Source organism: Saccharopolyspora aridisoli, from assembly GCF_004348445.1.
Taxonomy (GTDB): Bacteria; Actinomycetota; Actinomycetes; order Mycobacteriales; family Pseudonocardiaceae; genus Saccharopolyspora; species Saccharopolyspora aridisoli.
Map to the genome: position 1 here is coordinate 1 of NZ_SMKV01000018.1, position 114,393 is coordinate 114,393.

95 protein-coding genes, 1 tRNA gene and 7 pseudogenes (1 of these 103 only partly in view) are annotated in these 114,393 nt (G+C 68.9%); 64 read left to right on the plus strand and 39 right to left on the minus strand.

Annotation, left to right across the window (positions count from 1 at the left end):
- Positions 1 to 153, plus strand: a pseudogene (locus tag E1161_RS15985) (transposase); the annotation flags it as partial.
- A gap of 171 nt (positions 154 to 324) precedes the next feature.
- Positions 325 to 1,554, plus strand: coding sequence for a PucR family transcriptional regulator (locus E1161_RS15990; protein ID WP_132624097.1), 1,230 nt, complete (start codon positions 325 to 327; stop codon positions 1,552 to 1,554).
- Between the two features lie 2 nt (positions 1,555 to 1,556).
- Here E1161_RS15990 and E1161_RS15995 read toward each other — a convergent pair whose 3' ends face one another.
- Entirely contained in the window at positions 1,557 to 3,785 is a 2,229-nt protein-coding gene (locus tag E1161_RS15995) for a GH92 family glycosyl hydrolase (protein ID WP_235875065.1), read from the minus strand.
- 438 nt (positions 3,786 to 4,223) lie between these two features.
- Here E1161_RS15995 and E1161_RS16000 point away from each other — a divergent pair, with 438 nt between their 5' ends.
- From E1161_RS16000 to E1161_RS16015, 4 genes are read left to right on the plus strand one after another with little or no spacing between them, the layout of a single operon-like run.
- A complete protein-coding gene (locus tag E1161_RS16000) occupies positions 4,224 to 6,494 on the plus strand; it encodes a sensor histidine kinase (protein ID WP_165939818.1) in 2,271 nt (756 codons plus the stop codon).
- A 5-nt stretch (positions 6,495 to 6,499) separates the two neighbouring features.
- Positions 6,500 to 6,922 carry a roadblock/LC7 domain-containing protein gene (locus E1161_RS16005; protein WP_132624099.1) on the plus strand — a complete coding sequence of 141 codons (423 nt, stop codon included), beginning with the start codon at positions 6,500 to 6,502 and terminating at the stop codon, positions 6,920 to 6,922.
- Between the two features lie 3 nt (positions 6,923 to 6,925).
- Entirely contained in the window at positions 6,926 to 7,297 is a 372-nt protein-coding gene (locus tag E1161_RS16010) for a DUF742 domain-containing protein (protein WP_132624100.1), read from the plus strand.
- Positions 7,281 to 7,889: a GTP-binding protein gene (locus E1161_RS16015; RefSeq protein ID WP_235875066.1), complete on the plus strand. Its 609-nt coding sequence runs from the start codon at positions 7,281 to 7,283 to the stop codon at positions 7,887 to 7,889. Before E1161_RS16010 ends, E1161_RS16015 begins: the two co-directional genes overlap by 17 nt.
- Before the next feature lie 278 nt (positions 7,890 to 8,167).
- Here E1161_RS16015 and E1161_RS16020 read toward each other — a convergent pair whose 3' ends face one another.
- Positions 8,168 to 9,607, minus strand: a complete 1,440-nt coding sequence (locus E1161_RS16020; protein WP_328591267.1) for a flavin-containing monooxygenase — start codon at positions 9,605 to 9,607, stop codon at positions 8,168 to 8,170.
- Between the two features lie 57 nt (positions 9,608 to 9,664).
- Between E1161_RS16020 and E1161_RS16025 the strand changes: the two genes are divergently transcribed.
- Both E1161_RS16025 and E1161_RS16030 read left to right on the plus strand, forming a co-directional pair.
- A complete protein-coding gene (locus tag E1161_RS16025; protein ID WP_235875079.1) occupies positions 9,665 to 10,864 on the plus strand; it encodes a tryptophan dimethylallyltransferase family protein in 1,200 nt (399 codons plus the stop codon).
- 377 nt (positions 10,865 to 11,241) lie between these two features.
- Positions 11,242 to 12,534 carry an aspartate aminotransferase family protein gene (locus tag E1161_RS16030; protein ID WP_132624102.1) on the plus strand — a complete coding sequence of 431 codons (1,293 nt, stop codon included), beginning with the start codon at positions 11,242 to 11,244 and terminating at the stop codon, positions 12,532 to 12,534.
- Between the two features lie 101 nt (positions 12,535 to 12,635).
- Here E1161_RS16030 and arfA read toward each other — a convergent pair whose 3' ends face one another.
- The 6 genes from arfA to E1161_RS16060 all read right to left on the minus strand — a co-directional run bounded on the left by arfA (position 12,636) and on the right by E1161_RS16060 (position 20,336).
- Complete coding sequence (gene arfA / locus E1161_RS16035; RefSeq protein ID WP_132624103.1) at positions 12,636 to 14,150, minus strand: arabinosylfuranosidase ArfA; 1,515 nt, start codon at positions 14,148 to 14,150, stop codon at positions 12,636 to 12,638.
- A 15-nt stretch (positions 14,151 to 14,165) separates the two neighbouring features.
- Complete coding sequence (locus E1161_RS16040) at positions 14,166 to 14,996, minus strand: carbohydrate ABC transporter permease (RefSeq protein ID WP_132624104.1); 831 nt, start codon at positions 14,994 to 14,996, stop codon at positions 14,166 to 14,168.
- Positions 14,993 to 15,871 (minus strand): carbohydrate ABC transporter permease, encoded by an 879-nt coding sequence (locus E1161_RS16045; RefSeq protein ID WP_235875068.1) that lies wholly within the window; start codon positions 15,869 to 15,871, stop codon positions 14,993 to 14,995. The genes E1161_RS16040 and E1161_RS16045 overlap by 4 nt, the downstream gene beginning before the upstream one ends.
- Positions 15,872 to 15,882: 11 nt before the next feature.
- On the minus strand, positions 15,883 to 17,178 hold the full coding sequence (locus E1161_RS16050; RefSeq protein ID WP_132624106.1) for an extracellular solute-binding protein: 1,296 nt from the start codon (positions 17,176 to 17,178) through the stop codon (positions 15,883 to 15,885).
- Positions 17,179 to 17,257: 79 nt separating this feature from the next.
- The gene (locus tag E1161_RS16055) at positions 17,258 to 18,289 is read right to left on the minus strand and encodes a glycoside hydrolase family 43 protein (RefSeq protein WP_132624107.1); all 1,032 of its coding nucleotides are present in this window, start codon (positions 18,287 to 18,289) and stop codon (positions 17,258 to 17,260) included.
- Positions 18,290 to 18,350: 61 nt separating this feature from the next.
- The gene (locus tag E1161_RS16060; protein ID WP_132624108.1) at positions 18,351 to 20,336 is read right to left on the minus strand and encodes an alpha-L-arabinofuranosidase C-terminal domain-containing protein; all 1,986 of its coding nucleotides are present in this window, start codon (positions 20,334 to 20,336) and stop codon (positions 18,351 to 18,353) included.
- 525 nt (positions 20,337 to 20,861) lie between these two features.
- Here E1161_RS16060 and E1161_RS16065 point away from each other — a divergent pair.
- The 5 genes from E1161_RS16065 (at position 20,862) to E1161_RS16085 (ending at position 26,660) form a co-directional block, all read left to right on the plus strand.
- On the plus strand, positions 20,862 to 22,796 hold the full coding sequence (locus E1161_RS16065) for a linalool dehydratase/isomerase domain-containing protein (RefSeq protein ID WP_132624109.1): 1,935 nt from the start codon (positions 20,862 to 20,864) through the stop codon (positions 22,794 to 22,796).
- Between the two features lie 9 nt (positions 22,797 to 22,805).
- Entirely contained in the window at positions 22,806 to 23,330 is a 525-nt protein-coding gene (locus E1161_RS16070) for a nuclear transport factor 2 family protein (RefSeq protein ID WP_235875069.1), read from the plus strand.
- 50 nt (positions 23,331 to 23,380) lie between these two features.
- Positions 23,381 to 24,430 (plus strand): CobW family GTP-binding protein, encoded by a 1,050-nt coding sequence (locus E1161_RS16075; protein ID WP_132624110.1) that lies wholly within the window; start codon positions 23,381 to 23,383, stop codon positions 24,428 to 24,430.
- Positions 24,431 to 24,615: 185 nt separating this feature from the next.
- On the plus strand, positions 24,616 to 24,969 hold the full coding sequence (locus tag E1161_RS16080; RefSeq protein WP_132624111.1) for an alpha/beta hydrolase family protein: 354 nt from the start codon (positions 24,616 to 24,618) through the stop codon (positions 24,967 to 24,969).
- Positions 24,970 to 25,445: 476 nt separating this feature from the next.
- Positions 25,446 to 26,660 (plus strand): hypothetical protein, encoded by a 1,215-nt coding sequence (locus tag E1161_RS16085; protein WP_235875071.1) that lies wholly within the window; start codon positions 25,446 to 25,448, stop codon positions 26,658 to 26,660.
- On the opposite strand, the gene E1161_RS16090 is transcribed toward E1161_RS16085, so the two are convergent.
- From E1161_RS16090 to E1161_RS16120, 7 genes are all read right to left on the minus strand, one after another.
- Positions 26,657 to 27,487, minus strand: a complete 831-nt coding sequence (locus tag E1161_RS16090; RefSeq protein WP_235875072.1) for a methylenetetrahydrofolate reductase — start codon at positions 27,485 to 27,487, stop codon at positions 26,657 to 26,659. The two genes, E1161_RS16085 and E1161_RS16090, sit on opposite strands and share 4 nt — an antisense overlap.
- Positions 27,484 to 28,107: an MBL fold metallo-hydrolase gene (locus tag E1161_RS16095; protein WP_132624112.1), complete on the minus strand. Its 624-nt coding sequence runs from the start codon at positions 28,105 to 28,107 to the stop codon at positions 27,484 to 27,486. The genes E1161_RS16090 and E1161_RS16095 overlap by 4 nt, the downstream gene beginning before the upstream one ends.
- The gene (locus E1161_RS16100) at positions 28,104 to 29,189 is read right to left on the minus strand and encodes an S-(hydroxymethyl)mycothiol dehydrogenase (RefSeq protein WP_132624113.1); all 1,086 of its coding nucleotides are present in this window, start codon (positions 29,187 to 29,189) and stop codon (positions 28,104 to 28,106) included. Before E1161_RS16100 ends, E1161_RS16095 begins: the two co-directional genes overlap by 4 nt.
- 15 nt (positions 29,190 to 29,204) lie before the next feature.
- The gene (locus E1161_RS16105; RefSeq protein WP_132624114.1) at positions 29,205 to 29,798 is read right to left on the minus strand and encodes a sarcosine oxidase subunit gamma; all 594 of its coding nucleotides are present in this window, start codon (positions 29,796 to 29,798) and stop codon (positions 29,205 to 29,207) included.
- Positions 29,791 to 32,607 (minus strand): 2Fe-2S iron-sulfur cluster-binding protein, encoded by a 2,817-nt coding sequence (locus tag E1161_RS16110; protein ID WP_132624115.1) that lies wholly within the window; start codon positions 32,605 to 32,607, stop codon positions 29,791 to 29,793. Before E1161_RS16110 ends, E1161_RS16105 begins: the two co-directional genes overlap by 8 nt.
- Positions 32,604 to 32,867, minus strand: coding sequence for a sarcosine oxidase subunit delta (locus tag E1161_RS16115; protein ID WP_132624116.1), 264 nt, complete (start codon positions 32,865 to 32,867; stop codon positions 32,604 to 32,606). The genes E1161_RS16110 and E1161_RS16115 overlap by 4 nt, the downstream gene beginning before the upstream one ends.
- A 169-nt stretch (positions 32,868 to 33,036) precedes the next feature.
- Positions 33,037 to 34,266, minus strand: coding sequence for a sarcosine oxidase subunit beta family protein (locus E1161_RS16120; protein ID WP_132624117.1), 1,230 nt, complete (start codon positions 34,264 to 34,266; stop codon positions 33,037 to 33,039).
- 419 nt (positions 34,267 to 34,685) lie between these two features.
- On the opposite strand from E1161_RS16120, the gene E1161_RS16125 reads away from it, so the two are divergent.
- From E1161_RS16125 to E1161_RS16140, 4 genes are read left to right on the plus strand one after another with little or no spacing between them, the layout of a single operon-like run.
- A complete protein-coding gene (locus tag E1161_RS16125; RefSeq protein ID WP_132624118.1) occupies positions 34,686 to 37,151 on the plus strand; it encodes a GcvT family protein in 2,466 nt (821 codons plus the stop codon).
- Positions 37,152 to 37,197: 46 nt separating this feature from the next.
- A complete protein-coding gene (locus tag E1161_RS16130) occupies positions 37,198 to 38,553 on the plus strand; it encodes an L-serine ammonia-lyase (protein ID WP_132624119.1) in 1,356 nt (451 codons plus the stop codon).
- A 10-nt stretch (positions 38,554 to 38,563) separates the two neighbouring features.
- On the plus strand, positions 38,564 to 39,400 hold the full coding sequence (gene purU / locus E1161_RS16135) for a formyltetrahydrofolate deformylase (protein ID WP_132624120.1): 837 nt from the start codon (positions 38,564 to 38,566) through the stop codon (positions 39,398 to 39,400).
- 30 nt (positions 39,401 to 39,430) lie between these two features.
- The gene (locus tag E1161_RS16140) at positions 39,431 to 40,585 is read left to right on the plus strand and encodes an aromatic ring-hydroxylating oxygenase subunit alpha (protein WP_132624121.1); all 1,155 of its coding nucleotides are present in this window, start codon (positions 39,431 to 39,433) and stop codon (positions 40,583 to 40,585) included.
- A 105-nt stretch (positions 40,586 to 40,690) separates the two neighbouring features.
- Here E1161_RS16140 and E1161_RS16145 read toward each other — a convergent pair whose 3' ends face one another.
- Positions 40,691 to 42,073, minus strand: coding sequence for an MFS transporter (locus tag E1161_RS16145; protein WP_328591268.1), 1,383 nt, complete (start codon positions 42,071 to 42,073; stop codon positions 40,691 to 40,693).
- 372 nt (positions 42,074 to 42,445) lie between these two features.
- Here E1161_RS16145 and E1161_RS16150 point away from each other — a divergent pair, with 372 nt between their 5' ends.
- A complete protein-coding gene (locus E1161_RS16150; protein WP_132624123.1) occupies positions 42,446 to 42,781 on the plus strand; it encodes a bifunctional 3-phenylpropionate/cinnamic acid dioxygenase ferredoxin subunit in 336 nt (111 codons plus the stop codon).
- Positions 42,781 to 43,944 carry an NAD(P)/FAD-dependent oxidoreductase gene (locus E1161_RS16155; protein WP_132624124.1) on the plus strand — a complete coding sequence of 388 codons (1,164 nt, stop codon included), beginning with the start codon at positions 42,781 to 42,783 and terminating at the stop codon, positions 43,942 to 43,944. Before E1161_RS16150 ends, E1161_RS16155 begins: the two co-directional genes overlap by 1 nt.
- A gap of 196 nt (positions 43,945 to 44,140) precedes the next feature.
- Here the strand turns inward: E1161_RS16155 and E1161_RS16160 are convergent, their stop codons facing one another.
- Together E1161_RS16160 and E1161_RS16165 are read right to left on the minus strand one after the other, a co-directional pair.
- Entirely contained in the window at positions 44,141 to 44,803 is a 663-nt protein-coding gene (locus tag E1161_RS16160) for a GntR family transcriptional regulator (RefSeq protein ID WP_132624224.1), read from the minus strand.
- A gap of 195 nt (positions 44,804 to 44,998) precedes the next feature.
- Positions 44,999 to 45,592 (minus strand): TetR/AcrR family transcriptional regulator, encoded by a 594-nt coding sequence (locus tag E1161_RS16165; RefSeq protein WP_132624125.1) that lies wholly within the window; start codon positions 45,590 to 45,592, stop codon positions 44,999 to 45,001.
- Positions 45,593 to 45,722: 130 nt separating this feature from the next.
- Between E1161_RS16165 and E1161_RS16170 the strand changes: the two genes are divergently transcribed.
- Entirely contained in the window at positions 45,723 to 46,916 is a 1,194-nt protein-coding gene (locus E1161_RS16170) for an NADH:flavin oxidoreductase (RefSeq protein ID WP_132624126.1), read from the plus strand.
- Between the two features lie 84 nt (positions 46,917 to 47,000).
- Here the strand turns inward: E1161_RS16170 and E1161_RS16175 are convergent, their stop codons facing one another.
- Positions 47,001 to 47,801 (minus strand): crotonase/enoyl-CoA hydratase family protein, encoded by an 801-nt coding sequence (locus E1161_RS16175; RefSeq protein ID WP_132624127.1) that lies wholly within the window; start codon positions 47,799 to 47,801, stop codon positions 47,001 to 47,003.
- Between the two features lie 151 nt (positions 47,802 to 47,952).
- Here E1161_RS16175 and E1161_RS16180 point away from each other — a divergent pair, with 151 nt between their 5' ends.
- From E1161_RS16180 to E1161_RS16190, 3 genes are read left to right on the plus strand one after another with little or no spacing between them, the layout of a single operon-like run.
- The gene (locus tag E1161_RS16180; RefSeq protein WP_132624128.1) at positions 47,953 to 49,071 is read left to right on the plus strand and encodes an acyl-CoA dehydrogenase family protein; all 1,119 of its coding nucleotides are present in this window, start codon (positions 47,953 to 47,955) and stop codon (positions 49,069 to 49,071) included.
- Positions 49,071 to 50,150: an acyl-CoA dehydrogenase family protein gene (locus tag E1161_RS16185; RefSeq protein ID WP_132624129.1), complete on the plus strand. Its 1,080-nt coding sequence runs from the start codon at positions 49,071 to 49,073 to the stop codon at positions 50,148 to 50,150. The genes E1161_RS16180 and E1161_RS16185 overlap by 1 nt, the downstream gene beginning before the upstream one ends.
- Positions 50,147 to 51,361, plus strand: coding sequence for a CaiB/BaiF CoA transferase family protein (locus tag E1161_RS16190; protein WP_132624130.1), 1,215 nt, complete (start codon positions 50,147 to 50,149; stop codon positions 51,359 to 51,361). Before E1161_RS16185 ends, E1161_RS16190 begins: the two co-directional genes overlap by 4 nt.
- On the opposite strand, the gene E1161_RS16195 is transcribed toward E1161_RS16190, so the two are convergent.
- Positions 51,345 to 51,953, minus strand: a complete 609-nt coding sequence (locus E1161_RS16195) for a class I SAM-dependent methyltransferase (RefSeq protein ID WP_132624131.1) — start codon at positions 51,951 to 51,953, stop codon at positions 51,345 to 51,347. The genes E1161_RS16190 and E1161_RS16195 overlap by 17 nt on opposite strands.
- Before the next feature lie 56 nt (positions 51,954 to 52,009).
- Positions 52,010 to 52,849, minus strand: a complete 840-nt coding sequence (locus E1161_RS16200; protein ID WP_235875073.1) for a PaaX family transcriptional regulator — start codon at positions 52,847 to 52,849, stop codon at positions 52,010 to 52,012.
- 123 nt (positions 52,850 to 52,972) lie between these two features.
- Between E1161_RS16200 and E1161_RS16205 the strand changes: the two genes are divergently transcribed.
- The 3 genes from E1161_RS16205 (at position 52,973) to E1161_RS16215 (ending at position 56,867) form a co-directional block, all read left to right on the plus strand.
- Positions 52,973 to 53,839 (plus strand): amidohydrolase family protein, encoded by an 867-nt coding sequence (locus tag E1161_RS16205; RefSeq protein ID WP_132624228.1) that lies wholly within the window; start codon positions 52,973 to 52,975, stop codon positions 53,837 to 53,839.
- 113 nt (positions 53,840 to 53,952) lie between these two features.
- On the plus strand, positions 53,953 to 55,269 hold the full coding sequence (locus E1161_RS16210; protein ID WP_132624132.1) for an MFS transporter: 1,317 nt from the start codon (positions 53,953 to 53,955) through the stop codon (positions 55,267 to 55,269).
- A gap of 143 nt (positions 55,270 to 55,412) precedes the next feature.
- The gene (locus E1161_RS16215; protein ID WP_132624133.1) at positions 55,413 to 56,867 is read left to right on the plus strand and encodes an APC family permease; all 1,455 of its coding nucleotides are present in this window, start codon (positions 55,413 to 55,415) and stop codon (positions 56,865 to 56,867) included.
- Here E1161_RS16215 and E1161_RS28530 read toward each other — a convergent pair.
- Entirely contained in the window at positions 56,864 to 57,229 is a 366-nt protein-coding gene (locus E1161_RS28530) for a response regulator transcription factor (protein WP_132624134.1), read from the minus strand. The genes E1161_RS16215 and E1161_RS28530 overlap by 4 nt on opposite strands.
- 307 nt (positions 57,230 to 57,536) lie before the next feature.
- Here E1161_RS28530 and E1161_RS16225 point away from each other — a divergent pair, with 307 nt between their 5' ends.
- Complete coding sequence (locus tag E1161_RS16225) at positions 57,537 to 58,775, plus strand: glutamate decarboxylase (protein WP_268951401.1); 1,239 nt, start codon at positions 57,537 to 57,539, stop codon at positions 58,773 to 58,775.
- Between the two features lie 19 nt (positions 58,776 to 58,794).
- A complete protein-coding gene (locus E1161_RS16230; protein ID WP_132624136.1) occupies positions 58,795 to 59,727 on the plus strand; it encodes a nitrilase-related carbon-nitrogen hydrolase in 933 nt (310 codons plus the stop codon).
- 1 nt (position 59,728) lies between these two features.
- Here E1161_RS16230 and E1161_RS16235 read toward each other — a convergent pair whose 3' ends face one another.
- A complete protein-coding gene (locus E1161_RS16235; protein WP_132624137.1) occupies positions 59,729 to 60,499 on the minus strand; it encodes a LamB/YcsF family protein in 771 nt (256 codons plus the stop codon).
- Positions 60,500 to 60,678: 179 nt separating this feature from the next.
- On the opposite strand from E1161_RS16235, the gene E1161_RS16240 reads away from it, so the two are divergent.
- The 4 genes from E1161_RS16240 to E1161_RS16255 are packed head-to-tail and all read left to right on the plus strand — an operon-like array spanning position 60,679 to position 64,158.
- Positions 60,679 to 61,572: a 5-oxoprolinase subunit B family protein gene (locus E1161_RS16240; RefSeq protein ID WP_207920271.1), complete on the plus strand. Its 894-nt coding sequence runs from the start codon at positions 60,679 to 60,681 to the stop codon at positions 61,570 to 61,572.
- A complete protein-coding gene (locus tag E1161_RS16245) occupies positions 61,569 to 62,549 on the plus strand; it encodes a 5-oxoprolinase subunit C family protein (protein ID WP_132624139.1) in 981 nt (326 codons plus the stop codon). Before E1161_RS16240 ends, E1161_RS16245 begins: the two co-directional genes overlap by 4 nt.
- 20 nt (positions 62,550 to 62,569) lie before the next feature.
- Positions 62,570 to 62,809: an acetyl-CoA carboxylase gene (locus tag E1161_RS16250; protein ID WP_165939819.1), complete on the plus strand. Its 240-nt coding sequence runs from the start codon at positions 62,570 to 62,572 to the stop codon at positions 62,807 to 62,809.
- Positions 62,806 to 64,158 (plus strand): acetyl-CoA carboxylase biotin carboxylase subunit, encoded by a 1,353-nt coding sequence (locus tag E1161_RS16255; protein ID WP_132624140.1) that lies wholly within the window; start codon positions 62,806 to 62,808, stop codon positions 64,156 to 64,158. The genes E1161_RS16250 and E1161_RS16255 overlap by 4 nt, the downstream gene beginning before the upstream one ends.
- A 494-nt stretch (positions 64,159 to 64,652) precedes the next feature.
- Here E1161_RS16255 and E1161_RS16265 read toward each other — a convergent pair whose 3' ends face one another.
- The 5 genes from E1161_RS16265 to E1161_RS16285 form a co-directional block, all read right to left on the minus strand.
- The gene (locus E1161_RS16265) at positions 64,653 to 66,131 is read right to left on the minus strand and encodes an amidase (protein ID WP_132624141.1); all 1,479 of its coding nucleotides are present in this window, start codon (positions 66,129 to 66,131) and stop codon (positions 64,653 to 64,655) included.
- Positions 66,132 to 66,226: 95 nt separating this feature from the next.
- A complete protein-coding gene (locus E1161_RS16270) occupies positions 66,227 to 66,874 on the minus strand; it encodes an alpha/beta fold hydrolase (protein WP_132624142.1) in 648 nt (215 codons plus the stop codon).
- Positions 66,875 to 66,877: 3 nt separating this feature from the next.
- Positions 66,878 to 67,198 (minus strand): biotin/lipoyl-containing protein, encoded by a 321-nt coding sequence (locus tag E1161_RS16275; protein WP_132624143.1) that lies wholly within the window; start codon positions 67,196 to 67,198, stop codon positions 66,878 to 66,880.
- Positions 67,191 to 68,180, minus strand: coding sequence for an alpha-ketoacid dehydrogenase subunit beta (locus E1161_RS16280; protein WP_132624144.1), 990 nt, complete (start codon positions 68,178 to 68,180; stop codon positions 67,191 to 67,193). Before E1161_RS16280 ends, E1161_RS16275 begins: the two co-directional genes overlap by 8 nt.
- Positions 68,173 to 69,144, minus strand: coding sequence for a thiamine pyrophosphate-dependent enzyme (locus E1161_RS16285; RefSeq protein WP_235875074.1), 972 nt, complete (start codon positions 69,142 to 69,144; stop codon positions 68,173 to 68,175). Before E1161_RS16285 ends, E1161_RS16280 begins: the two co-directional genes overlap by 8 nt.
- A 475-nt stretch (positions 69,145 to 69,619) precedes the next feature.
- On the opposite strand from E1161_RS16285, the gene E1161_RS16290 reads away from it, so the two are divergent.
- The 13 genes from E1161_RS16290 to E1161_RS28390 all read left to right on the plus strand — a co-directional run bounded on the left by E1161_RS16290 (position 69,620) and on the right by E1161_RS28390 (position 82,654).
- Positions 69,620 to 71,137, plus strand: a complete 1,518-nt coding sequence (locus tag E1161_RS16290) for a PucR family transcriptional regulator (RefSeq protein ID WP_132624145.1) — start codon at positions 69,620 to 69,622, stop codon at positions 71,135 to 71,137.
- A 100-nt stretch (positions 71,138 to 71,237) separates the two neighbouring features.
- Positions 71,238 to 72,482 carry an NAD(P)/FAD-dependent oxidoreductase gene (locus tag E1161_RS16295; RefSeq protein ID WP_132624146.1) on the plus strand — a complete coding sequence of 415 codons (1,245 nt, stop codon included), beginning with the start codon at positions 71,238 to 71,240 and terminating at the stop codon, positions 72,480 to 72,482.
- Positions 72,479 to 72,640 carry a hypothetical protein gene (locus tag E1161_RS27215; RefSeq protein WP_165939820.1) on the plus strand — a complete coding sequence of 54 codons (162 nt, stop codon included), beginning with the start codon at positions 72,479 to 72,481 and terminating at the stop codon, positions 72,638 to 72,640. Before E1161_RS16295 ends, E1161_RS27215 begins: the two co-directional genes overlap by 4 nt.
- Positions 72,641 to 72,662: 22 nt before the next feature.
- Positions 72,663 to 72,797, plus strand: coding sequence for a hypothetical protein (locus E1161_RS28385; RefSeq protein ID WP_268951397.1), 135 nt, complete (start codon positions 72,663 to 72,665; stop codon positions 72,795 to 72,797).
- Positions 72,798 to 73,016: 219 nt separating this feature from the next.
- Positions 73,017 to 74,819, plus strand: a complete 1,803-nt coding sequence (locus E1161_RS16300) for a flavin-containing monooxygenase (RefSeq protein WP_132624147.1) — start codon at positions 73,017 to 73,019, stop codon at positions 74,817 to 74,819.
- Between the two features lie 325 nt (positions 74,820 to 75,144).
- Positions 75,145 to 75,801 carry an SDR family NAD(P)-dependent oxidoreductase gene (locus E1161_RS16305; RefSeq protein WP_132624148.1) on the plus strand — a complete coding sequence of 219 codons (657 nt, stop codon included), beginning with the start codon at positions 75,145 to 75,147 and terminating at the stop codon, positions 75,799 to 75,801.
- Between the two features lie 78 nt (positions 75,802 to 75,879).
- Positions 75,880 to 76,254 (plus strand): cupin domain-containing protein, encoded by a 375-nt coding sequence (locus tag E1161_RS16310; protein ID WP_235875075.1) that lies wholly within the window; start codon positions 75,880 to 75,882, stop codon positions 76,252 to 76,254.
- Positions 76,255 to 76,427: 173 nt separating this feature from the next.
- Positions 76,428 to 77,459: an aldo/keto reductase gene (locus E1161_RS16315; protein ID WP_132624149.1), complete on the plus strand. Its 1,032-nt coding sequence runs from the start codon at positions 76,428 to 76,430 to the stop codon at positions 77,457 to 77,459.
- A gap of 432 nt (positions 77,460 to 77,891) precedes the next feature.
- Positions 77,892 to 78,890: a zinc-dependent alcohol dehydrogenase family protein gene (locus tag E1161_RS16320; RefSeq protein ID WP_132624150.1), complete on the plus strand. Its 999-nt coding sequence runs from the start codon at positions 77,892 to 77,894 to the stop codon at positions 78,888 to 78,890.
- A gap of 68 nt (positions 78,891 to 78,958) precedes the next feature.
- Positions 78,959 to 80,368: a sugar porter family MFS transporter gene (locus tag E1161_RS16325; protein WP_132624152.1), complete on the plus strand. Its 1,410-nt coding sequence runs from the start codon at positions 78,959 to 78,961 to the stop codon at positions 80,366 to 80,368.
- A 1,031-nt stretch (positions 80,369 to 81,399) separates the two neighbouring features.
- Positions 81,400 to 81,473: transfer RNA gene (locus E1161_RS16330), tRNA-Pro, on the plus strand.
- A 115-nt stretch (positions 81,474 to 81,588) separates the two neighbouring features.
- Positions 81,589 to 82,398 (plus strand): tyrosine-type recombinase/integrase, encoded by an 810-nt coding sequence (locus tag E1161_RS16335; RefSeq protein WP_268951398.1) that lies wholly within the window; start codon positions 81,589 to 81,591, stop codon positions 82,396 to 82,398.
- Positions 82,334 to 82,654, plus strand: coding sequence for a tyrosine-type recombinase/integrase (locus tag E1161_RS28390; protein ID WP_268951402.1), 321 nt, complete (start codon positions 82,334 to 82,336; stop codon positions 82,652 to 82,654). Before E1161_RS16335 ends, E1161_RS28390 begins: the two co-directional genes overlap by 65 nt.
- Here E1161_RS28390 and E1161_RS16340 read toward each other — a convergent pair.
- A complete protein-coding gene (locus tag E1161_RS16340) occupies positions 82,634 to 82,909 on the minus strand; it encodes a phage integrase N-terminal SAM-like domain-containing protein (RefSeq protein WP_165939821.1) in 276 nt (91 codons plus the stop codon). The genes E1161_RS28390 and E1161_RS16340 overlap by 21 nt on opposite strands.
- Before the next feature lie 260 nt (positions 82,910 to 83,169).
- Complete coding sequence (locus tag E1161_RS16345) at positions 83,170 to 84,063, minus strand: NADP-dependent oxidoreductase (RefSeq protein WP_132624156.1); 894 nt, start codon at positions 84,061 to 84,063, stop codon at positions 83,170 to 83,172.
- 400 nt (positions 84,064 to 84,463) lie between these two features.
- On the opposite strand from E1161_RS16345, the gene E1161_RS16355 reads away from it, so the two are divergent.
- From E1161_RS16355 to E1161_RS16375, 5 genes are all read left to right on the plus strand, one after another.
- Entirely contained in the window at positions 84,464 to 85,096 is a 633-nt protein-coding gene (locus E1161_RS16355) for a TetR/AcrR family transcriptional regulator (protein WP_132624158.1), read from the plus strand.
- A gap of 646 nt (positions 85,097 to 85,742) precedes the next feature.
- A complete protein-coding gene (locus E1161_RS16360) occupies positions 85,743 to 86,822 on the plus strand; it encodes an AraC family transcriptional regulator (RefSeq protein ID WP_132624160.1) in 1,080 nt (359 codons plus the stop codon).
- Between the two features lie 93 nt (positions 86,823 to 86,915).
- The gene (locus E1161_RS16365) at positions 86,916 to 88,625 is read left to right on the plus strand and encodes a flavin-containing monooxygenase (RefSeq protein ID WP_132624162.1); all 1,710 of its coding nucleotides are present in this window, start codon (positions 86,916 to 86,918) and stop codon (positions 88,623 to 88,625) included.
- A gap of 37 nt (positions 88,626 to 88,662) precedes the next feature.
- Entirely contained in the window at positions 88,663 to 89,598 is a 936-nt protein-coding gene (locus E1161_RS16370; RefSeq protein ID WP_132624164.1) for an alpha/beta hydrolase, read from the plus strand.
- A 39-nt stretch (positions 89,599 to 89,637) separates the two neighbouring features.
- Positions 89,638 to 89,949, plus strand: a complete 312-nt coding sequence (locus E1161_RS16375; RefSeq protein ID WP_132624166.1) for an EthD family reductase — start codon at positions 89,638 to 89,640, stop codon at positions 89,947 to 89,949.
- Between the two features lie 133 nt (positions 89,950 to 90,082).
- Here E1161_RS16375 and E1161_RS16380 read toward each other — a convergent pair.
- Positions 90,083 to 90,292: pseudogene (locus E1161_RS16380) on the minus strand (transposase); the annotation flags it as partial.
- A gap of 258 nt (positions 90,293 to 90,550) precedes the next feature.
- On the minus strand, positions 90,551 to 91,480 hold the full coding sequence (locus E1161_RS16385) for a pectate lyase family protein (protein WP_132624168.1): 930 nt from the start codon (positions 91,478 to 91,480) through the stop codon (positions 90,551 to 90,553).
- A 542-nt stretch (positions 91,481 to 92,022) separates the two neighbouring features.
- Between E1161_RS16385 and E1161_RS16390 the strand changes: the two are divergent.
- A pseudogene (locus E1161_RS16390) lies at positions 92,023 to 92,832 on the plus strand (IS5 family transposase).
- A 180-nt stretch (positions 92,833 to 93,012) separates the two neighbouring features.
- Here E1161_RS16390 and E1161_RS16395 read toward each other — a convergent pair.
- Positions 93,013 to 93,210 (minus strand): annotated as a pseudogene (locus E1161_RS16395) (alpha/beta hydrolase fold domain-containing protein); the annotation flags it as partial.
- A gap of 170 nt (positions 93,211 to 93,380) precedes the next feature.
- On the opposite strand from E1161_RS16395, the gene E1161_RS16400 reads away from it, so the two are divergent.
- Entirely contained in the window at positions 93,381 to 95,249 is a 1,869-nt protein-coding gene (locus E1161_RS16400) for an eCIS core domain-containing protein (RefSeq protein ID WP_235875076.1), read from the plus strand.
- A 44-nt stretch (positions 95,250 to 95,293) separates the two neighbouring features.
- Here E1161_RS16400 and E1161_RS16405 read toward each other — a convergent pair.
- From E1161_RS16405 to E1161_RS16415, 5 genes and pseudogenes are all read right to left on the minus strand, one after another.
- A pseudogene (locus tag E1161_RS16405) lies at positions 95,294 to 96,106 on the minus strand (IS5 family transposase); the annotation flags it as partial.
- Positions 96,099 to 96,227: a hypothetical protein gene (locus E1161_RS28395; protein WP_268951399.1), complete on the minus strand. Its 129-nt coding sequence runs from the start codon at positions 96,225 to 96,227 to the stop codon at positions 96,099 to 96,101. The gene E1161_RS28395 and the pseudogene E1161_RS16405, both read right to left, overlap by 8 nt.
- A gap of 296 nt (positions 96,228 to 96,523) precedes the next feature.
- Positions 96,524 to 97,144 (minus strand): Ldh family oxidoreductase, encoded by a 621-nt coding sequence (locus tag E1161_RS27610; RefSeq protein WP_207920267.1) that lies wholly within the window; start codon positions 97,142 to 97,144, stop codon positions 96,524 to 96,526.
- 19 nt (positions 97,145 to 97,163) lie between these two features.
- Positions 97,164 to 97,287, minus strand: a pseudogene (locus E1161_RS28780) (transposase); the annotation flags it as partial.
- Positions 97,288 to 97,392: 105 nt separating this feature from the next.
- Positions 97,393 to 98,418: a LacI family DNA-binding transcriptional regulator gene (locus E1161_RS16415; RefSeq protein WP_132624172.1), complete on the minus strand. Its 1,026-nt coding sequence runs from the start codon at positions 98,416 to 98,418 to the stop codon at positions 97,393 to 97,395.
- 135 nt (positions 98,419 to 98,553) lie between these two features.
- On the opposite strand from E1161_RS16415, the gene E1161_RS16420 reads away from it, so the two are divergent.
- From E1161_RS16420 to E1161_RS16460, 9 genes and pseudogenes are all read left to right on the plus strand, one after another.
- Positions 98,554 to 99,591, plus strand: coding sequence for a Gfo/Idh/MocA family oxidoreductase (locus E1161_RS16420; protein ID WP_132624174.1), 1,038 nt, complete (start codon positions 98,554 to 98,556; stop codon positions 99,589 to 99,591).
- Positions 99,588 to 100,373, plus strand: coding sequence for a TIM barrel protein (locus E1161_RS16425; RefSeq protein WP_235875077.1), 786 nt, complete (start codon positions 99,588 to 99,590; stop codon positions 100,371 to 100,373). Before E1161_RS16420 ends, E1161_RS16425 begins: the two co-directional genes overlap by 4 nt.
- Positions 100,374 to 100,477: 104 nt before the next feature.
- Positions 100,478 to 101,911, plus strand: a complete 1,434-nt coding sequence (locus E1161_RS16430; protein ID WP_132624176.1) for a sugar porter family MFS transporter — start codon at positions 100,478 to 100,480, stop codon at positions 101,909 to 101,911.
- Positions 101,912 to 101,967: 56 nt separating this feature from the next.
- Positions 101,968 to 102,348, plus strand: a complete 381-nt coding sequence (locus tag E1161_RS16435; protein ID WP_132624178.1) for a universal stress protein — start codon at positions 101,968 to 101,970, stop codon at positions 102,346 to 102,348.
- A gap of 409 nt (positions 102,349 to 102,757) precedes the next feature.
- Positions 102,758 to 103,726, plus strand: a complete 969-nt coding sequence (gene iolC / locus E1161_RS16440) for a 5-dehydro-2-deoxygluconokinase (RefSeq protein WP_132624180.1) — start codon at positions 102,758 to 102,760, stop codon at positions 103,724 to 103,726.
- 19 nt (positions 103,727 to 103,745) lie between these two features.
- Positions 103,746 to 104,627 carry a Cgl0159 family (beta/alpha)8-fold protein gene (locus tag E1161_RS16445; RefSeq protein ID WP_132624182.1) on the plus strand — a complete coding sequence of 294 codons (882 nt, stop codon included), beginning with the start codon at positions 103,746 to 103,748 and terminating at the stop codon, positions 104,625 to 104,627.
- A gap of 17 nt (positions 104,628 to 104,644) precedes the next feature.
- Positions 104,645 to 105,544, plus strand: a complete 900-nt coding sequence (iolB, locus tag E1161_RS16450; protein WP_132624184.1) for a 5-deoxy-glucuronate isomerase — start codon at positions 104,645 to 104,647, stop codon at positions 105,542 to 105,544.
- Complete coding sequence (gene iolD, locus E1161_RS16455) at positions 105,541 to 107,406, plus strand: 3D-(3,5/4)-trihydroxycyclohexane-1,2-dione acylhydrolase (decyclizing) (RefSeq protein WP_132624186.1); 1,866 nt, start codon at positions 105,541 to 105,543, stop codon at positions 107,404 to 107,406. The genes iolB and iolD overlap by 4 nt, the downstream gene beginning before the upstream one ends.
- 25 nt (positions 107,407 to 107,431) lie before the next feature.
- Positions 107,432 to 108,925: pseudogene (locus tag E1161_RS16460) on the plus strand (CoA-acylating methylmalonate-semialdehyde dehydrogenase).
- 725 nt (positions 108,926 to 109,650) lie between these two features.
- Here the strand turns inward: E1161_RS16460 and E1161_RS16465 are convergent.
- Complete coding sequence (locus E1161_RS16465; RefSeq protein WP_132624188.1) at positions 109,651 to 110,892, minus strand: ROK family transcriptional regulator; 1,242 nt, start codon at positions 110,890 to 110,892, stop codon at positions 109,651 to 109,653.
- A gap of 452 nt (positions 110,893 to 111,344) precedes the next feature.
- Here E1161_RS16465 and E1161_RS16470 point away from each other — a divergent pair, with 452 nt between their 5' ends.
- The 3 genes in view from E1161_RS16470 to E1161_RS16480 are tightly spaced (at most 35 nt apart) and all read left to right on the plus strand, a layout consistent with a single transcriptional unit that may run on beyond the window.
- Positions 111,345 to 112,601 carry an ABC transporter substrate-binding protein gene (locus tag E1161_RS16470; protein ID WP_132624237.1) on the plus strand — a complete coding sequence of 419 codons (1,257 nt, stop codon included), beginning with the start codon at positions 111,345 to 111,347 and terminating at the stop codon, positions 112,599 to 112,601.
- Between the two features lie 35 nt (positions 112,602 to 112,636).
- Positions 112,637 to 113,665 carry a carbohydrate ABC transporter permease gene (locus tag E1161_RS16475; protein WP_132624190.1) on the plus strand — a complete coding sequence of 343 codons (1,029 nt, stop codon included), beginning with the start codon at positions 112,637 to 112,639 and terminating at the stop codon, positions 113,663 to 113,665.
- Positions 113,662 to 114,393, plus strand: the 5' portion of a protein-coding gene (locus tag E1161_RS16480; protein ID WP_132624192.1) for a carbohydrate ABC transporter permease. The gene runs 129 nt beyond the window's last position; only the first 732 of its 861 coding nucleotides appear in the window; the start codon lies at positions 113,662 to 113,664; the stop codon falls past the right edge of the window. Before E1161_RS16475 ends, E1161_RS16480 begins: the two co-directional genes overlap by 4 nt.

The window sequence follows — 114,393 nt, forward strand, 5'->3', positions numbered from 1 at the left end:
CGCCTTCGAGGCCAGCATCTACAAGCGCCGCAACATTGTCGAACGCTGCTTCAACCAGCTCAAACAACACCGAGCTATCGCCACCCGCTACGACAAAACCGCCCAGTCCTACCAAGCCATGATCGACTAGCCACACTCCTCATCTGGCTTTGAGGACACCCCCTAGGAGCATGTGCGCAAGAGGCGGAGCCCAGTTCCAGGTGTGGGACTCAGCTGGCACCGCCGCAGGTCCTGCAACCCGCACCGCCAAGCGAAGCAACCCCCGGAGAGAGCTCTCCTCGCCGGCACTCCACAAGAGAGACCATCTGGGGCATAGTGCCTGCCGTGACTCGATCGTGGCCCTGTCCGTCCGCTCGGGTTCGGGAACTGATCCGGCTCGGCGCGGAAACGGCGCTCAAACCGTCCGAGCGCTGGGCGGAGGAGCTGCACGCCGCAGTGCTCGACGCCGACCGAACGCAGGCCATCGCGGCCGATCCCGTGCTGGCCGACGGGCTGCGGCAGACCAACGTCGACAACGTCGTGCACTGGGCCGCGGCCAACGTGCAGGACCCCGGCTGCCGCGTCCCACCGCACCTCGGCAGGCAGGCGCTCGACACCGCGCGGGACCTGGTCCGCCGCGGACTCGACGCCCACGCGCTCGACACCTACCGGGCAGGGCAGAACGTCGCTTGGCAGTACTGGATGGAGATCTGCTTCTCGCTGACCTCCGACCCCGACGAGCTGCGGGAACTGCTCGACGTCACGGCGCTGTCGATCTCGACCTACGTCAACGACACCATCGCCTGCATCAGCGAGCGGATGCAGGCGGAACTCGACACACTCATCCGCGGCACCAACGCCGATCGACGCGCCGCGGTCGCGCTCATCCTCGAAGGTTCCCCGATCAGCGCGCGCAGGGCCGAGCTCAAGCTCGGGTACGGCCTGACCGGGCCGCACACGGCCGCCGTGGTGTGGAGCACCGCCCACGTCGGGCTGGAGGAACTGGAGAGCGCGGCCGAGGAGCTGGTGGGCCTCACCGGTGCTCGCCGTCGGCTGACCGTGGTGGCCACCGCAGGAACGCTGTGGGTCTGGTTGCCGGTGGCGACCACCGTGGGCACCGATGAGCTGACCGAGCACCTCAGCTCGCGCCCGCACGTGCGCGTGTCGATCGGCAGGCCGGGGCGGGAGGTGGACGGCTTCCGCCGCAGCCACCTCGACGCGCTGACCGCGCAGCGGATGCTCGCCCGGCTCAGCTCCCGTCGTCAGGTGGCCCGCTACGAGGACGTCCAGCTGGTGGCCCTGATGACGGCCGACCCCGCCCACGCCGACGAGTTCGTCGCCGAAGCGCTCGGTGCGCTGCGCGACGCCGACCCCGAGGTGCGCCAGGTGGTGCGCACCTACATCCGCGAGCAGTGCAACGCCTCCCGCACCGCCGAACGCCTCTACACCCACCGCAACACCGTGCTGCGGCGGCTGGCGCGCGCCGACGAGCTGCTGCCTCGCCCGCTGGCCGAAGACGTGGTGGGAGTCGGCGCCGCGTTGGAAGTGCTGCGCTGGCGCGGCGCCGACGCATGACCTCAGCTTCCGACGTCGTAGGACGGGGGCGCGTCCTGCGGGGCGCTGCCCCAGGCGGGGTCGGGCCGGTCGCTGAGGGTGAAGTCGAGCGTGCCGCCCGCCGCGACGAAGTCCTCGCCCACCCACGGCTTGGTGCTGCCGGTGCCGTTGACCTCGAGGTTCCGGACGTACTTGGTGTTCTCGGAGGCCCCCGGCGCGTTGATGGTGATGCTCGTGCCGTTGCCGCGGTCGATGGTCACCGAGGAGAAGATCGGGCTGGCCAGCACCAGTTCCGACCTGCCCGGAACCTGCGGGTACATGCCGATCGAGGCCCACACCGACCACGACGACATCTGCCCGAGGTCGTCGTTGCCGACCTCACCGTCCGGTGTGGACTTGAACAGCGAGGTCAGCGCCCGCCGCACGACGTCCTGGGTCTTGTCCGGCCGACCCGCGTAGGCGTAGGCCCACGGGGTGTTCAGCGACGGCTCGTTGCCCAGGTAGGCGTAGGGCTTGTCGGGGCCGCCGTTGAGCTCGGTGAAGAACTCGTCCAACCGCGGCACCACCTGGTCGTCGCCACCCATCAGGTCGAACAGCGCCCGGTGGTTGAACGGCACCATCCAGGTGTACTGGGCGCCGTTGCCCTCGGTGTACTCCTCGGTCTGCACCGGGTCGAACGGCGGCCACGAACCGTCGGCGTTGCGCGGCTGGAGGTAGGAGTTGGCGGGGTTGAACAGGTTCTTGAACTTCTGCGCCTGGGCCAGGAAGTGGTCGTGCACGCCGGTCTCACCGAGTCGTGCGGCGAACTGCGACACGGCGAAGTCAGCGCTGTTGTACTCCAGCGTCGTGGCCGCCGATCCCCACACGCCCTGCACACCCGGCGGGATGTGGCCGAGCGAGTCGTACTCCTCGTGGCCGGGCCGCTCGGCGGTGTTGGTGGCGCCAGCTCGCATCTCCCGCAGCGCCGCCGCGGTGTCGAAGTCCGTTGCGCCGAAGGCATGGGCGCTCGCCACCATGATGGGCAGCGGGTCGCCGACCATCACCCCGGTGCCGCCGTTGGCAACCGTCCAGCGGTCGAAGTAGCCGCCCTGCGCGGACTGGTTCACCGCCGACTGCGCGATGTCGGAGGCGATGTCCGGTGCGATCAGCGCCACCAGCGGCAACTGCGAGCGGTAGACGTCCCACCCGGAGTAGTTGGCGTACTGGGCGTGCCCCTCGGCGGTGGCGTGCACCTGGCCGTCGAAACCCGCGTACTCGCCGTTGACGTCGCTGAAGACGTTCGGGTGCAGCAGGGAGTGGTAGAGCCCCGTGTAGAGCCGCCGCCGATCTTCGTCGCTGCCGCCACCGACGTCGATGCGCCTGAGCATGCCGTTCCAGGCCGCGCGCGAGCCGTCGCGGACCTCGTCGAAACCGCGGCCGCCCTGCTCGGATTCGGCGTTGGCCCTGGCGTTGTCCGCGCTGACGAACGAAATCCCGATCCGCGCGACGACGTGCGGGGACTGGGCGGTGTCGAACTTGACGAACGCCTGCCCGCCGTTGACCTCGCGGGAGGTGAAGTCGCGGTCGAACGTCGCGTGGAAGTGCACGCGGTAGGTGTTGTCGGCACCGCAGAACCCGCCACTGTCGCTGTAGCCGCTGATGCTGTTCGGCCCGATCCGCAGCGCTCCGCTCGCGTCGTTGAACGCCTTGGCCGCGTCCACCGACAACGCCGCCTGCTGCCCCTGCGGGTAGGTGAACCGGGCGATGCCGGAGCGCGGGGTGGCCGAGAGCTCGGTCCGCAGCCCGTTGTCGAAGGTGACGTCGTAGGAGCCGGGGGAGGCCGCCTCGTTGTCGTGCGAGAAGGAGTAGTCGGCCACCGGGGAGTCGCCGAGGACCGGCATGAACGGGACGTTGCCGAAGTCCCCGCACCCCGCCCCGGAGAGGTGGGTGAGGCTGAACCCGCGGATCCGGTTGTCGTCGTAGGCGTAGCCGCCGTGCTGGTAGGTCGCGGTGTCCGGGCTGAACTGCATCATCCCGAACGGCGCCACCGCGCCCGGGAAGGTGTTGCCCGCTCCGCCGCCGTGGCCGAAGTCAGGCCCGCCGGGCTTGGTCCCGACGAACGGGTTGACGTACTGGGCCGGATCGTCGATCCGGTCTCGAGCCTCGGCGGCGGGGGTGATGGCGAGCGCGGTCGCGGCGGCGACCGCGAGGGCCGCGAGCCGGCCGGGAACGTGGGAGCGTCGAACAATCTTGACGTCGTGCTGGCGTCGCAAGGAAGACCTCCCGATTGACAACGTTGTCTAGACCAGGATCTTCCCAACGTAGCGATCAGTCCGACGCCGTGCAACGTCGGGCGAAGATGACAACCGGACAAGCGAGGGTGAATGCGGGGGCGCGCGAATGACCGCCGCACTCCCGCCTTCTCCGTGCGGTGGTCGACAGGAGAACGTGACCGAGATCAAGCGCTGCTGCGCATTTCGGTTGGAGCGAAGACCTCTTCGGATCACTCATCAACCGCGGAAACCGTGCTGGTACTGTCCCGGCCGAGCGCGGATGATCACGGGATCGGGATTGCGGCGCGCCCGCTCGCATCGGTGACATCGCCCAATGCCGGGGGGCCCAGCGGAGCTCGTGCTCCGCGCGAATCCGCGCCGAGGCTGCCGGGGGCGGGCCTGTCTCGTGGAGAGCACAACCGAAGGAGCGCGGTCGACGTGAAGCCAACCAGGGACAGAACGCGCGAGCCGGACAGGACGAGTCTCCGGCGGCGGATCAGGAACATCCTGATCGCGATCGTCGCGCTGTTCTTCGTGGTGGTGTCCGCCGGTTTCGCGCCAGCGTTCGTCGACGCACTCATCGTCCGCGCGGTCGCCGTCACCGTGCAGGACACCTCGATCCCGGCGGTGCGGACCTTCGCCGCCGTGCAGTCCGAACGCCAGCTGGTCGCCCGCACCTTCGACGGGGAATCCGCCCCCGACGCCCTCGGTCGGCGATACGCCGCCACCGACCAGGCCATCGCCGAACTCTCCGGCAAGCTCACCGAGCTGTCCGAGAGCTCCGCGACGCCACCGGACCTCAAGGCCAAGGTCGACGATGTCAACACGTTGATCGGGCGGCTGCCGGAATCCCGTCCCGGCTTCCCGCTGGACCCGGCCCGCAAGCGCGAAACCCTCGAGCACTACAACGAGGTCCTCGACGCCGGTGCCGACCTGTTCGACGGACAGGCCCGCGCCGTCGAGGACGCCAAGGCCGGGCAGGCCGGGATCACCGCCACCGAGTTCTTCCGCGCCGGTGACCAGATGGCGCAGACCGCGCTGCTGGCGTCCCGGGGCGTGGTCACCCGGCTGCAGCCCGACGAGCAGGTCAACGTCGCGGTCTTGGTCGGTTCCTACCACGACCAGCTCGAGGAGCAGATCGCCAACGCATCGCCGCTGGTCAAGCAGCGCTACGAGGAGCTCACCCGCTCCCAGAGCTGGAAGCAGCTGCAGGCCGTCGAGCAGCAGCTGATCGCGCACGGCCAGGTGCACGGTGTGACGACCCAGCAGTGGCACCAGATCAGCGACCAGGTCGGCGGGCAGCTCACCGAGATCGCCGTCGAGCAGGCCCGCTACGGCGCGGAACTCGGCCTGAACAACGGCAGCGCCGCGCTGCTGCGCACCGCCCTGTTCGCCGGCCTCGCGCTCATCGCCACCGCCGGTGCCGCCCTGCTGATGTGGTGGTTCGCCGGACGTCACCTGGTCGCTCTGGTGCCGCAGCGACTGGTCGAACTGCGCGACACCGTGCGCAAGATCGCCGACGAGGACGTCCCGGAGCTGTTCCGCAGGGTGGAGCGCGGCGAGGACGTCGACGCCTCCGCGTCGCTGCGCTCGCTGGACTTCGGCAAGGACGAGATCGGCGAGGTGGCGGACGCCTTCGCCGGTGCCTACCAGGTCGCCGTGCAGGAGCGCATCAAGCAGAAGCAGACGAGCGACGCGTTCACCCGCGTCGTGGTCGGCATGGCCGCGCGAGTCCAGCAGATCGTGCAGAGCGCCATGCAGATCGTCGACACCGAAGAGCGCGAAGCGGGCGAGGCCGCCCCCCGGTACCGCGCGCTGCTGGTCCTCGACAGCCTCCTGCTGCGGGCCCGCCGGCTGGCGGAGAACCTGCGGCTGCTGTCGGGCAACCGGCTCGCCCGCTACCACCGCGGTCCGACGCCCATGGAGGTCATCCTCGAATCCGCGCGAGCCGAGATCGAGCACTACGGCCGCATCCACACCCGCAAGCCGGGAGCGGTGGCCGTCGACGGTCAGGCCGCGCCGTACCTGATCCGCGCGCTCGCCGAGCTGATGGACAACGCCGCCAACTACAGCTCCCCGCAGAGCAAGGCCCGGGTCTGGACCGAGGAGCGCAGCGGATCGCTGGTGGTCATCGTCGAGGACCGCGGTCTGGGCATGCCGGCCGAGAAGCTCGGCGAGGCCAACACGATCCTGGGCACCGAGGCCGACTTCGCGCTCGGCAGCGTGCAGCGGCACATGCAGCTCGGCCTGCCGGTGGTCTCCCGGATCACCCAGCAGTGGAACATCGAGGTCACCTTGGCCGCGGGAGAATCCGGCGGGATCAGGGCCGAGGTGTCCATCCCGTCCGAGCTGCTGCGCGAAGCCGAAATCGAAAGGGCCGCTCCGGTGGGCGTTTCCGGCGCGCGCGGTAGGCTCAGCGGCGCGACCGCGCTGCTGGCCGACCCCGTCGAGACCCGCGCCCAGTCGCGACCGGAACCGCCGAGGCCGCGTGCCGAGCCGGTCGAGCAGGAGCCGCTGGAGACCTCTTCGGTGGGCCTCCCGGTGCGGCGCAGGGGAGCCTCAGCGGTCGGCCGGGCCCTCGACGAGGAGAAGAAGGCCCAGGCCGGTGCCGCCGACGAGAGCACCGGAACCCGCCGCAGCGCGGGCGGTGGGGCCATGGGCTTCGTGTCCGGACGCCAGAACCACAGCAGCGACACAGGTGAGGGGTGAACACAATGAGCGATGGCCGGGATGACTTGAGCTGGGTGCTGACCGACTTCGCACAGCGCGTCGCGGACGTGGACTGCGTCGTGCTGTGGTCGTCGGACGGATTCCCACGCCTGGCCTCCGAAGGTGTGTCCAAGGAGCAGGCTGAAGACCTCGCCGCGATGTCGGCGTCGGCGTTCAGCTCGTCGAAGCGGGTCAGCGTGATCGGTGGGGGCGGTGATCCGAGCAAGACGGTCATCGAGGGCGCGAACCGGTTCGTGATCTTGGCCTTGGCCGCGGAGCGCACCGGGATCACCGTGGTCGTCGACACCCCCGCCGACCCGCTGATCGTCAACGTCGAGCTGGACCGGTTGCTCGCTCAGGTCGGCGAGCACCTGGTGACCGAGGGTCGCGGTGGCTCCGCGGGCCCGCTGACCGGGATGAGGCCGTAACCCATGCCCGATCAGCACGTCCACGCGGAGGACCCCGTCGCGGGTGTCCGGCCCTTCATCGTGGCCGGCGCCCCGGAGAAGTCCGACCTGGACCTGGACCTGGCGACCCAGGTGGTCGCCAAGCCCGGTGGTGAGGGGCACCTAGACCTGTCGATGAGCGACAGCGCCGCGTTGGAGCTGGCGAGGAACCCCGTCGCGATAGCGGAGGTGGCGGGGAGCCTGGGCACCCCCGTCCTGACCGCCCGCGCCCTCGTGGGTGCGCTGCTCCGCCGCGGAGTCCTCGTCCTCGACGGTGAGAGCACCCCGGAAGAAACCGTTTCCGATGCAACACTGGAATACCTACAGGGGGTTCTGGACAGTGTTAAACAGCTTTGAGCGGCCGCCGGTCAAGCTCGTCATCGCCGGTGGATACGGTTGCGGGAAGACGACCCTGATCAAGAGCGTGGCGGACCCGGACCGGTACGTCCGGCTCACCGACGAGCCGATCACCGACGCGAGCGCCTCGGTGGACGCGCTCACCGGTGTTCCGGAGAAGACGACCACGACGGTCAGCATCGACTTCGGCCGGATCAACCTCAGCAACGGCACGCCGCTGTTCCTGTTCGGAATGCCCGGCCAGTCCCGGTTCTGGTCGGTGTGGGATGACCACACCCACGGCGCGTTCGGCGCTGTGGTCGTGGCCGACACCCGCCGGCTGGACGACTGCTTCTCCAGCTTGGACTTCTACGAGGACCGCAACATCCCGTACCTGGTCGCGGTCAACGAGTTCGACGGCACGAAGCGCTACCAGCCCGAGGACGTCGCCAACGCGCTGCAGATCGACACCGCCAAGGTCCCGGTGATCAACTTCGACGCGCGCCAGCGCACCGACGTCAAGGACGTCCTGGCCCGGCTGCTGGAGCACGTCATCGAAACTGCCGCTGGAGCGGCAACTTCGGCGCGTGCGAGGAGCAGATCCGGCGTGTGAGTGCCTGGCGCCTTCAGATCGGGGAGCTGTCCTTGGAGGTGTGGCGAGGACCAGGTAGGGCGGGCCGACGAGTTTCGCTCTCACCTGACTGTGGTGCAGCGGCGGCAGGAGCTGCTGCGAACCTTCGGTGCGTCCGGGAAGCGGTGTCACATCCCTCCTCACGTTGTCGACCGGGGAGAAGGCCACCAGCCCGCACCTCCTCGCGTGGTGCGACCTGCGGAGGAGCAGGAAAATCCATCGAGCGTCGGCGGAGTGCTCGCGACCGGGGTGGATACCAGTCAAGAGGCTGATGACCACTCAGCAGACCGTCGGCGCAGGTCAGTGAGTCCGTTGTGCGGATGAGCGTCAGCCGCCGGGCGGTGAGCGCCCCGGCGGCGCTCCCGCTTGAGCCCCCGGACGTAGCTGCCGACGTCGACGTTGAGGGCGTCCTCGGGGCGCTGCGCGCCGTAGCGCCTGGCGATCCGGTCGAGGTGGCCGTGCACTTCCGCGGCCATCTCGTCGCGGCCGGGGAGCCTGGCCTGGCCGGTGATGAGGTCGCTGATCCACTCCGCCTGCAGCTCGGCGAGCCGGGTCAGCGCCCCCACCGGGCGCAGGAATCCCGCGAAGTAGAGCCCGTCGTGGCCCAGCGGCACGATCCGCTGGAACAGCGAGAGCCGGCCGTCGCCGTCGAAGGCGACGTCGTCGGGGAGCGGCAGTGACATGTCGTAGCCGGTGCAGAGGATGACCGCGTCGGCGTCTTCGGCGCTGCCGTCGTTGAAGACGACCTGGTCGGAGGTGAACTCCCGGATGCCGGGCTTGATGGCGATCTCGCCGTGCGAGAGCCGGCTGAGGAGTTCGTCGGAAATGGTGATCGGCGCGTCCATCACCCGGTGATCCGGCTCCGGCAGGCCGTAGTCGGCGATGCGCCCGCGCGAGAGGTGCAGCAGCACCTCGATGAGCTTGCGCTGCACCCGGAACGGCAGGAACGACCACCAGCGGCTCGCGGCGATCTCGTCGATCGGCAGCCCCATCAGGGTTTTCGGCACCACGTGCGCGCCCCGGCGGATCGACAGGACCGTGCGGGCCGCGACGCGGGAGAGCTCGACGGCGATGTCGCAGGCCGAGTTCCCGAAGCCCACGACCGTGACCTCCTTGCCGCGGAACGGTTCGGGGTCGGTGTAGTCGGCGGAATGCAGTCGCCTGCCCCGGAACACCTCCGAACCGGTGATCGCCGGGTCGGGAAGTCGTGGCGCGGAGTGATGACCCGAGGCCATCACGACCTCGCGGAAGTGCCGCGTCCGCGTGTTCCCCCCGCTGCGGCTGGTGACCATCCACCCGCCGCCGGGTGACGGTTCCACCTGGTGGACCTGGGTGCCGAACTCGATGCGGCCGGTCAGGTCGTGCGCATCGGCGAAGCGCTCCAGGTAGGAGGCGACCTGGTCGTGGCGCGGGTAGCGCGGGAAGTCATCGGGCACGGGGAACCCGGTGAACCCGGTAACCTTGCTGGAGGTGTTGAGGTGCAGGGAGCCGTAGGCCGGGTGTGAGCTCTGCGAACTGGCAGGGCCGAAGTTCCACACCCCGCCCACGGCGTCATCGCGTTCCAGGCCGACGAAGTCGATCCCGCGGCGACGGAGCGAACTCATCATCGCCAATCCGGATATGCCGGCTCCGATCACGCACACATCACGGGTTCCAACCTGGGGAGATGTCATGTTCTCGCGACCGTCCACAATGCTCATCGAACCCTCTCCGCGTGGAGACCATTCCCATTTCGTCGTCTGGATGAGATCGTGTTGATGTTGCTGACAGGCGCCGTGCCGCGATCAAGAGTAACCGCGATGCGGAAGGTCGGGGTAGTGCCTAGTTCACGAGCGGGATCGTCGTCCGTTCGCCGGTGGGGAGTCTTCCCCACGCACGGCGTGTCATTCACACAGTTCCTGACCAGCCAGTACCGAACCGTTGCCGAACACCTCGGGTTCTCGCAATCCGAAGTGGAGACCCTCGTCACAGAACTCAGCGTTGCCCTGAACCCCTGGGGTGATCACCCGATCAGCTCTTGTCCGGAGGTTCCCTCTTTTGTTTCGGCGGACGGTTTTCCGGCCGAGATGTCCATCAGCTGGCGAGCCCGGCGACCCGAACTCCGGATCCTCTTCGAATCCCTCGGAGAAGAGCCGACACCTGCGGGTTGCCAGCGCGCCGGACGCGCGCTCACCGAGCGGTTGGCCGATCTGCCGGGCGTGGACCTCAGGCGCTACCACCGTGTGGAAGACCTCTTCGTCAGCGATGATCCGCGGGTGAACCGTCCCACCATCTGGCATTCGCTGGCATGGCGCCCGGGTGAATCCACGCGGTACAAGGCGTACTTCAACCCGCAGTCGGAGAGCACGGATCCGGTCGACGTCCTGAACACGATGACCGAGGCGATGGGACGACTTGAATTGGAGCGCCCGTGGAGTTCGGTCCGAATGTGGATGCCGGAGATGATGGACCGGGGAAATGAGGTTGAATTCGCGGCTCTCGATTTGACCGATTCGGATGATGCGCGGGTGAAGGTCTATTTCCGGATCACCAGTCGCGCGTGGGAAGACCTGAATTCGGTGGCCGCTCTCGCAGCCGGACACGATTCCGGGCGAGCGTCCCGGGTGTGGCGTTCGCTGTATCACGGTCAGGACAAGGCCGAGGGTGAGGAACCGATGGTCTGCCTCGCTCTTCGCCGCGGTTCGGCGCAGCCGGAGGAAGCCAACCTGTACCTCCGGTTGCCGGAGAACGCGGTGTCCGATGAGGACGCGGCTGAACGCACTGCCGTCCTCATGAGACAGGAAGGCCTCGACCCGCGGCCCTACCTGTCGATGATCAACGCTCTCGCGCCCCAGCACCCGTCGACCATGACCGGCCTCCAGGACCTCCTGGCGTTCCGCACGACGTCCCCGGACGAGGCCGCCGACATCGGCATGTACTTGCGCTTCTCCGTCTACGACCGACCCGTCGATTCCTGATCCCGACGAGGAGGTGGTGGCGCTCCCACCGGGAACCGCCACCACCCTCCGCGGGGGCTCCCGTTCACGGGTGTGGAAATCTCGACTTCCTCACTGGCCGGAGACCGCTGATCCTAAAGCGACCGACCCACGGGTGTCCGTGCTCGTCGGGTCGTTCGGTGGTTCCTGCTCCACCGCGCTGTGCTCGAACGGGTGGGTCGAAGCTGGTCGGCGGTCCCAGAGGTGTCTTCCCCAGCCGGATCATGCGCGACGATCGCCCCGAGCTGGAACGGCACCACTGGCAGGAGAACCGCTCAACCGCGGCGAGTTCCGCCGTGCGGGCTTCACCGCACCCTGGAGGACGGAGCATGGCACAGCATCGTTGGTAGCTTCGGGGCATGGACGACCTCGCCACACGTGATCTGATCCGCTACGCCGGGCACGGTGCTTTCAGCCCCGGGATCATCGAGCGCGCCGAGGGCGCCTCGGTCTTCACCGAGGACGGGCGCGAGGTGCTCGACTTCACCTCCGGGCAGATGAGCGCGATCCTCGGCCACTCCCACCCGGAGATCGTCAGCACCGTCCGGGAGCAGGCCGCCAAGCTCGACCACCTCTACAGCGGGATGCTCAGCCGCCCGGTCATCGACCTGGCCCGGCGCCTCGCCGAGACCCTGCCGGAACCGCTGGAGAAGGCCATGTTCCTGAGCACCGGCGCGGAGTCCAACGAGGCCGCGCTGCGGATGGCCAAGCTGGTCACCGGCAAGCACGAGATCGTCTCCTTCGCCCGCTCCTGGCACGGCATGACCCTTGCCGCTGCCAACGCCACCTACAGCGCCGGCCGCGTCGGCTACGGTCCGGCGGCTCCGGGCAACTTCGCGCTGCCCGTTCCCGACTCCTCCCACCCCGACATCGTCGACGCGGACGGCGACCTCGACTGGCGGCGTCAGCTGGACCTCGGTTTCGACCTGATCGACGCGCAGTCGGTCGGCAGCCTCGCGGCCTGCATCGTCGAGCCCATCCTGAGCTCCGGCGGCGTCATCGACCTGCCGCTCGGCTACCTGGCCGCGCTGCGGGACAAGTGCCGCGAACGCGGGATGCTGCTGATCCTCGACGAGGCGCAGACCGGCCTGTGCCGCACCGGCTCCTGGTACGCCTTCGAGCGCGATGGTGTCGTCCCGGACATCCTGACCCTGTCCAAGACCCTCGGGGCGGGATTGCCGCTGGCTGCGGTGCTCACCAGCGCTGAGATCGAACAGCAGGCCCACGACCGCGGCTTCCTGTTCTTCACCACCCACGTCAACGACCCGCTCCCGGCCGCCGTCGGCAACACCGTCCTGGACGTGCTCACCCGCGACCGCCTCGACCTGCGTGCCCGCGAGCTGGGGGAGCGGCTGGCCGGTGGTCTGCACGAGCTTGCAGGGAAGCACCCGGTGATCGGCGACGTCCGGGGCCGGGGGCTGCTCGTCGGCCTGGAGCTGAGCGCCGGGCCGACCGGGGGAGACGTCGACGAGTTCGGCGCCGCCGTCACCCGTCGCTGCACCGAACTCGGGCTGCACATGAACATCGTCCAGCTGCCCGGCATGGGCGGCACGTTCCGCATCGCACCACCGCTCACCGCGACCGAAGCCGAGATCGACCGCGGCCTGTCGATCCTCGACGACGCCATCACCGACGTGATCAGGCAGCACTAGCGGCGGATCTTCCCGCGAACGCGAAGGGCGGCGGCCGTCGCCCTTCGCGCCGGTCGATGCGCAAGGCCTGCTCGTCCCGGTCGAAGCGGGAAAGGCCCGTCTCAGCGCCGCAGCCGGAGGACGTTCCAGGACAGCGGTGGCAGGGTCGCGGTGAGCGCGCCGCCCTCCACCACGGCACCGTCGAGCGTCCGGGGCCGCACCCGATCGGGCTCGGCGGCGGTGTTGCGGGCGTGGCGGTCGGGATCGGCGAGGACCCGGTGCTCCAGGACCCGCGTGCTGCCCGCCCCGCGGACGTCGGCGACCAGCTCCAGCGGCAGGTCGGTAGAGCGGTTGACCGCGAACACCACGACGGTGTCCTCGTCCTCCTGCACCGCCGTGGCGTGCAGCAGGTCGACCTCGCCGTACTGGGCGGTGTCGTGCCTGGTCGAGCGCGGCTCGACGCGCAGCACGCGGCCACGTCCGTGCCGGGCTGCGTCGGCGAACGGGAAGAACGTCGTCTGCCGCCACGCCGACCCACCAGGCTCGGTCATGATCGGCGCGATCACGTTGACCAGTTGGGCCAGGCACGCCGCCGTGACCCGGTCGCAGTGCCGCAGCAAGGTCACCAGCAGGCTGCCCACCACGACCGCGTCGGTGAGCGTGTAGTTGTCCTCCAGCAGCCGCGGCGCCACCTCCCACTCCGGCTCGGTGGCGGGATCGCGCAGGCCCCGGTACCAGACGTTCCACTCGTCGAAGGAGAGCTCCAGCCGCTTGGTGCTGCGCACCTTCGCGCGCACGTGGTCGCAGGTGGCCACCACCGAGTCGATGAAGTGCTCCATGTCCTGCGCTGAGGCGAGGAAGCTGTCGACGTCACCGCCGGACTCCTCGTAGTAGGCGTGGCAGGAGATGTGGTCGACGTGCTCGTAGGTGTGCTCCAGCACGGTGCTCTCCCACGCGGCGAACGTCGGCATGGCCGAGTTCGAGCTGCCGCAGGCCACGAGCTCCACCCCGGGGTCGACCATGCGCATCACCCGTGCCGTCTCGGCGGCGATCCGGCCGTACTCCTCGGCGGACTTGTGCCCCATCTGCCACGGGCCGTCGAGCTCGTTGCCCAGGCACCAGAAGCCGATCCGGTGCGGCTCGTCGTGACCGTGCGAGCGCCGCAGGTCCGACCACGCGGTGCCGCCAGGGTGGTTGCAGTACTCCAACAACTCGCGGGCCTCCTGCGGCCCGCGCGTGCCCAGGTTCAGCGCCATCATCGGTTCCACCCCGGCGACCTCGACGAAGCGCATGAACTCGTTGAGCCCGAACTCGTTGGTCTCCACCGAACACCACGCCGGATCCAGCCTCCTCGGCCGCTCGGCCAGCGGACCGACGCCGTCCTCCCACCGGTAGCCGGACACGAAGTTGCCGCCCGGGTAGCGGACCAGCGTCACACCGAGCTCGCGCACGAGGTCCAGCACGTCCTGCCGCAACCCGTCCTCTCGCGCCGCCGGATGCCCCGGTTCGTGGATACCGGTGTGGACGCACCGGCCCAAGTGCTCGACGAACGAGCCGAACAAGCGCGGGTTCACCTCGCCGACCGCGAAGGCCGGGTCGATCGTCAGGCTCGCACGCGCGCTCTCGCCGTGGGTCATGTTCAGGTCCCCTCCTTATCGTCCCGCCAAACCGGTGTGCGCGACGCCGCGCACGATGTGGCGCTGGAACAGCACGAAGAGCAGCAACAACGGCAACCCGGCGATGACCACGGTCGCCATCACCTCGGCGTAGCGGACGCCGTAGCTGCCCTGGACCGTCGCCAACCCGACCGGCAGGGTCATCGAACCCGGGTCGGCGGTGACGATGAACGGCCACAGGAAGTTGTTCCACGTCGTGATGAACGTGAAGATCGCGACGGCCGCCAACACCGGGCGGGACAGCGGCATGACGATGCGCCAGTAGATCCGCCAGCGGCTCGCGCCGTCGACGATCGCCGCCTCTTCCAGCTCGCGCGGAACGCCGTCGAAGAACACCTTGAGGATGTAGACCATCGCGGGAAGCGCCACTTGGGGGAGGATGACACCCCACGGCGTGTCCACCATGCCGAGGAACACCATCTCGTGGAACAGCGGGACGATCAGCACCTCGGTGGGCACCAGCACTCCCGCGACGACGAACCCGAAGAGCGCCTTGCGACCGCGGAAATCCGTTCGGGAGAACCCGTAGGCGGCCATGCTGGAGAGCAGCACGACCAGCACCGTCACCATGCCGGCGGTGAGGACGCTGTTGAACAACCAGATCCAGATGTCGTCCGTCGCCAGCACGCTGCGGTAGGCCTCGAGCGTGAACTCGCTGGGCAGCCAGCGCAGCGGTACCTCGGTCGTCTCGGACTCCGGCTTCAGCGACGTCAGCAGCGTCCACGCGAACGGCAGCGACCACAGCGCCGCCAGCGCCACAGTCACGACGCCCAGAACAGCCGTGCCCCAGCGGAATCGCGCGGTCATGGTCGGTCTCCTCCCGCCCGGCGGCGTTGGATGCTGAAGTGCGCGAGCGTGAACAGCAGGATCGCCGCGAAGAACACGTAGGACACCGCCGAGGCGTATCCCGTGCGGTAGTTGGTGAACCCGGACTCGTAGACGTATTGCAGGACCGGTCTCGTGCTGTGCTGCGGACCGCCGTTGGTGATCAGGTAGAACTGGTCGAAGACCTTCAGCGAGGCCAAGACCTGCAACACGGCGATCAGTCCGGTGGTCGGCCGCAGCAGCGGCAGCGTGATGTGCCAGAGCTGGCGCCACCCGCCCGCGCCGTCCAGCGACGACGCCTCGTAGAGGTCGTGCGGGATCGCTTGCAGCGCGGCCAGGTACAGCAGGAAGTTGAAGCCGACGGTCCACCACACCGTCGCCACGACCACGCCGAGCATCGCCGCGACCGGGTGCGAGAGCCACCCCACCGGCCCGATCCCGAGCCAGGACAGCAGTGAGTCGGCCAGCCCGAACTCGGGCTGGTACATCCACACGAAGATGAGCGCGATCGCCGAGGACGGCAGCACGTAGGGCGCGAAGAACGCCAGCCGCCACAACCAGCGCGCCGGGGCGAGGTGGTGGGTGAGCAGCGCCATCACCAGCCCGACCAGGATCAGCGGGGGAGTGCTGGCGGCGGTGAAACCGACGGTGACGCCGAAGGACCGCCACATCGCCGGATCGGTGAGCGCCTCGGCGTAGTTCGCCAGCCCCACGAATTCGGTGCTCGCACCGGTCAACCCGGCGTCGGTGAGGCTCGCGACCAGCCCCATTCCCAGTGGAAGCACCAAGAACAGCAGATAAGCGGCCAGGAACGGCGTCACGAACGCGAAACCCGAGCCGGCTCTGCGCGTGGACATGCTGCCTCCGATCATGCCGTGGGATTGGGCGTGGCGAGCAGGTCCTCGATGACGTACCGGATCTGGGCCACCGCCCGGTCGATCCGCAGCCGGCCGTCCATCGCCGGTCCCAGCACGGCGTTGAGCTCCGTCCACAGCCGCGAGCCCGAACCGGCGAACCACACGTCGGGGTCGAGCTGGACGTCGTCGATCACCGAGCGGTACTCGGACTGCGGCTGCATCCGCGCGTAGGCCTCGCCGTTGGTCACCGGCAGGTACGCCGGGATGTGCCCGCCCTCCGCCCACCTCGTGCTGTCGCGCAGCAGGGTGGTGATGAAGTCGTAGACGAGCAGGTGGTCGCGGTCGGTCCGGTCCCGGTGCGGCAGCACGAAGGCGTGCGAATCGGCCTCGGCGAGCGGTGGGCCGAAGATGCCGGGGAAGCGGGTCATGCCGAAGTTCATCTCCGCTGTGAGGAAGGTCTGCACCTCCCACTCGCCGAACCAGAAGAAGCCCGCCCGGTCGCTGCTGAACAGCGCGATCGCCCCATCGGCGTCCATCTCACCTGCGGCCAGGCCCTCCTCGTGCAGACCCTGGACGAACCCGAGCACGTCTGCGACCTTGCGCTCGTCCAGCGCCGAGCGGGTGCCGTCCGGGGTGAACAGCTCACCGCCTGCCTGCCGGTACAGGCTCCAGAACAGCCGCCACGGGCCCACGCCGTCCCCGGTGGTCTCCAGCAGCAGCCCGGTGGAGCCGGTCACGCCCTTGACCGCGCGCAGCGCTTCCCGGACCTCGTCGCGGCCGGTGAGGGTCGGCAAGCGGCCGTGCTCGTCGAGCAGCCCGGCCGCTCCGCAGACGTCGGTGTTGTAGTACTGGACGAACGGGTGGGTGTCCAGCGGGATCGCGAAGAGCCTGCCGTTGTGCATCGACCGCCTCCACAGGCCCGGCGGGAAGTGCTCGGGCCCGATCCCGGACTGCCGCAGCAGGTCCGGGCGCATCTCGTCGATGAGCCCGCCCGGTGCGAACGCGGGTAGCCGCCCGAGGTGCAGGATGGCGATGTCGGGTGCGCGTTCGGCGGCGCCGGCCATCGCGAGCTTGGTGTAGTAGCGGTCTCCCCACTCCAGCGTCACGTCCTCCAGCACGACACCTGGATGCGTGGCGCGGTAGCCGTCGAGCATCGTCTTCATCGTCTCGCCGTCACCGCCGCTGAAGAGGTTCCAGTACCGCAGCGAGTCACCGCCCCGCGCGAAACCGCACCCGCCCGCCAACCCCGCGCAGCCCAGAGCAGTTGCGCTGAGCAGGGTTCTGCGGCTCACACCACGTCCGCTCACCAATCCCACCTCCGTGACACCGTTGTCCGGACCTCCGACGTGCGGTTCCCACCTCGTTCGAGGGAGCTCGACGACGAGATCACGGCGAATCCGCGACGGGGAAGCCGAGTTCCGGCGTCCCCTCCGGTGTCCACCCGAAGGCCTGGACCCGGGTGTGCCGGTTCGGGTCGAACAGCGGGTCGCCCTCGATCTCCTCGTACTGACGCGCGTGGTAGACCAGCACGTCGGTGCGGCCGTCCTCGGCCACCGTGAAGCTGTTGTGCCCGGGCCCGTACTGGCTGGTGGCATCGTTGCTGGTGAACACCGGTTCCGGGGACTTCGTCCAGGACGCCGGGTCGAGCAGGTCGCCGTCGGTGCGGGCGGTTAGCAGTCCCAGGCAGTAGTTGCTGTCGGTGGCGCTGGCGGAGTAGGTCATGAACACCCGGCCGTTGCGCTGGATGACCGCGGGAGCCTCGTTGACCGCGTAACCCCGGGTCTCCCACTCGAGGGTCGGCGATGACAACCGCGCCGGTGAGCCCTCGATGCTCCAGGGACTGCTCATCCTGGCGATGTAGAGGTTGCTGTTGTTGTCGATCCCGGGCTCCTGCTGCGCCCACACCAGGTAGCGGTCTCCGCCGAGGGTGAACGTCGAGGCGTCCAGCGAGAAGGTGTCCCAGGCCGTGACGATCCGCCCCTTCTCGCTCCAGGTCCCGGCGAACGGATCGGGATCGTCGTTCTCCAGCACGTACATCCGGATGTCGAAGAAGTCCTCCGCCCGCCCGGCCGCGAAGTAGACGTACCACCGGCCGTCGATGTGGTGGATCTCCGGCGCCCAGATGTGCCCGCCCATCTCGCCGGTTCCGTGCCTGCGCCACAGCACGGCCTCCGGGGCGGTGGCCAGGCCGCGCAGCGTCCGGGACCGGCGCAGGACGATCCGGTCGTACTCCGGGACCGTGGCCGTGAAGTAGTAGAAGCCGTCGGAGTGCCGCGTGATGTGCGGATCGGCGCGTTGCCGGGCCAGCGGGTTCGAGTAGTTCGGCGCCGCCGACGCCGAACCTGGCAGCGCCACCGCCGCACCGGCGGCCAGCGCACCGGCGAGCGCGCTGCGGCGGGAGAACAGAGGACTGCTCATCGTTGTGCTCCTGGTGGGAGGTGGGGCGTCGCGCGAGACCTCCCGCGCGACGCCGGGGCTATCAGGGCTGGGTGGGACGAATCCGCAGGAACGTGACGGAGTTCGGCGGGAACGTGTAGGTGAAGGTGTCGGCGGCGCCGTCGAAGGTCGCCTCGACCGGCCGGATCGGTTGCGAGTCGGGCGTGTTCACCGCCGCCGGATCGCCCTGCAACGTGGTCACCCGCGCGACCGGGGCCACCTCACGTCCCAGCTCGACGGTGGTCGGGGCGGGTGCGGACTGGGCGTTGACCACCTTGACGATGAGTTCGCCCGTGGCGTCGTCGAGGGTCACGACCTGGCGGAACGTCGGCGACTCGGTTGCCGTGCTCGGCAGCACGCGGTCACCGACGTTGTTCATGAACAGCTTCTGGGTTTCGTAGCTGGTCGACCCCCACGACCGGTGGTTGTCGAACCAGATCATGTCCGGACGCCACTGCACGTAGTCCTCGTTCGCCAGCAGGGGTGCGTAGGAGGCCATCTCGACCACATCGGCGTTGCGCTCCAGCCCGGTCATGTAGGCGGCCTCGGCGAGCGAGTTGCCCCAGCGATCGTCCTTGGAGGCGTACTCACCGAGGAAGACCTTCGGGCCGTTGCGGTCGTATGTGTCGTAGCGGTGGTTGTTGTCCAGGAACCACTGCGGGTCGTTGTAGTAGTGCTCGTCGACCATGTCGACGGCGTGCTGCCGGTTGAGTTCCCACGCCCGCTCGAACGTCGGTCCGCTGTCGTCCGGCCCGGAGTTGCTGATCACGGTCATCTCGGGGTGGTGGGCCTTGATCGCATCGCGGAAAGCGGTGAAGCGCGCCATGAACTCGTCCGGCAAGTTCTCCTCGTTGCCCACCCCGATGTGGGTGAGCCCGAACGGCTCCGGGTGTCCCATTTCCGCGCGTTTCGCGCCCCAAGGCGACGTGACCGGGCCGTTGGCGAACTCGATGAGGTGGAGCGCGTCCTGGACGTGGCGTCGCAGCAGCTCGGGGTCATCGGTGGCCTGGTTCTCCCCGCACCCGGTGACCAGCGCAGGCACCACCGGGAGCGGCATCGCCCCGATGTCCTCGGCGAACTGGAAGTACTCGAAGTAGCCGAGCCCGTAGGACTGGTTGTAGCCCCAGAAGTTGGCGTTGGTGGCGCGTTGCTCGACCGGGCCGACGGTGTCCTTCCACTGGTAGGACCTGCGGCGCGGCCAGTCCGGCGCCGCGTACGCCTCGTGACTGCCGGTGTTGACCAGGCAGCCCCCCGGGAAGCGCAGGAAACCGGGCTCCAGCGCGGCGACCTTCTCGGCCAGGTCCCGGCGCATCCCGTTCGGGCGGCCCTTGAACGTGTCCTCGGGGAACAGCGACACGACGTCCAGTCCGAGGGTTCCGGTACCACCTGCGGCCACCTCCAAGCGCGCGGTCGTGCTCGTGGCGGTCGCGGTCAGCACTCCTGAGTACTTCGCCCAGCCGTCGCCCCGGACGGTGAGCTCCAGCGGCTTGGCGAGCGCTTTCCCGGACGGGTCGCGAAGAGTCGCGGTCAGCGGCGTGCCGGCCTCCTGGTCGGTGCGCGCCCAGGCGGAGAAGTCGTAGCGACCGCCCTCCTCAACGGCGATTCCGGTGTTGTAGCCGGTGTTGGTGACGCCGAACCGCGCCTGCGGATCGCCGTGGACGTCCGCCTGGAGCCTCAGGTAGCGGCGGTTGCGCTCGTTGAGCCGACCGTCGTCGTCGACCACTTCCGCAGTTCCCGTCGCCCCGCCCGACGCGGCGGGTTCCCACGAGGTCAGCGGGACGTAGTCGGCGTTGTCGGCAGGGTCGTACTCGAACGACCGGTTCTGCACCAGTTCGGCGTAGAGCCCGCCGTCGGCGGCGCGGTTGATGTCCTCGTAGAAGACCCCGTACATCGTGTCGTCGACGATCGGTCCGGTGGCGTTGGGGTCAACGGTCAGCGTGTAGGCGGAGTCCTGCGCGCTCGCCGCGTGCGGGGCGATCAGCGCGGTCGCGAGCAGGACGCCCACGGCGGGAACGGCTCTCGGTCGCATCCTCGACCTGCGCGACGGAAGGGGGACGTCTCTCGCCATCTTCGCTCCTCGGTTCAGCGTTCGGTTCGCGACACGCACGTCTCCGGGTTTGAATGTTCGGTATACCGGACAATGTCCGGGCGGAGCCGCAGAACAAGTTAGAGGCTGGACCGTGATCCGGTCAACATGCGGGTCAGAGAGCTCCGCCGGACGCGGGTGGCTGCGCGCGACGTCCTCACCGACGTGGCCCGCACCTGCTCCGCCGGGAGCGGGCCCGCCGACGTCCGATCGGCGGGCCTCCTGCGTTCCACATCAGGATCTGTGCTCGCCGAGCCTGGCCGGGCGCGAGAGGGCGACCGGCGGAACGTCGTCATCGCTTTCACGCGCACGGCGGTGCCGCTTCCAGCGCCACCACACCACCGTGAGTGAGGGGACCGCGATCGCCGCGCACACGGGGCACATGGAACCGAGTGGGGCGCACGCGGGGCGTCACGTCAACGCGGCTTCGAACGAGTCGCCGGACAACTCCTGGGGGAGGGCAACGCGATGGCGCGCGTTTCCACGGGGACCACTCTGCCTCGGCCACCGGGCTTGCGCGGCCCGCTCACGCAGCGCCGCCTGGTGCGGGCTGGCGCCCTCGGCGGCTCGCTCGTGCTCCTGGGGCTGCTGCCCACCCTGCTCGGCGGCCCGGTGTGGTTGCGAGCCGCGGGGCTCGTCCCGGGCTTCGGGATCGTCTACGCGACGCCCACGCCTACCTGGTCGGTCGAGCTCGTGGCGTGGGTGCTGCTGAACCTCATCGTCCTGCTGGCGGTCGGAGCGGGCCTGCTGACGGGCCTTCAGCGCATCATGACGAAGGGCGATCACCTCACCCTCCCAGCCGTCGTCATCGCCTCGATGCTGCTGGCCGCGATCCTCGCGGCCGTGCACGACGGGCACGGGCACGCGCAGCAGGAGTGGGTGCCGGTCGCGGAGGTGCTCGCGGTCATCGGCACCCCGGCGGCGCTGCTGATCCGGGAGCGGCGCCGGGGGCGGTCCGCGCGCCGAGTCGGTGACGCCCGCCAGGGCCGCCTGGACGCGGCTGCGCGCGAGGAATGGCGGCCAGGCCGGGACGAGCGCGCTGACGAGGACGATCGGGCGCGGCTGGCGCGGTGGGCGGAAACCCTCGCGCTGCAACCCGCGCACGAGTGGAACAACTTCGGCGCGTTCGGCGACGAGTACCTCCTCCCGGCCATGCGCTACCGCGTCTGGGCGGTGTTCCTGATGCTCGCGAGCCTGCGGCACACCCATACGCCGGCGTACTGCGGATATCGCGACGACGCGCTGCGCGCGCTCGTGCTGCGGATGACCGACAAGCCGGTCTGGCGCTACTGGCTGCGGGAGAACCGCTGGGGCATGCTGCGCGACAGCGCCGATCCGATCGGTGGTCCGGCGAACGTCATGTACTCCGGGTACCTGCTGCTGATGCTCTCGGCGTACCGCCAGGCGACCGGGGACGACAGCTTCGACCGGCCCGGCGCGCTCCGGTTCCGCTGGGACGACCGGACCGAATTCGCCTACAGCCACACCGATGTCGCCGAGCGGGTCACCGCGAACTTCCGCCGCTCGCCGCTGGTGCTGTGGCCGTGCGAGCCGGGACTGGTGTTCCCGTTCTGCAACTCCGTGGCCCTGGCGGGCCTGCGGATGTACGTCACCTGCGCCGGGACCCGCCACGCTGAGCTGATCGCACCGAAGTTCCTGCACCGGTTGCGCACCGAGTTCACCGCGCCGGACGGCGACATCTGCGCGTTGCAGGCCAGCAGGTTCGGGATCACGGCCCGCTCCGCCCGTGGCATCACCAACACCGCGGCCATCGCCGCGCTGCTGTCGCCGCTCGACCCGGACTTCGCCTGGCGCACCTGGCAGCTGCTCGTCGCCGAAGAGCTCGACTCCGGCCGCTACGCGCGAACCGACCGAGCGGGAAGTCCCGCCCCGACCGACGCGGACTGGGGCGGGGGCGCGAACCGCGCGAACGCCTTGGGCTGGACCATGTTCCTCGCCCGCGCTCGCAGCGCGCCCTGGTACCGCCGGCTCCGCGAAGCCGCGCGGAACCTGGAGAACCCGCCCGCGGAATTCCGGATGTTCGACGCGTCGGTGCACGCCAACGGGATCCTCGGCCTGGGCGCGGTCACCGACGAAAGCGCCTGGCGGAACATGTTGCTCACCCCGTCGCGCCACACCGGCCCGCGCCTCACCGAAGTGCCCTGGCCGGACATCACGGTCGTCACCGCGACCACCGACGGCAGATCCCACTACGCGATCCTCCGCTGCGGCACCGGCGGCGCCCTGCGCCGCCACCGGCTCGGTTTCGACCACCTGGTTCCGCACGGCACTTACACCATGGACGGCGCCACAGCGCGGGAAGTCACCGCGGACGCGACCGGGAGAGCGGTGGTGGAGGTCGACCTGCGGCCCCGCCACCACCTCCGCCTCACGCGGGGCTGATCTGCGGGCGTGTTCGCCCCACTTCCTCCGGCGCTGGGGCGAGAATGGGGACTCCCCGTCTTCAGGAGGTCGCCGTGCCGGAGGATCGCCCGCTCTACCCGCCGTTCACCCGCGAGACCGCGCTGCAGAAGGTCCAGGCGGCCGAGGACGCCTGGAACACGCGCGATCCGCAGCGCGTCGCTGGCCTACACGCCCGATTCGCAGTGGCGGAACCGGGACGTGTTCGTCAGCGGCAGGGAGGAGATCGTCGCCTTCCTGACCCGCAAGTGGGAGCGCGAGCTCGACTACGCGCTGCGCAAGAGCCTCTGGAGCTTCGAGGAGAACCGCATCGCGGTCCGCTTCCAGTACGAGTGCCACGACGCCGCCGGCCAGTGGTGGCGCAGCTACGGCAACGAGCTCTGGGAGTTCGACGAGCACGGCCTGATGCGGCGCCGCGAAGCCAGCATCAACGACGTCGCCATCGACGAGGCCGACCGCCGCGTCCAGGGTCCCCGCCCGGAGGCGGAACGCGGCCTCGACATCCCGCTCCGCTAGCGGGGAGTCCTGCCAGGGCCTTCGCGACCTGCGGGCGGTGGCGTGCGAGGATGACCGCTGGTGAGCGAGATGATGAACGTGGGGGAGCCGTGACGGCGCGGATTCCGGTGGTCGTGCTGGCGGGCTACTTGGGCTCGGGCAAGACCACCCTGCTGAACCACCTGCTGCGCAACGACGACGGACGCCGGATCGGTGTGCTGGTCAACGACTTCGGCAGCATCAACATCGACGCCATGAACGTCGCCGGGCAGGTCGACATCGCGATGTCGATGGAGAACGGCTGCCTGTGCTGCGCGGTCGACGCCGACGGCGTGGACCGGATGCTGGAGCGGCTGGCCTACCCGGGCGCCCCGCTGGACGTCATCGTGATCGAGGCCAGCGGCATCGCCGAACCTCGCCAGCTGGTTCGGATGGTGCTGTCCTCGCAGAACCCGCACATCGAGTTCGGCGGGCTAGTGGAGGTCGTCGACGCCGCCGAGTTCGACGACACCCGGGCCCGGCACCCGGAGCTCGACGATCACGTTCGGCTCGCCGACCTGGTGGTCGTCAACAAGGTCGACCGCGTCGGTGAGGCCGACCGGGACCGGGTGATCGGTGCGGTCCGCGAGATCGCCGACGGTGCCGTGCTGCCCGCTGAGCGGGGCAGGATCTCCCCGGGCATCCTCTTCGACGACGTCGAGGCGCGTGACTTCGGGACGAGGCAGCTGTCCTTCGCCGACCTGGAGGAGCACGATCACGACCACGACCGGCACATGCACGCCGCCTACGAGTCGATGGAGTTCATCGCCGACCGGCCGCTGAACCCCTCGGCGTTCCTGCGCTTCCTCAACGAGCGCAGCCGGGGCGTCTACCGCATCAAGGGCCCCATCGACTTCGGCCCGTCCGGCGACGACCGGCGCTTCGTGCTCCACACCGTCGGCGTCTACGCCGCGTTCGAGAAGACCAGGTGGAAGGGTCCGCGGGCCACCAGCCTCGTCCTCATCGGCACCGACCTCGACACCGAGGACCTCACCCGCCGACTCCAGTCCTGCGTCGACCCGGACCCCGACACCATCGACGAGCTCGGAATCCTCAACCTGGCCCGCCACCTGGACGACTGAGTCCACCACGGCCAGCACTGGTCCGAACCGATCGGCCGAGGCGGACATCGATCACGGACCTGTTCGGGCCAGATCGCCCGTTGCGGACCACCGGCCCCGGCCGTCGCGGCTCCCGTCGCGGGGTCAGGGCGGCCACCGCGTCGGTGGTGTCGACTCCTGCGGCGATCTAGGTGTGCGGGAACCCGGTGGGCAAACCGGCGCTGGTGCTGCACGGCGGTCCCGGCTCGGGCTGCCCCAGCGCAGGTCGGGTCGCAGGACACCGCACGCCGTCGGGTTGCGTGCTGGCGCTGGCCTACGCCCAGCGACATCCGGGCCGGGTGCCGGAGATGGTGCTCTGCGCCCTGGCCACCGGACGGCGCGCCGAAACCGACCTGCTCACAAGCGGACTCGGCGCGATCTTCCCGCAGGCGTGGGAACGCTCCCGCGGCGGCGTGCCCGAATCCGGCTGCGATGGCGATCTCGCCGACGCCTACCACGTTGCTCATGGACCCGACCCCGCCGTGCACCGCAGAGCGCGCGGGACTGGTGCGCTTGAATGAGGCGCTGGGCCCGGGCTCGGCGCCTGACACGAGGTTCGACGACCCGGAATTCGCCCTCTGGTTCGCGCGCGTCGTCACCCACTTCTGGCGTCACGGCTCCTGGTTGCGAGGAGCAGCTCCTGAGCGGAACCGGCGCTCTGGCGGGCATTCCCGCGAAGTTCCTCCAAGGCGTGCTGGACCTGGGCAACCTGCTGGCACCCCGCGGCAGCTCGAGGCCGCCTGGCAGGGAGCCGAACTGGAGCTCGTGGACGCCGGTCACCGCGCCGCAGGTGGTGTGGCCGAGGCCGTCGTGCGGGCCACCGACCCTTCCGCCCCCCGGCGGTGCATCCCTGCGAGCGGTGAGGACGATCTGTAACGTCGCGACTGCCGTCGTTCAAACGACCTGCGCCGACGTGTGTACCGGAGCGATCCTCCGGGTAGTCCGCGAGGTCGAGCACGACGTTCCAGACGCGACGAGCACCGAGAGGGGACCGAGCATGGCCGAGCGGGACCGGGGTGAGGCCTCCGGTGAAGCCGGCGACCCGGGCGGGGAAGAGCACGACGAGAGCTCCGAGGACCAGCAGGAAGCCGAACAGCTCGCGGAACGCGGTGAGCCGGAGTCGGAGTCGGAGTCGGAGACTCCCGATCGACGCCTCGGGCTGGTGGCCGACCCGGACATGCCCGAGCGCGTTACCCGGCGGCTCGCCCGCGACCTGCCCGAACTGCTCAGCGACGAGGAGCTGTCGTGGGCCGTCGAGGTCGACGTCGACCCGGTGACCGCGGGACGGCACAACACCCGCGACATCCTGGCCTCCACCCGTGAGCGGATGGACCACCACCACTGGGACCTCGCGATCTGCCTGACCGACCTCCCGGTGCGCGCCAACGGTCGCCCGGTGGTGGCCGAGGCCGACCTCGACCGCGACGTGGCCGTGGTGTCGCTGCCCGCGCTGGGCGGTACCCAGGTGTACCGGCGGTCCAAGCAGGTCATGCTGCTGATGGTCGACGAGCTGATCGGCCGCGAGGACGGTGGCGAGAACCGCTACGGCCTGGACAGCAAGCTCTCCAGGCTCCTGGCGCCGGTGCAGCGCCAGGAGCACAACGGCGAGCACGAGGCGGACGTCCGCTACACCACCACTCGCAGGCGCGGCCGGTTGAGGCTGCTCAGCGGGATGGTGCGCTCCAACGAGCCCACGCAGCTGATCTTCGGGTTGCGCAGCGCGCTGGCCGCGGCGTTGGCCACCAGCGCCTTCGGTCTGTCGTCCAGCACGATCTGGCAGATCGGCGATCAGCTCGGAGCGTTCCGGCAGGTCACCGCCGCGGTGCTGTCGGTGGCACTCCTGGTCGGCTGGATGATCCTCGCGCACGGGTTGTGGGAGAAGCGGCGCAACAGCAGCGAGAACGATCGCGACCAGGTGCTGCTCTACAACACCTCCACGGTGGCGACGCTGACCATCGGGATCGGTGTCATGTACTTCGGGCTGTTCGCGGTCAACCTGGTGGTGGCGCTGTTCCTCGTGCCGCCTCACCTGCTCGCCAGCACCCTCGGCCACCCCGCCGACTTCACCCGCTACCTGGCGTTGGCCTGGGGATTCACCACCATGGGGGTGGTCGCCGGAGCGCTGGGGTCGAGCCTCGAATCCGATCAGGCGGTGCGCCAGGCCGCCTACGGCTACCGCGAGGATCAGCGCCGCGGCGAGCAGGAGCGCTAGGACAGCGCGGCGAGCCGGTCCTGCCGCCAGCGCTCGGTCCTGGCCAGGTCGTTGAAGGTGAACAGGTGGAATCCGCTGATGGCGTTGCCCGGTGAGGTGATCTGGTCGGTCAGGCCGGCGACCAGCTTGTCCGGCCGGTAGCCGCTGGGCAGGAAGAAGCGCCAGAACATCGCCGACTGCTTGGCGAGGAACCGCGCGGACTGACCGAGGCCGAGACCCGCCGAGACCCGGATCAGCTTCTGCCGGTTGACGCTGCCCGGGACCCCCACCCGGACCGGCGTGGTGATCCCGGAATCGTGCAGCCGCCCGGCCCAACCGGTGGTCGTGGCGGGGTTGAAGCACAACTGGGTGACGATCTCGTGCGCGTGAACGGCCTTGCGCCGCAACGCTTCGGATATCACCGAATCCGGGATCGTGCCGTGCCCCTCCGGGTATCCGGCGATGCCGATGTGGGAGAAGTCGCGCCCGCCCTCGGCGAGGGCGAGCAGCAGGCCCTCCGCGTCGGAGAACTCGCCGGCGGGCTCGGCGGCGTCACCGCCGACGACGAACACGCGGTCCACGCCCGACTCCAGCAGCCGCGCGGCGATCTCGTCCAGCTCGGCGCGGTCGCGAACCAGCCGTGCGGCCAGGTGCGGGGCGGTGGCGTAGCCGTTCTTGCTGAGCCGGACGGCCAGGTCGACCGTCGGTTCCAGCCCCCTGGCCTCGGTGGTGGTGACGGTCAGCACCACGTCCCGGGGGACGTGGGCGAGGACCTCCTCCTCGGTGCTGCCGAAGGGCAGGACCTCGTAGGAGGCGTTGCGCAGCGCAGCGGCCAGCACCGCGCTCACCGGGACACCCACTCGTCGAACTGCTCCACGACCTCGGCGATCGTGGTGCTCGGTCCGTGCCCCGGATGGACCTTGGTCCGCGCGGGGAGGGGCAGCAACCGGTCCCGGATCGAGTCGATGATCGCGTCGCGGTCGGAGAACGAGCGCCCGGTCGCACCCGGCCCACCGGCGAACAGGGTGTCGCCGGTGAACGCGGTCGCCAGGTCCGGGCAGTAGAAGCACACCGACCCGGGGGTGTGGCCGGGGGTGTGGACCACCTGCAGGCTCAACCGCCCGATGTGGAAGGTCTGTCGGTCGACCAGGCGCCCGTCCGGTTGCCGGTCCGGGTGGGTCAGCTCCCACAACGGCCGGTCCATCGGGTGCAGGTACAGCGGTGCTCCGACGGCGTCGGCCAGCTGCGGAGCCATCCGCACGTGGTCGTCGTGGGCGTGGGTGGCCAGCACCGCGACCACCTCGCGGCCCGCGACGAGTTCGAGGACCGCGTCGATGTCGTGCGGCGCGTCGATGACGAGGCACTGGTGGTCGTCACCGACCACCCACAGGTTGTTCTCGACCTCGTGGACCTCGCCGTCGAGGGAGAACTTGCCCTCGACGGTGGCGTGGTCGACCCGGATGCTCATGGGAACGTCACCACCGAACGCAGCACTTCGCCGCGGCCCATCTTCGCGAAGGCCGCTTCGACGTCATCAAGGGAGATCTCCTCGCTGACGAACTTCTCGAGCGGCAGTCGGCCCTGCAGGTGGAGCTCGGTGAGCATCGGGAAGTCCCGTTCGGGGAGGCAGTCACCGTACCAGCTGGACTTCAGCGCGCCGCCGCGGGCGAAGACGTCCAGCAGCGGCAGTTCCAGCCGCATCGACGGGTCCGGTACGCCGACCAGCACGGCCGTGCCCGCCAGGTCGCGGGCGTAGAACGCCTGCTCGTAGGTCGCGGGCACCCCCACGGCGTCCACGACCACATCCGCTCCGTGACCACCGGTGAGCTCGCGGATCGCCTCCACGGTGTCGGACTCGGAGGCGTTGACGGTGTGGGTGGCGCCGAACTCCCGCGCCCACGCCAGCTTCTCGGGGTCCCTGTCCACGGCGATGATCCGCCGCGCACCCGCCATGGCCGCCCCGGCGATGGCCCCGTCGCCAACGCCGCCGCAGCCGATGACGGCCACCGAATCGCCCGGACCGACCTGCCCGGTGTTGACCGCGGCGCCGATCCCGGCCATCACACCGCAGCCCAGCAACCCGGCCACGGCCGGCCGCGCCGCCGGGTCCACCTTCGTGCACTGCCCTGAGTGGACGAGCGTGCGCTCGGCGAACCCGCCGATGCCCAACGCCGGCGAGAGCGGGGTGCCGTCGGCCAGCGTCATCGGCTGGGAGGCGTTGTGGGTGGCGAAGCAGTACTGCGGACGACCGCGCTTGCAGGCGCGGCAGCTCCCGCACACGGCCCGCCAGTTCAGCACGACGAAGTCGCCCGGCTCGAGGTCGTGCACCCCGTCTCCGACGGAGTCGACGACCCCGGCCACCTCGTGGCCGAGCAGGAACGGGTAGTCGTCGCTGATGCCGCCCTCGCGGTAGTGCAGGTCGGTGTGGCAGACACCGCACGCCTGCACCCGGATGACGGCCTCACCCGGGCCCGGGTCGGGCACGTGGATGGTGGTCACCTCGACCGGTTTGCCCTTGCCGGTGGACACGACTGCACGCGCTTCGGTCACGTCAACGCTCCCTGTTCATCGCTTCTGGTGGTATTCGGCGGCCGCGTCGCGGAGCCAGTCGGCGAGGTAACGCGCGAACGAGGCGCGGACGAAGACCCAGTAGTTCGGTGGTGCGGCGTCGCGGCACAGCAGCACGACGCCGGTGCGGGCCAGCAGGGTCTGCGCGCAGCGGTCCGGGCCGAAGCTGCGCCGGTGCAGGTCCAGCGCGCAGCCCTTCGCCAGCAGCTCAGGCGCTTTCGGCCCGGCGACCTCGATGATGGTGCGGTGCGCCGAGACGTCCACGACGGAGCCGTGCTCGTCGCCGAGTGCCTCGCCCACCGCCGTCTGGATCCGGTCGGCCTCGCCTTCCGGGCCGACCAGCAGCCATTCGTCCGGTCCGAGCCAGGCGACGAGCAGTCGTTCGGTGCGCGACACCTGCCCGGCCTGGTTGGGCAGCATCGTGCCGAGCGCGGTGCCGATGCGTTCCGCCGCAGGGCTCTTCGGGTCGACGCGCAGCGCGACCTGGGCGGTGAAGGACACCTCGGACAGGTGCAGCGCTCCGGGGACCGAGGCGTCGGTCAGCACGTCGGCGTGCGCGGCCAGCGGGGATTCGCCGTAGGGCTCAGCCATCGCGGCGGGCTCCTTCCTTGTCGTAGAAGATCGGTTCGGTGATCTCCACGGGCACCAGCTGGTCGCCCACGTGGCTGTAGATCGTCTGCCCGATGCGGTCGCGACCGCCGGCGACCAGCGCGAGCGCGAACGGGCGGCCCAGAGCCGCGCTGCGGTAGCTGGAGGTGACGTGACCCAGCATCGGCACCGGCGGCTCCGGCAGCTCATCGGTGGCCACCAGCTGCGATCCCTCCGGCACGACGGGGGAGTCGGCGGGCGGGAGCAGGCCGACGAGGTGCTTGCGGTCGGAGCGGGTCGTGTCGGCGCGGGTGAACGAGCGCATGCCGAGGAAGTCGTGCTTCTTCTTCGACACCGCCCAGCTCATCCCGAGGTCGTGCGGGGTCACCGTGCCGTCGGTGTCCTGGCCGACGATGGGGAAGCCCTTCTCCGCGCGCAGCACGTGCATCGTCTCGGTGCCGTACGGGGTGATGCCGAACGGCACGCCCGCGTCGTGCAGGACCTCCCACACCTCGCGGCCGTACCAGCGCGGCACGTTGATCTCGAAGGCCAGCTCGCCCGAGAAGCTGATCCGGCACACCCGCGCCTGGCGGCCCGCGACGAGGCCGTCCTGCCAAGCCATGAACGGGAACGATTCGTTGTCCAGCTCGAAGCCGGAGGACACCGCGGCCAGCACGTCGCGGGAGCGGGGACCGGCCAGCGCGATGGTGGCCCACTGCTCGGTCACCGAGGTCAGGTGCACGCGCAGGTGCGGCCACTCGGTCTGCAGCCAGTCCTCCAGCCACTCCAGCACTCCGGCGGCACCACCGGAGGTGGTGGAGATCAGGTAGCGGTGCTCGCCGGTGCGCATCACCGTGCCGTCGTCGAAGACCATCCCGTCGGCGGTGCACATCAACCCGTACCGGATGCGGCCGATCTTGAGGGTGCTCATCTTGTTGGTGTAGACGAGGTCGAGGAACTCGGCGGCGTCCGGGCCCTGCACGTCGATCTTGCCGAGCGTCGAGACGTCCTGCATGCCCACGCCGGTGCGCACCGCGTCGCACTCGCGCAGCACCGCCGCCTGCATGTCCTCACCAGGCAACGGGTAGTACCAGGGTCGCTTCCACTGGCCGACGTCCTCGAACGGCGCGCCCTGCTCGACGTGCCAGTCGTGCATGGCGGTGACCCTGACCGGGTCGTAGAGATCGCCCCGGTCCCGGCCGGCCAGCGCGGCGAAGGCCACCGGCGTGTAGGGCGGGCGGAACGTGGTTGCGCCGACCTCGGAGAGCTCGACGCCCAGCAGCTGGGAGATCACCCCGGAGGACAGGATGCCGGAGGTCTTGCCCTGGTCATGGGCAGTGCCGATGGTCGTGAACCGCTTGATGTGCTCCACCGAGTCCATGCCGGCGCCGACGGCCTTGCGGACGTCGGACACGGTCGCATCGCGCGCGAGGTCCACGTACTGCTCGTCCTCGCACGCGCAGGTGAGCAGCCACGTCGGCTGCGGCGCGACGACCGGGGGAGACGCCACCGCGGGCACCTCGGCGAAGTCGGCGTCGAACCCGGTTTCGCGCGCCGCGTCGCTGCCCGCCTCGGAACCGGTGCGCAGGCAGTCGAAGGTGCCGAAAACCCCTGCCGCGGCGCCGATCGAGCGCACGCCGCGCGAACTGCGGTTCGGCACGAACGCGCCGATCTCGTCCGAGTAGCGCAGGCTTCCGCGCGACTGGCTGTGCAGGTGCACCGCCGGGTTCCAGCCACCGGAGACCAGCAGCAGATCGCAGTCCAGCTCGACGGTTGCTTCCTCGCCCCGCCGCTGCACCGTCGCACCGCTCACGCGGCTGGTGCCCGAGGTGCCGATCAGGGAAGAGCCGTTGCGGATGGGGATGCCGCGCTCCACGCAGCGCGAGGCCCACACCGTCGACACGACCGGCCGGACGTCCACCACCGCGGCGATGGTGACCCCGGCGTCGTGCAGGTCGATCGCGGCGGCGTAGGCGCTGTCGTTGGTGGTGAACACGACCGCGCGCTCGCCCGGCAGCACCCCGTAGCGGTGCAGGTAGGTGCGGGCGGCTCCGGCCAGCATCGTGCCGGGACGGTCGTTGCCGGGGAACACCAGCGGACGCTCGTGCGAACCGGTCGCCAGCACGACCTCGCCAGCCCGGATGTGCCAGGTCCGCTGACGGACGAAGAAGTCATCGCCGTGGTGCTCGACGGCGACGAGGTAGTTGTGGTCGTGGTGGCCGAACACGGTCGTGCGAGGCAGCCGGGTCACCTCGGGGGTGGCGTCGAGCTCGGCCACGACCCGCTGGACCCATCTGTCGGCCGGCCTGCCCGACAGCTGTTCACCGCTTCCCAGCAGCTGGCCGCCGAACTCGGTGCCCGCATCGGCGATGATCACCCGGGCTCCGCTGCGCGCGGCGCTCAGCGCCGCCGCGAGACCGGCGGGTCCGGCACCCACCACGAGGACGTCGCAGTGCGCGTGCGTCGTCTCGTAGCGGGCCGGGTCGGCTTCGGTCGCCAGCCGGCCCTGGCCGGGCAGTCCGGTGGCGGCCAGGCCGTCGCGCAGCTCGACGGTGGTCGCGGTGAGCATCGGCTCCGGGAACGGCTCGTCGATCTGCACCAGCGCGTTCGGTTCCTCGGGGCCCGCGGCCATGATCCCGCGCGGACGCCCGTGCTTGATGCTGGTGGTGACCTGGTGGACGCCGTTGGCCAGCAACGCTGAGGCGAGGGTGTCGCCTTCGAAGCCCTCGTACTCCCGTCCGTCGAACCTGAAGCGGAGGACGCGGTCCCGGTCGATCCGGCCGCCTTCGGCCAGCCTGAACTCGTTGCTCACCTCGTCACCGCCCGGTCATCGTGGAGGATCTCGTTGGTCCTGGTGTCGCGGCGGAGGGTGAACCAGCGCCGGCAACCCGCCTGGTGGTTCCACCGCTCGGCGAAGGCGCCCTTCGGATTGGCGCGGTAGAAGAGGAAACGAGCCCAGTCCACATCGGACGTCGCCTGCGGATCGGCGGGGTAGGCGACGTCGGCTTGGCCGCCGTAGTGGAACTCGGTCTCGTTGCGCGGCCCGCACCACGGGCAGGGGATCAGCATCATGGGAGCCTCCTTCTCGGAGCTGTGAGCGGTGCGGCGGTAGCCGCTGTTTCAGGTGTGGGACTCAACTCGCACCCCCGCGGGTTCTCAGCGGAGTGGCGCCCGGCCCCAGAGGACCGCTGAGGTTCCGCCACCCGCACCGCCAAGCAGGATGAGCCTGGAAACGGTGTTCTCAGTGCGCCACGCCGGCGGCGCCGTGCTCGTCGACCAGGGCACCGGTGGTGAACCGGTCCAGGCTGAACGGCGCGTTGAGCTCGTGCGGCTCGTCGTGGGCGATGGTGTGGGCGTAGCACCAGCCGACCCCAGGGGTCGCCTTGAAACCACCTGTGCCCCAACCGCAGTTGATGTACAGGCCCTCGAACGGGGTCAGTCCCATGATCGCCGAGGCGTCCGGGGTCACGTCCACCACGCCCGCCCAGGTGCGCAGCACGTGCGCCCGGGCGAACATCGGGAACAGCTCGACCGCGGCGGTCAGCTCGCGCTCGATGGTGTGGAACGACCCGCGCTGCCCGTAGGAGTTGTAGGCGTCGATGCCGGCGCCGAGGACCAGTTCTCCCTTGTGCGCCTGGCTGACGTAGACGTGCACCGCGTTGGACATGACCACCGTCGGGTGCACGGGCTCCAGCAGCTCGGAGACCAGAGCTTGCAGCGGGTGGCTCTGCAGCGGTAGCGGCAACCCGAGCTCGTCGGCGAGCACCGAGGTGTGCCCGGCGGCGGCCAGCGCGACCTTGCCGGTGGCGATGTCACCGCGCGTGGTGCGCACGCCCACGATCTTGTCGCCCACCCGGTCGAAGCCGGTGACCTGGCAGTTCTGCACCAGGTCCACGCCCATCCGGTCCAGCGCGCGGGCGAATCCCCACGCGACGTGGTCGTGCTTGGCGATGCCCGCCCGGGGCTGCCAGGTCGCACCCATGACCGGGTAGCGCAGGTCCGGCGAGGTGTTGAGGATCGGGCAGATCTCGGCCACCTGCTGCGGATCGAGCCATTCGGCGTCGATGCCGTTGAGCCGGTTCGCCCCCACCCGGCGTACGCCGTCGCGGACCTCCTGCAGGGAGTGGGCGAGGTTGAGCACGCCGCGCTGGGAGAACAGCAGCGGGTAGTCCAGCTCCTCCTCCAGTCCCTCCCAGAGCTTGAGCGCGTGCTCGTAGAGCCCTGCGCTGGCGTCCCAGAGGTAGTTGGAGCGGATGATCGTGGTGTTGCGGGCCATGTTCCCGCCTGCGAGCCAACCGCTCTCGAGCACGGCCATGTTGGTGATGCCGTGGTTGACCGCGAGGTAGTAGGCGGTGGCCAGACCGTGGCCGCCGCCGCCCACGATCACCACGTCGTAGGACGGCCTCGGGTCGGCGGGGCCCCAGAGCCAGTCCGGGTGCTCAGGCAATTCGGCGCCGGGAGTGCGCGGCATGAGAGCCCTCCGTTCGATGTGCGGTGAGCGAGTGCTCGACAGGGGAGAGGCGCTTGGTGGACAACTGACATATCAGATGGATACCAAAGGTAGCAGCGCCTGCCGCGTGGTCAAGGGCTGAAGTTCGGCCGGGTGGGGATCGTAGCGTCCGTGTGGGCGTTGGGGCTGGTGAGAGCACTCGGACGGGTTGGCGCGCGTGGAGCGGATCGTGTCCGTTGGTGAAAAAACGGCGGCGCGTGTTGACCGCGGAACCGGCGGCGCTTATTTTGATGTGCAGTTGATATATCAGTCCTCAGCCAGAGGGCGCCGATCACCTCCGCGCGGCTCCGCTCGGTGCCGGAACTGCTCCCTCGCAACGCATCCCGCCTCATCGCAGGCGGAGTCTCCCCAGCTTCACACCCGCTCGTTAGGAGACCACCATGAGCACGACCCCTCGCGTCGTCATCATCGGAGCCGGGATCGTCGGCGCGAACCTCGCCGACGAGCTCACGAGCCGCGGGTGGAACCAGGTCACCGTCGTCGACCAGGGGCCGTTGCCGCTCACCGGCGGTTCGACCTCCCACGCGCCAGGCCTCGTCTACCAGACCGGCCCGTCGAAGACGATGACCGAGTTCGCCACCTACACCGTCGAGAAGCTGCAGGGCCTCGACGACGACGGCGACCGGTGCTTCAACCAGGTCGGCGGCCTGGAGGTCGCCACCACCCCCGAGCGGCTCGCCGACCTGCACCGCAGGCAGGGATGGGCCACCTCCTGGGGCGTTCCCGGCGAGGTCATCGGACCAGAGGAGTGCGCGAAGCTGCACCCGCTGCTCGACGCCGAGAAGGTCCTCGGCGGGTTCCACACGCCCACCGACGGGCTCGCCAAGGCCGCCCGCGCGGTCGTCGCGCTCGCCCGGCGCTCGGTGGCGCGGGGAGCCCGCTTCCGGGGTGCGGTGACGGTCACCGGGATCAACCACAGCCACGGCCGGGTCACCGGCGTCGAGACCGACCACGGCGAGATCCCTGCCGACATCGTGGTGTCCTGCGCCGGGTTCTGGGGTCAGGCCATCGGCGAGATGGTCGGCATGACCGTGCCGCTGCTGCCCATGGCGCACCAGTACGCCAAGACCAACCCGCTGCCCGAACTGGCCGGGCGCAACGACGAGCGCACCGAGGCCAACCTGCCGATCCTGCGCCACCAGGACCGCGACCTCTACTACCGCGAGCACGTCGACCGCCTCGGCATCGGGACCTACGCCCACCGCCCGATGCCGGTGCGGCTGAGCGACCTCCCGCAGGACGAGGAGACCTCGGAGCGGGCGATGCCATCGATGCTGCCGTTCACCGAGGAGGACTTCGCCGCCTCCTGGGAGCACAGCAAGCGGCTGCTGCCCGCGCTGGAGACCGCGAAGGTCGACACCGGCTTCAACGGCGTCTTCTCCTTCACGCCCGACGGCGGACCGCTCGTCGGTGAATCCCCGGACGTGCAGGGGTTCTGGATCGCGGAGGCCGTGTGGGTCACGCACTCCGCCGGTGTCGCGCGGTCGGTGGCGCAGCTGCTGGTCGACGGCCGCAGCGAGGTCGAGCTGCACGGTTGCGACGTGCACCGCTTCGACGAGCTGGAGACAGCGCCCGATTACGTCGAGGAGACCTCGTCGCGCAACTTCGTCGAGATCTACGACGTCAAGCACCCGTTGCAGCCGAAGTTCTCGCCGCGCGAGCTGCGGGTCAGCCCGTTCCACGCGCGTCAGAAGGAGCTCGGCGCGGTGTTCCTCGAAGCCCACGGCTGGGAGCGCCCGCACTGGTTCGAGGCGAACGCTCCGCTGGTCAAGGAACTGCCGATGGAGTGGCAGCCGCCCTCGCGCGACGCCTGGTCGGCGATGTTCCACAGTCCCGTCGCCGCGGTGGAGGCGTGGAAGACCCGCACCGCCGTCGCGCTCTACGACATGACTTCGCTCAAACGGCTGGAGGTCAGCGGGCCCGGTGCGCTGGCCTTCCTGGACCGACTCACCACCAACAAGGTGGACAAGTCGGTCGGTTCGGTGACCTACACGCTGATGCTCGACGAGGCCGGTGGGGTCCGCAGCGATCTCACCGTCGCGCGGTTGGGGGAGCAGCTGTTCCAGGTCGGTGCCAACGGCAACCTCGACCACGAGCACCTGCGGCGCAACCTGCCCGACGACGGCGGTGTCGTGCTGCGCGACATCACCGGCGGCACCTGCTGCATCGGCGTGTGGGGCCCGCTGGCGCGCGACCTGGTGCAGCCGCTGAGCCGCGACGACCTGTCGCACGAGGGGCTGAAGTTCTTCCGCTGCAAGCAGATCCACATCGCCGGCATCCCGGTGACCGCGATGCGGGTGTCCTACGTCGGGGAGCTGGGCTGGGAGCTCTACACCAGCGCCGAGTACGGCCAGCGGCTGTGGGACGTGCTCTTCGAGGCCGGCCGGGAGCTGGGCGTGGTGGCCGCCGGGCGGGCCGCGTTCAACAGCCTCCGGCTCGAGAAGGGCTACCGCGCCTGGGGATCGGACATGACCACCGAGCACAACCCCTACGAGGCCGGCGTCGGGTTCGCCGTCCGGCCGCAGAAGGGCGAGTTCGTGGGCCGCGATGCCCTCGCGCGCATCGAACCCGATGCGGTGGCGCGGCGCCTCTCGTGCCTGACGATCGACGACGGCCGCAGCGTGGTCCTCGGTTCCGAGCCGGTGTTCCTCGACGGCGAGCCCGCCGGCTACGTCACCTCGGCGGCCTTCGCCCACACCCTCGGCACGCCGATCGCCTACGCCTGGCTCCCGGCCGCAGCCGAGGTCGGAACGCAGGTGCAGATCAAGTACTTCGACCGCCTGGTCTCGGCCACGGTCGCGGCAGAACCGCTGGTCGACCCCGAGATGCACCGCATCCGCCGATGACCGCCAGCACCGAGCCGAACGCCGTCCACGACCAGATGGAGCACACATGAGCCTGTCCGTCTTCGACTTGTTCAAGGTCGGCATCGGGCCGTCGAGTTCGCACACCGTCGGGCCGATGCGGGCGGCGAGCCTGTTCGTCGACCACCTGCGCGAGTCCGGGGCGATGCCCCGGGTCGCGCGGGTGCGGTGCGAGCTGTTCGGCTCGCTGGGCGCCACCGGGCACGGGCACGGCAGCGTCAAGGCCGTCGTGCTCGGGCTGACCGGGGAGCAGCCGCACCTGGTCGACCCGGTGGCCGTGGAACCGCAGGTGCGCGCGGTGCGGGAGGAGCACCGGATCAGCCTCGGCGGCGAGCACAAGATCGCCTTCGACGTGGATACCGACGTCGTGCTGCACCGCAGGAAGCGGCTGGAGTTCCACAGCAACGGCATGACCTTCGAGGCCGTCGACGAGGACGGTGCGCGGCTCGTGCACCGCGAGTACTACTCGGTCGGCGGCGGTTTCGTCCTCGACGAGGACGAAACGGGCAACCCGGTGCTGGTCGAGGACGCCACCCCGGTGGCCCACCCGTTTAGCACCGCCGCCGAACTGCTCGCCCACACCACCCGCACCGGGCTGCGCATCAGCGACGTCGTGCTGGCCAACGAAGCCGCCTGGCGCACCGAGGCCGAGACCCGCGCGCACCTGCTGCACATCTGGCAGGTGATGCGCGAGTGCGTCGAGCAGGGCGTGCGCACCGGCGGGGTGCTGCCCGGTGGGCTCAAGGTCCGCCGAAGGGCCCGGGAACTGCGGGCGAGCCTGGACGACACCGCCGATGCGATGGAGTGGGTGACCCTCTACGCCCTGGCGGTCAACGAGGAGAACGCCGCGGGCGGGCGGGTGGTGACCGCCCCGACCAACGGTGCCGCCGGGATCGTGCCGGCGGTGCTGCACTACGCCCACCGCTTCCTGCCGGGTTTCGACGACGACGCCGCGGTCCGGTTCCTGCTGACCGCGGGTGCGGTCGGCGCGCTGTTCAAGGAGAACGCCTCGATCTCCGGCGCGGAGGTGGGCTGCCAGGGCGAGGTCGGCTCGGCCTGCTCGATGGCCGCGGCCGGGCTCGCCGAACTGCTGGGCGGCACGCCCGAGCAGGTGGAGAACGCCGCCGAGATCGGCATCGAGCACAACCTCGGGCTCACCTGCGATCCGGTCGGCGGGCTGGTGCAGATCCCGTGCATCGAGCGCAACGCGGTCGCGGCGATCAAGGCCATCACCGCAGCCCGGATGGCGCTGCGCGGTGACGGGGAGCACCACGTCTCGCTGGACAAGGCCATCAAGACGATGCGCGAGACCGGCGCCGACATGAAGGACAAGTACAAGGAGACCGCGCGCGGCGGCCTCGCGCTCAACATCGTGGAATGCTGAGGAGAATCCCGTGACGTTCACCCTCACCCTGAGCTGCCCGAACCGGACCGGCATCGTGCAGGCCGTCAGCTCCTTCCTGTTCGAGCACGGTTGCGACATCGGCGAGTACCGCCAGTTCGACGACGCCGTGCGCGGTCGGCTGTTCCTGCGCGTGCAGGCCACCGGCGAGGTCGACCCGGACGACCTGGCTCGTGCATTCGAGCCGGTGGCAACGGAGTTCGGCATGGACTACGCCTTCCACTCGGACCAGCCGGCCCGCGTGCTGGTGATGGTCTCCAAGCAGGGCCACTGCCTCAACGACCTGATCTACCGCTGGCGTGCGGGCGCGCTGGGCGCCGAGATCGTCGCCGTGGTGTCAAACCACGAGGACCTGCGCCCGATGGCCGAGGCCGCCGGCCTGCCGTTCCACCACGTCCCGGTCACCGCTGACACCAAGCCGGAGGCCGAGGCGCGGCTGCTGCGGATGGTGGACGACTACGACGCCGACCTGGTCGTGCTGGCCCGCTACATGCAGGTGCTCTCCGACCAGACGTGCAAGGCGCTGCACGGCCGAGCGATCAACATCCACCACTCGTTCCTGCCCGGTTTCAAGGGCGCCAAGCCCTACCACCAGGCCTACGACCGCGGCGTGAAGCTCGTCGGCGCCACCGCCCACTACGTCACCCCCGACCTCGACGAGGGGCCGATCATCGAGCAAGAGGTCATCCGCATCGATCACACCTACGACCCGAAAGCCCTGCAGACCGTCGGCCGGGACGCCGAAGCGCTCGCGCTGTCCCGGGCGGTGCGCTGGTACTGCGAGCACCGCGTCCTGCTCAACGGCAACAGCACCGTCGTGTTTCCCTGACCCCACTTCTGCGTTGAGGAGTTCTTGCCCATGACCACCGGTGAGCTTCCCACCACCGATTCCCAGCTGTCCGAGTCCCCACTGCCCGAGAGCCTGCGCGAGACGCTGGCGGGGCACTACTACACCGACCCGGGGATCTTCCGCCTGGAGCAGGCGACGATCTTCGAGGCCGGCTGGTTCTGCGCCGTGCTCAGCGCGGACCTGACCGGCCCGGGCAAGTTCGAAACCGTCCAGATCGGACGGGAGAGCGTGCTGGTCACCCGCAACCGCAAGGGTGCGATCAAGGCCTACCTGAACGTGTGCCGGCACCGCGGGGCGCGGTTGTGCACCGAGGAGAAGGGAGAGGTGCGGCGGTCCTTCCAGTGTCCGTACCACGCCTGGACCTACTCCTTCGACGGCGAGCTGATCGCCGCGCCGAACCTCAACGCGATGGACGACGTGGACCGCTCCCAGTACGGGTTGAACGAGGTCCACGTGCGCGAGTGGCTGGGCTACGTGTGGTTGTGCCTGGCCGACGAGCCGCCGTCGTTCGAGGACACCGTCATCGGTGATGTCACCGAGCGGCTGGGCACGCCGGACGCGATCGTGGGCTACCAGGTCGCCGATCTGAAGCTGGGCAGGCGCATCGAGTACGACGTGAAGGCGAACTGGAAGCAGATCGTCGAGAACTTCATGGAGTGCTACCACTGCGCCACGATCCACCCGGAGCTCACCGAGGTGCTGCCGGAGTTCGCCGACGGCCTGGCCGCGCAGTACTTCGTGGGCCACGGCGCCGAGTTCGGCGAGGACGTCGAGGGCTTCACCGTGGACGGTTCGGCCGGGCTCACCAAGCTGCCGGGGGTCAACGAGGAGCAGGACCGCCGCTACTACGCCATCACCGTCCGGCCGCAGGTGTTCATCAACCTGGTGCCCGATCACGTCGTCTTCCACCGGATGTTCCCGCTCGCACCTGACCGCACGCTGGTGCGCTGCGACTGGCTGTACCTGCCCGAGGTCGTCGACTCGGGTGCCGACATCGACCGCTCGGTGGAGCTGTTCCACCGGGTCAACCAGCAGGACTTCGACGCCTGCGAGCGCTGCCAGCTGGCCATGGACTCCCGCTCCTACGCTTCGGGCGGCGTGCTGGTGCCCAGCGAGCACCACATCGCCGAGTTCCACGACTGGGTCCGCGAACGCACCGGCTGACCGCGGATGAGGAGGTGGCCTCGCACCGGACGGGTGCGGGGCCACCTTCGCGCGTTGCAGGGTCTTCGTCGGCGTGGCGGAGCCACGACGACACGGACCCGCGCTCTAGCGCGGGAGCTCCAGCGGCACGCCGTCTTCCGACAGCGGCGGCGGTGGCAGCTCGGCGCTGGAGGTCAGCGGTGCGGCACCGTCCAGCGGTTTGCCCGCGTGCTCGCGCAGGAAGTGCGTGGCGACGATCCCGATGATGCCCGCGCCGATCAGGTAGTAGCCCGGCCAGTCCAGGTTGCCGGTCGCGGTGACCGCGGCCTCGATGATCGTCGGTGCGGTGCCGGCGAACAACGACACCGACAGGTTGAAGATGACCGCGAGGCTGCTGTAGCGGATCATCGTGGGGAACAGCGCGGGCAGCGTCGAGGGCGAGACCGCCGCGAAGCACATCAGGCACAGCCCGATGATGAGCAGTCCGAGGGCTTGACCGCCCGTTTCGGCGCGCAGCAGCCACACGGCGGGCAGCCCGAGCAGCACCAGGGCGACGCTGCCGGTCATCAGCACCGGTTTGCGGCCGATGCGATCGCTGAGCCTGCCCACGGCCACGATGGCGCACAGCATCACCACCATGACCGCGACCTGCAAGGCCGTCGCGACCGCGTTGCTGGTGCCGCCCTCGCCGTGGCGGGGGAGCGTGCTGGTCAGGTAGGTCGGGACGTAGTTGGTGAGCACGTAGTTCGTGACGTTCCACGCCACGACGATTCCGGCGGCCACCATCGCGGGAGTTCGGTAGTGGCGCAGCACGATCTGCCCCGCGCGCCGCGTCGTCATCGTGGCCAGCACCGGAGAGCGCTCCATGAGCTGCCGGAACGCCGGGGTGTCCTCCAAGCGGACGCGCAGGTAGAGCCCGATGAGCCCGAGCGGCAGCGCGAGCATGAACGGCACCCGCCAGCCCCACGCGAGCAGCGCGTCCGGCGGCAGCAGGGCGGTCACCGCTCCGCAGGTGCCCGCGCCGAGCGTGTAGCCGGTCAGCGTGCTGAACTCCAGCCAGCTGCCGAAGAAGCCGCGGCGCCTGTCCGGCGCGTACTCGGCGATCAGCGTCAGCGCCCCGGTGTACTCCCCTCCTGCGGAGAAGCCCTGCAGCATCCGAACGAGCAGCACGAGGACGGGGGCCAGCAGCCCGGCGGCGCCGTAGTCGGGGAGGAGTCCGAGCAGCACCGTGGCCGCGGCCATCATCAGCACCGTGGCGGACAGGACCTTGGTGCGCCCGATGCGGTCGCCGAGGCGCCCGAAGACGAATCCGCCCAGCGGGCGCATCACGAACGCGGCGGCGAACGCACCGAGCGTGTACACCGCCGCCCACGGGCCGAAGTCGGCGAAGAAGACCTGGTCGAGCACCCCGGCGGCCAGGTAGGAGTAGATCCCGAAGTCGTACCACTCGGCGACGTTGCCGACCGAGGCCGCCGCGACCGCGCGGTGGACCGTGCGTTCCTCCTGCACGACAGGCGGTCTCAGACCTCGCCGAGGCCGTCTGGGGCGGTCGGTCATGGGTCCCCCGGGTGCGACGGTGCGCTGGGTGCCACCATCCTCGTGGCGGCGTCGCGGTTGTGACCACGACCTGCTACTGATATATCTGTTGGCGAGAAGGTATCCCCTCGGCATCGCCGAAGCAACACCTCAACCCCCTCATCACCCGTCCACGGGGTCGTGGCGCCGCAGGCCCGGCCTCGCGATCGCGCGCGCCCAGGGGGTGGAAACCCTTGATAACTCCCTGTTTCGGGCGGAAATATCCCATTGACGAGCGGGCTGCGGACCCCCATCCTGTTGTTGCGCATAGCACGCGGTGTTCCGCTATCTGCAACAGGAGGCGTAATGATCTTGGTTGGTGAGCTGCTCGACCTGCCGCCGGGGGAGTCGGTCCGCGTGCACGGCGAGGTGGCGATCGCGGTGTTCAACGTGGACGGAGAGCTCTACGCGATCGATGACACCTGCTCGCATCAGGACGCTTCACTGTCCGATGGGTGGTTGGAGGGCTGCGCGGTCGAATGCCCGCTGCACGCGGCCTGCTTCGACCTCCGCACCGGGATGCCCAGCGGCCCGCCCGCCAAGAAGCCGGTCCGCACGCACGCCGTCACGGTCGAGGACGGGCTGGTCTACGTGCACGAGTCGACTCGCGTCGGCAGCACCGTCGCGGAGGAGGTCGGTTGATGCGCCACATCACGGTCGTCGGTGCGTCCCTGGCCGGGCTCTCAGCGGTCCGCGCGCTGCGCGAGCAGGGTTTCGATGGTGAGATCGCGGTGATCGGCGACGAGCCGCACCGCCCCTACGATCGGCCGCCGCTGTCCAAGGAGTTCCTGGCGGGGAAGATCGACGAGGACGACATCCGGCTCACGGACTCCGACGACGACGCGCTCGACGTGGACTGGCGCTTCGGACAGCCCGCCAGCGCGCTCGACACCGCCGGCCGCGCGGTCGTGCTCGCCGACGGAACCCGCCTCGGCACCGACGGCGTCGTGCTGGCCACCGGTGCGCGAGCGCGGCAACTGCCCAGCGGGCCGCTCCAGGGCGTGCACACCTTGCGGACCCTTGACGACGCGCGTGCGCTGCGCGCGGAGCTGGTCGCAGGAGCGCGGCTGGTGGTCGTCGGCGCCGGGTTCATCGGTGCGGAGGTCGCCTCAACGGCGGTCGCGCTCGGGTGCGAGGTCGACGTCGTCGACAACGGCCCGGTTCCGCTGCGACGGGTGCTCGGGGCCGACATGGGCGAGGTGTGCGCCCGGATGCACGCCCGCAACGGCGTGCGGGTGCACCCGCAGTCCGGCGTCGCCGAGCTGTTGGGGGAATCCCGCGTGACCGGGGTGCGGTTGTCCGACGGGCGGGAGCTCCGCGCGGACGTCGTCGTGGTCGGCATCGGGGCCGAGCCGAACACCGAATGGCTCGTCGGGTCCGGGCTCGACGTCGACAACGGGGTCAGCACCGACGCTCGCGGCCGGACCGGGGTTCCGGAGGTCGTGGCGGCGGGAGACTGCGCGCATTCCTACCGCGACTACACCGCGCGTCCGATGCGGCTGGAGCACTGGACCAACGCGCTGCAACAACCGGCCGCTGCTGTGGCGGCGCTGCTCGGCCGGGAGCACTCGGCTCCCGCGCACCACGCGGTTCCCTACTTCTGGTCCGACCAGTACGGGCACAAGATCCAGTTCGCCGGCCACCGCACCGAGGACTGCACCGTTCAGATCGAGGAGGGCGACCCGGAATCCGGCGACTTCCTCGCCCTCTACCTCGACGCGGCGGAAGAACCCGTCGGAGTCCTCGCCGTCGATCGCGCTCGGCCTTTCGGCCAATGGCGCCGCAAGCTCGCGCAGCGCCTCTAGGGTCGAGGAGTGCGCGGCGGAGCCGCTGTGCCAGGTGTGGGGCTCAACTGCAACCGCCGCAAGTCCTGAGCGGTTCCGTGGCGAGTGCGCCGCGACGCCGTGCATCGGCATGCATCAGGAGTGGCTCTACGGAGTCCACGGAACCGCTCAGGACCTGCTACCCGAACCGCCAAGCAGAGCAATCGCCCCACAGCTCTCACACCAGGGAGCGCATTGCCTTGTCGAAGTTGAGGACGTGCTCCCTGGCCAGCTGCTCCGCCTTGTCGGGCTTGCGCGAACCGATGGCTCGCAGCAGTGCCGAGTGCTCCATGACGTGGCTGTCGAAGTCCTGCATGCGGTCCAGGAAGACGCAGAAGATCCGCGTCGCGAGGTTGTCGTAGCGGATCAAGGTGTCCTCGAGGTGCGGGTTGCCCGCCGCGTGGTAGATCGTGCGGTGCACGTGCAGGTCCCAGCGCATGACCTCGTCGCGCGCCATCGAGTGGAAATCCATGCTGTCGAGCTGGTCGACGAGTTCGCCGACCAGCTCCAGGTCCGCCTCCCCGGCGGTCTCCGCGGCCCGCCGGGCGGCCAGTGGTTCGAGGTGCACGCGCAGGTCGGAGATGTAGGCCAGATCGGTGATGTCCACGGCCGTGGCGAAGGTCCCCCGGCGCGGGTAGGACACGACCAGCCGATCGATCTCCAGCCGCTTGAGCGCCTCCCGCACTGGAGTGCGGCCGATCTCCAGCGAGCGCGCCAGCGCCGCGTCGTCGATGGCCGTCATCGGTGGGATGTCCAGCATGATCAGCTGGTCTCTGATCGCCAGGTAAGCCTTCTCGGCCATGGACAGGTTGCCCGGTTGCTCCTCGCTCGCAGCAGTCATCATCGCCCCGACTTCATCAGAAACAGAGTTCTGACACATCGAATTCTGGTACATCAGTAGTATAGCAGAAAGCGTTCCGGCATCATTCGAGGTTTTTGGAGTGCGGGGTGAAACCATTCTGAATTGTGATATCCGCGGCGCCGAACTTGCGACCCGCGAAAAACGTCACGGATTCGACGAGATGCCGATGTCGGTTCACGGCGCGGGGATCGACAGCCAGGCGAGGGCTTCGTCCGCCGCCGCGGCGGCGTGCTCGTGGGAGCCGCTCTCGCTCCAGACGACCAGGGCGGCGAAGGTGGCCGCCTGGTACCCGCTGGCCAGAGCGGTGGCGGCGGCGGGGGTGATGCTCGGGACGCGGTGGTCGATGAAGCGGGCGAGTTCGGCGATCCAGGGCCGGTAGGCGGTGGGGGCGGTGCTCGCGATCTCGGGTTCGGTGCACACGACTCGGATCCAATCGGGACCGGCGGGTGTCATCGGATCGTCCGAAATGGACGCGACGATCGCGCGGCGGACCGCGTCGCCGACGGGGGCGTCCTCGGGTGTGTTGTGGAGCGCATCGCGCAGTCGGCGGGTGGCGACGGGCACACCGATCCAGGCGATGTCGGATTTGCGCGCGAAATGCCGGACGAGGGTGCGGACGCTGACGCCGGTGGCTTCGGCGATGTCCTTCCAGCCCACGTCGTCGTAGCCGCGCTCGGTCCAGAGCCGGAAGGTCTCGGTGGCGATGGCGGCGCGGTCGAGCACGGTCGGGCGGCCGCGCTGCGGTGCGGACACGTCGCTGTTGCTCACCTCGCCGACGATAGTCGACCGAGCTCCACGCGTTGGTCAACGCGGGTCAGGCATTTTTGTCTTAATGAGCCAAAAGCCTGGTAGGGTCCCGATCACAACCCGGGACTTCCGACCAGGTGAGGACGAAGCGATGCGCGAGAAGGTCATGCCCGACGTGCTCGCCCCGGCGATCCTGGGGCCGTTGCGGCTGCGCAACCGGGTGCTCAAAGCCGCGACCTACGAGAGGCGGGCCCGTCGCGGACTGGTCACCGACGAGCTGATCGACTTCCACGTCCGGCACGCGGCCGGTGGTGCCGGGATGACCACGCTCGCCTACTGCGCCGTCGCGCCCGAGGGTCGCACCGACGGGCACCAGATCGTCTGGCGCGACGAGGCCGTCCCGGGCCTGCGGCGGTTGACCGAAGCCGTGCACGCCGAGGGTGCTGCGATCTCCGCGCAGGTCGGCCACTCCGGGCCGGTCGCCGACTCCACCAGGACGAAGCTGCCCGCGCTCGGTCCGAGCAGGTCGCTGAGCCTGCAATCGCTGCGCCTGGTCAAGGCCGCGACCCCCGGTGACATCGACCGGGTCGTCCGGGCGCACGGCGAAGCCGCGAAGATGGCCGTGGCGACCGGGTTCGACGCCGTCGAGATCCACTTAGGACACAACTACCTGGCGAGCTCGTTTCTCAGCCCCAAGCTCAACAGGCGCACCGACTCCTACGGCGGGAGCCTCGCGAACCGGGCCAGGCTCGCGTTGCGGATCATGCGCGCGGTCCGCGAAGCGGTCGGCGACCGGATCGCGATCCTGGCCAAGCTGAACATGGACGACGGAGTGCCCGGCGGGTTCTGGCTGGACGAGGCGATCACGGTGGCGCAGTGGCTGGAGGCCGAGGGCACCGTCGACGCGTTGGAGATGACCGCGGGCAGTTCGCTGCTCAACCCGATGTACCTGTTCAAGGGCGACGCCCCGGTGCGCGAGTTCGCCTCGGTGATGCGCGAACCCATCCGCACCGGCGTGAAGCTGCTTGGGAGCAGGTTCCTCCGCGAATACCCCTACCAGGACGGCTACCTGCTGGACGACGCCCGCCAGGTCCGCGCGGCGGTGGACCTGCCGATGGTGCTGCTCGGAGGCGTCACCAACCGGCAGATCATGGACACCGCCATGCGGGAGGGCTTCCAGTTCGTGGCGATGGGCCGGGCCCTCCTCCGCGAACCCGACCTGATCAACCGCATCGCCGCGGACTCCAGCACCCGGTCGCTGTGCAACCACAACAACCGCTGCATGGTCACCACCTTCACCGGCTCCCGCTGCGTCTTGGCTCCGGAGAGCCCGTCCCAACCGTGACCGCGGCGAAAAGCGGGAACCGGATTCCAGTGGAAATCGGGAACCCGAGTTCCACTGAGATCCCGGACGCCACCGGCGTGGCGGTCAGCGGCCTTCGAAGTGGCCGGCGCGCTTGTCGAGCACGGCGTTCATGGCTTCGGCGTGGTCGGCGGTGTGGTGGGAGAGGGCCTGCATGGTGGCCGAGAGCTCCAGGACGTGGCGCAGGTCGTTGGACCGGGACTCCTTGAGCAGCCGCTTGGCCATCCGGGTGGCGTGCGGCGGGTTCTTGGCGATCCGGGATGCCAGTGCGCGGGCTTCGTCGAGCAGCTGCTCCGGGTCGACGACGTGCGCGACCATGCCCCATTCGAGGGCCTTCGCGGCCGTGACGCGGTCGCCGGTGAGCGCCATCTCCGCCGCGCGCTGCGGGCCGATGGCCTGGGTGAGGAACCAGGCTCCGCCGTCGCCTGGGATGATGCCCAGCTGCACGAAGGACTCGGCGAACCAAGCGTTCGTGGAGGCCACCCGCAGATCGCACATCATCGCCAGGTCGCAACCGGCCCCGACGGCGGGCCCGTTGACGGCGGCCACCATGGGGACCTCGCACTCGGACAAGGCCAGCGGGATCCGCTGGATGCCGTCGCGGTAGCCGTTGCGCATCTCCCACGGACTGCCGCTGAACATGCCGGCCTTCTCCCGCATGTCGTTGACGTTGCCGCCCGCGGAGAACGCCTTGCCCGCTCCGGTGAGCACCACGCACCGCACGTCGAAGTCCTGCTGCACCCGCCGCGCGTTGTCCTCGAACGCCCCGATCAGGTCCGCACCGGAGATCGGGTTGCGCTGATCGGGCAAGTTGATCGTCCAGGTCTCCACGTGATCGGCGCGCTCGACCAGCAGCACATCGGACATGAGAAGCGTTCCTCCAAAGCAGCCGGGCCTGACTCGGCGACACCCTACGTGCACGTGCGGCACCAGGTCATCGGGAAGGCCCGTTGACCTGGGACGTGCGTACCGGTTACGTGGTGAGCGCAACCGTCCCGGAACAGTGCTGGAGTGGTCGATGCCGTCGTTGATGCCGCCGCCCGTTCGCGAGGACGAGGAGCTGGACGAGGTGCGCCAGGAGGTGCGGGGTTTCCTCGCCGAGCAGGTCGCCGCGGGCGGTTTCGAGCCGACCGTGGACAGCTGGTTGAGCGGGTGGGACGTGGGTTTCACGCGCGCGCTCGCCGAGCGGGGATGGCTGGGCATGACCGTGCCCGTCGAGTACGGCGGACACGGGAGGACGTTCCTGGAGCGGTTCGTGGTCACCGAGGAAGTGCTGGCTGCCGGGGCGCCGGTCGCCGCGCACTGGATCGCCGATCGGCAGGTCGCCCCGAACCTGCTGCGCTTCGGCAGCGAGCGGCTCAAGCGGGAGTACCTGCCGCGCATCGCTTCCGGCGAGGTGTTCTTCGCGATCGGCATGAGCGAACCGGATTCGGGCTCCGACCTGGCCAGCGTGCGGACGCGGGCGGAACGGGTCGACGGCGGTTGGCGGGTGCGCGGCACCAAGCTGTGGACCTCCGGGGCGCACGTGGCGGACGCCTTCATCGCGCTCGTCCGCACTTCGCCGCAGGCGGAAGGTCGCCACGGCGGGCTGAGCCAGTTGCTGGTGCGCCTGGAATCCCCGGGCGTGGAGATCCGGCCGATCATGTCGGCCAACGGGTCGCACCACTTCAACGAGGTCCACCTCGACGGGGTGGTGGTGCCCGACGATCACGTCGTGGGGGAGATCGGGGCGGGCTGGCACCAGGTCACCTCGGAGCTGGCGTTCGAGCGCTCGGGGCCGGAGCGGTTCCTGTCCACCTACCAGCTGGCGAAGTCGCTGGTCGCGAGCCTGGAGCCAGCCGAAGCGGGGAGGATCACCGGCAGGCTGGCCGGACTGCACCAGATGTCGCTGTCCATCGCCGCAGCGCTCCAGCGCGGAGACCGGGCGGACGTTCCGGCAGCGCTGGTGAAGGTGCTCGGAACCGTCCTCGAGGGCGACATCGCCGAACTGGCCGACCTCGCCACTCCCTCTGCCGAGACCGGCGGCATCGCCGCGCTCACCCGGCGGGCCGTGCAGCAGCGACCCGGGTTCACGCTGCGCGGCGGGACGAACGAGATCTTGCGAGGCGTCATCGCACGCGGATTGGGAATGCGCTGATGACCACCGTCGACCCCGAGCTGCGCGACGTGCTGCGCGAGGTCCTGAACACCGATCTCAGCGACCGGCTCGCCCAGACCACCAGTGGCGTCGCTTTCGACGCGGAGCTGTGGCAACGTCTGAGCCGCCTCGGTTTCACCGCCCTGACCGCTCCCGAGCAGCAGGGCGGCTCAGGCGCGGGCTGGCCCGAAGCAGCAGCCCTCCTGAGCGAAAGCGCAGCAGCAGCAAGACATCTGCCGTTCGCCGAAAGCGACCTACTCGCCCACTGGCTGCTCCGATCCGCCGGAATACCCGCCGACGACCCGACGAGTCCACTCACCCTCGCGATCGTCGAACCCGACGGAACAGCCCGCGCGGTGCCCTGGCTGGGCCAAGTCCCCGCAGTCCTCCTCTTCCGCCGCGCCGACGGCACCTGCGCCGTAGCCGAGTCCCTCCACCACCAGCACCCGGATCACTCCCGCAACCAGGTCCCTGATCACGGGAGTGATCCGGTCACCCGATCTGGGCAGGTGCGGGGGAACCTGCTGGGGGTCGAGGAACCTCGTGGGGCTGTGGAGGTTGATGCTGGGTCGCTGGACGAGTTGGTCTTGCGGGGGGCTTTGGCCCGGGCGGTGCAGATCGTGGGGGCGTTGGATGCGGTCGTTCGGTTGTGCGTCGAGCACAGTCGGACTCGGGTGCAGTTCGGGCGTCCGATCGCGAAGTTCCAGGCCGTGCAGCACCTCGTGGCCGATGCCGCCGCCGAAGCCGCTCTGGCGCGCGCGGCGGTGGACGCTGCCGCGCTGGACGCGGCCGAAACCGGCTCGCCCTCGGCGGTCAAGGTCGCGGCGGCCCGCTCCTGCGCCGGTCATGCCGTGTCGGTCGTGGTGCGCAACGCCCACCAGGTCCACGGCGCGATCGGGACGACCCAGGAGCACCCGTTGCAGCTGTTCACGCTGCCCGCGCTCGACTGGCGCGGCGAGTTCGGCACCACCCGCGACTGGGACCGCTTCCTCGGTGAGACCACGAGGACCGCCTCGCTGTGGGACGTGGTCCTCGGCGGTCCGGCCGACACGCCCACCCTGCCGGGAGGCCACCGATGAGCGGCGAACTGCTGGCCGGAGTGCGGGTCCTCGACCTGTCCACGGTGTTCATGGGGCCCTACGCGGCGCAGGTGCTCGCTGAGTGGGGCGCCGACGTCGTCAAGGTCGAATCGCTGCGCGGCGACCAGGTGCGCGGCGTCGGGGACACCTCGGGAGCCGGGGCCGGACCGATCTTCGTCAACGCCAACCGGGGCAAGCGCTCCATCGCCGTCGACCTCAAGAGCGACGACGCCCCCGACGTGCTGCACGCACTGGTGCGCGACGCCGACGTGCTGCTGCACAACATCCGCCCTCCGGCGGCGGCCCGGCTCGGAATCACCTGGGACGACCTGCGCGAGGTCAACCCGGCGCTGGTGCTGTGCGCGTTCCGCGGCTACGGCAGGCACGGCCCGCACGCCGACCGCCCCGCCTACGACGACGTGATCCAGGCGGCCTCCGGCATCGCCGACGCCCAGGCCGCCGCGGGCGGTGAGCCGGAGTACTGGCGCTCGGCAGCCTCCGACAAGGTGATGGGTCTCTACGGGGCCGCGGCCACCTGCGCCGCCCTTCGGGCTCGGGAGATCAACGGTGCCGGCCGCTCGGTGGAGATCCCGATGTTCGAGGGGATGGCGTCGTTCATGCTGCTCGACCGGCAGGGCGGCTGGCTCACCGATCCACCGTCAGGACCCACCGGCTATCCGAGGACCGACTCCGCGCACCGGCGCCCGTACGCCACCGAGGACGGGCACCTGGCCGTCATGATGTACGCCGACAAGCACTGGATCGCGTTCTTCGAGCTGATCGGCCGCCCCGAGCTCGCCGAGGACCCGCGCTTCCGGGACATCAGGGCCCGCACGACCCACGTCGACGAGCTCTACGCATTGCTGGCCGAGGAGATGGTCCACCGCACCTCGGCGGAGTGGAGCGCGTCGTTCGAACACGCCGACATCCCGCACGGGCCGGTCAACTCGATCGAAGACCTCTTCGCGGACCCGCAGCTGGTGGCGACCGACTTCTTCCACACCGTCGATCAGCCGGGGGTGGGTCCGGTCCGGCTGGCTCGGCGACCGGTCGACTTCGGAACGCCCCCGCCACCGCCGCGACCGGCCCCGCTGCTGGGCCAACACTCCCGGGAGGTACTGGCGGAAGCTGGTATCGCCGACGACGACGTGCAACGCCTCATCGACGCGGGAGTGCTCGGCACCACCGACGAGGTCACGCGGCCGGGCTGAGGACCGCGACGAGGAAGTCCGAGTCCTCGCGGCGCGGGCGCAGGTCCCAGGTGGCCAGCACGAGGTCCTGTTCGAGCCCGGCGGCCTCCACGTCGGCGAAGAACTCGTCGGGCTCGTACCCGCGCCCGGTCCCGAACCCCACGGCCACCCGGCCCTGCGGTGCCAGGTGCTCGCGGAACCGCTGCAGCACGGTGCGGCGCGTGCTCGGGGCGAGGAAGGTCATCACGTTCCCGGCGCACACGATCACGTCGAACGGTTCGCTGATGCCGTGCGCGGTGAGGTCGAGTTCTGCGAGGTCGTCGACGATCCAGCGCGGCCCCGGGTGGTCCTCCTCGGCGGCCTCGATCAGCGCCGGGTCGACGTCCACACCGACCACGTCGTGACCGGCCGCCGCGAGTGCGCCGGCGACCCGCCCCGGACCGCACCCGGCGTCGAGGATGCGCGATCCGCGTGCGGCCATCGCGTCGACCAGCCGAGCCTCACCCGCGAGGTCCTCACCGGCCTCGGCCAGTCCGCGCATCCGGCCGATGTACCAGGCGGAATGTCCTGGGTCAGCCGCCACCTTCTGCATCCACACGCTCTGCTCGACCATGCCTCCATTGTGCGCGTCGAGCTGGCCCGTCGGGCAGCGCCCCAGCGGCGCGAGGCTCACGGCCTGGCGGGCCGGATCTGCTCGATCGCCTTCTCGGCCAGGGGAGAGGCGGTGGTCTCGTAGTGGTGGGCGAGGTCGCGGAAGAGCCTCTCCGCGCGGATGGCGGGCCAGTCGGCGTCGAGGTGTTCGGCCGGCAGGTGCGGGTCCTGGCGGACCAGTTGCAGCCAGTCGGTGTGCAGCACGAGCTGTCGAGCCAGGTCGTCCGGGGCGGAGGGCAGCGGGGACGGGCTGTCCCAGCGCGCGAGGAAGGCGCGGTAGCGCTCGGCGATGGCGTCGAGGTCGAAGGCCTTGCGGACCAGATCCGCGGCCTCGGTCGGCTTCGCCCGCTGCGCGGTGAACACCGTGACGTTGTCGTTGAGCCCCAGTTCATCGACGATCCGGACGACGTCGGTCTCGCCCGGTGCGATCCAGAGGCCGTTCTGCAGCGGGCCGAAACCGGCCCAGATCAGCTTGGATCGGAGGTCGTGGCGGTCGCTGCGCCGGGTGTCGGGCAGCGAGAAGGCAACGAGCGTCCAGTTCCCGTCCCAGTCGCGGTTGACCGCGCCGGTGTGCCAGATCCGCCGCTCGCCGTCCTCGAGGACCTGGCTGGCGTGCTCGGTGAGCCCGAAGTAGACGCGACGCCCCTTGCGGTGCCTGGTCAGCAGCCCGCGCTTGGCCATGCGGGTCAGCGTCGAGCGGACCGCCTCCTCCGAGACGTCGATCCGGTCGAAGACGTCGATGATGCTGCCCGAGTAGACCGCCGAGCCGCGGCCGAGCACGTGCAGGCCCAGGAAGCTGAGCATGAGCGACTGCGGTCGGGCGGAGTAGGTCAGCGCGTCATCGGCGGAGGTGGTCACGCGACCAGCGTAGTCGCGCTCAATGTTGGGCACAAAGTTGACGACCGTCATCACATCGCCGTACTTTCAGTCCGGTCTGCACGCTCGCGGAAGGGGCCTCCGACTGACATGACCGGACACGCCATGAACGTCGACGAGCTGGTCGCCATCGACGTGCACACCCACGCCGAGGTGTCCAAGGACGGGCGCGGATCGCTGAGCCCCGAGCTGTTCGGAGCGTCGGGGGAGTACTTCAAGGCCCAGGGCCACCGGCAGCCGAGCATCGCTGAGATGGCCGATCACTACCGGCAGCGGCGAATGGCGGCGGTGGTGTTCACGGTGGACGCCGAACACGCCACCGGGCACCCGCGCATCGCCAACGAGGAGGTCGCCGAGAGCTGCGCCGAGCACTCCGACGTGCTGATCCCGTTCGCGAGCGTGGACCCGTGGAAGGGCAAGGCAGGTGTGCGGGAGGCGCGTCGCCTGGTCACCGAGCACGGTGTCCGCGGGTTCAAGTTCCACCCGAGCATCCAGGGGTTCTCGCCCAACGACCCGATGGCGTACCCGCTGTACGAGGCGATCGAGGAGCTCGGCGTCCCGGCGCTGTTCCACACCGGGCAGACCGGCATCGGCGCGGGAGTGCCGGGCGGTGGCGGTATCCGGATGAAGTACGCGAACCCGATGCTCGTCGACGACGTGGCCGTCGACTTCCCCGAGCTGCGGATCATCCTGGCGCACCCGTCGTTCCCGTGGCAGGACGAGGCGCTGGCGGTGGCCACGCACAAGCCCTTCGTCTACATCGACCTGTCGGGATGGTCGCCGAAGTACTTCCCACCGCAGCTCGTGCACTACGCGAACTCGCTGCTGCAGGACAAGGTGCTGTTCGGCTCGGACTACCCGGTGATCACGCCCGACCGCTGGCTGTCGGACTTCGAGGAGCTCGACATGAAACCGCACGTCCGGCCGAAGATCCTCAAGGAGAACGCGGTCACCCTGCTCGGCCTGGGGTGAACCGTGAACGACCAGCGGCGCCAGACCGTCTGGACGTCGCCTAGTTGAACAGTCCGCTGTGGACAGAATTCCGCGCTGGTGCCGGTGGCACCTCCGACGACGAGGGTCTCAGCATGACAGGTCCGGCCACACCTCCACCAGCGCAGCTCCGACGCGCCGTCGCGTCCAGCTTCCTGGGCAGCGTGATCGAGTACTACGACTTCCTGCTCTACGCGACGGCATCGGCGGTCGTGTTCAGCCGGGTGTTCTTCACCAACCTCGACCCCCTGGTGGCGACGGTGGCCAGCTTCGGCACGTTCGCCACCGGGTACCTGGCGCGCCCGGTCGGCGGGCTGGTCTTCGGCCACTTCGGCGACCGGCTCGGCCGCAAGCGGATGCTGGTGCTCACGATGCTGCTGATGGGCGTCACCAGCTCGCTGATCGGGCTGCTGCCCACCTACGAGCAGATCGGCTCGTGGGCGCCGCTGGGCCTGGTGCTGCTGCGGGTCCTGCAAGGCGTCGCCGTCGGCGGCGAGTGGGGCGGTGCGGTGCTGATGTCGGCCGAGCACGCCACCTCGCGGCGCGGGCTGTGGGCCAGCTTCACCAACGCCGGTGCGCCTTGCGGAATGGTGCTGTCCACCGCGGTGCTGACCGGCACGGCCGCGATCCTCGGTGAAGACGCGTTCTTGGCCTGGGGCTGGCGCATACCATTCCTGCTCAGCATCGCGCTGCTGGTGCTGGGACTGTTCGTGCGGTTGAAGGTCGCCGAACCCCGGTTGTTCCAGCAGTCCGAGCCCGCCAAGGCGGCACCGCTGGTCGAGGTGCTGCGCACCAGGCCGAAGCAGCTCGCGCTCGGCGTCGGCGTGGGGCTCTCGGCGTTCGTGGCGCAGTCCACCCTGACCACCTTCGTGCTCGCCTACGGCGTGCAGGCCGGGTTCAGCAGGCAGGCGGTGCTCAACGCGATCACGATCTCCTCCGCGTGCGCGGTCGTGGGCATCATCGCGTGGTCGGCCGCGTCGGACCGCTTCGGCAGGCGCCCGGTCGTCCTGGTGGGTGCCATCGCCATGGCCGCCTACAGCTTCGCCCTGTTCCCGATGGTCGACAGCGGGAGCGGTGCCCTGCTGGTGATCGCGCTGGTGCTCGGGCAGGGAGTGCTGCACCCGATGATGTACGGGCCGCTGGCCGCCCTGTACACCGAGCTGTTCACCACCGGGAGCCGTTACACCGGAGCCTCCCTCGGCTACCAGCTGGCGGGGTTGGGAGGCGGACTCGCCCCGGTGCTGTTCGCGCAGCTGCAGAGCAGCGGAGCAGGCACGACCGCGTTCTCCGGCACGATCACCGCCGCCTGCGCCCTCACCGTCGGGTGCGTCCTGGCCCTCCGCGAGACCAGCGGCCACGACCTGAGCGACACAGCACGAGCGCAGCAGGTGGAGGGTGGGATTGCTCCCTGAGGTCCGACAACCACCTCCTTGCCGTATTGAACTGATTGGGTGCCTGGTCGACTCTGTCGGACGGTGGCGATCTGCTCCTGCTGAGATTCGCTCCCCGCGCCACCTCCACGCACCTGATTCCCGTTCGGCCGGAAGGAGCTGATGTGGCCACGTCCAGCGCCGAACCGTCGAGCCGGCTCGTGCCGGATCAGCTGGGCACCGCCGGGGTGGTGTTCCTGGTGCTGGCGGCGGTCGCGCCGCTGACCGCCGCCATCGTCGTCGCGGGCCTGGCGATCGGTCTCGGTGGCGGCGGTGGAACCGTCGTCGCCTACCTGGCGGTCGCGGTCGTCCTGCTGCTGTTCGCGGTCGGATACGCCCAGATGTCGCGAGAGGTCGTCAGCGCGGGCGGGTTCTACGCGTTCGTGGTCGAAGGACTGGGCAGACCCGCAGGTCTGGTCGCCGGGTTCATCGCCACCACGGGCTACAACTCCTTCGTCGCCGGGGCGATGGGCACGGCCGGGTTCTACACGTCGTCGACGTTCGCCGATCTGGTGGGAGTCGACGTGCACTGGTTCTTCACGGCCCTGGTCATCATGGCGGCCGCCTTCCTGCTCGCCAGAGCGGGTATCAGCATCAGCGCCACGGCGCTGGGCGTCGCGCTCGTGCTCGAAGTGCTCGTGCTCGTCGCCTTCAGCGCTTCGGTGCTGATCCGAACGGGTTTCAGCTTCGACGCGTTCGGCGTCGAGGCGATCACCGGGGGAGCGCCGGCCGTCGGCCTGCTGCTGGCGTCCACCGCCTTCCTGGGCTTCGAAGCGACATCGCTGTTCAGCGAGGAGGCCAGGCGACCGCAACGCACCATCCCGCGCGCCACCTACCTGGCGGTCGCGCTCATCGGCCTGATCCACGGGGTGACGGTGTGGGCGGTGGTCAGCGCGGTCGGCGTGGCCGACGCGCAGAGCGTCGCCGAGCAGCACCTGGCCGACGGCGACCTGCTGTTCGTGCTGATCGATGAGTACCTGGGAGAGTTCCTCCTCGGGATCGTGATGGTCCTGCTGGTGGTGAGCCTGTTCGCCGCGCAGCTGGCCTTCCACAACGTCGCCGGGCGTTACCTGTTCTCCCTCGGCCGCGCGGGAGTGCTGCCCGGCGGGCTAACGAGGACCCGCGACAACGGCGTGCCGCAGCGGGCGCTGTCGGTCAACGCGGTGTTCGCGACCGCGGTCGCGGGGGTGTTCGCCGTGTTCGGCCTCGACGTGATCACCACGCTGGTGCCTGTCATGGTCGGTTTCGGGACGCTGTGCATCATCGTGCTTCAGGCGTTGGCCGCCCTGTCGATCGTCGTGCACTTCCGGCGCGCGGCCGATCCTCGGGTGTGGGTCACGCTGGTGGCGCCCGGATTCGGATTCCTCGGCCTGCTCTCGATTTCGGTGATGGCGGTGGCAAACTTCGGACTGCTGGCCGGATCAGAGGCGCCCTACGTGACGGCCCTGCCGTGGCTCCTGCCGGTCGCAGCGCTCGGCGGGTTCGCTTACGCGGTACACCTCCGGGCGAGGCGCCCGGAGGTGTACGAGGGGCTGGACGCCGACCTGGAGCGGTTCGGCGGTACCACTCCTGCGAGCTAGCCCATGCGGCCCAGCGCCTTCACGACGGCCGAAGTTCGGTCGCCCACACCGAGTTTCGTGAAGATGTTGCGCAAGTGGTTCTTGACCGTGCGTTCCGATATCCCCAGTGATCGTCCGATCTGCTTGTTGGAGTAGCCGCGAGCCAGGTGATCGAGCACCTCTCGTTCCCGCTTGGTCAGCGGTGAAAGCACCTCGGTCAGCGTGGTTTCGGAGGAGTCCGATGATTCGAGCATGTTGATCCTTAATGAAGCTAGCTGACCGACTTGGTTCAGAACCTGACGCATCGCTCGCGAGTGCTCGACGGCCTCGTGCAGCAACGCGGTGATCGCCCGGTCCAGAGCCCGGTCAGAGGAACGGGCCATGACATGCCTCCACTCGGGCGGATCGTCCGGGGCACCCTGCACCCGTCCTTTCCTACTTCCCATTTCGCCACAGCATTACGCGCGAATTACGACCCTGTCCGCGAATCCCTCGTATGAGTGGGGAAATGCCCCGTGTGGACCAGTCCGGGCGGCCTGGAACTAGTTCGGAAGATCTGGGGCGAATTGTTCATGGCACCTGGGTCCTGCCTGGTCGTAGCGTTGATCGTGTTTCGCACACAACCAGGAACAGGAGCATTCGACGATGTCTGCTTTGCCGAAGGCGTTCGAGGAATCGTCGGGTTGCTCGATGCAACTTCGGGGCGGGATTCCTTTGTTCGGAATGGACGCGGATGAGGCTTTCAACGCCGTCACGGAAAGGCTGAGCGGCGACGGCCCGCCGGAGCGCAACCTCGCGACCTTCCTGACCACATCGATCGAACCGGAGGCTCACCGGCTGTACCGCGAGTACCTGAACTACAACCTCGTCGACCGAGAGCAGTACCCGGCCATCGACGCGCTGCTGCGCGAGTGCGTCGACATCATCGGTGCGATGTGGCACGGCGATGCGAGCCGGGTCGTGGGCAGTGCCACGACCGGGTCCAGCGAGGCGGCGATGCTCGCCGGTGCGTCGTTGCTGGGAACCTGGAGGGACCGCGCCGGAGATCGGCTGACCCGGCCGAACATCGTCATGGGCGCCGGCGCGCACGCCTGCTGGAAGAAGTTCTGCCGGCACTGGGGGGTGGAGGCGCGCATCGCCCCGGCGACCGGCGACGGGCCCGCCCTCGACGGCAGCGCGATCGAGCGTCTCTGCGATGAGCGGACCATCGGCGTCGTCGGAATCCTGGGGTCCACTTTGGATGGCCGATACGAACCCATCGCCGAGATCGCGAAGAGGCTGGACCAGCTGGAGGAGCAGCGCGGTGTCGACGTTCCGCTGCACGTGGACGCCGCGTCGGGCGGTTTCATCGCACCGTTCCTGGACCCCGAACTGCCCTGGGACTTCCAGATCCCGCGAGTGGTCTCGATCAACGCTTCCGGTCACAAGTCCGGCATGGTGCTGCCGGGTCTGGGCTGGTTGCTGTGGCGGGACCGGAGCCGTCGCCGCGCCGAGCTGGGGGTTCGGATCAACTACCTCGGGGGCGACGACGCCCACTACGAGCTGACCTTCTCCAGGTCGGCGGCCCCCGTGGTCATCCAGTACTACAACTTCGTGCGCCTCGGGTTCGCCGGCTTCCGCGCCGTGCACGCCCGGTCCAGGTCGCTCGCGAAGCGGCTGGCCACGCGGTTGCAGGCGACCGGACGGCTCCGGGTGCTGGGCGACGGCAGCGAGTTACCCGTGGTCGTGGTGACCGCGGAGCCACCGGTCGACCTGAGGGAGGTATCGAAACGACTGGCCGAGATCGGCTGGTCCGTACCCGTCTACACCTTCCCGCCGAAGCTCGACGACGTCGAGGTGATGCGCATCGTCGTGCGCGGTGATCTCACGTCGGAAGCGGTCGAAGACCTCGCGACCGCTGTCGAGGATTTCGTTTCCCACGCGAACTGATCGGAAAAGGAGAACATCCATGCGTCCCGTCCGAATCGTCAGCCGGTTGACCGACCGAGAACCACCGCGGTCCGGCACTGGGATTCGCCTCGCGCTCTTCCAGGGCGAGAACCCCTCGGGCACGCCCGAGGCGGTGGCGGAGAACCTCCTCAGGATGGAGGAGGTGTTGGCGCTCGCCGCCGGCTACGGCAGCCAGCTGTGCGCCTTCCCCGAATGCTTCAACACCGGTTACGCCCTCAACCGCGAGCTGTGCGAGCAGCTCGCCGAGCCGAGCGACGGAAGGACCGTCGAACTCGCCAGGAAGCTGTCCACCCAGCACGAGATCGCGGTCGCCCTGCCCTACGTGGAAAGGGGTGCCAACGGTGCGCTGCACGACTCGGTAGCCCTCGTCGCCGACGGAGAGCTCAAGGCGAACTACCGCAAGACCCACCTCTACGGCGAGGCCGAACGGGTGAACTTCACGCCGGGCCACGACCTGCCACCCGTGGTCCAGGTCAACGGTTTCCCGGTCGGGTTGCTCAACTGCTACGAGTGCGAGTTCCCGCCGCTGTACCAGAGCTTGGTGCGGCGGGGAGCGCGGCTGATCGTCGGTCCCACGGCCGCCGACCGGCACTTCACGCTCCAGAACGGGAACCCGACACTGGTGGCCTACCCCGACGCCACCGAGCACATCATCCCCGCGATGGCCGCCGTGTGGCGGGTTTTCGTGGCCTACGCCAACCGGCGCGGCTGGGAGGTGTCCGACCGCGGGCAGTGGGAGTACCGGGGCAACTCCGGCATCTGGGCGCCGGACGGCTCCGCGGTGGTCAGCGCCGGCCCGGAGGAGCGAGCGGTGGACTCGTTGCTGCTGGCGGACTGCCTGCCGGAAGCAGTGCCGCCGTTCAGCCCGGAAGGTGATCACCTGAGCGATTCGCGGATTGCCGAATCTGAAAGGTTGTTGCCCGCGAGCTGACTCAGCCCCGAGCGTCCGCCACTTCGGCCATCGGGGCCAGACGGACACCCGCGGAGGCGAACCGCTCGCGGATCGCCTCCGCGATGTCCACCGCGTTCGGCCGGTCGCCGTGCAGGCAGATCGTGTCGGCATCCACCGGGATGGGGTTGCCCGTCACGGAGCGCACCTCGCCCCGCAGGACGGCCTCCGCCTGGTCCGCGCAGCTCTCGGGCGACTTCGGCAGCGGCTCCGGTTCGATGATGATGTGCCCGGAGTCGTCGTAGTCGAGGTCGGCGAAGGCCTCCCGCACCACCGGGAACCCGCGTTCGGCGAGGCGTTCGGACACGGGCCCGGCCAGCAGCACGACCCGCACGCCGGGAGCCGCGGACGCGATGGCCTCCACGATGGCTTCGGCGACCCCCTCGTCCTTGAGCGTCAGCCCGTAGAGCGCGCCGTGCGGCTTGACGTGCCGAATCGTCTCACCGCAACGCGCGGCGATCGCCTGCAGCGCCCCGAACTGGTACAGGCAGGTGCGCGCGGCGTCCTCCGGGCTCAGCGCCATGGCCCGCCTGCCGAAGCCAGCGAGGTCGGGAAAACCGGGGTGCGCGCCGACCGCGGTGCTCCCGTCGCGTGCCAGTTCGACGGAGCGCTGCATCGTCGCCGGGTCCCCGGCGTGCCAGCCGCAAGCGATGTTCACCGACGTCACGAGGGGGATGAGGCGGGCGTCGTCACCTAGACGCCACCGCCCGAAGCTCTCCCCGGCATCGGCGTTGAGATCGATGAGAGTACGCATGGACTCACCTCCGGATCAGCGCGCCCACCTTAGTTTCCGGTGATTGCGCACGCAGATCAATCAGCCTATCCTCTCACTCGAAGGTGGTCGATTGGTGACCGACGCGCTGCGTCGAGCCGTCCTGCGGCGCATTCTCGACTTGCACTCGTCGGGGGATGCGGAGGTGCGCCGTGACCGTGATGGAGGTTCAACTACCACCGGCTCGGTACGAATTCGGCGGGGATGAGTTCGTCTTCGTCGAGATCGACCGCGAGATGAGCCTGGAGGCCAATCTCAAGGCGATGGCCATCACCGGCGCGTTGCGCCGGGAGAACATCGACGGGGTCATCGACATATGCCCGTCCAACGCCTCTTACCTCGTTCGGTTGGATCCGGATCGCCTGCATCCGACCGATCTCGTGGAGGAACTGCGCCGGCTGGAACGCACGGCCGGTGAGCTGCGCAGCGATGACGCGGTGAGCACCCGGATCGTGGACGTGCCGGTGCTCTTCGACGACCCGTGGACTCGCGAAACCCTGATGAGGTTCCGCGATCGCCACCAGGACCCCGAGGTCACCGACCTCGAATACGCCGCGCGGATCAACGGGTTCTCCGATGTCCCGTCGCTGATCGAGTCGATCACCTCGGCGCCGTTCCTGGTCACCATGCTCGGGTTCGTGCCAGGGCTTCCGTTCTGCTACCAGATGGTCCCGCGCGAGCGGCAGATCGAGGTGCCCAAGTACGTGCGCCCGCGCACCGACACACCGGAGCGCGCTTTCGGTTACGGCGGCGCGTTCTCCGTGGTGTACCCGGTGCGGGGCGCCGGCGGGTACCAGCTGTTCGGGATCGCACCCGCGCCGGTCTTCGACCTGGCGCAGCGGCTTCCGGACTTCGCCGACGACATCGCGTTCCCTCGTCCCAGCGATGTGCTGCGGTACCGGGCGATCGACCGGGACGAGTACGACCGCACGCGCGGGGAAGTCGAGGAGGGCCGGTTCCGCTACAGGATCCGCGAGGCGGAACTGGTTCCGGCTGAACTGCTCGCCGACCCGGACGCGGTCAACCGCGGGCTGTTGGAGGTGCTGTACAGATGAGTTCCTTGATCGTGCGCACGAGCGGCCTGTCCACGACCGTTCAGGACTCCGGTCGGGACGGCCAGTACGCAATCGGGATGCCACCTTCGGGCGCGATGGACCAGTACTCCTACGCGGTCGCGAACATGCTGGTCGGCAACCCCGACGGCGCCGCCGTGCTGGAGGCGACCTACATCGGGCCGGAAGTGGAGTTCACCGATTCCCGAAGCGTCGCGGTCACCGGCGCCGACAGCGTCGTCACCATCAACGGCGAACCGGCGCCGACCTGGCAGACGCTGGGGGTGAAGTCCGGTGACGTGCTGGCGGTGAAGGCCGTGCGCGCGGGTGCCCGGCCCTACATCGCGGTCAGCGGCGGGGTGGACGTGCCGCTCTACCTCGGCTCGCGCTCGACCTACATGCTCACCGGCATCGGCGGTTTCGAAGGCCGGGCACTGGTCGACGGGGACCTGCTCCCGCTCGGTGGGGCCGTGGAGTCGCCCGCGCTCGGCACCGAGATCCCCGCCGAGCTCATCCCGGAGTTCCCGGAAGCGACCGTGCTGCGGTTGGTCGTCGGGTTGTGCGCCTACCGGTTGACCGAACGAGCGCTGGAGTCGTTCCTCACCACGGAGTGGAGGGTCACCAAGGACGCCGACCGGGTGGGTTACCGGTTGCGCGGCGGTTCGCTGGAGTTCGTGGAGCGGGAGCAGCCGTTCGGCGCGGGAAGCGACCAGGCCAACGTCGTCGACCTCGGTTACCCGGTCGGGTCGGTGCAGGTTCCCGGCGGTGACGAGCCGATCGTGCTGCTCAACGACGCGGTCACCGGTGGCGGTTACGCGACCATCGGCACCGTGATCTCGGTGGACCGGGATCGGATGGCGCAGGCAAGGACCGGCAGCGCGGTGCAGTTCGAGCGGGTGGACATCGATGGTGCCGTGGCCGCCCGGTCGGAGCGGCGTGCACGTCTTGAAAAAGCGCGGGTGGCGGTAGCCGGCGCCTAGAGCCGGCGGAGGGGGAAATGATGTCCACAGTGGATGCTCAAATGCCCGGTGTTTTCTACCGGCGCCCATCGCCCGAAGCGGACCCGTACATCGAGCCCGGAACCGTGGTGCGGTCCGGGCAGACGATCGGGCTCATCGAGGTGATGAAGACCTTCAACGAGATCAAGGCCGACCGCGAGTGCCGGGTCAGCAAGATCTTGCTCGACGACGGTGACGAGGTGGACATCGGCCAGACGATGTTTGAGGTTGATGACGTATGAGCGGCCTGCGGCGAGTGATGGTGGCCAACCGCGGTGAGATCGCGGTTCGGGTGATCCGTGCGTGCCACGTGGCGGGTGTCGAAGCGGTGGCGGTCTACTCCGACGCCGACGAGCACTCGAAGTGGGTCCGGATGGCCGATGATGCGGTGCACATCGGTCGTTCCGCCGCGCAGAAGTCGTACCTGGATCCGGACGCGCTGCTGAAGGCGGCGCGTGCCACCGAGGTCGATGCGGTGCACCCGGGTTACGGCTTCCTCTCCGAGAGCGGCGCTTTCGCCAGGGCGATCGAGGAAGCGGGGCTGGTGTTCATCGGTCCTCGACAGGCGGTCCTGGAGCAGATGGGTGACAAGGCGGCCGCGCGCAGTGCGGCCGCTTCGGCCGGTGTGCCGGTGGTGCCCGGAACCGACCCGATCAGCGATCCGGCCGACGTGCCCCGGCTGGCCGCGGAGATCGGATTCCCGTTGCTGCTCAAGGCGGCCGCGGGCGGCGGTGGGCGCGGCATCCGGCCGGTTGACGACCTCGAAGGTCTGCTGGACGCGCTTCCCGCCGCACAGGCGGAGGCGCGCTCGGCGTTCGGGGATCCGGCGGTCTACCTGGAGCGCGCCGTGGCCAACGCCAGGCACGTGGAGGTGCAGGTCCTCGCCGACGACCACGGCAACGTGGTGCACCTCTTCGAGCGGGATTGCTCGGTGCAGCGGCGAAGGCAGAAGCTCATCGAGGAGGCACCGGCACCGGGGCTGCCCGAGGAGACCAGGCAGGCCATCACCGCCTCGGCGGTGCGCCTGGCCGAGCACGTCGGGTACCGCGGCGCGGGCACGGTCGAGTACCTCGTCGACGGTGACGGCAACTTCTACTTCATCGAGATGAACGCGCGGGTCCAGGTCGAGCACCCGATCACCGAGGCGATCACCGGCGTGGACATCGTCGCGGAGCAGTTGCGCATCGCCGGCGGCGAAGCGCTGTCGATGGACCAGGCCTCGATCGAGCGTCGTGGCGCGGCCGTCGAACTGCGCATCAACGCCGAGGACCCGGAACGCGATTTCGCCCCCACGCCCGGCGAGATCACCGTCCTGCGGCTGCCCGGAGGGCCCGGAGTCCGAGTCGACACGGGCATCTCGCAGGGAGACCGGATCAGCCCGTTCTACGACTCGCTCATCGCGAAGATCATCTGCTGGGGCGAGGACCGGGACCAGGCCTACGCCCGAGCCCGGCAAGCGCTCACCGAGTTCCACGTGGAAGGCGTGGCCAGCACAGCGACCCTGCACCGAGAACTCACCAATGACCCGGAACTGGCAGCAGGCCCGGTCCACACCATGTGGCTGGAACACCACCTCAACACGGGCCAGTGAACTCCCGGCCCGTGCGGGCGGGTGCGGCGTCCCTCGGCGGTCGAGGGGCGTTCGCACGCGTCACCGGAGCACGTCGGTGCTCCTGCCGACCGTGATGGTGGTGAGCAGGGGAGCGCGATGAGCAACGCGAACGAGAGCGCACCCTGCGCGAAGACGAGCACGAGCAGCGCGATCGGCTCGTTGGCCAGCATCGCCATGGCAGGCCATCCGATTTCGAGGGGCACGCGCGCACTCGTCCCGCCGCGCGAAGCGGCGCGAGGGCTGGGCTACGAGCTCAGTGGTTCAGTTCGGTCAGTGGTGCGTTGCCGTGAGCGCAGGTGACCTGACACCTCCGTGATCGGGCACCCGAACACCGCAGCAATCCTCGTTGCGATTCCGCCGCATACGAGTCGGACCCTGCATCCGGATTCGTGGCTCCGGCGCGACGTCGGGACGCCGCGCCGGAGTGGCCGGTTGAGGAGCCGCGGTCGGCGGAACCCGCTGCGCCCAGGTGCTCACCGCGACGGCTGCCCCACCTCGCCCTGCTCCGGTGCCTGGAAGCCGCCGATCTGCTGTTCGAGCAGTTCGGCCAGCCGCAGCGGGGTGCGGTCCTCGAACGTCGGACCGATGAGCTGCACACCCACCGGGAGGCCTTCGGAGGACCGGCCCGCGGGGATCGCGGTGGAGGGCAGGCCGGGCATGGTGGCCAGGCCCGCCCAGACGAGCTGGTCGAAGTACGGGTGCCCGACGCCGTCGATGTCGAGCCGGCGTTCCAGCAGATCGGGGTTGTGGTCGTGCGGGAACGCGGGAGTCGGCGTGATCGGACACACCACGGCATCGAACTCGCCGAACAGCTGCCGCCAGCCGTGGCGGTGGATCTCGCGACGTTCGTTCACCTCGATCCAGTCGCGGTGGCTCAACACCATCCCGCGCAGCCGCGCCGCGTCGAGGCTCTGGTCGTCCGCACTCAGACGGGCGGCGCGGGTCCGCAGCTGCTCGTACGTGTCGACGGGGAAGCGCGCGACGGAGCCGGAGAACAGCAGCTGCGTGTAGAGCGTCGCTGCTTCGGCAAGGTCGGGCAGCAGGGGACTGCGCCGTTCGACGCGGGCACCACCGGCGACGAGCGCGTCGACCACCCTGCTCATGCCCGCTCGCACCGCGGCCCCGGTCGCGATGAACGGGTGCTCGTCGATGATCAGAACCCGGAAGTCGCAGAGACGGTCGTGGCGCGCGGGCGGCAGCGCCAAGCGGTGCGCCTTGCCCAGCGTCAGCGGGTCCGGTCCGGCCATGACGTCGAGCAGGAGCGCGAGGTCGCAGGCGGTGCGCGCCATCGGACCGACGACGGCGAGGTCGAGGTCGACCGGCAACGCCGGCCCGGGCGGCGGGACCATGCCGCGGGTCGCTGCCAGTCCGATCGTCGGCTTGTGCGCGTAGACGCCGCAGAAGTGCGCGGGGGTGCGCAGCGAACCGGCGAGGTCGGAGCCGATGGACAGCGCGCCGAACCCGGATGCCAGGGCCGCCGCCGATCCGCCGGAGGACCCGCCTGACGTGCGACCGCGATCCCACGGGTTGTTGGTGGTGCCGTAGATCTCGTTGAAGCTCTGCAGATCTTGCAGACCCAACGGCACATTGGTCTTGCCGAGCACCACCGCGCCGGCAGCTCTGAGCCGTGACACCTGCACCGCGTCCTCGGCCGGTACGAAGTCCCGGTGCTGCGGCATGCCCCAGGTCGTGGGCATCCCGGCCACGTCGTAGGACTCCTTGACCGTCACCGGAACGCCCAGCAGCGGCCGATCCTCGGCCCGGCGTCGTGCTTGGTCGGCATGACGCGCAGCCGCCCGGGCACGGTCGAAGTCGGACACGCAGATCGCGTTGATCGCTCCGTCATCCCGCTCGATCCCAGCGATCGCCGCCTCGGTCAGTTCCACCGAGGACACCTCACCAGCGCGCAACGCGGCAGCCAGCTCTCCGGCCGACCGGAAGTTCCCATCCATGAACCGAACGCTAGCGGCACGCTGGAAGAGCCATAAAATTCCGCTCAGCGCAACGGAAAAGCCCGCGGGACCGACGTCACGGACCGCAACACCCCTCAGCCGTCGAAGAATTCGAGGGCCGAGGTCTTGAAGGCCCTGCCCGAGACGGCGTTGAAGTGGTTGCGGCGGCCCAGGGAGACGTACGGGACGTTCAGGCTCGTTGCGAAGGAGCGGGCGTCCGCGGCCACTTCGTCGTCGTCCCCTGCTGCGAACAGGGTGCGCGCCGGGGGCCGGCCGGAGAGGCGGTGGCCGGCCATGCCTTCGATGCACGGGACGAGGTCCTCCCCGCCGGAGAGGGCCTGCTGGACGCGGAGCATGGACTCGCGCTGGACCGGGGTGCCTCCGATCCCACCGAGCGCGAGGGCGCGGACCCGGGCGGGGGCCAGCCGGGCCAGGGCCCAGCCGACGACGCCGCCCATCGAATAGGTCACCACGTCCACCGCGGGCACCTCCGCCGCGTCGAGCACGGCGAGGACGTCGCGGGCGAGTTCGTCGGGGGAGTAGCCCGTCGTGGCGCGCTCGCTCTGGCCGTGTCCGCGCAGGTCGGTGACCACGTGGCCGCGATCGGCGACCGCGCGGAGCCAGCCGGTGCGCTCCCACGTCTGCTCCGAATCGGAGGCGAATCCGTGCAGGAACAGCACCGGACGGGTACCGGGATCGCTGTCGTACCAGAGCTTCACGCCGTCACGAGCGGTCGCAGGCATCGGTCAGTCCTCCGGCGGGGTCAGGCGGACGCGCCGCTGCGGCTCGTGGTCGACCGGAACCGTGCCGACGATGCCCGCGTGGTCTTCGACGGTGAACGTCACCAGCGGGGCTCCGACCGCGAGCTCCTCGTCCTCGCCGACGTGCAGCCGCGACACGCGGCCGGTCTGCGGCGAAGGGATCTCCACCGCGGACTTGGTGGTCTCCAGCTCCACCAGCGGGGCGTTGCGCTCCACCCACTCGCCCTCGGCCACGAGCCATTCCAGGATCCTGGCGCTGATCAGCCCTTCGCCGAGGTCGGGCAGCGGGAAGGTCACTTCAGCCACGGCGGTACTCCAATGTTGTCTGCACGGCGGTCAAGATGCGGTCGACGCTGGGCAGGTACTCGTCCTCCAGCGAACCAGACGGGTAGGGCACGTCGAAGCCCGCGACGCGCTGAACGGGGGAGCGCAGGTCTCCGAAGCAGCGTTCGGTGATCAGCGCGGACACCTCGCCGCCCAGGCCGGCGGTCAGCGGCGCCTCGTGCACGACGACGGCGCGGCGGGTGCGGGCCACGGATTCGCCCAGCCCTTCGGCGTCGATCGGTTTGAGCCAGCGCAGGTCCAGGACCTCCAGCTCCACGCCGTCTTCCGCGGCGAGCTCGGCGACCTGCTCGCAGCGCGACACCATCGCGCCCCAGGCGACGAGCGTGGCGTGCCTGCCCCGGCGCACCACCCGGCTGCGCCCGACAGGCAAGGCCTCGACCGGCTCGGCCGGGTCGAAGTCCTCCCGCTGCCAGTAGCGGGACTTGGGCTCCATGAAGATCACCGGGTCCGGGTCGGCGATCGCCTGGCGGAGCAGGTGGTAGCCCTCCGACGGCCCCGACGGCGCGGCGACCTTGAGGCCGGGAACGTGCGCGAACAGCGACTCCAAGCTCTCCCCGTGGTGCTCCGGCGCCCGGATCCCGCCGAAACTGGGCAGCCGCAGCGTGATCGGCATTCCCAGCGCGCCCCGGCTGCGGTAGTGCATGCGCGCCACCTGGTTGACGATCTGGTCGATCGCCGGGTAGCTGAAGCCGTCGAACTGGATCTCCGGAACCGGGCGCCAGCCCGCCATCGCCAAACCCACCGACATGCCCATGATCGCCGACTCCGCCAGCGGGGTGTCGAAGACCCGCTGCTCGCCGAACTTGTCCTGCAGGCCGTCGGTCACCCGGAACACGCCGCCGAGGGTGCCCACGTCCTCACCGAAGATCAGCACCCGGTCGTCGTCCTCGCAAGCGTGGCGCAGCGCGGTGTTGAGCGCCTGCTGCAGCGAAAGCTCAGGCATCCTGCGACTCCTTCCAAGCGCGGTGCTGGTCGAGCAGAGCAGCGGTCGGTTCTCGGTAGACGAAGCTGAACAGCTCGTCGGCCGGTGGCGGCTGCATCGCGTGCAAGCCCGCGGTCGTCTTGCGCACGACAGCGGCGGCGTGCTCCTCGGCGTCGGCGATCTCCTCGGCGGACACCGATCGCATCGCCCGGGTGATCGGGTCCTGCTCGGCGCGGAGGCGTTCCTCCTCGGCGCTGCGGTAGCGGCTCGGATCGTCCGATGTGGAGTGCGGGCCGAGCCGGTAGGTCATCGCCTCGATCACCGTGGGCCCACCACCCGCGCGGCCCCGTTCGAGCGCGGCCCGGGTCGCCTCGAACACCGCGGTGACGTCGTTGCCGTCCACGCGCAGGCCCTCGATGCCGTATCCAGCTGCGCGCGCCGCGACCGAACCACCCGCGACCTGGTGCCCGGTGGGCAGCGAGATCGCCCAGCCGTTGTTCTGGCAGAAGAACACCACCGGCAAGTGGTAGGCGCCGGCGAAGTTCATCGCCTCGTGCACGTCGCCCTGCGAGCTGGCGCCGTCACCGAAGTAGGTCAGCGCAGCCCCACCGGTGCCGTCCAGCTTCGCGCCCATCGCCCAGCCCACGGCGTGCAGCACGGGTCCGCCCACGACGGCGTTCGGCGGCGCGAGGCGGGCGACGTTCGGGTCGTAGAGGCCGCCGTGCCAGATGTTGAGGTGCATGGCCATGTAGGCGACTGGGTCCACCCCCAGCGCGACCGCCGCGCCCAGCTCGCGGTAGGTGGGGAAGGCGAAGTCGCGGGTGCGGTCCAGCGCTGCCGCGCTCCCGATCTGAGCGGCCTCCTGACCCCTGACCGGAGCGTAGGCGGGCAGCACGCCCTGCCGCTGCAACGCGACCGCCTCCTCGTCGAGGCGGCGCGTCACCATCATCAGGCGGAAGAGCTCGCGGAGATCTGCGTCGTCCATGAACGAAAGAGTGCGCACCGGGTCGCGACCGTGCAACAGTGCGTTCCGCGACTGCTCAGGTTGTCCGCTCTGCCGAGCAGGAGCAGCGCCACGCTGTGCAAGCTGTCCAGTCCCCGATCCCCGGTACTCCGATCGTGCAAGCGCTATCGTCGTCCGGGCGTGGACAGCGATGAGCGGAGCCCGCGGGACCGGACGACCACCGGCGTCATGCGTCGGCTCGACCCTGCTCGTGGACTGCGTGGTCATGTCGGCGGCGTGGAGGAGAGGTCGGGTGCGCTATGGCGGAAGCGGTGGCACCCGCCGACCGCGAGGCATCGTCGAGTGCGAGGTGGCGACTCGGATCGCCACAACTGCGCTTCGCGGAGGTCCGGGACGTTGTGGTCTTGGTGCACCGCGCGCGCGGCCGAAGTCCAACCCGGTTCGGCCGGAACGACCCCGGCCCTGCGCTCAGCGCTCGAAGCCTGATCATGGGTGCATGGTCAAGCTGGACCGACTGATCAACGTCCTCGGTGGGTACGGGGCGCGGCTGGTGTGCTCGCCGCGCAGTCGATCGACCGAGTTGCGGGCGGTGGCGCTGCACGACCCGGCAGAGCAGGTGCCGGGTGGTGATGAAGTGCTGCTCGCCGTGGGTGTCGACGGGCCGCGAGCAGCAGAGGTGCTGTCCGAGACCAGCGCCGTGGTCGTGGTGTTCCGGTTCGACCGGATCGAGGAGAACGCGCTCGCCGTCGCCAGGGAGCGGGAGGTCGCGGTGTTGCTCGTCGACCCCGCCGTGTCCTGGGGACAGCTCGCGGGCGTGGTCTACGGACTGGTGCTCGAAGGCCGCGAGACCGAGGCGGGCCGGGGGCCGACGGACCTGTTCGCGCTGGCCGACGCGCTGGCCGAATCGGTCGGCGGTCCGGTCACGATCGAAGACCACCGCTCGGGCGTCCTCGCCTACTCGCGGCGCCAGGAGACGGCCGACCAGGCCAGGCTGGAAACGATCCTGGGCAGGCGGGTGCCGGAGGAGGTCCGCCGCGAGCTCAGCGAGCGCGGGGTGTTCCAGCACCTCGCCGACTCCGACGAACCGGTGTTCGTCGAGCCCTCCGGCACCCGGCGGGGACGGGCTGTGGTCGCTGTCCGCGCGGGCAAGGCGCTGCTCGGCTCGATCTGGGTCGGGACGTCGTCGCCGCTGGACGCCGAGCGCCAGACGGCCCTCGTGCAGGCGTCCCGAACCGCCGCCGCGCACCTGCTGCGCACGCGCGCGAGCGCGGACCTGGAGCGTCAGGTCGAATCGGACCTGGTGATCGGGCTGGTCGAGGGCCACTCCGACGTCGCCACCGTGCTGAGCAGGCTCGGTTTTCGCGGCGACCGGTTCCGCGTCGTGGCGGTCCAGGCGCACAACCAGGGGGAGCACGACTCGGCGGCGCTGCTCGTCTTCGAACTCGCGACAGTGGGTTTCGGCTGGTCGCGGCCCGGTCGCAGCGCCCTGTTCGCCAACACCGTCTACACGATCCTGCCCCACGAGGACGGTGCAGCCGCGCGCGAATGGGTGCGGGCGCTCGCGCGCGAGATGCCCGAGGGCGTGCAGGTCTTCGCCGGGATCGGTGGCCCCGCGAGCCCGGACGAACTCGTCGACAGCAGGCGGGAGGCGGACGAGGGCCTGGCGGTCCACGCCGCGAAGCCGAGGGGATCGCCGGTCGTGGTCTACGACGATTCCTGGCACGAGATCCTGCTCCGCCGACTGCAGCACGTCGCCGCAGGTGGGCGCACGCCCGCGCGGGGGCCGGTGGCCGAACTGCGCAGGCACGACCAGGAGCAGGGAACCCGGCTGACCACGACGCTGCGGACCTGGCTGGAGGTGCAGGGCGATCTCGGTGCCGCGGCCGCTCGCCTGGAGATCCACCCGAACACGGTGCGCAACCGGATGCGCAAGGTGACGCAGGTGGGTGCCCTCGACCTGGAGGACCCGGACACCCGGCTCGCGTTGGTCATCGCTCTCTCCGCCGAGCAGTAGTGGAACCCGCACAACCGGCGGCTGATTGGTTGTGCGGAATCCACAGTGCCCTCCAGGTCGTGGTCGAGCATGCTTCGTGGCGACGAGAGGGAGTGGGGTCATGGGGTCTGCAGTGGGCGGCGCGCCGGGAACGGTCGTCGTCGTGGGTGCCGGGGTGGTCGGACTTTCGACCGCGTGGTTCCTGCAGGAGCACGGCGTCGATGTGACGGTCGTGGATCGCAGCGGTGTCGCCGCTGGCGCGTCGTGGGGCAACGCGGGCTACGTCGCCCCCGCCTTCAGCGTTCCGCTGCCCGAACCCGCCGTGCTGCGCTACGGTCTGCGCTCGCTGTTCGACCCCACCGCCCCGCTGCACGTGCCCCGAACCGTGGACCCGGGCCTGTGGGCGTTCCTCGCGGGCTTCGCGCGGAATTGCACGCACCGCACCTGGCAGCGGTCCATGCGGTCGCTGGCGGGCCTCAACGAGGACTGCCTCGACGCCTTCGACGAACTCGCCAAGGGCGGGGTCGCAGCGCACACCGAGACCGCTGCGGTCATGGCCGCCTTCGAGAAGCCCGAGCAGGCAGGAGAACTGCTGGAGGAGTTCGAGCGGGCCCGCCTCAGCGGCCAGGAGACGTGGTTCGCCGACGCGGCCGCGTCCGAGGTTCCGCAGCTCTCGTCGTTGGTGAGCAGAGTGCTCCGAATCGAGGGCCAGCGCTACGTCGACCCGGGTGTGTTCACCCGGTCGCTCGCCGAGGCCGTCGAGGGCCGAGGCGGACGGATCCACACCGGGTTCACCGTGCGGGACATCGTCCGCGACGGTGGCAGGCTGATCGTGAGATCCACGCAGAACGACTACGCAGCAGCGGATTCGGTCGTGCTGGCCACGGGTGCGTGGCTCCCGGAGATCGCCGTGAAGACCGGGGTCAGGCGGCGGGTGCGCGCCGGGCGCGGCTATTCGTTCACCCTGCCCGTGGAAGAACCCGTGCCCGGCCCGATCTACCTGCCGGCGGTGCGGGTCGCCTGCACGCCGTACCAGGGTGGTCTGCGCGTGGCGGGCACCATGGAGTTCCGCTCGCCCGACGCCGCGCTCGATCGTCGCCGCATCGAGGCGATCGTGCAGTCCGCGCGGCCGTTCCTGCGCGGCGTGGACTGGGACGGCCGCCACGACGAGTGGGTTGGTCCCCGGCCGGTCACCGCGGACGGCCTGCCGCTGATCGGGGCGTCGAAGATGCCAGGTGTCCACATCGCCGGAGGGCACGGGATGTGGGGGCTCACGCTCGGGCCGATCACCGGGCGCTTGCTGTCGGAGCAGATCGTCACCGGCGAACGTCGAGCCGCACTGCGGCCTTTCGACCCGTTGCGATGACGACCGGCGAGTTGTCCGCGACCGAACGTCGCGAGCTCGAATGGCTGCGCACGGAGAACAAGCTCCTGCGCACGGAGAAGGAGATGCTGCTCCGCATCGCCACCGAGTACGCACTGGAACACCGCAACCCCGGACCGCCACGCGAGAACGACGGCTGACCGGACGCTCATGGAGGTCACCTTGCCGGAGTGGACCCAATTCGGCCTCGCCCTGCTCGCCTTCTTCCTGCTGGCCCTGAACCACTGGTTGACCCGGCGTGCCCACCACCTGCGCAAGAGCAGGTCGGAGAGCGAATCACCCTCGCCGATGTGCTGATCGCGCCTCCGCCGGTGGTGGCCGTCGAGGACCTCCGCGTCGCTCCGGTCATCGCCGGCGCCTTCTCGCCGCCTGGCTCGCTGACCGCGCCGCCCGCCCGGTGCGTCGGCTCTGGTTCGAATCGCCGAGGCGTGACGTGCTAACTTGGAATAAGTCAACTGACTTAAACCTGAGGTCGTCGCGCCCCGTGGACGCAGGCGCGCAGCGAGAAAGGCCGCGATGTCGACGCTCCCTCCCTCGATTCCCGAGTTCTCCGACGCCGAGGTCGACGCGCTGCGTCAGCGGTACCGCGCGGAGCGTGAACGCAGGGTGCGGCCCGACGGAAGCGCGCAGTACGCGCGGGCCGGAGGGAGCTTCGGCTACTACGCCGAGGACCCGCACGCCGAGGAGCTCAGCAGGCAACCGCTCCACGACCGGGTCGACGCGGTCGTGCTCGGTGGTGGGTTCGGCGGCTTGTGCGCGGGTGCGCGACTGCGCCAAGCTGGGCTGGAGCGGATTCGGATCATCGAGAAGGGCGGCGACTTCGGCGGGACCTGGTACTGGAACCGCTACCCGGGCATCCACTGCGACATCGAGTCCTACGTCTACCTCCCGCTGCTGGAGGAGGTGGGCTACGTGCCGAAGTGGAAGTACTCGCCGGGGGAGGAGATCCGGCAGCACGCGATGGCGATCGGCCGCACCTTCGACCTCTACCGCGACGCGTGCTTCCAGACGGGCGTCACCGAGCTCCGCTGGGACGACGGTGAGTGGATCGTGCGCACCGACCGGGGTGACGAGATGCGGGCGACCTACGTGGTCGTCTCCAACGGCACGCTCGATCACCCGAAGCTGCCGGGCATCCCGGGCATCGAGTCCTTCCGCGGGCACACCTTCCACACCAGCCGCTGGGACTACGGCTACACCGGGGGCGGGCCGGACGGCGGGCTGGACGGGCTGGCCGACAAGCGAGTCGCGATCATCGGCACCGGTGCGACCGCGATCCAGGTCGTGCCGCACGTCGCGCGGGACTCGGCGCGGCTCCACGTCTTCCAGCGCACGCCGTCCTCCGTGGACGTGCGCGACAACCGGCCGACCGATCCGGAGTGGGCGGCCTCGTTGGAACCCGGTTGGCACCAGCGGCGGCGGGAGAACTTCCAGGCCGTCGTGACCGGGCAGCCGGTTGAGGTAGACCTCGTCGATGACGCCTGGACGGCGAGCGCGAACGTGCTCGGCAAGATCATCGCCACGGACGCGCGCGCGGACTGGGACGTCGACGAGTGGGAGCGGGTCGAGGAACTGCTCGACTTCGAGAAGATGAACCGGCTGCGCGCGAGGGTCGAGGAGGTCGTGGACGATCCGGCCACGGCCGAGCTGCTCAAGCCGTGGTACCGGTACGGCTGCAAACGGCCCACCTTCAGCGACGAGTACCTCACGGCGTTCAACCGCCCCAACGTCGCGCTGGTCGACACCGCCGACCACGGCGGGGTGCAGCGGTTCACCGAGACCTCCGTGGTCGTCGGCGGGCAGGAGTACGAAGTGGACTGCGTGATCTTCGCGACCGGCTTCGAGGTCGGCAAGTCCGACGTCATGACCGGTCGCCTCCCGGTCCACGGCAGGAACGGCACGCGGCTGCTCGACGCCTGGCGCGAGAACGGAGTTCGGACGCTGCACGGCTTCTGCAGCAACGGTTTTCCGAACCTGTTCCACCTGGGAGCGCTGCAGAACGCCCCATCGGTGAACTTCGTCCACGTGCTCGACGAGCAGGCGATCCACGTCGGCGCGGTCATCGCCGCAGCGCGCGAGCGCGGTGTGAAGTGCGTCGAACCCGCGGTGGACGCCGAAATCGACTGGGTTGCCACGATCGAGGCTTCCTCGCCCGAGCGCGGCTGGTTCGACGCCGAATGCACGCCGGGCTACTACAACAACGAGGGCTCGGCCCGCCCGCGCCGCACCTTCGGCCCCGGCCCCGCCGCGTTCCAGCGGTTGCTCCGGGACTGGCGCACCGGCGACGGCATCGACGAAGTCCTCGGCGACGCGAGCTGACGAGCCCGCGCACGCGCCAGCGTTGGTGGCGTCCACGCGAGGTGCTAGCAGGTGGGTTCAGCTGGCTTGTCCTCGAACCTGTCGGCGAAGAAGTGGCAGGCGGCGGCGTTGCCAGCGAATATCCGGGGCTACGAGCAGGTCGCACTCGTTTCGGTCGAGAGGTACCGCGAGCGCATGACCGCGACTCGCGAGACCCTGACCGGACTCCCGACGGAAGTACCGGCCTGACGGCCTCGCTGGAGCGGGTGCGGAGGTGTTGCATGGGGTTGGCGCATCCGAGGGGCAAGGCAGGATGTGCCGGAGGTCGTCCGATGAAAGGGGAGCCATGACCACCATCGCGATCATCGGTGCCGGTCCTGGACTGGGCGCCGCCGCGGCGCGCAGGTTCGGGCGGGAGGGCTTCTCCGCCGCGTTGATCTCGCGAACGCAGGACAACGTCGACCGCCTCGCCGCCGAACTCGGCGCGGACGGGGTCCGGGCTCTCGGGTACGCGGCCGACGTGCAGGACCGGGAACGCGTGGTGGAGGCGCTGAAATCCGCCGCCGACGATCTCGGCCCGATCGAGGTCCTGCAGTACAGCCCGGCCCCGCGCCGGGAATTCCTGCGCCCCGTGCTCAACACCGGCGTCGATGACTTCGCCGCCGCCGTCGAGTTCTCCCTCCACGGTTCGGTCACCGCGGTGCAGCAGGTGCTGCCCGGGATGAGCGAGCTGGGCAAGGGCACGATCCTGCTGGTCAACGGCGGCAGCGCGGCAACACCCAACGGCAACGTCGCTGGCACCTCCGTCGCGTTCGCCGGTGAGTCCGCCTACGGCGCGATGCTGCACGACGCCCTCGCTCCGCGGGTCCACGTCGGGCAGCTCATCGTTCCCGGAACCATCGGCGGGGGAGACCCGATGTTCGCTCCGGACGCGCTGGCCGAGAGGCTTTGGACGATGCACGTCCAGCGCGGCAACTTCCGGGTCACCGTCGGGCCGGCGTGAGGGGCGGGGCAGAAAGCCCCTGGCTCCCGTTTCGCGGCGGGCACACGCTGGTCAGATAGCGTTCGGAAGGAGCTATTCATGACCATGCACAGCACGCAAGCGGTCGAGTGCCGCGGGTTCGACCGCCCCGACGACGAACGCCAGTTCGAGCACGGCCGCGCCGAGGTGCTCGAGATGGCAGGTGGCACCATTGGGCGTCTCGTGCTGCACCCCGGATGGCAGTGGAGCCAGGACGTCAAACCCATCGCGGGCACCGACTGGTGCGAGGCACCCCACTTCCAGTACCACGTGTCGGGAACGTTGCACGTGAAGATGTCAGACGGCAACGAGTTCGACGTCGGCCCCGGATCCGTCAGCTCCCTGCCGCAGGGCCACGACGCCTGGGTGGTGGGTGACGAGGACGTTGTCATCGTCGACTGGTACGGCGCCAGCGAGTACGCGAAGCGGCGCTGAGCGCCCGAGTGGCCGGCGGGTTCGGGCTGAACCCGCCGGCCGCTTCCTGCCCTGTGAGGCCCGAGACGATCGAGCTGATCCCCGGCGTCCGAAGTGGTTGCATGACGGGTCGTGACCTGGCCCGCGCGTGCGGTCCAGGGAAGTGAACCCGACAGACCGGAGGAAGACGACCGATGGGCCACGGGGCTTTCGAGAAGACCTACGCGGCGAGCGAGGACCGCTACGAGAAGATGGAGTACCGGCGCGCTGGGGCGTCCGGATTGGACCTGCCCGCGTTCTCCTTCGGCCTGTGGCAGAAGTTCGGGACCGACCACCCGTACGAGACGCAGCGCGATATCGTGCTGCACGCCTTCGACCTGGGCATCACGCACTTCGACAACGCCGACCGGTACGGCCCGCCGCACCGCGCGGCGCAGAAGTTCTTCGGGAAGGTGCTGGCCAAGGACCTGGCGCCGCACCGCGACGAGCTGATCCTGTCGACGAAGGCGGGCAACCCCATCGGGCCCGGCCCGTACCAGAAGGGCGGCTCCCGGAAGTCGTTGCTGTCGTCGCTGGAGCACAGCCTGCGCGATCTGGGCACCGACCACGTCGACATCTTCTACAGCCACAGCCCGGACGAGAGCACCCCGCTGGAGGAGACGGTGGGTGCTCTGGTCAGCGCGGTGCAGCAGGGCAAGGCGCTCTACGTCGCCCTCTCCAACTACCAGCCGGACCGCGCGCACCGCGCCGCCGGGCTGCTCCGGGAGGCGGGTGTGCCGCTGCTGGTCCACCAGCCGCGCTACTCGATCTTCGACCGAACGCCGGAGAACAACGGACTGCTCGATCTCGCCGCCGATGACGGTTTCGGCCTGGTCGTGTACTCGCCGCTGGCGCAGGGCCTGCTCACCGACAAGTACCTCGATGGCGTCCCCTCCGGGGCGCGCGCGGAGAACAGCGCGTTCCTGTCGCCCGACGTCATCGACGAGACCTACCGCGAGCGCGCGGCGGCCCTCAACGACCTCGCCCAGCAGCGCGGCCAGTCGCTGGCCCAGCTCGCGCTGCAGTGGGTGCTGCGCCGGACGGAGGTCACCTCCGCGCTCATCGGCGCTAGCTCGGTCTGGCAGCTCGACCACAACGTCCAAGCCCTGGAGTTCCCGCCGCTGACGGATGAGGAGCTCGCCGTGATCGAGAAGCACGGGATCCACGGCACCGGCTTCAAGAAGTAGACCAGCTCGGTACGAGCTGTTGCCAGGGGCAGTCCTGGTCCGGACCGGTCATGATCGACTGCCGAGAAGCCCGGACGATTCGGACCCGGACTGCCCCGACCACTGCCCGCGGCGCGCATGGTGAAGATCTGCCGCCGACCTGACCCGTTGTCGCTCAACGGTTTCAGAGCGTCCGGCGAGCCTGCCGGGTGTTGTCGAGCGCGGATGGCGCCGACTCCGGCGTGCGCCCGAACAATCCGTTCTCGGCCTCGTGCAATCCCTCGTTCCCGGTTTCGGGTTGGGAAATCACCATGATGTTAAGCGCTTGCCTAAGCGCTTAACTCGGAGCTAGCTTGTGCGGCACATCGCGACGGAGCGGTCGGACCGCGGCCCTCCGGTCGGTGTGCACCAGCGGGCGTGCGCCGAGGGCACGCGGAACCGGGATGAGTGATCTTGCAAGCAGTAGTGATCGAAGGACCAGGTCAGGCAGTCGTCAAGGACGTCGCGGACCCAACACCGGCCGGCGGGCAGGTGGTCGTGCGGGTGCACGCCTGCGGACTGTGCGGAACAGATCTGCACCTGGTCGACGGCGTCCTGCCCACGGACTACCCGCTGACTCCCGGGCACGAGTTCGCCGGCGAGGTCGTGGAGGTCGGCGAGGGCGTGAGCGGCCTCGCGGTCGGCGACCGCGTCGCGGTCAACCCGAACCTGCCGTGCGGCACCTGCCGCTGGTGCCGGGCGGGACGCGGAAACCTCTGCCAGGTCTGGGACGCCATCGGCGTGAGCCGGTCGGGCGCGGCGGCGGAACTGGTCGCCGTTCCCGCGGACATCTGCTTCGCGCTGCCGTCGACGGTTTCCTACACGGCCGCGGCGATGGTCGAGCCGCTGTCCTGCGCGGTTCACGGAGTGAGCCGGTTGCCGAGGCTGCCCGGCTCGCACTACCTGATCTACGGGGCGGGCACGATGGGCCTGCTGATGGCGGCGCTGGTGCGCCGATCCGGGGCCGCGTCGGTGTCGATGGTCGACCTCAACGCCTCGCGCCTCGACTTCGCGCTGTCGTTCGCCGCCGACCGCGTGACCACCTCTGCCGTCGCGTTGGAACAGCCCGACGGCTACGACGTGGTCATCGACGCCACCGGCGCGGTGCCCGCGATCGAGGACGGCCTCGGCCGGGTCCGCAAGGGCGGAACGTTCCTGCAGTTCGGCGTCTCGGACCCGAACGCGACGGCGAGCTTCTCGCCGTTCCGGGTCTACCACGAGGAGATCGACATCCTCGGTTCGATGGCCGTGCACAACGGTTTTCAGCCGGCGATCGAGCTGATCGCCTCCGGTGCGCTCGACGTCGAGCAGCTGGTGTCCGCGACGCTGCCGCTGGCGGACTACGCCGAGGCGATCAAGAAGTTCCGCGCCGGGGAGGGCCACAAGATCCACGTGTCCCCGACAGCGCCCTAGGCGTCTTGCCGCGGCTCGCGTGGCGAGACGTCCTCTTCTCTGTGGATTCGACGAAAGGGTTCTGCGCAATGACGCCAACCACCTCCGCACCGGCGCGTTCGCGCACGCGCAACGCGCTGATCTGGATGTTCGGGGCGCTGGGAGGGATCTTGTGGGGCTATGACACGGGAGTGATCTCCGGTGCCATGCTGTTCATCAAGCAGGACATCCCGTTGTCCCCGTTCCAGCAGGGACTCGTGGTCAGCGGGTTGCTGGTCGGTGCGATGGCGGGGGCCGGTGCGTCCGGGCGCCTCGCCGACGTGTGGGGTCGACGCCGGCTGATCCTGTGGGCCGCAGTGGTGTTCACCGCTGGAACGGTGGGTGCGATGCTCGCCACGACGGCGTGGATGCTGGTCGCCTTCCGGTTCGTCATCGGCATCGGTGTCGGCATCGCCTCGGTGGTGGTGCCGCTGTACCTGACCGAGCTCGCGCCGAAGCAGTCGCGCGGTGGGCTCACGTCCCTGATGCAGCTGCTGGTGACCGTCGGCATCCTGGTGGCCTACGTGACCGACTACGCGCTGGCCGACAGCGGTTCGTGGCGCTGGATGCTCGGTCTCGGCGCAGTCCCGGCGGTCCTGCTGGGGATCGGGATCTACTTCCAGCCGGAGAGCCCGCGCTGGTTGGTCAAGCACGGTCGAGCCGACCAGGCTCGCGCGGTCCTGACGAGGCTGCGCGGGTCCAACGCCGAGGAAGTCGAGCAGGAGCTCGACGAGATCCAGGCCGCTGATCGCGAGAAGGAGGCCGAGAACGCCGTCGGCGTCCGGGAACTGCTCACCCCGAGGCTGCGCCGAGTCGTGCTGCTGGGCTTGGGGCTGGTGTTCTTCCAGAACTTCATCGGGATCAACACGATCATCTACTACGCCCCGACGCTGCTGACGACGCTGGGCTTCGGCACGTCCGGAGCGATCCTGGCCAACGTCGGCATCGGTGTGGTCAACGTGCTGATGACGTTGCCCGCGCTGCGCATGATCGACCGCGTTGGCCGGAAGTCGCTGCTGGCGGTGGGAAGCATCGGCATGCTCGTGTCGATGCTGGTCCTCGGCGTGGCCAACGTCGTCGGTGCGTCCTACGGCCCGCTGCTGGTGGCGATCACGCTGGGCAGCATCCTGGTGTACATCGCCTCGTTCGCGGTGTCGTGGGGACCGGTGCAGTGGGTGATGCTGCCCGAGCTGTTCCCGCTGCGCATGCGCGGTTCCGCGGTGGGCATCTGCCTCGTGTTCAACTGGTTGTTCAACATGGCCGTCGCCCTGGTCTTCCCGGTCCTGCTGGACATCACCGGCCCAGGTGCGATGTTCCTGTTCTTCGCGCTGATGGCGGTGCTGTCTTCCTGGTTCGTCCAACGTGGACTCATCGAGACCAAGGGCAAGAGCCTGGAAGCCATCGAGCAAGAGGTCCTGGGAACGCCGGCTCCGGAACCGGCTGTCAAGCAGCCGGCCTGACCGAGTTCGCGAATGCGGCTCCGCCTTTCCGGGCCGGAGCCGCATTCGTCGTTGCTAGGACCCAGTCGGCACACGGATCACCGCCGTGGTCGGGACGCGGAACACCGCCGTGATCGGGGGGACGGGTTGCGGCGGTTTTCGGGGGACTGCCGGAGGTGGCATCGGTGGCGAGACGTCGCGTGGTCGCGGGCAGGCGCCATGCGGGACGATCCGACACGCCCGGGTGTGGGCGGCCGGGAGGCGCGGCTGCTGGGGCTGTGGCTCGGTCTCCGTGGAACCGCAGGACTGCAGGTGATCACCGCCGTTGTGGTCGCCGTCTTCGCCCGCCCCATCGAAAGCTCGCCGAAGACGGGAAACTGCGCGGACCGGCGCTGCTGGTCGGTGGAATCCGGTTGGGATTCGAATACGGGACGGCAAGCGCCGGTCGCCATCACCTCAGCCTCGTCGCGACCGACCCGGTCCGTGCGGGAGGAGGTGGTCGAGCGCGAACCGCCACCGACCAGCGGCACGCTGATCTCGAGCCTGAGCCAAGGCGGAGGGCCTATCCGACCTCGGCGGCCAGGACGACCGCGTGCACATGACCAAGGCCACCATGACCGGCGAACCGGGGAGGACCTCGCCCGTTCCTCGACGCGCGCAGCCGCTACGCCGTGACCGGAGCACCCCTGCCCTTCGAGGTCGCGGCGACCACGACCGGCTGCTGGTGCACCTCGGAACGAAGTCGACGTCACCTCCGGCGTTGAGAAGGACGTGGTGAGGGGTCGCACGAACGCCTCCGGCCCCGCGGATCTACTCAGGAGCGGGCCCGCGCCACGAGTCGGAGTGCAGATCAGCCTGGTCAACGGCGAGTCACTCGACTGCGCGTTGGTGGCAGCCGGCGACCCCGCCGATCGCCCGCGCGGCCGACGGCGTGCACTGCCCGTCCTGATTGCAGTAACACCGACCGTGACCTGCAACAACGGCGCCATGGAGGGGGTCATGATCGCCGCGAAACCCGTGGGGTAAGCTATGTGCACACCCCACGGGGTGGCCGGGACGTGGCGCAGCTTGGTAGCGCACTTGACTGGGGGTCAAGGGGTCGTGGGTTCGAATCCCGCCGTCCCGACCGGTGAGAGGGTTTCCACAGGTCAGAGCCTGTGGGAGCCCTCTTTTTTTGTTCTTGTTTTGCTTCCCGGAGTCAAGCATGCCGCTCATGGACACCTTGACTACGGAGTTTTGGAATGGCCGTTTTTGATCTTGGCAAGCTCACCGAGGGCCTCTCGACGGTCTGGGCCGGGTACCTGCGGGACTGGGACCGCAGCCTGCGTTCGGTGAACCATCCCGAGACCACCCGCTACAACTATCTGCTCGCCGCCGGCCAGCTGGCCCGCTACCTCGGCGAGCACTCCCCGGACCCCGACGCCGACGACGCCGCCGACGACCCGACGGAGGTCACGCGCGATCACATCGAGGCGTTTCAGGCGTGGATGATCGAGACGCGGTCGGCGTCAACGGCGGTGAACAAGCACAAGGCGTTGCGGGTGTTCTTCGGCTGGCTGCTCAACGACGAGCGCGAGATCGACCGCTCGCCGATGGAGCGCGTGCGCAAGCCCGCGACCCCGGCCAAGATCATCCCGGTGATCGAGGGTGATGTGACCTCACAGCTGCTGGAGGTATGCACGGGCAAGGACTTCTTGAGCCTGCGGGACCAGGCGATCATCCGGCTGTTCGCCAACACCGGCGCGCGCTCGTCCGAGGTCGCCTCGCTGACTCTGGATGATGTGGATCTGAAGACCGAGACGGTGGTGTTTCACGGCAAGGGCGCCAAGGACCGCCGGGTGCGGATCGGCGCACGCACCGCGCGGGCGGTGAGCCGGTATGTGCGGGCCCGGTCCAAGCACGGGTGCGGATTTGGACGATCTGTGGCTGTCGGACCGGGGTGGGCGGCCGCTGCATGCCAATGGGATCAAGATCCGTCTCAAGCGCCTGGGCAAGAAGGCGGGGATCAAGAACCTGCATGCCCACCGCTGGCGCCACACTTACGCCCATGAATGGAAGGCCGCCGGGGGAGACACCGGCGATCTGATGCTGGTGCTGGGCTGGAGCTCCGAGACCATGGCCAGGCACTACGGCGCCAGCGCCGCGGCACAACGTGCCCAGGTGGCCCAGGACCGGTTGGCCATCGGCGACGACCTCCGAGTCACAAGAGTGGGGTGTGGGGACCAATTAATCCCCACACCCCACCTGCATTGGCAGTTCCGTTCTTACCTGTGTTTCGGATCGTGCTCACCGTCGTTGTCCAGGTGAGCATTCCACCGCTTGCTCGTCCTCGGCCATCCACTGAAAGAACTGCTGCAGACACTTGTGCTTGTCGAGCGCGGTCGAGGCCGACCGTGTCTCAATCATCCACGCCTGGAACGAATCCACGTCCGCACGCGACACAGCGGCGGGATCCTCAGCATCATCTACACCGCCGCTGGCCACGACGAATTTTCCGAGCTGGACCACCGCGAGCAGGTAGTTGTACCGGGTCGTCTCAGGTCGCCAGTCGAACGCAAACACCGGTCCCAGTCCCGAACCAGGCAACGCCACGACTCGGACAAGCCAGCCGACAAGCGCTCAATATTCACGCCGCCCTCCCCAGAGTCCCATGCTCAGCCGCGTAGCACTGTGCCGCGCCTCCGTTGGCCAACAATCTCGCGACGGCGGCCGCCGCTTCCGTAGAAGATCCCCGGAACCGTCTCTACCGCCGCCTGATCCGCCCACCCGTCTGCGCGCTGGTGGCAGGCACGAATCCCGTACGTGGCATGCCTCAGCGCTTTTCAGACGACCACGACTCGGCGTCCTCGCGTGTGACCGGCTTGGCTGTCGATGTGCGCCGCCGCGGCCTCCGCGAGCGTGTACGTCTTCTCGACCGGGATGTGGAGCTTGCTCCGCGAGAGGAGGTCGACGGCTTCGGCGAGCGCTTCCGGCACGCTCCCGGCCACGCCGGAGAACCGGGCACCGAGCTCCGGCGCGCCGAGATCGGCGATGGAGACCACCTTCTCCGGGTCCCCGGTCAGTTCGATGAGTTCACGGATCACGCCTGAGCCCGCCAGGTCGAGGGCCGCGTCGACCTGACCGAGCCCCCGGACTCGCTCGACCCAGCCCTCACCGTAGGTCGTGGCGAGGGCGCCCAGGCCGCGCAGGTAGTCCTGGTTCGCGGCCCCGGCCGTGCCGATCACCGTGATGCCGCGCTCACGGGCGATCTGCAGCACCGCCGATCCGACGCCCCCAGACGCACCGCTGACCAGCAGCGTCTGCGCGGGCCGGGCGCCGACCTCGCGGATGACGCGCAGCGCGGTCTCCACCACCGAGGGGTATCCGGCCGCCTCCTCGAAGGTCAGTCCCTCGGGCATCCGGGCCCAGGCCGACAACACGGCGAATTCGGCATAGGTGCTCGAGCCTTCGCCGAACACGTGGTCGCCGACCTCGACCCCTTCGACGCCCTCGCCGACTTCGTCCACGACCCCGGCGGCGTCGAGCCCGATACCGGAGGGCAGTTCGGTCGGGTGCGCGCCGAGGATCTGGCCTTCCCGGACTCGCCAGTCGACGGGGTTCACTCCTGCTGCTCGGACGGTGATGCGTACCTGGCCTGGGCCCGGATGAGGTTCCGCGGCGTCCAGGAGCTGCAGGACTTCGGGGCCGCCGAACTCGGCGAAGATGACCTTCTTCATGCTGTCGTCCTCAATGCTCACGGTCGGTTGTGGGTGAGCGTGTGTTTGTTGTTTCGCTCGGCTGACTGCCGCGGTTGATGGCACGCGGCTGGTTCACAGGTGGCGGGTTCGGTGGTGAGCATCCAGTGGCTGAAGGCGGCGTAGCGTTCGGCGGATCCGGCGGCGCCGGTGGCGTTTTCGGCTGTGTCAACTCGTCGGCGAGTTCGGCGCGCAGCACTCCGGCGTCCTCGATGCCGAGAGTGCCGCCCGCAGCGAGGCCGCGGTGGTCAGTCCGACCAAAACCGCCCCGACGATCACCGTGTGCATCGTTCGGTTCCTTTCGTTCTCCATGCAGCCGAATGTAACCCTAACAGTTAGCATTTAATAGCAGTTAGGTTTTTGTGTCTGATAGCATCAGCGGATGACCGCCCCGTCCGGACGCCGTGAGCGCAAGAAGGCCGCGACCCGTCAGAAGATCGCCGACACCGCGCTGCGGCTGTTCCTGGAGCACGGGTACGACGCGGTGGGCATCCGTGACGTGGCCGCAGAGGCCGACGTCGCCGTAACCACGGTCTTCTCCCACTTCGCCTCGAAAGAGGCCTTGGTGTTCGAGCGCGACGAAGACTTCGAGCAAGGCCTCACTCGGGCGGTCACCGGCCGGGCTCCGCACGAGCCGCTCATCCCCGCGCTGCGCCGCGAGATCCACGCGATGGTGCGCCACTGCACGGCGGACAGCGCCGCCCCGATCTGGCGCATGATCGACGAATCACCTGCCCTACGGCAGTTCGAGGAGTCGATGAGGCTGCGCCATGCGGAGTCGCTGGCAACGGCCATCGCTGCCGATCTCGACCTGCCACAGACCACCACGGCCTGCCGGACGATCGCGAGGTTCGTGATCGACGCCCATTCACTGGCCCGTGCGGCGGCCGATCCGCACGCCGCGTTGGACGAGATCTTCCGGATGATCGATGCGGCCTGGGCCGTCACCCGCCCCTCTCGACATGGGCGAAAGGCTGTTCCTCCAGGAAAGGCACCTGCCCATACCAGCCGCTGATCAGCGAAGCTTGGAGCCGATGCGAAGCCCCGAGCGCCGCGGCGCTCGGGGGCTTTTTTGCGTTCAGGGGACGGCCGTAGCGGTAGAACCATTCCCCTCCGCGGCCACCGCCTGGTGTGCGTAATGACGTCCATGTGGATGTCGGAGGCCGGCCATGCATGCCGGACTCGACCTCACCAACTAAAGGTTGTCCCGTAATGATCAAGATGTGGTGGCGGGCAAGGGAATACGCGGCCCTCAGTCGGGTTGGCCGGTGTTCAGTGGGTCATGGCGAGGTTGCGCATCAGGGCCACACCCCTGGCGGCGTAGTAGACACCGTCGCGTTTGCGTCGGCAGTTGCGCAGGATGTTCCAGGAATTCATGTGCGCCAGGACGTGTTCGACGCGGGCACGGACTCGCTTGTGAACGGTGTTGCATTCACGCCGGCTGTCCTGGTGGAAGCGGCCTGCTGTGTCGGCTTTGATGCCGGCGGCTGGCAGTGCACCCCGCGCGCATCGCGAGCGGCCCTGAGACCGCCGACTGGCTTCAACCCCGAAGTGGAAGGCCTGGTCGTAGTTTTCACTCGGTTGATGAGTCGTTGACACGTGCTCGATGACGGCAGATCCTCGTAGCCACTGGCGCACCGAAAGGGTAACGGGGGCGGGCCATGTTGCGGACCACGCTGGACGGCGAACCGTTGCGGCACTTTTCCGTTCTCCGCAGTCATGACGTCGACGAAGTGCGCGAACTGGGGGAGCGGCTTTTCGCCCCGCACCGGCTCGAACCGCTCGGTTACGACGAACCGATGGACGCACGACTCAACGCGGTGCACATCCGGGATGTGACGATCGGGTACGTCCGATACGGGCCGCCGGTGCGCATCACCGTTCCGGACATGGTCGATTCCTACCAGTTCAACATCCCGATCGCGGGGTGCATGGAGATCTCGGACAGGAACCGGACCATCACCAGCGGCACCTCCCGGTCGGCAGTGCTCGTACCGGGCAAGTGGTATTCGGGTCGGTGGACGCCGGGCTGCACGCAGATCGCGGTGAACATCACGCGCGCGGGTCTGGAAACGGAACTCGAACGCCAACTCGATCGTCCGGTCAGAGGCCCGGTGCGGTTCGATCTGGGGATGGACCTGGGCGAGCCGTTGAGCCAGAGCTGGTTGGCGACGGTACACCTCGCGGTCGCCGAGCTCGACCGGCCGCGCAGCGTTCTGATGCACCCGCGCGCGGCCAGCCACCTGGAGCAGTTGCTCATCCTCGGCGCGTTGCTCGGCGCGCACCACAACTACTCCGCCGAGCTCGTCGAGCCGGCACCGCAACCGGGCCCGCGGACGGTCACCCGCGCCATCGAGTTGATCGAGGCGCACGTCGACCAGCCGCTGACCGTCGCTGAACTCGCGCACGCGGTCGGGGTGAGCGTGCGCTGCTTGCAGGAGGGCTTCCGGAGCCACCTAGGCACTTCGCCCATGGCCTACCTGCGCGATTTCCGCCTGGCCGGTGCCCATCGGGCGCTGGTCGAGTCATCGACTGACTCGACCACGGTCACCGCCGTGGCGTACCTGTGGGGTTTTACGCACCTGGGCCGCTTCTCGGCGGCCTACCGCAGCAAGTACGGCGTCGCGCCCTCCCGAACCCTCCGCAGTGCTCCTGCCCGTGCGGCACGTCAACCGCGATCGTGCGCGAAACCGGTCAACGGCCGCGCACATCGGATAGTGGAGCCCCACCCAGGCCCGTAGCGTCGGCACGGTATCCGCTGGTCAGGCCCGATTCGGGTCTCCCGGCGGTTCGTGACTCTGCAATGCGGGCTTTCCACAAGGAGGTGGGAGGTAATGCAACCGACCGGAGGAACGAACGAGACGCAGGAGAATTGCGACGCCGTCGTCGTCGGCGCGGGGTTCTCCGGGCTGTACATGCTGCACCGGCTACGAGACACGTTGGGGCTCAAAACTCGGGTGTTCGACGTGGCCGACGACGTCGGCGGCACCTGGTACTGGAACCGGTACCCCGGAGCCCGATGTGACTCCGAAAGTTACTTCTACTCCTTCTCGGACCGGTTGTCGGAAGAACTGCTCCAGGAGTGGACCTGGACCGAGCGCTTCGCCGCGCAACCCGAGATCCTGAGCTACCTCCAGCACGTCGCAGAGCGCTTCGACCTGTACGAGGACATCCGGTTCCGCACCCAGGTCGTCGCGGCCGAGTATGACGAGGCAGCGGGCCGCTGGACGGTGCGAACCGGTGACGGAGGACGCGTCACGGCGACCTACCTGATCACCGCTGTCGGTTGCCTGTCGACGACCAACCTCCCCGACTTCCCCGGGCGGGACGCCTTCGGTGGACCCTGGTACCACACCGGGCTGTGGCCGCACGAGGGCGTGGACTTCACTGGCCAGACGGTCGCAGTCATCGGCACCGGGGCGACGGGCGTGCAGGCCATCCCGGAGATCGCCAAGCAGGCGGCGCACGTCTACGTTCTTCAGCGCACCCCGAACTACGACATCGCAGGCGGAAATCGGCCGATGACCGCCGACGACGGCCGTGCGATCAAGGACAACTACCGCGAGATCTGGCAGACGACGCGCGAGACCGGCTTCGGGTTCCCCTACCGGACCGCCGAACGCACCGCCCTGTCGGTGTCCGACGAGGAGCGGCACCAGATCTACGCCGAGGCGTGGCAGCGCGGCGGTTTCCGGATCGGCACCACGTTCAACGATCTGCTGATGGACGAGGACGCCAATGAGACGGCAGCGGAATTCCTCCGGGCTCGGATCCGGGAGCAGGTGCACGACTCGGACGTGGCGGAACTGCTCAGCCCGCGCGACCACCCGTTCTTCACCAAGCGCCCGCCGTTGGAGAACGGCTACTACGAGACGTTCAACCGGGACAACGTGACGCTGGTCGACGTGCGTCGGGCACCGATCCAGGAGATCACCGCGACCGGAGTGCGCACCGCGGAGGCCGAGTACGAGGTGGACACCATCGTCTACGCTACTGGCTTCGACGCGATGACCGGAACCCTGTTCAAGCTGGGCATCCGCGGACGCCAGGGGATCGGGCTGCAGGAGAAGTGGGCGGACGGGCCCAGCAGCTACCTGGGCGTCACCGCGAACGGGTTCCCGAACCTGTTCATGATCACCGGACCGCAGAGCCCGTCGGTGCTCACGAACATGCCGGTCGCCATCGAGCAGCACGTGGATTGGATCACCGACTGCCTGCGCTACCTGCGCGACCGGGGCCTGGACACGATCGAGCCGCTTCCCGCGGCCGAACAGGACTGGGTCGACCACCACAACGAGGTCACCGAGACCACCCTGCTGCCCCGCGCCAACTCCTGGTGGGTCGGTGCCAACATTCCCGGCAAACCGCGCCGGCTCTACCCCTACGTGGGCGGGCTGGACATCTACCGGCAGATCTGCGAGCAGGTCGCCAACCGCGACTACGACGGCTTCGCGCTCGGTTCCTGCGGTGCGGCCACGAGCGGCGACTTCGCCGGTGTCGCCCGCGCGACCTTCGACGAGATCGTCGCGGCCGCCGCCACATGAGTCCAGACCCAGGCCCTTCGTCCCGATCGGAGTCGTCATGCCGCTCCATCCCGAATCCCAGCAAGTGCTCGCGATGCTCGCCGAGGCCGAACTGCCGCCCTTCGAGCACCTGACCGTGCCGCAGGCGCGCGCAGCCGGTGCCGGTTTCGCCGATCTGCAAGGGGAACCCGAGGAGATCGACACCGAGGAGCGCACGATTCCCGGTCCCGCCGGGACCGTTCCGGTGCGGATCTACACCCCGGCTGGAGACGGGCCCAAGCCGGTGATCCTGTACTTCCACGGTGGGGGCTGGGTCATCGGCGACATCGAGGTCTGCGACAACCCGGTGCGCCGGATCGCCAACCGGACCGGGGCGATCGTTGTCTCTGTCGACTACCGACTCGCACCCGAGCACGTCTATCCCGCCGCTTTCGACGACTGCTACGCAGCGACAGCGTGGGTCGCCGAGCACGCCGCCGAATTCGGCGGTGATCCGGCGCGAATCGCCACGTGCGGAGACAGCGCAGGTGGGAACCTCGCCGCGGCCGTGGCGATCGCCGCACGCGACCGCCAGTCGCCGCACCTGGTCGCACAACTGCTCATCTACCCGGTCACCGATTTCGACTTCATGACCGACTCGTACGCGCAGAACGGCGAGGGGTACCTGCTCACCAAGGGCTCGATGCAGTGGTTCTGGGCCCATTACCTCGGCGCCCAGGACCTCGGGAAAGACCCCTACGCCTGCCCTGCCCGAGCGGACGACCTCGCGGGCCTGCCCGCGGCCTTCGTGGCGACGGCGGAGTTCGATCCGCTGCGCGATGAAGGTGAGGACTACGCAGAGGCCCTCCGCGAGGCGGGAGTTCGGGTCACCGCTCAGCGCTACGACGGGATGTTGCACGGGTTCGCCTGGACCCTGGGAGCCACACCGAGCGGAGCCGTGATCATCGACGACCTCGCGGCCGCGTTCCGCGACGCCATCGAGCGGTCTCGGTAGGCGCTGCTCATCCAGCACGGACCCACGGGAAGGACTGCGATGTACCGACTCACCGTGACCTACGACCACCCCGAGGATCCCGAGAGCTTTCTCCAGCACTACCGCCACGTGCACGCGGTGCTGGCGAGCAAGATGCCCAAGCTCCAGTCCTACGACTGGGGGATGTGCGAGATGCCCGACGGCAGCATTCCGCCGCATTTCCTGATCGCGGTCCTGGACTGGGCGAGCAAGGAGGACGCGCTGGCCGCGCTGCAATCCCCGGAAGGCCAAGCGGGCACGGCCGACCTCGGCAACTTCACCACACCGGACCAGGTCAGCTTGTCTTTCGCGGAGCTCACCAAGCAGGTCTGATCTCGAGTTTCAACTCTTCGCGCGTTGAGGGGACGATCGATCCGGGCCTCCGAGGTCGAGGAGGCGACCAGTCCCGGCGTGATTCGTTGGAGTCGAGCCGGTTGGTTGCGTTGCGGGAACTCCGCAACGCAACCGCGGTCGGGACCTTGACGCCGAACGACGGCGGCAGCCACCGCCACGCGCACCCGCTGGTGAGCACGTACACGATCGCCGTGAACATCATCCGAGGATCGGCCGGGGCCCGACCACCACCCTGCGGGCGGTCCTTGACCTCGGGAATCAACGGCTCGACCAGCTCGCACAGCTTGTCAGGAACCAACCGGCGCGACAACGCATCAACCACAACGGACGATCATCCCCGACAGCGGGCCAAGATTTACGAGACACGCTCGCAAGAAGACATGCACAGCCTGAACAAGCTCAACCGGCCAGCACACACCGACGGCGCGCCCCAGAAGCTCCTCCAACAGCTCCGTCGCTCGCTCCCGCTTCGTGCTACTCCCCAAGCATCCAAGCAGGGACACGAGGAGCGTTGCGACGCGATCAACCGCCCCGCGCCGCAAGCAGGACCGCCGGCACCGGGGCCGGCGGTCCTCGTCGGCTACTGGACGCCAGCGCCACCTGTCACGATGGACTTCACATTCGCGGCGTTGTCAGGCGCGTAGGCGTACGGGATTTCCGCGACACTGCCACCGGTCTCCCCGTTACCCGAGTTGACCAGCTGGTTGTTCGATGCGACAAGGGATCCCGGGCCGGAGTCGCCCTCGCCGAGGTGGAACGGGTCCTCGACGTTCTCGAAGTGATTGCGTTCCACCAGCACTCCGGCGTTCATCGTGGACGCGACGCCGTAGCTGTTGATGTCGTTGTAGTAGTTGTTGAACACGTGCACCGGGTTACCGAACCGCACCCGAGGGTTGCGCTGGCTGGTGCCGTCGAACCAGTTGTGGTGGTAGGTGACCCGCAGCTTGCCTTTGTCCTGGTCCTCGTTGTCGTCGCTGTGGCCGAGCAACGTGTTCTTGTCCTGATCGTGGAAGTGGTTCCAGGACACGGTGACGGCGTCCGACGCGGCTTTGATGTCCAGCGCGCCGTCGGCGGCGTTGGACAGGTCGGTGTGGTCGATCCAGATGTTCGTCGACTCCTCGACGTTGATGTTGTCGTCGCCGGAGCCACTGATCGTCAGGCGCTGCACGATCACGTTGTTCGCTTGGCGGATGTTCAGGCCGCCACCGGCGAGTCCCCCGGTGGTGCCGACGCCGACGATCGTCTTGTCCGAGCCGACCGGGACCATGCCGGACAACCCGATGGTGCCCTCGACCTGCACGGTCAGCGGCCCTTCTGCGGCGACAGCGTCGACGAACTCTCCGGTGGACGACACGGTCACCGTTCCACCGCCCACGCCACCGGTGGTGTCGGCGCCGAAGCCGATCGGAGTGTCGAGCGCGTCGACCGGGTTCGGCGCGGCTGTGGCGACGGTCGCCGCCCCGGCCGCGAGCACGCCGGTCATCAGCAGGCCGACGAGGGATTTGCGCATGATCCTCTCCTCTTTTCCCTGTCAGGACACACGAAACCAGCCGATGGCGAAGCTCGGGTACGTCTGGCAAAGGCCGGACCGCAGCCGGCGGTCAGTGCGGGCATGGCCTTGGGCCTGTTCACCGACGCACCCGATCCAGCGAGCAAGCCGGTGTCCCCACCTCCTCTTGACGACAGGTCGGGCGACTTCGAGCCATCGCTGCGCCAAATGTGATCGCTCACATGCTCGTCGATCAGGTTGCTGATACCGATTCGGATGCGCCGTTAACGCCCTGACCTCGAGCAGATCACGACACCTGATCACCGCAGAACCGGCGCGGAGATTGTCTCGGTACCACTTCGACCAAGGCATCGTGTGAGCGTTAACAAACATAGCGGCATGGCGGAAGCCGCGGAATCATCCGTAGAGCCGATCCACTTCCCCCACATGCGCGCAGAGGCGACGTCCTCTCCCCAAGCGGGGCCCGGTATTCTTACAGCTCGTTTCAGAATGATCGGTGTGTCTGATGTCGGTGGTTGATCATCTTTTGGCATGCTGCTGGGATGATCGAGGAGTTGGTGCCGGAGAGCTTGTGGGAGCGGGTGGAGCCGCTGCTGCCGCCGCGTCCGCCACGGCGGGATCGGTATCCGGGGCGGTTGCCGACCGACGATCGGGCAGCTCTGGCCGGGATTGTGTTCGTGCTCAAGACCGGGATCACGTGGCGAGAACTTCCACGCGAGGTCGCCGGATGCTCCGGGGTGACCTGTTGGCGCCGGTTGCGGGACTGGACCGAGGCCGGGGTTTTCCAAGCGGTGCACGAGTTGCTTCTGGACCGGCTGCGGGCCCTGGACCGGCTCGACCTGGTTACCGGCGTGGTGGATGGTTCGCACGTACGGGCTCTCAAAGGGGGGCGGCGACGGGCCCCTCGCCCGTCGATCGGGCTCGCCCCGGTACGAAACACCATGTAATCACCGAAGGCGCTGGCATCCCGCTGTCGGTCACGGTCACCGGCGGCAATCGTCATGACAGTACCCAGCTGTTCCCGTTGGTCGACACCCTGCCCACGATCCGCGGCAAAAGCGGCCGACCCTGGCAACGACCCCGCTGGCTCTACGGCGACCGCGGCTACGACTACGACCACCACCGCAAAGCCCTGCGAGATCGAGGAATCCTCCCGCGCATCACCCGCCGCAACACCGACCACGGCTCCGGACTCGGCACCGTCCGATGGGTCGTAAAGCGCACTTTCGCCTGTCTGCACCAGTTCAAACGACTCCGCACCCGCTACGAACGACGAGCCGACATCCATCTCGGACTCCTCCAACTCGGATGCGTCCCTGAATTGCTACCGCCAACTACCAACATCATTCTGAGACGAGCTGTTAGCTTGGGTTTTAAGGTTCGGATGGCCGGTGGGAACCCCGGTTGATCATAGATAAGCCACTTAGTTGATCAAGTTTCTTGCGACAGACGGAAGATCACACCAAGGGCTTCGATGATTAGTGTGCACGACACCGGTGCGGCCGGTGCGCTGGGGGACCTGTGCCGGTTCCGATCGCCACGGCCGCGGCGAGGTTCACGCCTGCGCTGTCTCCGCACGTGGCGATTCGCGCCGGATCACCGCCAATTTCGGCGGCGTGCTCGGCGACCCACGCTGTCGCTGCGTAGCAGTCGTCGAAAGCGGCGGGATAGACGTGCTCGGGTGCGAGTCGGTAGTCGACAGAAGTGCAAACAGGTGATGTCGCAGCAGATGCGAACTTCGTCGACCCGAAGCCGCGCGCTCAACGCCGCACCAGAGCAGAGCAAAGCGAGCTCGCGACAGGTGAATCTGCGATCTCCCCCGTCGGAGATTCGGCAACGGTGCCCTTGTGGGCACTGAGTGAGGTGTGGGTCGTGCCCTCGCGGTCGTTCCTTCCGCCTGGTGCTGGCTGGCAGCGTCAGGCGCAGCCTCGTCTCTTTCGGTTGCCAGGAATGGAGACTCATGCGCGCGCAGGACCAGGAACCGGCCAGCACGTGCCGATCCCAGCCACGGCAGGCGCCCACGCGGGCCACCGGCCCGGCGCCGATACCGCCGCACCCGGCCGTGCCCCTGCCTCCGCAGGCAATTCTGCACCTGCAACGCACCATCGGTAACGCCTCCGTAGCCCGCCTCATCAGAACCGAGCGGCACCAACCGCATTCCCGTGCAGACGACCTCGGGCACGGCCAGCCCGTGCAACGCTCGACGGTGCCCGGGGTGCTGCGATCACCAGGCCGTCCCCTCGACACGCCGCTACGGGAGGAGATGGAGGCCCGCCTCGGCGCCGACTTCTCCGACGTCCGCCTCCACGACGACGCGGCAGCGAAAGCCTCCGCCGCCGAACTCGGCGCCCGCGCCTACACCAGCGGTAACCACGTCGTCATCGGCGACAGCGGCGCGGACCAGCACACCCTCGCCCACGAACTCACCCACGTCGTCCAACAGCGACAAGGCCCGGTCGCCGGGACCGAAACCGCAGACGGGCTACGGATCAGCGACCCCTCCGATCGCTTCGAGCGCGCGGCGGAGGCCAACGCGGCGCGGGCGCTGGCGACACCACCGCCGCAGTCCGGGCACACGGACCACCCGGAACGTCCCGGTGAGCACCGGGCGGACAACGTGGTCCAGCGGGCTCCGCGCGAGGGCCTCCGGCAGCTCGATCACCGGCCGGCCCCCGCCGCCCCGCAGGGCAAGATGCTGGACGAACTGCTCACGGAGCTGAAAATCCACGGTGATGCGTACGGCCGCTGGATCGATGACTACCACGACAGCTTCGACGAGATCAGGCGGGTGCTGCCGGGTTTCCAGGCCACGTCCGATGAAGAACGCACCGCTTACCTCGAACTGTCCACGGCATACACCATGGCAACCACTGGTGTGTCCGACCGGAAGAATTCCGTCCAGGCCATCATCGACTACCTTCTGGACGGTGGCACCGCAGCACCCGGACTCGGCGGTTTCGGCACCCTGCGCGTCAACGACGCAGAGCTGGAAGGCAGACCGAGCTTCGCCAGAGACCTGCAGAAGGCCCTGCCGCTGAGGCCGACGCAGCACCGGCGGCACATCACCGCCTGGCACAACATCCGCGGCCTTCTCAACCGCGCGTACGCCACGGAAGGTGACGCCCTGATCACCTACCTGACCAGAAAACTCGGCGCCGGGGTGCACGAGGGGATGAGCAACGAGGCAGATGGTTTCCTCGCGCGGATGCCCCCCGCCCAGTTGGGGAACGAGAACCGCATTCCCCGTGACCACGCACAGGTGCTCATGAAAGCGGCGTACCTGATGAACAGTTCCGCCGAAAACCTGTGGGCGGGTGGCGGAGCGGAGAACTCTGAGATCAACACGGTGAGCATCGCCCTCCAGAACGGTTGCCGGGAGATCGTGTCGACGCCCACACCAGAGGTGCTGACCGCCTGGCGGAACCGGCTCAGCAACTCCACGGCATCGACCCCCAAGGCCCGGGACGCAGTGGACGCGGTAGTCAAAGCGATCGACAGGGCGTTGCAGCTCATGACGAACGCTCCGGCGAACCGGAAGATCATCGCGGAACAGCTGAAGGACGATGTCACCAAGCACATGATCAGAAACCTGGAGGTCGACGAGCCCGATGCGGCGAATCAGCGCACGACGACAACTCAGGCAGTCGGCGTGGCGAACAAGACGTTCGACCTGCTGTTCCTGAGCACAACGGACCAGGTCACCCTCGCCGAGGCCACAGCCGCCATCGACTTCCTCTGGACCCCCCGCCGTCCACAGCACAGTGCTTGACCACTCCGAACAGCAAGAACTGGCGACAGTAAGAGGGTGTCTCTCTTGGCGTGTTGGAGTCGTTTGAAGCAGACGAGGGCGGCTGCCAGGGCGAGGAAGGCTTTGAAGGTGTCGGCGCGGCGTTCATAGCGCAGGGTCAGGCGGCGGTAGCCGGTGAACGAGGCCATTGAGCGTTCGATGACCCACCGGTGGCGGCCGAGGCGTTGCTTGGACTCGATGTCCTTGCGCGCCAGTCGGGGTCGGATTCCCTTATCCCTCAACCATCGGCGACGTTCGCGGCTGTTGTAGGTCTTGTCGCCATGCAGCTTCGCGGGTTTGCGGCGTCGCGGCCCGCGGCGGGAGCGGACCGGCGGGAATGCGTTGACCAGCGGGATCATCGCGTCACCATCAGCCGTGTTGCCTGCCGAGATTCCGGTGGCCATCGGCAAGCCGGTGGCGTCGGAGAGCACGTGGAGTTTCGAACCGGGTTTGCCGCGGTCTACCGGGCTCGGACCGGTCATAGGTCCCCCCTTTTGGGCCCGCACGTGGGCGGCGTCAACCACCGCGCGGGACCAGTCGATCAAGCGCTGACCACCTCACTCGTCCAGCATCGCGTGATGGATCCGTGCCCACAAGCCCGCTTCGGTCCAGCGCACGAACCACCGGTGTGCGGTCGGGACCTTGACGCCGAACGACGGCGGCAGCCACCGCCACGCGCACCCGCTGGTGAGCACGTACACGATCGCCGTGAACACCATCCGAGGGTTCGCCGGCGCCCGACCACCACCCTGCGGGCGATCCTTGACCTCGGGAATCAACGGCTCGACCAGCTCCCACAGCTCGTCAGGAACCAACCGGCGCGACAACGCATCAACCACAACGGACGATCATCCCGGACGGCCGGTCAAGATTCAAACGAGACACGCTTTTAGTGATGGCTTCCAGGAACGCTTCGCGGTGGCCGGGCTTGACCCGCAGGGAGACGACGAGGGCGAGCATGGGTGGCTCCTTGTTCTCTCGGGTGTCGTTGAGGGTGAGGGCTCAGGCGCAAATGGGGTTTTCGCTGGTCTCGGGCATCGGGACCCCGGTGGAGGAGGCCAGTTCGTTGAGGTCCTGCCACGTATTGGATCGCAAGGGTGATGCCGGCGGTGGAGTTGTGGGCAAGGTTGCGCTGTTCGATCTCGCCCGGCACGAAGAGCTCCGCAACGCCCGGGAACGGTCTTGGTTTCGGCGACGAGGGATTCCATCCGAGGAGGTGAACTCGTCCACCGGTTGCACGGCGGCGATGTCGACGATTATGAGGAAGTGCCCGCACCCGAACGGCGCTCGGGGTCGTAGGGGCCGGCGACCCCGGTGCCGAAGGAACTGCCCGTGAGCACACCGGCGAGGACGTCGAACATGAACGAGATGGCGTAAACCTTGTGGCCTGCCAGAGGCAGGATCAGGCCTTCCACGGCCTCGCGCGGATCCGTGGTGGGCACGCCGTTGGCGTCGGCGGCCCAGTTTTCGGGGATCGGTTCGCCGCGTTCCTCGGTGAGGTGAATCTTGCCGCGGGCGACGGCGGTGTTGGCGATGTCCATGACGGCGGTGCCGTAGGAGCCGGCGGGGGCGGCGATCGACCACGGGTTGTTGCCGACGGACTTCTCCCGGTCGCCCCACGGTGCCATCGCCGGGCTGGCGTTGGTGGCCAGCAGGGCCAGGCATCCGGCGTCGGCGACCTTGCCGGTGAAGTAGGCGGCGGTGCCGAAGTGGTTCGAGTTGCGAATCGCGACGCCGGCAATCCCGTGCGCCTGCGCCCGGTCGATGCCCAGTTCCACCGCTCGGTCGGTGACGACCTGGCCGATGCGGTCCTGGCCATCGAGGACGACCAGTGAACCGGTGTCGGTGATGATCTGCGGTTCACCGGCCGAGCGCATCGCTCCACGCGGTCCCGCGGGACCGCGTGGAGCAGATCATTTTTCTGGATCTCGACGTCGTAGTCGAGGAAGGGAATGAATTCTTCCCAGGCGTTGCGCCGAAGTCGGATCACGGCGCCGTGTTGTTTACCCCATTTGTGGTCCAACTTGTCACATTCAGTGACCGCTGGCCGGCCGCTGAAACCTACTAACCGAACACGCCGGAAAACACCGTTCCCGCTACAGCCCCACGGATTGGGTTGCTGGGCTCACTCGACAGGAGCGCGGCCGGTCGTGGCGCGGGGTGTCAGTTGTGGAGTCAGGATGATTTCGGTGGGTGCCTCGCCAGCGATTTGTCGGGTGGCCTGTGCGATGACTTCGGTGGCGATCTTGTCTGCGTCTTGGGCGACGGTGGTGAGGTTGATGTGGGCAAGTCGCGACAGTCGGGAGTCGTCGTAGCCGATGACCGAGATGTCCTCAGGGGAGTGGATTCCGCGGCGCAGCAGCACGTCTAGAACACCGATGGCGCACCGGTCGTTGAAGGCAACGATTCCGGTGGGTCGTGAAGCTTCCGAGGTGTCGAGCGTGTTGGTGATGGCGCGAACGCCATCGGATTCGGTGGGGCCGCCGGCGACGACGCGGGCTTCGCTCGCGTGTCCATGGTGTCTCATGCGCGCGGCGAATCCTGCTGCCCGCTCGGCAGATCCGGGTGCGTCTCCGCCGTCGATGTGCAGGATCCTTCTGTGTCCGAGGTCGATGAGGTGGTCAACTGCGGCTTCGATTCCGGCTGTGTCGTCGGTCCGAACGGAGCCGACCAGTTCGGTGCCCGATGGACGGGCCACGACCTGAGTGGGCATCCGCTTGGCAAGCGTTGCCAGATCGGGTGCGAGCATGCGTGATCCCAGCAGGACTGCGGCTTCGCACCGCTCCCGGATCAGGTCACCGATCGCGGCCTGTTCGTTCCGAGTGGGTGCGACGGAGCTGAGTGCGATGTCGTAGCCCTGCGCTGCGGCGGCTGGGTAGAGCCGTTCAACCAGGTCACCGTGAAAGGGCTGCTGGAGTTCGAAGGCGACGCCGATCAGTCGTGAGCGTGACTGCCGGAGTTTCTGGGCGCGACGGTCCGGCACGTATCCCAACTCGTCGGCCACGCGACGCACCCGTTCCCGGGTCTCGTCGCTCGCGCCAGGGGCGCCGCGCATGATGATCGACACCAACGCCACGGAGACGCCTGCTGCCGCGGCAACGTCGGTCATCGTCGGACGCCGGTCGCCTTGACCATTTCGTGCCGCAGCCATCGTGCTCCTTCTCGTGTCGGTTGCACGTCCCAGCAAAGAGACTCTTGACCCCGCTGGTGTGACGTACTTAGCATCGCCGACTAGAACGTAGCACTAGAACGTTCTAGTCTTCTACATCCCAGTTCGGAGAGTCACATGTCGTTGAATCCTCCGGTGCGGTTGGCGCTGGTCGGCGCGGGGCGGATCGGCTCGAACCACGCCGAGCTCGTGGCCCGTCACGTCCCCGGTGCTGAGCTCGTCGCCGTCGCCGATCCCACGCCGAATGCGGAGCGTCTCGCCGCCGATCTCGGCGTCGCCGTGGTCGAACGGTCGGTCGAGGCCGTTCTGGCGCAGCCGGATGTCGATGGTGTTTTGATCACCACGCCGGCTCGGACCCACACCGACCTGGTCCTGCAGGCGGCAGCTGCGGGTAAGCACGTCTTCGTCGAAAAGCCGATGGCAGTGACCCTCGCTGACGCGGACCGCGCCATCGCGGCAGCGCGCGATGCGGGTGTGGTGCTGCAGGTCGGGTTCAACCGCCGGTTCGCGCCTGGTTGGGCGGCGGCGCGCGCCGCGATCGACGCCGGGAAGGTCGGGGCTCCACAACTGCTGCGATCCGTGACCCGCGATCCCGGTCCGTTCTCGGCCGATCCTGGGCAGATCCCGCCCGGGACCATCTTCTTGGAAACGCTGATCCACGACTTCGACGCGCTGTGCTTCCTCAACCCGGGCGCGCGTCCCCTCCGGGTCACCGCATTGGCCGATGCGCTGATCCGCCCGGACGCCAAGCACTCCGGCCATCTCGACACGGCCGTGGTCACCGTCGAGTTCGACAACGGTGCAATCGCGACCGCGGAGGCGAGTTTCAGCGCGCTGTACGGCTACGACGTCCGGGCTGAGGTGTTCGGCTCGGGTGGCATGGTCACCGCTGGCGACGGCCGGGCCAGCGACATGACCTACTACGGCCCGGATGGGATCGGCATCGACACCGCGCGCCGCGACACCGAGCTGCTGCGCGACGCCTACCTCGCCGAGTTCGTTGCTTTCACCAGCGCAATTCGTTCCGGCACACCCGCGCCGGTGACCGGTGAGGACGCCCGTACCGCGCTGAGCGTCGCGCTCGCCGCGATCCGCAGCGCGTCCACCGGCGCTGCCGTGAAGCTGGCCGACATCGCATTGGAGGTCGCCTCGTGACTGGCATCCGCTTGGCCGCTTGCGCCGAAATGCTCTACCTCGATCTGCCCTTCCTCGACCGGATCAAGCGAATCGCTGATCGTGGGTTGCTGGTGGAGATCTGGGACTGGTCGTCCAAGGACGTCGAGTCGCTGGCCGCCTCGGGCGCGGAATTCTCCTCTATGACCGGCTATTTGACCGGCAATCTCACCGAGCCGGAAGGGATCGCGGACCTGCTCGCCAGCGCCCGCCGCTCGCTCGAGGTCGCCGAGCGCCTCGACTGCCCTCGGCTCAACTTGCACGGCACCGGCCTCGGCGAGGGCGGGCTGCCGGTCCGGCCCGTTCAGGTGGTGACGCCCGCGATGTGGCTCACCGCCGCCAACACCCTGCGCCAGGTCGCTGAACTCGGCGCCCAAGCGGGCCGGACCTTCGTGCTCGAGAACCTCAACCTCGCAGTCGACCACCCCGGCACGCCGTTCGCCACGGCAGCCGACACCCTTGCCCTGGTACGGGCCGTTGACCATCCGAACCTGCGATTGAACCTGGACCTCTACCACGCGCAGATCGGCGAGGGAAACCTGATCGAGCTCGTCACCGAGGCACTGCCGTACATCGGGGAGATCCAGGTCGCCGACGTGCCCGGGCGTTGTGAACCGGGAACCGGTGAGATCAACTACCCAGCTGTCGCCGCTGCGTTGAAGCGGATCGGCTACACAGGAGTCGTCGGACTCGAGGCCTGGGCCGCCGACGACCCGGACGCCGCACTGGAGGCGTTCGAAGCCGCCTTCACTGCTGCCGGCTGACTCGAACACCCAGGAACACAGAGCCCCAAGGGCCTCACCCCTTGCGCGAGGGGTTGTCCACCGCGCTTGGTCACCGCAATCTGCGGACGAGAATGGAGACATCGATGTCCCACGACAGACCAGCACCCGGCACGAGCGGTATCTCGCTCCCATCGCTGCGGCCGGGGCCGCATCAGAAACGACTGGATCTCATCGCAGTCGTCGCCACCTTCGGTGGCCTGCTCTTCGGCTACGACACCGGAGTCCTCAACGGAGCGCTGGAACCGATGAAGGCCGATCTCGGCCTCACCTCGTTCACCGAGGGCCTCGTCGGTGCCACCTTGCTCATCGGTGCCGCCGTCGGTGCCCTCACCTGCGGACGGATGAACGACAGCCTCGGTCGCAAGAAGACCTTGACGATCCTCGCCGTCATCTTCTTCGTCGGCACGTTCGGGGCCGTCTTCGCCCCGAACCTCACCGTCATGCTGCCGGCGCGATTCATCCTCGGCCTCGCAGTCGGCGGAGCTTCGGTCACCGTCCCCGTGTATTTGGCCGAGTTGGCACCGACCGAACGTCGCGGCACCCTCAGCGGCCGCAACGAGCTGGTGATCGTCACTGGCCAGCTGCTCGCCTTCATCGTCAACGCCGTCATCGCCAACATCTGGGGTGACCACGAGGGCGTGTGGCGTTACATGCTGGCCGTGTGCGCCATCCCAGCGGTCGTGCTGTTCATCGGCATGCTGCGGATGCCGGAATCCCCGCGCTGGTTGATCTCGAAAGACCGGCACGACGACGCCCTCGCGGTGCTGATGCAGGTGCGCACCGAGGATCGAGCACGCGCGGAGATGGCCGAGGTCGAACAGCTCGCCGAGGAGGAGGAGCAAGCGCAGACCGGCGGGATCTCCGACCTGTCCGTCCCCTGGGTGCGTCACCTGCTGATTGCCGCGGTCGGTCTGGCGATCGCGCAACAGTGCACCGGGATCAATTCGGTGCTGTACTACGGGCAGCAGTTGCTGATCACCGCCGGCTTCGACGAGAACACGGCGACGATCGCGAACGCCGCTGTGCCCGGTTCGTTCGGTGTGATCGCCTCGATCATCTGCTTGTGGGTGCTGATCGACCGCGTTCCTCGCCGCAAGCTCATCATCAGTGGGTTCGTTGCCACCACCACGTGTCACGGATCGATCGTCTGCGCCGCGTTCTTCCTGCCTGAGGGCGTCGTCAAGGCCTACATCATCCTCGGTGTCATCGGTTTGTTCGTGTTCGCCATGCAGCTGATGCTCAACGTGCCGGTGTGGGTCTGCCTGTCGGAAATCTTCCCTCTGCGACTCCGGGGATTCGGTATGGGGGCCGCCGTCCTGATGCTGTGGATGACCAACGCTGTTCTGACCTATGGTTTCCCGATCATGCTCGACGTCACCGGGCTGGCAGGCGCATACCTGGTGTTCTTCGTCCTCGGCCTCTTCTGCATCGGCTTCCTCTGGAAGATGCTGCCCAACACCAGCGGACGCTCCCTGGAGGAGCTCGAAGAGTCCTTCGCCAAGGGCGACTTCCGCTGAACTAGGCATCCGCGCTCAGCAAACGCACTCAACCGAGTCCAACGGGTAGGACCATCATGACCATCATCGTTGCTGTACCGGATAGCCCCGAAGGTGCCGTCGCGTTCACGGCCGCAGTGGCCGAGGCCAAGCAAATCGGCACAGACCTCGTCGCGGTCAACTTGGGGCTGCGCCAACTCGATATTGCCCCGCTCGATCCGGCAGTGTCCGTCACCGTCGTTGACCGCCTCGGTCCCGATGACCGGGACCCCGTCGACGCAGTGCTCGACGAAATCACCGAGCGGAATGGCACCCGCCTCGTCATCGGCGTCAAGCAGCGAAGCCCAGTGGGCAAGGCATTCTTCGGCAGCGTAAGCCAGCGCCTGCTCCTCGACTCGCCGGTGCCCGTGCTTGCGGTCAAACCCTCCGAGGGCCAGGGCAATGCCGCGCGCAGCTGAAGCACCCGCTCCGTGCACCGCAGCGTGGTCGTCTACATCGTGTGTTTGCGCCCTCGTCGCGTCGAGATCACCGCCGAGTTGCCGCCCGGCGAAAGCACTCTCAGCGTGCCAGTTATGGCCTTGTGACTGCACGGACCGCCCGAGCGGATCTCTTCGCTTTCGAAGGGTTCGCCCGGGCGGTCAGGTGTCGCCGCGGAGGGAGAAGTCGAAGGGCCGGGTCCCAGGAGGGTTGCGGGGTTAGGCGGCGCTGGCTGGTGGTCACTGCTGCTTGATATCAGGACCACCCGACGTTATTAAGTGAATATGTACTGACAAATTATTGACACCTGTTCTGGCTGCCGAGTAGACAAGGGGCAGTCAGCTGTTCCGGCCGTTTTCGCGGCCGATGTCGTCCCCGGAGGTTTCCGCCATGGGCAGCCCGTTCGAGGTCATCACGATGGGGCGGATCGGGGTGGACATCTACCCGTTGCAGACCGGTGTGCCGCTGCCGCAGGTGGAATCATTCGGCAAGTACCTGGGTGGGAGTGCCACGAACGTCGCGGTGGCGGCCGCCCGGCTCGGCCACCGCAGCGCGGTGATCAGCCGCACCGGCGCCGACCCGTTCGGCGAGTACATCCACCAGGCCCTGCAAGGCTTCGACGTCGACGATCGCTGGGTGAGTGCCGTCGAGCAGTACCCGACTCCGGTGACCTTCTGCGAGGTCTTCCCGCCGGATGACTTCCCGCTGTACTTCTACCGCCAGCCCAAGGCGCCGGACCTGGAGATCCACGCCGACGAGCTCGACCTCGACGCGATCGCCGAGGCGCGCGTGTTCTGGATGACCGGCACGGGCTTGGCCGAGGAGCCCAGCCGGTCGGCGACGCTGGCCGCGCTGCGGCACCGGGCCAAGCGCGGCACCACCGTGTTCGACCTCGACTGGCGGCCGATGTTCTGGCCGGACCACGACGAGGCGCGGCACTGGTACCAGCAGGCCCTGCCGCACGTCACGGTGGCGGTCGGCAACCTCGACGAGGTCGAGCGCGCGGTCGGCTCCCGCGATCCGGGCAAGGCCGCCGAATTGCTGCTGGATGCCGGGGTGGAGCTCGCCGTGGTCAAGCAGGGTCCGAAGGGCGTGCTGGCCCGCACCCGCGACTCCGAGGTGGTCGCGCCGCCGATGCCGGTCGAGGTGGTCAACGGCCTGGGCGCGGGCGATGCCTTCGGCGGTGCGCTGTGCCACGGCCTGCTGAAGGGCTGGGAGCCCGAGCGGACCATGCGGTTCGCCAACGCCGCGGGCGCGCTGGTGGCCTCGCGGCTGGCCTGCTCGTCGGCGATGCCCTACGAGCACGAGGTCGAGGCCCTGTTGTCCCCGAATTCCGACAAGTCGGCGCGCAGCGCCTGACCCGCAGAGAGCGAGAACCGTGTCTTCACCGAGCATCACCGACCTCACCCAGGTGCGCGCCACCACCCCGGAGGCGATCGCGCAGGCAGCGGCCGCCCGGACCCGGCGGCCTCTGCTGGGCGAGAACGGCCGCATGATGATCGTGGCCGCCGATCACCCCGCGCGCGGGGCGTTGGCCGCCGGTGACAACCCGCTGGCCATGGGCAACCGTGTTGACCTGCTGGAGAGGCTGTGCATCGCGTTGCAGCGCCCCGGGGTGGACGGCGTGCTGGGCACCGCCGACATCCTGGAAGATCTGCTGCTGCTAGGTGCTTTGGAGAACAAGGTCGTCATCGGCTCGATGAACCGCGGCAGCCTTGCCGGGGCGGACTTCGAGCTCGACGACCGGTTCACCGGACATCGCGCGGCCGACATCGAGCGGCTGCGGTTCGACGCCGGGAAGTTGTTGCTGCGCCTGGACTACAGCGATCCCGGATCGCTGAACACCATGTGCGGCGCGGCGAACGCGGTCAACGAGCTCGCCGAGCGCGGGCTCATGGCGATGGTCGAGCCGTTCCTCTCGCGCCGGATCGACGGCAAGGTGCGCAACGACCTGTCGGTGGAGGCGGTCGCGCGCTCCATCGCCATCGCCTCGGGTCTCGGTGGCACCTCCGCGCACACCTGGCTGAAGGTGCCGGTGGTCGACGACATCGACCAGATCGGCCGCGCCCTGGAAGCCTCCACACTGCCGACGGTGCTGCTGGGCGGCGAGGTGTCCGCTGATCCGGCGGCTACCCACGAGCGCTGGCACAAGGCGCTGCAACTGCCGAACGTGCGCGGTCTCGTCGTCGGCCGGACCCTGCTGTACCCGCACGACGACGACGTCGCCGGCGCCGTTGACGCCGCGGTCGGCCTGCTGTGAGCTTGGGAGGATCAGCGTTGACTGACAAGCGCTTCTACTGCCCCGCCGGCACCACGGCGCGGGGTGAGTACACCACCTGCGTGGAACCGGAATCGGCCGGGTGGGGCTATTCGTCGCTTCGGGTGCTCGAACTCTGGCCCGGTGGGGAGCACGAGCTGGCCACCGGCGACAGCGAGTGGATCGTGCTGCCGCTGACCGGTGGCTGCACCGTGGAGTGCGACGGCGAGACCTTCGAGCTCGCCGGGCGCACGAGCGTGTTCGACGGCGTCACCGACTTCGCCTACGTGCCCAGGGACGCGCAAGTGCGGATCAGCAGCGCCGCCGGTGGCCGGTTCGCGCTGACCGGGGCGCGCTGCGAGAACCGGCTGCCCGCCCGCTACGGACCGGCCTCCGGTGTGCCGGTGGAGCTGCGGGGTGCCGGGCAGGCCAGCCGCCAGGTCAACAACTTCGGCGCGGCGCACGTCTTCGAGGCCGACCGGCTGATCGCCGTCGAGGTGCTCACGCCGTCGGGGAACTGGTCGTCGTTCCCGCCGCACAAGCACGACGTGGAGCGCGAGGGCGAATCGCAGCTGGAGGAGATCTACTACTTCGAGATCGCCGGCTCGCACGGCAGCCCGGGTGTGGGGTACCAGCGGGTGTACCCGTCGGGACCGGACCGCACGACCGACGTGCTGGCCGAGGTCTCCAGCGGTGACGTGGTGCTGATCCCGGACGGCTGGCACGGGCCGTCGATGGCGGTGCCCGGCTACGACATGTACTACCTCAACGTCATGGCCGGTCCCTCGCCGGACCGCGCCTGGCTGATCTGCGACGACCCCGCGCACGCGTGGGTGCGCGACACCTGGGCCGAGCAGTTGATCGATTCGCGGCTGCCGCTGTACACGGCACCCGAACAGACCTCAGTGGAGGGACGATGAGCACCCGGCGGTTGACCGTCGCACAGGCCTTGGTGCGGTTCCTGGCCAACCAGCACACCGAGCGCGACGGCGAACGGCAGCGGCTGATCGCCGGCTGCTGGGGCATCTTCGGCCACGGCAACGTCGCCGGCATCGGCCAGGCACTGCTGGAATCCGAGGGCGAGATGCCCTACTTGCAGGGACGCAACGAGCAGGCGATGGTGCACGCGGCGGTCGGGTTCGCCCGCCAGCGCAACCGGATGTCGACCTACGCCTGCACCACCTCGATCGGCCCGGGCGCGACGAACTTGGTCACCGGGGCGGCGCTGGCCACGATCAACCACCTGCCGGTGCTGCTGCTGCCGGGCGACATCTTCGCGACGCGCCCCGCGGATCCGGTGCTGCAGCAGTTGGAAGTGCCGCACGCCCGGGACGTCTCGGTCAACGACTGCCTGCGTCCGGTGTCGCGCTACTTCGACCGCATCTGGCGGCCGGAGGCGCTGATGCCCTCGGCGCTGGATGCGATGCGGGTGCTCACCGACCCGGTTGAGACCGGCGCGGTCACCCTCGCGCTGCCGCAGGACGTGCAGGCCGAGGCCTACGACTGGCCGGAGGAGTTCTTCACCGAACGCGTCTGGCGCGTCCACCGACCGGCGCCGGACGCGCAGTCGATCGCCGAGGCCGCGGACAAGATCCGTGCGGCGAAGCGCCCTCTGATCATCGCCGGGGGAGGAGTGCACCACAGCGGTGCCGAGGAGGCGTTGAAGTCCTTCGCCGAAAGCACCGGGATCCCGGTGTCGGAAACGCAGGCCGGACGCGGTTCGTTGCGCTTCGACCACCCCTGCGAGCTGGGGTCGATCGGGCACACTGGCACCGCGGTCTCCGATGACATCGCTCGCGCCGCGGACCTGATCATCGGTGTCGGTACCCGCTACTCGGACTTCACCACCGCGTCCCGGACCCTGTTCGCCAACCCGGACGTCGCATTCGTCAACATCAACGTCACCTCGCTGGACGCCCACAAGCAGGCGGCCACCCCGGTGATCGGCGATGCGCGCGTCACCTTGGAGCAGCTGACCAGCGCGCTGGACGGGCACCGGGTGTCCGAGGACTACGTGCGGGAGTACCGCGCGGGCGCGCAGCGATGGGCGCAGGTGATCGACCGGGTCACGCGCAGCGCCACCGGCACCGAGCGACCCGGCCAGGCCGAGGTGCTCGGGGCCCTCGACGAGGTCCTCGGCGAGCGGGACGTGGTCATCAACGCGGCCGGGTCAATGCCCGAAGACCTCAACAAGCTGTGGCGGGCCAAGGAACCCCGGCAGTACCACGTCGAGTACGGGTTCTCCTGCATGGGCTACGAGATCCCGGCCGCGATCGGTGCCCGGCTTGCCGACCCGTCGCGGGAGGTGTTCGCGCTGGTCGGTGACGGAACGTACCTGATGATGCCGACGGAGCTGGTCACCGCCGTGCAGGAAGGCATCAAGATCAACGTGGTCCTGGTGCAGAACCACGGCTACGCCTCCATCGGCGGCCTGTCGGAGAAGGTCGGCGGGGAGCGCTTCGGCACCGCCTACCGCTACCGCGACACCGAGGGCAAGTTCACCGGTGAACCGCTGCCGGTGGATCTGGCCGCCAATCTCGAGAGCTTCGGCATGGACGTGCTGCGCGCCTCCACAGTGGACGAGCTGCGCAACGCGCTGAGCGCGGCACGCGCCTCGGAGCGCCCGACCGCGGTGTACGTCGAAACCGACCCGGCCAAGGCGCAGCTGCCACCGGAAGCGTGGTGGGACGTGCCGGTCGCCGAAGTCTCCACCCGCGAGAGCACCCAGCTGGCGCGCAAGCGCTACGAGGACCAAGCGCGAGCACAGCGCCACCACCTGTGAGTTCGAAGATCGTGAGGGAATTGCTTTGAGGACCATTCAGCACTGGATCGACGGCAAGGTTGCCGAGAGCAGCTCCGGCCGCTCCGGCGCCGTGACGAACCCGGCGACGGGGGAGCAGACCGCGCAGGTCGCCTTCGCTGACGTGTCCGAAGTGGACGCCGCTGTCGCCTCGGCGGCGCAGGCGTTCAAGTCCTGGGGCGCCGCGTCGCTGGCCAAGCGCACGCAGGTGCTGTTCAACTACCGCGAACTGCTCAACAAGCACCGCGACGAGATCGCCTCGCTGATCACCGCCGAGCACGGCAAGGTCCACTCCGACGCGCTGGGCGAGGTCGCCCGCGGCCTGGAGATCGTGGAGCTGGCGTGCGGGATCCCGCAGCTGCTCAAGGGCGAGACCTCCACCCAGGTCTCCACCCGGGTCGACGTGGAATCGATCCGGCAGCCGCTGGGGGTGGTTGCCGGGATCACGCCGTTCAACTTCCCGGCCATGGTGCCGATGTAAATGTTCCCGCTGGCCATCGCCTGCGGCAACACCTTCGTCCTCAAGCCCAGCGAGAAGGACCCCTCGGCCACGCTGCGGCTGGTCGAACTGGCCATCGAAGCCGGGCTGCCCGACGGCGTGCTGAACCTGGTGCACGGCGACAAGACCGCCGTGGACCGGATTCTGGAACACCCCGACGTGACGGCGGTGAGCTTCGTCGGATCCACCCCGATCGCCAAGCACGTCCACGACACCGCCAGTGCCCACGGCAAGCGGGTGCAGGCGCTGGGCGGGGCGAAGAACCACATGCTGGTCCTGCCGGATGCCGACCTCGACCAGACCGCCGACGCCGCGGTCTCGGCCGCCTACGGCTCGGCGGGCGAGAGGTGCATGGCCGTCTCGGTGGTCGTCGCGGTCGACCCGATCGGCGACGAGCTGGTCGACAAGATCGCCGAACGCGCCCGCAACCTCACCATCGGACCGGGCAACGACCCGGCCTCGGAGATGGGCCCGCTGATCACCGCCGCGCACCGGGACAAGGTCGCCTCCTACGTGCCCGGAGCCCGCGAGCAGGGCGCCGAAGTCGTCGTGGACGGCACCGACTTCAAGGTCGACGGCCACGAGAATGGCTTCTTCGTCGGCGTGAGCCTGCTGGACAAGGTCACCCCCGACATGGACGCCTACCGCGACGAGATCTTCGGCCCGGTGCTGGCCGTGGTCCGCGCCTCCTCCTACGAAGAGGGCCTGGAGCTGATCAACTCCTCGCGGTGGGGCAACGGCACGGCGATCTTCACCCGCGACGGCGGTGCCGCTCGCCGCTACCAGCTCGAGGTCCAGGCCGGCATGGTCGGCGTCAACGTCCCGATCCCGGTGCCGGTGGGGTACCACTCCTTCGGCGGCTGGAAGGACTCGCTGTTCGGCGACCACCACATCTACGGCAACGACGGCGTGCACTTCTACACCCGGGGCAAGGTCATCACCACCCGGTGGCCCGACCCGAGCGACGGCGGCATCGACCTGGGCTTCCCCAGCAACAGCTGAACGGCGGAGCGCTGAGGATGGTGGCTGGGTGCAAACCTGGCCACCATGGTCGGTGCTCCTCGGAGCCGAGGGTTTTGCCAGCCGTTGGACCCATTGGGCGGAGGGTTCGGTGGTTCCCTCCGGGGAGGGCCAGCCCGATCGCAACCTCCCACATCCGACGCAGACGCTCCAGCAGTTCGGTTGAAGAACGTCCTTGGCAGGCGGAAAAAAACTTCGTAAGAGTTTGAAGGTCGGTTCCGGGAATGAGTCCGGTGCCGTCGAAGTAATCGGTACCGGTAGGGGGTGTTCGACTAGCTCCCTGTTGTGGGCCACGTACTCTCCTCGGCCGAGCGCACTCGTTCCGGGTGCAGCACGTCATGTTCGGTGATCCCGAGCGTGTGCGCGATCTCGAGGGCGGGGGTGATCAGCTCGTTGATCAGGACCTTGGTAGTGGGTTTCTCAGCAAGGTGAGCAATTTGGCAGTCCTACGTCGCGACTCCGCTCGCCGCGAACATGTCGCGAGGTGGCCTGGGGCATCCGATGGAACCGGCCAAGATCGCAAGTCAAGCAAAATCCTTCGCAGCCGCACGCGAGCGGTGGTAACACAGGTGGCGATCTGCGTAGCGGTCTCGGCCTCCGCATCGTGGGGCTCGACCGGGCTATCGCCGGATTCTTGCACCTGGTGTTCCGCGAAGGGCCCCGCGTCTGCGGGATTGCGCCCACATCCTCTTGCCCTGTGCACGGGTTCAAGCGACAGGTTCGGGCCGCCCGTGCGTGTTGTCCTGGTGACCGCTGTGGGTGCTGGTCAATCGGGCGCGGATCTGCTCGCCCTGTTCGCGGGCTGCTCCTGTCGTGTCGAACGGTGTCGACATGATCAGCGCTGCGGCTCCTTGTGTCCAGGTCTGGTCGTCCGAGCGGTCTATCTCGACGGGGATGTGGTTGCGCAGGGCGGGCAGGTGGGCACGGAGTGCCGGTTCGAAGCCCGGGCGCCAGTGCTGCCAGGCGGTGGTTCCCTCGCCGTAGATCGCGACCGTTTCGGGATCGACGATGTTGACCAGGCCGGCAACCGATCGTCCGAGGATTTCTCCGGCGTTGCGGAGGATCGCTCGTGCTGTGGGGTCTCCCTGGTCCGCGGCGGTGTGGAGATCGGAGATCGTGTCGACGGCGGTCAGAACACCCTCGCGGTGTGCTGCGGAGACCAGCGCGCGATCACCGATGATCGCTTCGAGGCAACCGCGGTTGCCGCACACGCATTCGGGGCCGTGCGGATCGACCGGTGTGTGGCCGAGTTCGCCGGCGTCTCCGTGCGCGCCTCGGTACACCACATCGCTGGTCACGATCGCCGCTCCGATGCCGGCTCCGATGGTGACGATCAGGAAGTCGCGGTGGTGGCGGCCTCTGCCGTAGAGGCAGTCGGCGGCGGCCAGGGCGTTGACGTCGTTGTCCACCAGCACGGGCAGTTCGAGGCTGGTTCGCAGTCGTCGTCCGAGGGGCAGGCCGCGCCAGCCCAGGATGTCTGCGTTCACGACTCCCTCGGCGGGGTCGTGGACTCCGCCGGGCACGCCGAGGCCGATTCCCAGGATCGAGCTGCCGTCCCCGTCGATGCCGTCGATCACGGCTGCGAGCGTGTCGGTGAGGTGGCCGAGCGCGTCTGCGGAAGCGGGATCGAAATCGTGGACGGAGAGGTCGCGCACGGTCCCGTCGAGTTCCACGTCGGAGATGGCGAGGCGGTCCGGCGCTACCTTGACTCCCAGCGCGCGCTTGGGTGAACCGGCCAGGCCGAGCAGCTGCGCGGGTCTTCCACCGCGTGAGGGAGCTGAGGCGAGTTCTTCGAGCAGGCCGTGAGAGATCAGTTCCTTGGTCACCTGGGTCACGGTCGCCGGGCTGAGACCCAGCCGCTGCGCGATCTCGGTCCGGCTCAACGAGCCGGACGTCCCTGCCAGGGCGAGGACGGCCGCGCGGTGGTGGTCTGTCGACGGTGAGGCCACCCAGCCACCCCTTTCGCTGTTTCTGAACGAAGTCACAGGTTAGGCGCCGGGCCCTGGCGGGTCAACGCGGGGGTTCCTTTGCCGCCGTGTGGCGTTGTGAGCAGCGGATACTTCTGACGTAGAGGAGGGGTGGGCTTCCGTTCGAAGTGGTTCGACCCCGCCCCTTGACGGGGTTAGCGCCACAGCTTACCTTTCTACGCACTTAAATTAATTACGAAGAAACTCGCCGAGGGCTACGGCCTGCCCAGCTCAGCGCCACCCCCATCGCACTGGTTGGCCGTTCCCGGCTCCTCAACGATCTTGAGGTTTGCCGAGGGATCGCCCCATCACGGCGGGCGGCCGGATGGCCGCAACACCGTCTCTGCAGCTCTTGACCTGGCTTCGTGCTGCCAGGGAGAGGTCGAACAAAGGAGATCGACGTGAAATTGAGACGCGCTACGACTTTATCGATCATGATCTCGTCGTTGCTGCTCGCCGCCGCGTGCGGCAACGGCTCCCAGGGCTCGCAGCAGTCCGACAAGCTGGAGGGGCGAGGGCCGATCACCTTCGCGACCGGCAAGGATGACGGGTCCGGGCTCAACCCGAGGATCGTCGAGGAGTGGAACAGAACTCATCCGCAGGAGCCGGTCCGGCTGGTCGAGCTGCCCGCCTCGGGCGACGACCAGCGGCAGCAGATGATCCAGAACGCGCAGACCAAATCCGACGCGTTCACGGTGCTGGACCTCGACAACGTGTGGATGTCGGAGTTCGCTGCCAACCGGTGGATCTCGCCGCTGCCCAAGGAGCAGTTCGACACCTCGAAGTTCCTGCGGCCGAACCTGGAGACCGCCGAGTACCGCGGTCGGCTGTTCGCCGTTCCGCACGGTTCGGACGGGGCGATGCTGTACTTCCGCAAGGACCTCCTCGCCAAGGCAGGTGTCGCTCCACCGAGGACTTGGTCGGAGGTGCAGCAGGCGTGCGCGAAGGTGCTCGCGCTGCCCGAGGCGGGCGGAATGTCCTGCTACACCGGTCAGTTCGAGAAGTACGAGGGCATGGTCGCGAACTTCGCTGAAGCGGTGCACAGCGCGGGTGGCGAGATCGTGGGCGCTGACGGCAAACCGCACGTCAACACGCCCGAAGCCGAGCGAGGCCTGGACTTCCTGGTCGAGGGATTCCGGTCGGGCATGATCCCCAAGGAAGCGATCGCCTTCAAGGAAGCGGAGTCGCGCAACGCCTTCCAGGACGGCAAGCTCGTCTTCACGCGGTGGTGGCCCGCCCAGTGGGCAAGTCTGAGCAAGACCGACGGGTCGTCCTCGGTGGCCGGCAAGTTCGACGTCGCCCCGTTGCCGGGGCTGTCGGGTCCGGGTGTGTCGAGTCTGGGCGGCCACAACCTGGCGATTTCGGCCTACGGCAAGAACAAGGCCACTGCGCTGGACTTCATCAAGTTCCGCACCAGCGAGCAGCAGCAGAAGTTCGCCTTGGACGTCGGGGCTTCGGCGCCCTCGCTCGCTTCGGTCTACGACGACCCGGCCCTGCAGGCGAAGTACCCCTACCTGCCGGTGCTGAAGGAGTCGATCACCCACGCCGAACCACGTCCGCGCGTCATCAACTACGGAGAAGTGACGCAGGCGATCCAGGACGAAGCATACCGGGCGCTGACCGGTGCCAAGAGCTCTCAGCAGGCGCTCGCCGACATGCAGGGCCGGCTGGAGCAGCTGAGCAGGCCGTGAACCACGAGCGCACACATGCGAGGGATGTCATGACGATGACCGCCGAGCGTCCCGCCGACGAAGCGAGGCAGGTGCCCACACCGGGCAAAGGCGGTGTGCGGAGCAGGAAGCCGTCCGGGAGAGCCGCGGGGACCGCGAGGCTCGCCGGTGTGCTGGTCTCACCGACATTGCTGGTGCTGGGACTGGTCGTGGTGTACCCGCTCCTGTCGGCGTTGCGGCAGTCCTTCTACACCGAAGGTGAGAACGTCGACGCGGAAGGTTTCGTCGTCGAAGGTGATCAGTTCGCCGGGCTGGCCAACTACACCAACGCCATCGTGGGCGAGGACGCGGGCCGGTTCTGGAACGCGATGTTCAACACGACGTTCTTCACCGTCACCACGGTCACCCTGGAGGCGCTGCTGGGCATTGCGATGGCGCTGATCATGCACCGTGCCTTCCGCGGGCGGGGCCTGGTCCGGGCGAGCGTGCTGGTGCCGTGGGCGATCCCGACCGCGGTCTCAGGTTTGCTGTGGCGGTGGATCTTCGCCCCGGACGGCGTTGCCAACACCATGCTGGGACAACAGGTCCTGTGGAGCACCGACGGGCCCCAGGCGCAGCTCGCGGTCATCATCGCCGAGGTGTGGAAGACCGCCCCGTTCGTCGGGCTGTTGACCCTCGCGGGCCTGCAGATCATCCCGAACGAGGTCTACGAGGCGGCCAAGGTCGACGGCGCCACCGCGTGGCGGCGGTTCTGGAACATCACGCTGCCGCTGGTCAAGCCCGCGCTGCTGGTGGCGGTGCTGTTCCGGATGCTGGATGCCCTGCGCATGTTCGACCTGCCGTTCGTGCTGGTCGGACAGCAGAAGCACTCGGTGGAAACGTTGTCCATGCTGGCGTGGCAGGAGGCCACCAATGTCCACTACGGCCCTGCGGCGGCGTACGCCACGATCATGTTCGGCTACGTGGCCCTCGTCGCCTTCGCCTTCGTCAAGCTGCTCGGCGCGGACGTCATCGGCGAAACCCGCAACCGGCGTCGCGAGGGACGCAAAGCCCGTTCCAAGGCAGGAAAGGGGGTGACGGCATGACCACCCACGCATCCGCACGCGGTGATCAGCGGGAAGCCGTTTGGAAGCGCTGGCTGCCCCACCTCGGCATCGTCGGCATCGTCGCGTTCTGCCTGGCGCCGTTCTACTGGATGGTGATCACCGCGTTCCGGCGCCCATCTGACCAGTACGACACCTTCCCCGTTCCGCGCATCTGGTCGGTGGACAACTTCCTCGCCGTCTTCGCACCGGATACGGGATTCGGCCGAGCCTTGGCCAACAGCCTCGTGGTGGCGGGGGTGACCACCGTGCTGACTCTGATCGTGGGGATCTCCACGGCCTATGCCTTGGCGCGGCTGGACTTCCGCGGCAAGAACCTCGTGATGGCGCTGATCATCGCGTGCAGCATGTTCCCCGGCATCTCACTGGTGGTGCCGCTGCTGAAGCTGTTCACCAGCATCGGCTGGATCAACACCTACCAGGCCATGATCACGCCAAGCTTGTCGTTCGCGCTGCCGCTGGCGGTGTGGAACCTGACGATGTTCTTCCGGCAGATGCCAGTGGAACTCGAACAGGCGGCCATGATCGACGGGTGCACGCCGGGCCAGGCGTTCCGGAAGGTGATCCTGCCGCTGGCGGCCCCGGGCGTGTTCACCACGGCGATCTTGACCTTCATCATGGCGTGGAACGAGTTCATCATCGCGTTGTCGATGGTCAACGAGAAGGAGATGCAGACGGTCACCGTCGCGATCTCCAAGTTCACCGGCTCG

What these genes read in the sequence shown, in the direction of transcription:
- E1161_RS16005 (WP_132624099.1), top strand. Translation starts at nt 6,500, where the DNA reads ATGAGCGATGGCCGGGATGACTTGAGCTGGGTGCTGACCGACTTCGCA.
- E1161_RS16010 (WP_132624100.1), top strand. Translation starts at nt 6,926, where the DNA reads ATGCCCGATCAGCACGTCCACGCGGAGGACCCCGTCGCGGGTGTCCGG.
- E1161_RS16020 (WP_328591267.1), bottom strand. Translation starts at nt 9,607, where the DNA reads ATGAGCATTGTGGACGGTCGCGAGAACATGACATCTCCCCAGGTTGGA.
- E1161_RS16025 (WP_235875079.1), top strand. Translation starts at nt 9,665, where the DNA reads ATGTTGCTGACAGGCGCCGTGCCGCGATCAAGAGTAACCGCGATGCGG.
- E1161_RS16030 (WP_132624102.1), top strand. Translation starts at nt 11,242, where the DNA reads ATGGACGACCTCGCCACACGTGATCTGATCCGCTACGCCGGGCACGGT.
- arfA (WP_132624103.1), bottom strand. Translation starts at nt 14,150, where the DNA reads ATGACCCACGGCGAGAGCGCGCGTGCGAGCCTGACGATCGACCCGGCC.
- E1161_RS16040 (WP_132624104.1), bottom strand. Translation starts at nt 14,996, where the DNA reads ATGACCGCGCGATTCCGCTGGGGCACGGCTGTTCTGGGCGTCGTGACT.
- E1161_RS16045 (WP_235875068.1), bottom strand. Translation starts at nt 15,871, where the DNA reads ATGTCCACGCGCAGAGCCGGCTCGGGTTTCGCGTTCGTGACGCCGTTC.
- E1161_RS16055 (WP_132624107.1), bottom strand. Translation starts at nt 18,289, where the DNA reads ATGAGCAGTCCTCTGTTCTCCCGCCGCAGCGCGCTCGCCGGTGCGCTG.
- E1161_RS16060 (WP_132624108.1), bottom strand. Translation starts at nt 20,336, where the DNA reads ATGCGACCGAGAGCCGTTCCCGCCGTGGGCGTCCTGCTCGCGACCGCG.
- E1161_RS16065 (WP_132624109.1), top strand. Translation starts at nt 20,862, where the DNA reads ATGGCGCGCGTTTCCACGGGGACCACTCTGCCTCGGCCACCGGGCTTG.
- E1161_RS16075 (WP_132624110.1), top strand. Translation starts at nt 23,381, where the DNA reads ATGACCGCTGGTGAGCGAGATGATGAACGTGGGGGAGCCGTGACGGCG.
- E1161_RS16085 (WP_235875071.1), top strand. Translation starts at nt 25,446, where the DNA reads ATGGCCGAGCGGGACCGGGGTGAGGCCTCCGGTGAAGCCGGCGACCCG.
- E1161_RS16095 (WP_132624112.1), bottom strand. Translation starts at nt 28,107, where the DNA reads ATGAGCATCCGGGTCGACCACGCCACCGTCGAGGGCAAGTTCTCCCTC.
- E1161_RS16105 (WP_132624114.1), bottom strand. Translation starts at nt 29,798, where the DNA reads ATGGCTGAGCCCTACGGCGAATCCCCGCTGGCCGCGCACGCCGACGTG.
- E1161_RS16115 (WP_132624116.1), bottom strand. Translation starts at nt 32,867, where the DNA reads ATGATGCTGATCCCCTGCCCGTGGTGCGGGCCGCGCAACGAGACCGAG.
- E1161_RS16120 (WP_132624117.1), bottom strand. Translation starts at nt 34,266, where the DNA reads ATGCCGCGCACTCCCGGCGCCGAATTGCCTGAGCACCCGGACTGGCTC.
- E1161_RS16125 (WP_132624118.1), top strand. Translation starts at nt 34,686, where the DNA reads ATGAGCACGACCCCTCGCGTCGTCATCATCGGAGCCGGGATCGTCGGC.
- E1161_RS16130 (WP_132624119.1), top strand. Translation starts at nt 37,198, where the DNA reads ATGAGCCTGTCCGTCTTCGACTTGTTCAAGGTCGGCATCGGGCCGTCG.
- E1161_RS16140 (WP_132624121.1), top strand. Translation starts at nt 39,431, where the DNA reads ATGACCACCGGTGAGCTTCCCACCACCGATTCCCAGCTGTCCGAGTCC.
- E1161_RS16150 (WP_132624123.1), top strand. Translation starts at nt 42,446, where the DNA reads ATGATCTTGGTTGGTGAGCTGCTCGACCTGCCGCCGGGGGAGTCGGTC.
- E1161_RS16155 (WP_132624124.1), top strand. Translation starts at nt 42,781, where the DNA reads ATGCGCCACATCACGGTCGTCGGTGCGTCCCTGGCCGGGCTCTCAGCG.
- E1161_RS16160 (WP_132624224.1), bottom strand. Translation starts at nt 44,803, where the DNA reads ATGACTGCTGCGAGCGAGGAGCAACCGGGCAACCTGTCCATGGCCGAG.
- E1161_RS16170 (WP_132624126.1), top strand. Translation starts at nt 45,723, where the DNA reads ATGCGCGAGAAGGTCATGCCCGACGTGCTCGCCCCGGCGATCCTGGGG.
- E1161_RS16175 (WP_132624127.1), bottom strand. Translation starts at nt 47,801, where the DNA reads ATGTCCGATGTGCTGCTGGTCGAGCGCGCCGATCACGTGGAGACCTGG.
- E1161_RS16180 (WP_132624128.1), top strand. Translation starts at nt 47,953, where the DNA reads ATGCCGTCGTTGATGCCGCCGCCCGTTCGCGAGGACGAGGAGCTGGAC.
- E1161_RS16185 (WP_132624129.1), top strand. Translation starts at nt 49,071, where the DNA reads ATGACCACCGTCGACCCCGAGCTGCGCGACGTGCTGCGCGAGGTCCTG.
- E1161_RS16190 (WP_132624130.1), top strand. Translation starts at nt 50,147, where the DNA reads ATGAGCGGCGAACTGCTGGCCGGAGTGCGGGTCCTCGACCTGTCCACG.
- E1161_RS16195 (WP_132624131.1), bottom strand. Translation starts at nt 51,953, where the DNA reads ATGGTCGAGCAGAGCGTGTGGATGCAGAAGGTGGCGGCTGACCCAGGA.
- E1161_RS16205 (WP_132624228.1), top strand. Translation starts at nt 52,973, where the DNA reads ATGAACGTCGACGAGCTGGTCGCCATCGACGTGCACACCCACGCCGAG.
- E1161_RS16210 (WP_132624132.1), top strand. Translation starts at nt 53,953, where the DNA reads ATGACAGGTCCGGCCACACCTCCACCAGCGCAGCTCCGACGCGCCGTC.
- E1161_RS28530 (WP_132624134.1), bottom strand. Translation starts at nt 57,229, where the DNA reads ATGGCCCGTTCCTCTGACCGGGCTCTGGACCGGGCGATCACCGCGTTG.
- E1161_RS16225 (WP_268951401.1), top strand. Translation starts at nt 57,537, where the DNA reads ATGCAACTTCGGGGCGGGATTCCTTTGTTCGGAATGGACGCGGATGAG.
- E1161_RS16230 (WP_132624136.1), top strand. Translation starts at nt 58,795, where the DNA reads ATGCGTCCCGTCCGAATCGTCAGCCGGTTGACCGACCGAGAACCACCG.
- E1161_RS16235 (WP_132624137.1), bottom strand. Translation starts at nt 60,499, where the DNA reads ATGCGTACTCTCATCGATCTCAACGCCGATGCCGGGGAGAGCTTCGGG.
- E1161_RS16240 (WP_207920271.1), top strand. Translation starts at nt 60,679, where the DNA reads ATGGAGGTTCAACTACCACCGGCTCGGTACGAATTCGGCGGGGATGAG.
- E1161_RS16245 (WP_132624139.1), top strand. Translation starts at nt 61,569, where the DNA reads ATGAGTTCCTTGATCGTGCGCACGAGCGGCCTGTCCACGACCGTTCAG.
- E1161_RS16250 (WP_165939819.1), top strand. Translation starts at nt 62,570, where the DNA reads ATGTCCACAGTGGATGCTCAAATGCCCGGTGTTTTCTACCGGCGCCCA.
- E1161_RS16255 (WP_132624140.1), top strand. Translation starts at nt 62,806, where the DNA reads ATGAGCGGCCTGCGGCGAGTGATGGTGGCCAACCGCGGTGAGATCGCG.
- E1161_RS16265 (WP_132624141.1), bottom strand. Translation starts at nt 66,131, where the DNA reads ATGGATGGGAACTTCCGGTCGGCCGGAGAGCTGGCTGCCGCGTTGCGC.
- E1161_RS16270 (WP_132624142.1), bottom strand. Translation starts at nt 66,874, where the DNA reads ATGCCTGCGACCGCTCGTGACGGCGTGAAGCTCTGGTACGACAGCGAT.
- E1161_RS16280 (WP_132624144.1), bottom strand. Translation starts at nt 68,180, where the DNA reads ATGCCTGAGCTTTCGCTGCAGCAGGCGCTCAACACCGCGCTGCGCCAC.
- E1161_RS16285 (WP_235875074.1), bottom strand. Translation starts at nt 69,144, where the DNA reads ATGGACGACGCAGATCTCCGCGAGCTCTTCCGCCTGATGATGGTGACG.
- E1161_RS16290 (WP_132624145.1), top strand. Translation starts at nt 69,620, where the DNA reads ATGGTCAAGCTGGACCGACTGATCAACGTCCTCGGTGGGTACGGGGCG.
- E1161_RS16295 (WP_132624146.1), top strand. Translation starts at nt 71,238, where the DNA reads ATGGGGTCTGCAGTGGGCGGCGCGCCGGGAACGGTCGTCGTCGTGGGT.
- E1161_RS27215 (WP_165939820.1), top strand. Translation starts at nt 72,479, where the DNA reads ATGACGACCGGCGAGTTGTCCGCGACCGAACGTCGCGAGCTCGAATGG.
- E1161_RS16300 (WP_132624147.1), top strand. Translation starts at nt 73,017, where the DNA reads ATGTCGACGCTCCCTCCCTCGATTCCCGAGTTCTCCGACGCCGAGGTC.
- E1161_RS16305 (WP_132624148.1), top strand. Translation starts at nt 75,145, where the DNA reads ATGACCACCATCGCGATCATCGGTGCCGGTCCTGGACTGGGCGCCGCC.
- E1161_RS16310 (WP_235875075.1), top strand. Translation starts at nt 75,880, where the DNA reads ATGACCATGCACAGCACGCAAGCGGTCGAGTGCCGCGGGTTCGACCGC.
- E1161_RS16315 (WP_132624149.1), top strand. Translation starts at nt 76,428, where the DNA reads ATGGGCCACGGGGCTTTCGAGAAGACCTACGCGGCGAGCGAGGACCGC.
- E1161_RS16325 (WP_132624152.1), top strand. Translation starts at nt 78,959, where the DNA reads ATGACGCCAACCACCTCCGCACCGGCGCGTTCGCGCACGCGCAACGCG.
- E1161_RS16335 (WP_268951398.1), top strand. Translation starts at nt 81,589, where the DNA reads ATGGCCGTTTTTGATCTTGGCAAGCTCACCGAGGGCCTCTCGACGGTC.
- E1161_RS16345 (WP_132624156.1), bottom strand. Translation starts at nt 84,063, where the DNA reads ATGAAGAAGGTCATCTTCGCCGAGTTCGGCGGCCCCGAAGTCCTGCAG.
- E1161_RS16355 (WP_132624158.1), top strand. Translation starts at nt 84,464, where the DNA reads ATGACCGCCCCGTCCGGACGCCGTGAGCGCAAGAAGGCCGCGACCCGT.
- E1161_RS16360 (WP_132624160.1), top strand. Translation starts at nt 85,743, where the DNA reads ATGTTGCGGACCACGCTGGACGGCGAACCGTTGCGGCACTTTTCCGTT.
- E1161_RS16365 (WP_132624162.1), top strand. Translation starts at nt 86,916, where the DNA reads ATGCAACCGACCGGAGGAACGAACGAGACGCAGGAGAATTGCGACGCC.
- E1161_RS16370 (WP_132624164.1), top strand. Translation starts at nt 88,663, where the DNA reads ATGCCGCTCCATCCCGAATCCCAGCAAGTGCTCGCGATGCTCGCCGAG.
- E1161_RS16375 (WP_132624166.1), top strand. Translation starts at nt 89,638, where the DNA reads ATGTACCGACTCACCGTGACCTACGACCACCCCGAGGATCCCGAGAGC.
- E1161_RS16385 (WP_132624168.1), bottom strand. Translation starts at nt 91,480, where the DNA reads ATGCGCAAATCCCTCGTCGGCCTGCTGATGACCGGCGTGCTCGCGGCC.
- E1161_RS28395 (WP_268951399.1), bottom strand. Translation starts at nt 96,227, where the DNA reads ATGCTCGCCCTCGTCGTCTCCCTGCGGGTCAAGCCCGGCCACCGCGAA.
- E1161_RS27610 (WP_207920267.1), bottom strand. Translation starts at nt 97,144, where the DNA reads ATGCGCTCGGCCGGTGAACCGCAGATCATCACCGACACCGGTTCACTG.
- E1161_RS16415 (WP_132624172.1), bottom strand. Translation starts at nt 98,418, where the DNA reads ATGGCTGCGGCACGAAATGGTCAAGGCGACCGGCGTCCGACGATGACC.
- E1161_RS16420 (WP_132624174.1), top strand. Translation starts at nt 98,554, where the DNA reads ATGTCGTTGAATCCTCCGGTGCGGTTGGCGCTGGTCGGCGCGGGGCGG.
- E1161_RS16430 (WP_132624176.1), top strand. Translation starts at nt 100,478, where the DNA reads ATGTCCCACGACAGACCAGCACCCGGCACGAGCGGTATCTCGCTCCCA.
- E1161_RS16435 (WP_132624178.1), top strand. Translation starts at nt 101,968, where the DNA reads ATGACCATCATCGTTGCTGTACCGGATAGCCCCGAAGGTGCCGTCGCG.
- iolC (WP_132624180.1), top strand. Translation starts at nt 102,758, where the DNA reads ATGGGCAGCCCGTTCGAGGTCATCACGATGGGGCGGATCGGGGTGGAC.
- iolD (WP_132624186.1), top strand. Translation starts at nt 105,541, where the DNA reads ATGAGCACCCGGCGGTTGACCGTCGCACAGGCCTTGGTGCGGTTCCTG.
- E1161_RS16470 (WP_132624237.1), top strand. Translation starts at nt 111,345, where the DNA reads ATGATCTCGTCGTTGCTGCTCGCCGCCGCGTGCGGCAACGGCTCCCAG.
- E1161_RS16475 (WP_132624190.1), top strand. Translation starts at nt 112,637, where the DNA reads ATGACCGCCGAGCGTCCCGCCGACGAAGCGAGGCAGGTGCCCACACCG.